The 115,343-nt window shown below is 37.2% G+C and carries 105 protein-coding genes and 1 riboswitch (2 of these 106 running past the window's edge); of the genes, 33 read left to right on the plus strand and 72 right to left on the minus strand.

What is annotated here, in order from left to right; all coding sequences use genetic code 11:
* The 4 genes from AC1RFD_RS12885 to AC1RFD_RS12900 all read right to left on the minus strand — a co-directional run.
* On the minus strand, nucleotides 1-256 hold the beginning of the coding sequence (locus AC1RFD_RS12885; RefSeq protein WP_115673800.1) for a TetR/AcrR family transcriptional regulator. The gene continues 365 nt to the left of window position 1, outside the view; the window shows 256 of its 621 coding nt (coding positions 1-256); its start codon is at nucleotides 254-256; its stop codon lies beyond the left edge, outside the window.
* Between the two features lie 136 nt (nucleotides 257-392).
* Nucleotides 393-3,827 (minus strand): pyruvate carboxylase, encoded by a 3,435-nt coding sequence (gene pyc, locus AC1RFD_RS12890; RefSeq protein WP_048394705.1) that lies wholly within the window; start codon nucleotides 3,825-3,827, stop codon nucleotides 393-395.
* 12 nt (nucleotides 3,828-3,839) lie between these two features.
* Nucleotides 3,840-5,021 carry an FtsW/RodA/SpoVE family cell cycle protein gene (locus tag AC1RFD_RS12895; RefSeq protein WP_048394707.1) on the minus strand — a complete coding sequence of 394 codons (1,182 nt, stop codon included), beginning with the start codon at nucleotides 5,019-5,021 and terminating at the stop codon, nucleotides 3,840-3,842.
* A gap of 60 nt (nucleotides 5,022-5,081) precedes the next feature.
* Entirely contained in the window at nucleotides 5,082-5,363 is a 282-nt protein-coding gene (locus AC1RFD_RS12900; protein ID WP_004224778.1) for an Fpa/YlaN family protein, read from the minus strand.
* Between the two features lie 182 nt (nucleotides 5,364-5,545).
* Between AC1RFD_RS12900 and AC1RFD_RS12905 the strand changes: the two genes are divergently transcribed.
* Together AC1RFD_RS12905 and AC1RFD_RS12910 are read left to right on the plus strand one after the other, a co-directional pair.
* The gene (locus AC1RFD_RS12905) at nucleotides 5,546-6,046 is read left to right on the plus strand and encodes a molybdopterin-binding protein (protein ID WP_048394710.1); all 501 of its coding nucleotides are present in this window, start codon (nucleotides 5,546-5,548) and stop codon (nucleotides 6,044-6,046) included.
* Nucleotides 6,047-6,057: 11 nt separating this feature from the next.
* Nucleotides 6,058-6,261, plus strand: a complete 204-nt coding sequence (locus AC1RFD_RS12910) for a YlaI family protein (protein ID WP_048394712.1) — start codon at nucleotides 6,058-6,060, stop codon at nucleotides 6,259-6,261.
* 54 nt (nucleotides 6,262-6,315) lie between these two features.
* Here the strand turns inward: AC1RFD_RS12910 and AC1RFD_RS12915 are convergent, their stop codons facing one another.
* The 5 genes from AC1RFD_RS12915 to typA form a co-directional block, all read right to left on the minus strand.
* Nucleotides 6,316-7,110 (minus strand): ABC transporter permease, encoded by a 795-nt coding sequence (locus AC1RFD_RS12915; protein ID WP_081010995.1) that lies wholly within the window; start codon nucleotides 7,108-7,110, stop codon nucleotides 6,316-6,318.
* Nucleotides 7,103-7,870 carry an ABC transporter ATP-binding protein gene (locus tag AC1RFD_RS12920; RefSeq protein ID WP_054549846.1) on the minus strand — a complete coding sequence of 256 codons (768 nt, stop codon included), beginning with the start codon at nucleotides 7,868-7,870 and terminating at the stop codon, nucleotides 7,103-7,105. Before AC1RFD_RS12920 ends, AC1RFD_RS12915 begins: the two co-directional genes overlap by 8 nt.
* Before the next feature lies 1 nt (nucleotide 7,871).
* On the minus strand, nucleotides 7,872-8,864 hold the full coding sequence (locus AC1RFD_RS12925; RefSeq protein ID WP_004224773.1) for an ABC transporter substrate-binding protein: 993 nt from the start codon (nucleotides 8,862-8,864) through the stop codon (nucleotides 7,872-7,874).
* Between the two features lie 215 nt (nucleotides 8,865-9,079).
* Entirely contained in the window at nucleotides 9,080-9,478 is a 399-nt protein-coding gene (locus AC1RFD_RS12930) for a YlaH-like family protein (protein WP_004224772.1), read from the minus strand.
* A gap of 30 nt (nucleotides 9,479-9,508) precedes the next feature.
* The gene (gene typA / locus AC1RFD_RS12935) at nucleotides 9,509-11,353 is read right to left on the minus strand and encodes a translational GTPase TypA (RefSeq protein WP_054549845.1); all 1,845 of its coding nucleotides are present in this window, start codon (nucleotides 11,351-11,353) and stop codon (nucleotides 9,509-9,511) included.
* 138 nt (nucleotides 11,354-11,491) lie between these two features.
* Here typA and AC1RFD_RS12940 point away from each other — a divergent pair, with 138 nt between their 5' ends.
* On the plus strand, nucleotides 11,492-11,677 hold the full coding sequence (locus AC1RFD_RS12940; RefSeq protein WP_004224770.1) for a DUF5325 family protein: 186 nt from the start codon (nucleotides 11,492-11,494) through the stop codon (nucleotides 11,675-11,677).
* Between the two features lie 42 nt (nucleotides 11,678-11,719).
* Here AC1RFD_RS12940 and AC1RFD_RS12945 read toward each other — a convergent pair whose 3' ends face one another.
* On the minus strand, nucleotides 11,720-12,514 hold the full coding sequence (locus tag AC1RFD_RS12945; protein WP_054549844.1) for an inositol monophosphatase family protein: 795 nt from the start codon (nucleotides 12,512-12,514) through the stop codon (nucleotides 11,720-11,722).
* 212 nt (nucleotides 12,515-12,726) lie between these two features.
* Nucleotides 12,727-12,924: a YkzI domain-containing protein gene (locus AC1RFD_RS12950; protein WP_004224768.1), complete on the minus strand. Its 198-nt coding sequence runs from the start codon at nucleotides 12,922-12,924 to the stop codon at nucleotides 12,727-12,729.
* Nucleotides 12,925-13,050: 126 nt separating this feature from the next.
* Here AC1RFD_RS12950 and AC1RFD_RS12955 point away from each other — a divergent pair, with 126 nt between their 5' ends.
* Complete coding sequence (locus AC1RFD_RS12955; RefSeq protein ID WP_054549843.1) at nucleotides 13,051-13,677, plus strand: YktB family protein; 627 nt, start codon at nucleotides 13,051-13,053, stop codon at nucleotides 13,675-13,677.
* 103 nt (nucleotides 13,678-13,780) lie between these two features.
* Here the strand turns inward: AC1RFD_RS12955 and AC1RFD_RS12960 are convergent, their stop codons facing one another.
* The gene (locus tag AC1RFD_RS12960) at nucleotides 13,781-14,068 is read right to left on the minus strand and encodes a UPF0223 family protein (RefSeq protein ID WP_054549842.1); all 288 of its coding nucleotides are present in this window, start codon (nucleotides 14,066-14,068) and stop codon (nucleotides 13,781-13,783) included.
* A 20-nt stretch (nucleotides 14,069-14,088) separates the two neighbouring features.
* Complete coding sequence (locus AC1RFD_RS12965) at nucleotides 14,089-15,048, minus strand: NAD(P)H-dependent flavin oxidoreductase (RefSeq protein WP_054549841.1); 960 nt, start codon at nucleotides 15,046-15,048, stop codon at nucleotides 14,089-14,091.
* 145 nt (nucleotides 15,049-15,193) lie between these two features.
* Between AC1RFD_RS12965 and AC1RFD_RS12970 the strand changes: the two genes are divergently transcribed.
* Entirely contained in the window at nucleotides 15,194-16,663 is a 1,470-nt protein-coding gene (locus AC1RFD_RS12970; protein WP_004224764.1) for an aminotransferase class I/II-fold pyridoxal phosphate-dependent enzyme, read from the plus strand.
* A gap of 258 nt (nucleotides 16,664-16,921) precedes the next feature.
* Here AC1RFD_RS12970 and AC1RFD_RS12975 read toward each other — a convergent pair whose 3' ends face one another.
* Together AC1RFD_RS12975 and AC1RFD_RS12980 are read right to left on the minus strand one after the other, a co-directional pair.
* Nucleotides 16,922-17,599, minus strand: coding sequence for an LrgB family protein (locus AC1RFD_RS12975; RefSeq protein WP_054549840.1), 678 nt, complete (start codon nucleotides 17,597-17,599; stop codon nucleotides 16,922-16,924).
* Nucleotides 17,592-18,038 (minus strand): CidA/LrgA family protein, encoded by a 447-nt coding sequence (locus AC1RFD_RS12980; protein WP_054549839.1) that lies wholly within the window; start codon nucleotides 18,036-18,038, stop codon nucleotides 17,592-17,594. The genes AC1RFD_RS12975 and AC1RFD_RS12980 overlap by 8 nt, the downstream gene beginning before the upstream one ends.
* Before the next feature lie 290 nt (nucleotides 18,039-18,328).
* Between AC1RFD_RS12980 and AC1RFD_RS12985 the strand changes: the two genes are divergently transcribed.
* The 5 genes from AC1RFD_RS12985 to AC1RFD_RS13005 all read left to right on the plus strand — a co-directional run bounded on the left by AC1RFD_RS12985 (nucleotide 18,329) and on the right by AC1RFD_RS13005 (nucleotide 23,918).
* Nucleotides 18,329-19,987, plus strand: coding sequence for an ATP-binding protein (locus AC1RFD_RS12985; RefSeq protein WP_241489996.1), 1,659 nt, complete (start codon nucleotides 18,329-18,331; stop codon nucleotides 19,985-19,987).
* On the plus strand, nucleotides 19,974-20,663 hold the full coding sequence (locus AC1RFD_RS12990; protein WP_048391939.1) for a response regulator: 690 nt from the start codon (nucleotides 19,974-19,976) through the stop codon (nucleotides 20,661-20,663). The genes AC1RFD_RS12985 and AC1RFD_RS12990 overlap by 14 nt, the downstream gene beginning before the upstream one ends.
* A gap of 125 nt (nucleotides 20,664-20,788) precedes the next feature.
* Nucleotides 20,789-21,808, plus strand: a complete 1,020-nt coding sequence (locus AC1RFD_RS12995) for a tripartite tricarboxylate transporter substrate binding protein (protein ID WP_048391940.1) — start codon at nucleotides 20,789-20,791, stop codon at nucleotides 21,806-21,808.
* A 91-nt stretch (nucleotides 21,809-21,899) separates the two neighbouring features.
* On the plus strand, nucleotides 21,900-22,376 hold the full coding sequence (locus tag AC1RFD_RS13000) for a tripartite tricarboxylate transporter TctB family protein (protein ID WP_054549838.1): 477 nt from the start codon (nucleotides 21,900-21,902) through the stop codon (nucleotides 22,374-22,376).
* A gap of 15 nt (nucleotides 22,377-22,391) precedes the next feature.
* Nucleotides 22,392-23,918 (plus strand): tripartite tricarboxylate transporter permease, encoded by a 1,527-nt coding sequence (locus AC1RFD_RS13005; protein WP_048391942.1) that lies wholly within the window; start codon nucleotides 22,392-22,394, stop codon nucleotides 23,916-23,918.
* 52 nt (nucleotides 23,919-23,970) lie between these two features.
* Here the strand turns inward: AC1RFD_RS13005 and AC1RFD_RS13010 are convergent, their stop codons facing one another.
* The 5 genes from AC1RFD_RS13010 to pdhA form a co-directional block, all read right to left on the minus strand.
* Nucleotides 23,971-24,753 carry an SDR family oxidoreductase gene (locus AC1RFD_RS13010; RefSeq protein WP_054549837.1) on the minus strand — a complete coding sequence of 261 codons (783 nt, stop codon included), beginning with the start codon at nucleotides 24,751-24,753 and terminating at the stop codon, nucleotides 23,971-23,973.
* A 273-nt stretch (nucleotides 24,754-25,026) separates the two neighbouring features.
* On the minus strand, nucleotides 25,027-26,442 hold the full coding sequence (lpdA, locus tag AC1RFD_RS13015) for a dihydrolipoyl dehydrogenase (RefSeq protein ID WP_004224738.1): 1,416 nt from the start codon (nucleotides 26,440-26,442) through the stop codon (nucleotides 25,027-25,029).
* A gap of 5 nt (nucleotides 26,443-26,447) precedes the next feature.
* Nucleotides 26,448-27,785 (minus strand): dihydrolipoamide acetyltransferase family protein, encoded by a 1,338-nt coding sequence (locus AC1RFD_RS13020; protein WP_446850162.1) that lies wholly within the window; start codon nucleotides 27,783-27,785, stop codon nucleotides 26,448-26,450.
* A 47-nt stretch (nucleotides 27,786-27,832) separates the two neighbouring features.
* Nucleotides 27,833-28,810 carry an alpha-ketoacid dehydrogenase subunit beta gene (locus AC1RFD_RS13025; RefSeq protein ID WP_004224734.1) on the minus strand — a complete coding sequence of 326 codons (978 nt, stop codon included), beginning with the start codon at nucleotides 28,808-28,810 and terminating at the stop codon, nucleotides 27,833-27,835.
* 3 nt (nucleotides 28,811-28,813) lie between these two features.
* A complete protein-coding gene (gene pdhA, locus AC1RFD_RS13030) occupies nucleotides 28,814-29,929 on the minus strand; it encodes a pyruvate dehydrogenase (acetyl-transferring) E1 component subunit alpha (protein WP_004224731.1) in 1,116 nt (371 codons plus the stop codon).
* Nucleotides 29,930-30,323: 394 nt separating this feature from the next.
* Here pdhA and def point away from each other — a divergent pair, with 394 nt between their 5' ends.
* Nucleotides 30,324-30,881 carry a peptide deformylase gene (def, locus tag AC1RFD_RS13035; protein WP_054549836.1) on the plus strand — a complete coding sequence of 186 codons (558 nt, stop codon included), beginning with the start codon at nucleotides 30,324-30,326 and terminating at the stop codon, nucleotides 30,879-30,881.
* A gap of 41 nt (nucleotides 30,882-30,922) precedes the next feature.
* Here def and phnX read toward each other — a convergent pair whose 3' ends face one another.
* The 5 genes from phnX to AC1RFD_RS13060 are packed head-to-tail and all read right to left on the minus strand — an operon-like array spanning nucleotide 30,923 to nucleotide 36,198.
* Nucleotides 30,923-31,735, minus strand: a complete 813-nt coding sequence (gene phnX, locus AC1RFD_RS13040; protein WP_054549835.1) for a phosphonoacetaldehyde hydrolase — start codon at nucleotides 31,733-31,735, stop codon at nucleotides 30,923-30,925.
* Entirely contained in the window at nucleotides 31,725-32,825 is a 1,101-nt protein-coding gene (phnW, locus tag AC1RFD_RS13045) for a 2-aminoethylphosphonate--pyruvate transaminase (protein ID WP_048391949.1), read from the minus strand. Before phnW ends, phnX begins: the two co-directional genes overlap by 11 nt.
* Before the next feature lie 13 nt (nucleotides 32,826-32,838).
* A complete protein-coding gene (locus AC1RFD_RS13050; RefSeq protein ID WP_131521663.1) occupies nucleotides 32,839-33,825 on the minus strand; it encodes an extracellular solute-binding protein in 987 nt (328 codons plus the stop codon).
* Nucleotides 33,822-35,453 (minus strand): ABC transporter permease subunit, encoded by a 1,632-nt coding sequence (locus tag AC1RFD_RS13055; protein WP_054549833.1) that lies wholly within the window; start codon nucleotides 35,451-35,453, stop codon nucleotides 33,822-33,824. The genes AC1RFD_RS13050 and AC1RFD_RS13055 overlap by 4 nt, the downstream gene beginning before the upstream one ends.
* A complete protein-coding gene (locus AC1RFD_RS13060) occupies nucleotides 35,446-36,198 on the minus strand; it encodes an ABC transporter ATP-binding protein (RefSeq protein ID WP_112117444.1) in 753 nt (250 codons plus the stop codon). Before AC1RFD_RS13060 ends, AC1RFD_RS13055 begins: the two co-directional genes overlap by 8 nt.
* A 152-nt stretch (nucleotides 36,199-36,350) precedes the next feature.
* Here AC1RFD_RS13060 and AC1RFD_RS13065 point away from each other — a divergent pair, with 152 nt between their 5' ends.
* Nucleotides 36,351-37,106 carry a DeoR/GlpR family DNA-binding transcription regulator gene (locus AC1RFD_RS13065; protein WP_492474989.1) on the plus strand — a complete coding sequence of 252 codons (756 nt, stop codon included), beginning with the start codon at nucleotides 36,351-36,353 and terminating at the stop codon, nucleotides 37,104-37,106.
* Nucleotides 37,107-37,161: 55 nt separating this feature from the next.
* On the opposite strand, the gene AC1RFD_RS13070 is transcribed toward AC1RFD_RS13065, so the two are convergent.
* Complete coding sequence (locus AC1RFD_RS13070; protein ID WP_054549831.1) at nucleotides 37,162-37,932, minus strand: Cof-type HAD-IIB family hydrolase; 771 nt, start codon at nucleotides 37,930-37,932, stop codon at nucleotides 37,162-37,164.
* A 436-nt stretch (nucleotides 37,933-38,368) separates the two neighbouring features.
* Between AC1RFD_RS13070 and AC1RFD_RS13075 the strand changes: the two genes are divergently transcribed.
* The 3 genes from AC1RFD_RS13075 (at nucleotide 38,369) to AC1RFD_RS13085 (ending at nucleotide 41,328) form a co-directional block, all read left to right on the plus strand.
* Nucleotides 38,369-38,578, plus strand: coding sequence for a DNA-dependent RNA polymerase subunit epsilon (locus AC1RFD_RS13075; protein WP_004224712.1), 210 nt, complete (start codon nucleotides 38,369-38,371; stop codon nucleotides 38,576-38,578).
* Nucleotides 38,579-38,583: 5 nt separating this feature from the next.
* Nucleotides 38,584-40,251 carry a ribonuclease J1 gene (gene rnjA / locus AC1RFD_RS13080; protein WP_004224711.1) on the plus strand — a complete coding sequence of 556 codons (1,668 nt, stop codon included), beginning with the start codon at nucleotides 38,584-38,586 and terminating at the stop codon, nucleotides 40,249-40,251.
* Between the two features lie 288 nt (nucleotides 40,252-40,539).
* Nucleotides 40,540-41,328 carry a serine/threonine protein kinase gene (locus tag AC1RFD_RS13085; protein WP_492474969.1) on the plus strand — a complete coding sequence of 263 codons (789 nt, stop codon included), beginning with the start codon at nucleotides 40,540-40,542 and terminating at the stop codon, nucleotides 41,326-41,328.
* A gap of 46 nt (nucleotides 41,329-41,374) precedes the next feature.
* On the opposite strand, the gene AC1RFD_RS13090 is transcribed toward AC1RFD_RS13085, so the two are convergent.
* Complete coding sequence (locus AC1RFD_RS13090; protein ID WP_319839978.1) at nucleotides 41,375-42,208, minus strand: TetR/AcrR family transcriptional regulator; 834 nt, start codon at nucleotides 42,206-42,208, stop codon at nucleotides 41,375-41,377.
* A gap of 99 nt (nucleotides 42,209-42,307) precedes the next feature.
* On the opposite strand from AC1RFD_RS13090, the gene AC1RFD_RS13095 reads away from it, so the two are divergent.
* The gene (locus AC1RFD_RS13095; RefSeq protein ID WP_103117526.1) at nucleotides 42,308-45,397 is read left to right on the plus strand and encodes an efflux RND transporter permease subunit; all 3,090 of its coding nucleotides are present in this window, start codon (nucleotides 42,308-42,310) and stop codon (nucleotides 45,395-45,397) included.
* 60 nt (nucleotides 45,398-45,457) lie between these two features.
* Here the strand turns inward: AC1RFD_RS13095 and AC1RFD_RS13100 are convergent, their stop codons facing one another.
* Complete coding sequence (locus AC1RFD_RS13100; RefSeq protein WP_054549828.1) at nucleotides 45,458-47,026, minus strand: glycoside hydrolase family 10-like protein; 1,569 nt, start codon at nucleotides 47,024-47,026, stop codon at nucleotides 45,458-45,460.
* Between the two features lie 538 nt (nucleotides 47,027-47,564).
* Between AC1RFD_RS13100 and AC1RFD_RS13105 the strand changes: the two genes are divergently transcribed.
* Nucleotides 47,565-48,812 carry an MFS transporter gene (locus AC1RFD_RS13105; RefSeq protein ID WP_054549827.1) on the plus strand — a complete coding sequence of 416 codons (1,248 nt, stop codon included), beginning with the start codon at nucleotides 47,565-47,567 and terminating at the stop codon, nucleotides 48,810-48,812.
* A gap of 366 nt (nucleotides 48,813-49,178) precedes the next feature.
* On the opposite strand, the gene AC1RFD_RS13110 is transcribed toward AC1RFD_RS13105, so the two are convergent.
* Both AC1RFD_RS13110 and AC1RFD_RS13115 read right to left on the minus strand, forming a co-directional pair.
* Nucleotides 49,179-49,886, minus strand: a complete 708-nt coding sequence (locus tag AC1RFD_RS13110) for a response regulator (protein ID WP_048391959.1) — start codon at nucleotides 49,884-49,886, stop codon at nucleotides 49,179-49,181.
* Nucleotides 49,887-51,488, minus strand: a complete 1,602-nt coding sequence (locus AC1RFD_RS13115; protein WP_492474970.1) for an ATP-binding protein — start codon at nucleotides 51,486-51,488, stop codon at nucleotides 49,887-49,889. It abuts the gene before it with no gap.
* Nucleotides 51,489-51,883: 395 nt separating this feature from the next.
* Between AC1RFD_RS13115 and AC1RFD_RS13120 the strand changes: the two genes are divergently transcribed.
* From AC1RFD_RS13120 to AC1RFD_RS13130, 3 genes are all read left to right on the plus strand, one after another.
* Complete coding sequence (locus tag AC1RFD_RS13120; protein WP_054549825.1) at nucleotides 51,884-53,146, plus strand: dicarboxylate/amino acid:cation symporter; 1,263 nt, start codon at nucleotides 51,884-51,886, stop codon at nucleotides 53,144-53,146.
* A 176-nt stretch (nucleotides 53,147-53,322) separates the two neighbouring features.
* Nucleotides 53,323-53,526: a YczO family protein gene (locus AC1RFD_RS13125; protein ID WP_004224696.1), complete on the plus strand. Its 204-nt coding sequence runs from the start codon at nucleotides 53,323-53,325 to the stop codon at nucleotides 53,524-53,526.
* A 95-nt stretch (nucleotides 53,527-53,621) separates the two neighbouring features.
* On the plus strand, nucleotides 53,622-54,164 hold the full coding sequence (locus tag AC1RFD_RS13130; protein WP_054549824.1) for a GNAT family N-acetyltransferase: 543 nt from the start codon (nucleotides 53,622-53,624) through the stop codon (nucleotides 54,162-54,164).
* A 37-nt stretch (nucleotides 54,165-54,201) separates the two neighbouring features.
* Here the strand turns inward: AC1RFD_RS13130 and AC1RFD_RS13135 are convergent, their stop codons facing one another.
* The 8 genes from AC1RFD_RS13135 to AC1RFD_RS13170 all read right to left on the minus strand — a co-directional run bounded on the left by AC1RFD_RS13135 (nucleotide 54,202) and on the right by AC1RFD_RS13170 (nucleotide 59,504).
* A complete protein-coding gene (locus tag AC1RFD_RS13135; protein WP_054549823.1) occupies nucleotides 54,202-55,182 on the minus strand; it encodes a S66 family peptidase in 981 nt (326 codons plus the stop codon).
* Complete coding sequence (locus AC1RFD_RS13140) at nucleotides 55,179-55,694, minus strand: GNAT family N-acetyltransferase (RefSeq protein WP_054549822.1); 516 nt, start codon at nucleotides 55,692-55,694, stop codon at nucleotides 55,179-55,181. Before AC1RFD_RS13140 ends, AC1RFD_RS13135 begins: the two co-directional genes overlap by 4 nt.
* Nucleotides 55,666-55,812 (minus strand): hypothetical protein, encoded by a 147-nt coding sequence (locus tag AC1RFD_RS13145; protein ID WP_155483381.1) that lies wholly within the window; start codon nucleotides 55,810-55,812, stop codon nucleotides 55,666-55,668. The genes AC1RFD_RS13140 and AC1RFD_RS13145 overlap by 29 nt, the downstream gene beginning before the upstream one ends.
* A 17-nt stretch (nucleotides 55,813-55,829) precedes the next feature.
* The gene (locus tag AC1RFD_RS13150; RefSeq protein ID WP_492474971.1) at nucleotides 55,830-56,933 is read right to left on the minus strand and encodes a GNAT family N-acetyltransferase; all 1,104 of its coding nucleotides are present in this window, start codon (nucleotides 56,931-56,933) and stop codon (nucleotides 55,830-55,832) included.
* Nucleotides 56,934-57,066: 133 nt separating this feature from the next.
* Nucleotides 57,067-57,546: a hypothetical protein gene (locus AC1RFD_RS13155; protein WP_048391963.1), complete on the minus strand. Its 480-nt coding sequence runs from the start codon at nucleotides 57,544-57,546 to the stop codon at nucleotides 57,067-57,069.
* Nucleotides 57,547-57,552: 6 nt separating this feature from the next.
* A complete protein-coding gene (locus tag AC1RFD_RS13160) occupies nucleotides 57,553-58,215 on the minus strand; it encodes a potassium channel family protein (RefSeq protein WP_004224679.1) in 663 nt (220 codons plus the stop codon).
* A 141-nt stretch (nucleotides 58,216-58,356) separates the two neighbouring features.
* Nucleotides 58,357-58,812: a TlpA family protein disulfide reductase gene (locus AC1RFD_RS13165; protein ID WP_004224678.1), complete on the minus strand. Its 456-nt coding sequence runs from the start codon at nucleotides 58,810-58,812 to the stop codon at nucleotides 58,357-58,359.
* Nucleotides 58,813-58,961: 149 nt separating this feature from the next.
* Nucleotides 58,962-59,504, minus strand: coding sequence for a peroxiredoxin (locus AC1RFD_RS13170; protein ID WP_004224676.1), 543 nt, complete (start codon nucleotides 59,502-59,504; stop codon nucleotides 58,962-58,964).
* Between the two features lie 406 nt (nucleotides 59,505-59,910).
* Here AC1RFD_RS13170 and AC1RFD_RS13175 point away from each other — a divergent pair, with 406 nt between their 5' ends.
* From AC1RFD_RS13175 to thiW, 7 genes are all read left to right on the plus strand, one after another.
* Nucleotides 59,911-60,453, plus strand: coding sequence for a helix-turn-helix domain-containing protein (locus AC1RFD_RS13175; RefSeq protein ID WP_004224674.1), 543 nt, complete (start codon nucleotides 59,911-59,913; stop codon nucleotides 60,451-60,453).
* A 17-nt stretch (nucleotides 60,454-60,470) separates the two neighbouring features.
* A complete protein-coding gene (locus AC1RFD_RS13180) occupies nucleotides 60,471-61,577 on the plus strand; it encodes an ABC transporter ATP-binding protein (RefSeq protein ID WP_054549819.1) in 1,107 nt (368 codons plus the stop codon).
* Entirely contained in the window at nucleotides 61,567-62,376 is an 810-nt protein-coding gene (locus AC1RFD_RS13185) for an ABC transporter permease (protein ID WP_048391965.1), read from the plus strand. The genes AC1RFD_RS13180 and AC1RFD_RS13185 overlap by 11 nt, the downstream gene beginning before the upstream one ends.
* A complete protein-coding gene (locus tag AC1RFD_RS13190; RefSeq protein WP_048391966.1) occupies nucleotides 62,373-63,170 on the plus strand; it encodes an ABC transporter permease in 798 nt (265 codons plus the stop codon). Before AC1RFD_RS13185 ends, AC1RFD_RS13190 begins: the two co-directional genes overlap by 4 nt.
* Complete coding sequence (locus AC1RFD_RS13195; RefSeq protein ID WP_054549818.1) at nucleotides 63,167-64,240, plus strand: ABC transporter substrate-binding protein; 1,074 nt, start codon at nucleotides 63,167-63,169, stop codon at nucleotides 64,238-64,240. Before AC1RFD_RS13190 ends, AC1RFD_RS13195 begins: the two co-directional genes overlap by 4 nt.
* A gap of 490 nt (nucleotides 64,241-64,730) precedes the next feature.
* Nucleotides 64,731-65,927 carry an MFS transporter gene (locus AC1RFD_RS13200; RefSeq protein ID WP_048391968.1) on the plus strand — a complete coding sequence of 399 codons (1,197 nt, stop codon included), beginning with the start codon at nucleotides 64,731-64,733 and terminating at the stop codon, nucleotides 65,925-65,927.
* 66 nt (nucleotides 65,928-65,993) lie between these two features.
* Nucleotides 65,994-66,101, plus strand: a riboswitch (TPP riboswitch).
* Nucleotides 66,102-66,195: 94 nt separating this feature from the next.
* Nucleotides 66,196-66,696 carry an energy coupling factor transporter S component ThiW gene (gene thiW / locus AC1RFD_RS13205; protein ID WP_269898979.1) on the plus strand — a complete coding sequence of 167 codons (501 nt, stop codon included), beginning with the start codon at nucleotides 66,196-66,198 and terminating at the stop codon, nucleotides 66,694-66,696.
* 156 nt (nucleotides 66,697-66,852) lie between these two features.
* Here thiW and AC1RFD_RS13210 read toward each other — a convergent pair whose 3' ends face one another.
* The 17 genes from AC1RFD_RS13210 to AC1RFD_RS13290 all read right to left on the minus strand — a co-directional run bounded on the left by AC1RFD_RS13210 (nucleotide 66,853) and on the right by AC1RFD_RS13290 (nucleotide 87,498).
* Nucleotides 66,853-69,447 carry a VWA domain-containing protein gene (locus AC1RFD_RS13210; RefSeq protein WP_492474972.1) on the minus strand — a complete coding sequence of 865 codons (2,595 nt, stop codon included), beginning with the start codon at nucleotides 69,445-69,447 and terminating at the stop codon, nucleotides 66,853-66,855.
* Entirely contained in the window at nucleotides 69,431-71,176 is a 1,746-nt protein-coding gene (locus AC1RFD_RS13215) for a vWA domain-containing protein (protein ID WP_048391971.1), read from the minus strand. Before AC1RFD_RS13215 ends, AC1RFD_RS13210 begins: the two co-directional genes overlap by 17 nt.
* A gap of 11 nt (nucleotides 71,177-71,187) precedes the next feature.
* Complete coding sequence (locus AC1RFD_RS13220) at nucleotides 71,188-72,063, minus strand: DUF58 domain-containing protein (protein ID WP_048391972.1); 876 nt, start codon at nucleotides 72,061-72,063, stop codon at nucleotides 71,188-71,190.
* Complete coding sequence (locus AC1RFD_RS13225; protein WP_048391973.1) at nucleotides 72,060-73,055, minus strand: AAA family ATPase; 996 nt, start codon at nucleotides 73,053-73,055, stop codon at nucleotides 72,060-72,062. Before AC1RFD_RS13225 ends, AC1RFD_RS13220 begins: the two co-directional genes overlap by 4 nt.
* A gap of 11 nt (nucleotides 73,056-73,066) precedes the next feature.
* Nucleotides 73,067-74,554, minus strand: a complete 1,488-nt coding sequence (locus AC1RFD_RS13230) for a DUF8809 domain-containing protein (RefSeq protein WP_492474973.1) — start codon at nucleotides 74,552-74,554, stop codon at nucleotides 73,067-73,069.
* 12 nt (nucleotides 74,555-74,566) lie between these two features.
* The gene (locus AC1RFD_RS13235; protein WP_103117519.1) at nucleotides 74,567-75,412 is read right to left on the minus strand and encodes an ABC transporter permease; all 846 of its coding nucleotides are present in this window, start codon (nucleotides 75,410-75,412) and stop codon (nucleotides 74,567-74,569) included.
* A complete protein-coding gene (locus tag AC1RFD_RS13240) occupies nucleotides 75,409-76,344 on the minus strand; it encodes an ABC transporter ATP-binding protein (protein ID WP_004224654.1) in 936 nt (311 codons plus the stop codon). The genes AC1RFD_RS13235 and AC1RFD_RS13240 overlap by 4 nt, the downstream gene beginning before the upstream one ends.
* Nucleotides 76,344-78,737, minus strand: a complete 2,394-nt coding sequence (locus AC1RFD_RS13245; RefSeq protein WP_112117432.1) for a DUF8725 domain-containing protein — start codon at nucleotides 78,735-78,737, stop codon at nucleotides 76,344-76,346. Before AC1RFD_RS13245 ends, AC1RFD_RS13240 begins: the two co-directional genes overlap by 1 nt.
* Before the next feature lie 161 nt (nucleotides 78,738-78,898).
* Nucleotides 78,899-79,786, minus strand: coding sequence for a transcriptional regulator CcpC (gene ccpC, locus AC1RFD_RS13250; protein ID WP_048391978.1), 888 nt, complete (start codon nucleotides 79,784-79,786; stop codon nucleotides 78,899-78,901).
* Between the two features lie 68 nt (nucleotides 79,787-79,854).
* Complete coding sequence (gene cbpB, locus AC1RFD_RS13255; protein ID WP_004224640.1) at nucleotides 79,855-80,295, minus strand: cyclic-di-AMP-binding protein CbpB; 441 nt, start codon at nucleotides 80,293-80,295, stop codon at nucleotides 79,855-79,857.
* A 197-nt stretch (nucleotides 80,296-80,492) separates the two neighbouring features.
* On the minus strand, nucleotides 80,493-80,732 hold the full coding sequence (locus AC1RFD_RS13260) for a hypothetical protein (protein ID WP_048391979.1): 240 nt from the start codon (nucleotides 80,730-80,732) through the stop codon (nucleotides 80,493-80,495).
* A 63-nt stretch (nucleotides 80,733-80,795) separates the two neighbouring features.
* Nucleotides 80,796-81,563, minus strand: a complete 768-nt coding sequence (gene fadH / locus AC1RFD_RS13265; protein ID WP_048391980.1) for a 2,4-dienoyl-CoA reductase — start codon at nucleotides 81,561-81,563, stop codon at nucleotides 80,796-80,798.
* A gap of 151 nt (nucleotides 81,564-81,714) precedes the next feature.
* A complete protein-coding gene (locus AC1RFD_RS13270) occupies nucleotides 81,715-82,899 on the minus strand; it encodes an iron-containing alcohol dehydrogenase (protein WP_048391981.1) in 1,185 nt (394 codons plus the stop codon).
* A gap of 15 nt (nucleotides 82,900-82,914) precedes the next feature.
* A complete protein-coding gene (locus AC1RFD_RS13275) occupies nucleotides 82,915-83,676 on the minus strand; it encodes a 3-hydroxybutyrate dehydrogenase (protein ID WP_048391982.1) in 762 nt (253 codons plus the stop codon).
* A 12-nt stretch (nucleotides 83,677-83,688) separates the two neighbouring features.
* The gene (locus AC1RFD_RS13280) at nucleotides 83,689-85,005 is read right to left on the minus strand and encodes a GntP family permease (RefSeq protein ID WP_054549811.1); all 1,317 of its coding nucleotides are present in this window, start codon (nucleotides 85,003-85,005) and stop codon (nucleotides 83,689-83,691) included.
* A 63-nt stretch (nucleotides 85,006-85,068) separates the two neighbouring features.
* Entirely contained in the window at nucleotides 85,069-86,589 is a 1,521-nt protein-coding gene (locus tag AC1RFD_RS13285) for a CoA-acylating methylmalonate-semialdehyde dehydrogenase (protein ID WP_048391984.1), read from the minus strand.
* Between the two features lie 15 nt (nucleotides 86,590-86,604).
* Nucleotides 86,605-87,498 (minus strand): NAD(P)-dependent oxidoreductase, encoded by an 894-nt coding sequence (locus tag AC1RFD_RS13290; protein ID WP_054549810.1) that lies wholly within the window; start codon nucleotides 87,496-87,498, stop codon nucleotides 86,605-86,607.
* Nucleotides 87,499-87,733: 235 nt separating this feature from the next.
* Between AC1RFD_RS13290 and AC1RFD_RS13295 the strand changes: the two genes are divergently transcribed.
* Nucleotides 87,734-88,345, plus strand: a complete 612-nt coding sequence (locus AC1RFD_RS13295; RefSeq protein WP_048391986.1) for a TetR/AcrR family transcriptional regulator — start codon at nucleotides 87,734-87,736, stop codon at nucleotides 88,343-88,345.
* A 46-nt stretch (nucleotides 88,346-88,391) separates the two neighbouring features.
* Here AC1RFD_RS13295 and AC1RFD_RS13300 read toward each other — a convergent pair whose 3' ends face one another.
* From AC1RFD_RS13300 to AC1RFD_RS13325, 6 genes are all read right to left on the minus strand, one after another.
* Nucleotides 88,392-90,398, minus strand: a complete 2,007-nt coding sequence (locus AC1RFD_RS13300; protein WP_054549809.1) for a GGDEF and EAL domain-containing protein — start codon at nucleotides 90,396-90,398, stop codon at nucleotides 88,392-88,394.
* Between the two features lie 29 nt (nucleotides 90,399-90,427).
* A complete protein-coding gene (locus AC1RFD_RS13305) occupies nucleotides 90,428-92,584 on the minus strand; it encodes an RNA degradosome polyphosphate kinase (RefSeq protein ID WP_048391988.1) in 2,157 nt (718 codons plus the stop codon).
* Complete coding sequence (locus AC1RFD_RS13310) at nucleotides 92,581-94,128, minus strand: Ppx/GppA family phosphatase (protein ID WP_288581802.1); 1,548 nt, start codon at nucleotides 94,126-94,128, stop codon at nucleotides 92,581-92,583. The genes AC1RFD_RS13305 and AC1RFD_RS13310 overlap by 4 nt, the downstream gene beginning before the upstream one ends.
* 164 nt (nucleotides 94,129-94,292) lie before the next feature.
* On the minus strand, nucleotides 94,293-95,195 hold the full coding sequence (locus AC1RFD_RS13315) for a chemotaxis protein (protein ID WP_048391990.1): 903 nt from the start codon (nucleotides 95,193-95,195) through the stop codon (nucleotides 94,293-94,295).
* A gap of 65 nt (nucleotides 95,196-95,260) precedes the next feature.
* The gene (locus AC1RFD_RS13320; RefSeq protein WP_054549808.1) at nucleotides 95,261-96,583 is read right to left on the minus strand and encodes an MFS transporter; all 1,323 of its coding nucleotides are present in this window, start codon (nucleotides 96,581-96,583) and stop codon (nucleotides 95,261-95,263) included.
* Between the two features lie 203 nt (nucleotides 96,584-96,786).
* The gene (locus AC1RFD_RS13325) at nucleotides 96,787-97,107 is read right to left on the minus strand and encodes a winged helix-turn-helix transcriptional regulator (RefSeq protein ID WP_054549807.1); all 321 of its coding nucleotides are present in this window, start codon (nucleotides 97,105-97,107) and stop codon (nucleotides 96,787-96,789) included.
* Between the two features lie 158 nt (nucleotides 97,108-97,265).
* Between AC1RFD_RS13325 and AC1RFD_RS13330 the strand changes: the two genes are divergently transcribed.
* Nucleotides 97,266-97,658: a DoxX family protein gene (locus AC1RFD_RS13330; protein ID WP_048391993.1), complete on the plus strand. Its 393-nt coding sequence runs from the start codon at nucleotides 97,266-97,268 to the stop codon at nucleotides 97,656-97,658.
* A gap of 68 nt (nucleotides 97,659-97,726) precedes the next feature.
* On the opposite strand, the gene AC1RFD_RS13335 is transcribed toward AC1RFD_RS13330, so the two are convergent.
* The 3 genes from AC1RFD_RS13335 to ykzS all read right to left on the minus strand — a co-directional run bounded on the left by AC1RFD_RS13335 (nucleotide 97,727) and on the right by ykzS (nucleotide 99,353).
* The gene (locus AC1RFD_RS13335) at nucleotides 97,727-98,593 is read right to left on the minus strand and encodes an NAD(P)-dependent oxidoreductase (protein ID WP_048391994.1); all 867 of its coding nucleotides are present in this window, start codon (nucleotides 98,591-98,593) and stop codon (nucleotides 97,727-97,729) included.
* A gap of 302 nt (nucleotides 98,594-98,895) precedes the next feature.
* A complete protein-coding gene (locus tag AC1RFD_RS13340; protein ID WP_492474974.1) occupies nucleotides 98,896-99,072 on the minus strand; it encodes an aspartyl-phosphate phosphatase Spo0E family protein in 177 nt (58 codons plus the stop codon).
* 92 nt (nucleotides 99,073-99,164) lie between these two features.
* Nucleotides 99,165-99,353, minus strand: a complete 189-nt coding sequence (gene ykzS, locus AC1RFD_RS13345) for a protein YkzS (RefSeq protein ID WP_048391995.1) — start codon at nucleotides 99,351-99,353, stop codon at nucleotides 99,165-99,167.
* 123 nt (nucleotides 99,354-99,476) lie between these two features.
* Here ykzS and AC1RFD_RS13350 point away from each other — a divergent pair, with 123 nt between their 5' ends.
* The 3 genes from AC1RFD_RS13350 to AC1RFD_RS13360 all read left to right on the plus strand — a co-directional run bounded on the left by AC1RFD_RS13350 (nucleotide 99,477) and on the right by AC1RFD_RS13360 (nucleotide 101,116).
* The gene (locus AC1RFD_RS13350; RefSeq protein ID WP_004224583.1) at nucleotides 99,477-99,665 is read left to right on the plus strand and encodes a YkvS family protein; all 189 of its coding nucleotides are present in this window, start codon (nucleotides 99,477-99,479) and stop codon (nucleotides 99,663-99,665) included.
* 79 nt (nucleotides 99,666-99,744) lie between these two features.
* Nucleotides 99,745-100,362 carry a CPBP family intramembrane glutamic endopeptidase gene (locus tag AC1RFD_RS13355; RefSeq protein ID WP_004224581.1) on the plus strand — a complete coding sequence of 206 codons (618 nt, stop codon included), beginning with the start codon at nucleotides 99,745-99,747 and terminating at the stop codon, nucleotides 100,360-100,362.
* A gap of 61 nt (nucleotides 100,363-100,423) precedes the next feature.
* Nucleotides 100,424-101,116 (plus strand): DUF8580 domain-containing lipoprotein, encoded by a 693-nt coding sequence (locus AC1RFD_RS13360; protein ID WP_048391996.1) that lies wholly within the window; start codon nucleotides 100,424-100,426, stop codon nucleotides 101,114-101,116.
* Between the two features lie 84 nt (nucleotides 101,117-101,200).
* On the opposite strand, the gene AC1RFD_RS13365 is transcribed toward AC1RFD_RS13360, so the two are convergent.
* Nucleotides 101,201-101,647 carry a MarR family winged helix-turn-helix transcriptional regulator gene (locus AC1RFD_RS13365; protein ID WP_004224579.1) on the minus strand — a complete coding sequence of 149 codons (447 nt, stop codon included), beginning with the start codon at nucleotides 101,645-101,647 and terminating at the stop codon, nucleotides 101,201-101,203.
* 122 nt (nucleotides 101,648-101,769) lie between these two features.
* Nucleotides 101,770-103,188 (minus strand): PAS domain-containing sensor histidine kinase, encoded by a 1,419-nt coding sequence (locus AC1RFD_RS13370; protein ID WP_231595608.1) that lies wholly within the window; start codon nucleotides 103,186-103,188, stop codon nucleotides 101,770-101,772.
* A 260-nt stretch (nucleotides 103,189-103,448) separates the two neighbouring features.
* Here AC1RFD_RS13370 and AC1RFD_RS13375 point away from each other — a divergent pair, with 260 nt between their 5' ends.
* Nucleotides 103,449-105,188, plus strand: coding sequence for a B12-binding domain-containing radical SAM protein (locus AC1RFD_RS13375; protein ID WP_048391998.1), 1,740 nt, complete (start codon nucleotides 103,449-103,451; stop codon nucleotides 105,186-105,188).
* Nucleotides 105,189-105,529: 341 nt separating this feature from the next.
* Here AC1RFD_RS13375 and AC1RFD_RS13380 read toward each other — a convergent pair whose 3' ends face one another.
* The 6 genes from AC1RFD_RS13380 to AC1RFD_RS13405 all read right to left on the minus strand — a co-directional run.
* Nucleotides 105,530-106,885, minus strand: a complete 1,356-nt coding sequence (locus AC1RFD_RS13380; RefSeq protein WP_054549806.1) for a TrkH family potassium uptake protein — start codon at nucleotides 106,883-106,885, stop codon at nucleotides 105,530-105,532.
* 111 nt (nucleotides 106,886-106,996) lie between these two features.
* Nucleotides 106,997-107,752, minus strand: coding sequence for a TerC family protein (locus AC1RFD_RS13385; RefSeq protein WP_054549805.1), 756 nt, complete (start codon nucleotides 107,750-107,752; stop codon nucleotides 106,997-106,999).
* A 325-nt stretch (nucleotides 107,753-108,077) separates the two neighbouring features.
* Nucleotides 108,078-109,163, minus strand: a complete 1,086-nt coding sequence (locus tag AC1RFD_RS13390; RefSeq protein ID WP_054549804.1) for an SDR family oxidoreductase — start codon at nucleotides 109,161-109,163, stop codon at nucleotides 108,078-108,080.
* Nucleotides 109,164-109,182: 19 nt separating this feature from the next.
* Entirely contained in the window at nucleotides 109,183-112,236 is a 3,054-nt protein-coding gene (locus AC1RFD_RS13395; protein ID WP_054549803.1) for an efflux RND transporter permease subunit, read from the minus strand.
* A gap of 195 nt (nucleotides 112,237-112,431) precedes the next feature.
* Nucleotides 112,432-114,009 carry a peptide chain release factor 3 gene (locus AC1RFD_RS13400; RefSeq protein WP_048392002.1) on the minus strand — a complete coding sequence of 526 codons (1,578 nt, stop codon included), beginning with the start codon at nucleotides 114,007-114,009 and terminating at the stop codon, nucleotides 112,432-112,434.
* A 135-nt stretch (nucleotides 114,010-114,144) separates the two neighbouring features.
* Nucleotides 114,145-115,343 carry the 3' portion of a UDP-N-acetylmuramoyl-L-alanyl-D-glutamate--2,6-diaminopimelate ligase gene (locus tag AC1RFD_RS13405; protein ID WP_054549802.1) on the minus strand. The gene runs 268 nt beyond the window's last position, so 1,199 of the gene's 1,467 nt are visible here — the last part of the coding sequence; the start codon falls outside the window, past its right edge; its stop codon occupies nucleotides 114,145-114,147.

Below are 115,343 nucleotides of genomic sequence, written 5' to 3' on the forward strand. Positions count from 1 at the left end.
CAGGGTCACTGGCAGTATATGTTTTTGTCAAAATGAAAGTTGTGGATTGCTCAATTAGTGCTTGCAGACTTTGGTTGATTAAATCTTGTCGATCTACAAAGTGATAAGAAATTAATGCTGTGCTAATAGAAGCACGTTTAGCGATTTGTGCTAAACTTGCCTTTACATAGCCTATATCATCAAGTGTCGCTATCGTAGCTTCAATAATTTGCTGCTTTCTTGCTTCCTGAATAAAGGTATTTTTATTGTTATCCATAGAATTCTCCTGATTGATTGAATAAACATTTTCCTGATTAAGTAATCAAATTTTATATGATTTATCGCTTAAACACAATAAAAAAGGTTATGTAGATACTAATAAAAGCATCTAATAACCTTTTTTTCATGACTATTTATTCAATTTCAATTAATAGATCCCCTGTTGAAATGGCATCTCCTGCACTTGCATATACCTCTTTTACAATGCCGTCTTTAGGTGCTTGGACAGTTGTTTCCATTTTCATGGCTTCTGTAATTAACAGGTGATCACCACGTTTAACAGGACTACCTTTAGAAACAACAACTTTCAACACAGTACCTGGCATTGTAGCACCGATTTGGTTTGGATTGCTTGGATCGGCTTTTAATGCTAAATTGCCATCAACCTCAACAGTCATATCTTGAATCACCAATTCACGCGATTGACCATTAAGCTCAAAGTAAAGGACACGTGTTCCATTGTGTTGTGGTTCCCCGATTGAAACGAGTTTAATAATCAATGTTTTCCCTTTTTCAATTTCAACCTCAATAATTTCACCAAGCTTTAAGCCATATAAGAATGTCGGTGTGTCAAGAACTGAAATATTGCCAAAGGATTCTGCTGTTTTCGCATATTCCTCAAAGACTTTTGGATAAAGTGCATAAGCCAGTACATCTTTTTTCGTAACTGGGCGATTTAACTTTTCCTCTAGCACAGCCTCTAATTGATCAAATTGAATAGGCTCTAATAATTCTCCTGGACGAACTGTAATTGCTTCTCGATCTTTTAACACTACTTGTTGTAATGCCTCTGGGAACCCGCCATGTGGCTGCCCAAGATAACCTTGGAAGAATTCAATCACAGAATCTGGGAAGTCAATCGTTTTCCCTCTTGTTAAGACTGTATTTTCGTCTAGATCATTTTGCACCATAAATAAAGCCATATCACCTACCACCTTGGAGGATGGTGTAACTTTAACAATATCACCAAATAGTAGATTTACACGGGAATACATGCGTTTCACTTCTTCCCATCGATCACCAAGCCCTACAGCTTTTGCTTGTTGCTGTAAGTTACTATACTGACCACCAGGCATCTCATGTACGTAAATCTCAGAATGCGGGCTGATCATGCCACTTTCAAAATCTTTATAGTATTTACGAACATCTTCCCAGTAGTACGATAATTTTTCTAATGCATCGATATCCGCTCGTACCTCACGTTTGCCGCCCTTCATTGCATAGTACAAGGAGTTTGCACTTGGTTGAGATGTTAGGCCTGCCATAGATCCAAGCGCTGTATCAATAATATCAACACCTGCTTCTATCGCTTTAGCATATAAGTAAATTCCATTGCCACTAGTATCATGTGTATGCAAGTGGATTGGCAGACTTGTCGTCTCTTTTAACTCGGAAATTAAACGGTACGCCGCTTCCGGTTTCAATAAACCAGCCATATCTTTAATCGCTAAAATATGGGCACCAGCTGCTTCAAGCTCTTTCGCCATATCCTTATAGTATTGCACTGAATATTTCGCACGACTGTCATCGAGGATATCCCCCGTATAACAGATGGCTGCTTCAGCAATTTTTCCTGATTGACGCACAGCATCTATCGCTACTTCCATGCCTTTAATCCAATTTAAGCTATCGAAAATACGGAATACATCAATTCCTGATGAAGCCGATTCAGCGATAAATTCTCGGATTAGATTGTCAGGATAGTTTGTATAACCAACAGCATTAGCTCCACGCAGTAACATCTGGAATAACACATTCGGCACTTGCTCACGCAGTTTCGCTAGCCGCTCCCATGGATCTTCTTTTAAGAAGCGATATGCTACATCGAATGTTGCACCGCCCCACATTTCCAGCGAGAATAACTGATGCATCATGCGAGCTGTTGCATCTGCAATTTGATACATATCCTGTGAACGAACACGTGTTGCAAGCAGGGATTGGTGAGCATCGCGGAATGTAGTATCTGTTAGTAGTACGTCTTCCTGTGCTAAAATCCACTGCACTAAGCCATCTGCTCCCTGTGTATCTAAAATCTGCTTTGTACCTGCTGGTGGTACAATTAAAGGATCAATTTTAGGTTGGTTTGGCTGGACAAAGATAGGTTTTGACTTCTTCTCTACACCAGGGAAGCCATTTAAGGTCACATTCCCAATATAGCTTAACAGCTTTGTTCCACGGTCTTTACGCACAGGGAACTCGAAAAGCTCTGGTGTTGTATCAATAAAGCTAGTATCAAAGGCCCCTGATAAAAACTTTTCATGAGTCACCACATTATTTAAAAACGGAATATTCGTTTTAACGCCACGAATACGGAATTCTTTTAAATTACGATCCATTTTCGCAGCAGCTTCTTTAAAGTTCATACCCGAAGTAGAAATTTTCACCAACAAAGAGTCATAGTATGGTGTAACGACAGCACCCTGGAAGCCATTCCCAGCATCTAATCGCACGCCAAAACCACCACTTGAACGGTAAACCATTAACTTTCCTGTATCTGGCATAAAGTCATTTGCAGGGTCTTCTGTTGTCACACGTGCTTGAATGGCATAGCCAATCATTGGCATATCTTCTTGCTTTGGCATATGAATTTCTTCACTGTGAAGTCCATAGCCTGCCGCTACCTTAATTTGGGCATGGACGATATCAACACCTGTAATCATTTCTGTAATTGTATGTTCTACTTGAATGCGAGGGTTTACCTCGATGAAATAAAAATCGTCTCCTGCGACTAAAAATTCCACTGTCCCTGCATTTATGTACGAGACATTCTTCATTAATTTCACAGCAGCATCGCAAATACGATTTCTTAACTCTTGTGAAATCGAATGAGATGGCGCAATTTCTACCACTTTTTGATGTCGACGCTGAATTGAGCAATCACGCTCATATAAATGCACAATATTGCCATGCTTATCGCCAATAATTTGTACTTCAATGTGTTTTGGTTTTATGATTGCTTTTTCTACATATACTTCATCGGAACCAAAAGCAGCCTTTGCCTCAGATTTTGCTCTTTCATAGGAGGAAGCAAGATCCTCTGGCGTATGGACTAGACGCATCCCTCGACCACCACCGCCAAGTGCTGCCTTAATCATAACTGGATAGCCATAATTGCTAGCAAACGTCTCTACCTCTGCTAGATCGGCTACTGGGCCATCTGTACCAGGAATAACAGGAATCTCAGCCGCAATGGCTTGAGAACGTGCTTTGACCTTATCTCCAAACATATCTAAATGCTGAGAAGTTGGTCCGATAAAGACAATGCCCTCTTCCTCACAGCGACGTGCAAATTCCACGTTTTCTGATAAAAAACCATACCCTGGATGAATCGCATCAACATCTGCATCTTTTGCGATGGCAATAATACCTTCAATATCTAAATAAGCATCGATTGGTTTCTTGCCAGCTCCCACTAAATAAGCTTCATCTGCTTTAAAGCGATGAAAAGCACCACTATCTTCTCTTGAATAGATGGCAACAGTTTGGATATTCAGCTCCGTACAAGCACGGAAAATACGAATTGCAATTTCTCCTCGATTGGCTACGAGAATTTTGTTGATTGATTCCATAGGTATCCCCCTTTATGATTGTGTTTTTTTCCTCTCTACCTTTTCAAACATAGAAACATTGATCAATATTCCCATCGCTAAAGATAGAATGATTATAGATGTACCGCCATAGCTTATAAAAGGTAACGTTACACCGGTTAACGGGATTAACCCGGTTACACCCCCAAGATTAATAAACGATTGCCAGCCTATCCAGCTCGCAATACCAGCCGCAATCATGCGTGCCAATGGATCTTTTGTCCGCAATGCAATAGAAAAACCTTTATATACAATAAATCCCAAGCCACATAAGACAATCAAAACGCCCCATATCCCTAACTCTTCCATTATGATTGCCATAATAAAATCTGTTTGTGGTTCAGGCAAGTATCCTAATTTTTGAATGGATTGACCAAGACCACGCCCTTCTAAGCCGCCTCCGCCAATGGCATAATAACTATTCACCACTTGGTGACCACTACCATCCTCATACTCAAATGGATTTAAGTAAGACAATATCCGTCCTTTTCGATTTCCTGTAAGTAGCTCTCCCTTAAATATCCATAGAATACCAAGAATAGCTGTACCAAACGCACCTAATACACCGAAAAATTTCCAAAATGTTCTAAATGGGATACCACTTGAAGCTACAACTGAAACGGCAATACCACATAGAATAATCACTGCTCCTAAGTCTGTTTCAAAGGCTACCCCAGCAACCACTAAAATCCATAGAAAAATTGGGTAAAAAATTTCAGTCGGTTGTAGCTTTTCAAACGTATATTTTTGCGCTTTTCGATAAAAAGCAGCTGCAAAATATAAAATTATAAATAGTTTCGCATACTCTGAAGGTTGAAAATTCCCTAAACCTGGGATAGCAATCCAACTTTGAGAACCTACTTCTTCTGCCCCATTCCCTGCTACTTTTACCCATGTAAATAACACAACCAATACAACAGTTAGCAATAACATAATATTCTTATTCGCATAATGTTTATATGGGAAAAATGCTGTAATGATAAAGCCAAGAAATGCCACCATTAAATTGGTCACTTGCTTTTGATAAAAATAATCAGGTGCTTGACCTTTTTGAACAATAGCAACCATCATACTTGAACTGTAAATCATTATTAACCCAAATAAACTTAATAATAGGACCGTAAAAAATAAGGGATAATCAAAATTTTGTGCATAGCGTTTTAAGTATTGTCTCATTGGAAAACCTCGTTCTAGTAAAAAAACTCAAAGCGCAAAGAAGCGTTTGAGTTTTTCTTTTTATTTGTCTGTATACGCGTCGTGTAGTACAGAAAGTTCCTTCTCGAGTGAATCGAGAATTTCTTTGCCTTTTTCACGTTCAATCAATCCAAGCTTCACAGCAAAGTCAATTTCACGTGATAGACCGAACATTTGTGTATCTAATACTTCCTCATATAAAGGGCATTGTGGCATTGTTAAATGATCCATTTGTACTCGAATAAGGCGAGCAATCTTATCTGCATCAGCAACTAATAGCTCCAAAGCCTTCTCTTGAAAAGAAGTTTGTGATTTCGTATCCATGAGGACGCCCCCATTATCTGATATTTCTTCGATTCTATCTTAATAAAGTTTATCTTTTAGTCGATAAAAATGCAAGTGTCTTCATTGGAAAATAGAGAATTCGAATTATATTTCTTTATTATCTCTAGGCATTAGCGTTATACTATGTCATGGATATACAAGATTTGAGGAGGATTTCTATTATGGAAACAATAATTCCTATCACAGGTGCAGTCACATACCAACTAACATTAGATCCTACTGTGTGGATTTTCGATGATCGTAAATTAGATTTAAACACTTACTTCACTACTCAAAATGTTGAGGAAGATGCTGACGTCAAATATATGCGTGAAGTAGGAGCACACTGGTCACGTGAAATTATGGAAGGAGCAACATTCCCACCTACATTAAAATCAGAAAGGAAATTTGACCGTAAAGGAATGGAGACAGGTACATTTGGTATCGAATTAAGTCACTTCTTGAAGAATGCTGAAATTAAACCAGAAGCGACAAAAATCGTCTTAACTTGCAAAGATGGCGAAGAATATCCTTTTACAATTGAAGAAGCTTATACACTTATTTTAAAATATAGCCAAGACGGTAAGCCTCTTTTAGAAGACGGTCCCATCCATGTATTACTAAGAGACGGTTCAAATATTGACAATCCTATTAAAAACGTATCAGCCATTCGCGCTGAATAGGAGGGAATGCAATGCGCGTTAAATGCGTTATTTGCGATACGATTCATAATTTAGACGATAATTTACCTTTAGCAAAAAAATTGCGAAATCGACCAATTCATACTTATATGTGCGATATTTGTCATGATCGCATTTCGGAAAATACTGTAGCACGAATGGAAACAGGCAATTTCCGTTTTTATCGTACTTCACCCCAGATGGATAAAGAATTTTAACTAAAGAACAGATTAAAAAGAGGTGCCTCTATTTTGAGACACCTCTTTTTTATACTATCCATTATTTTTAATAATCGTTTTTTCAACTAATTCTACAACTTGATACATAATGGTAGCAAAAAAGGCAATGATCAGAAGTGACATAAGGACAAGGTTAAAATTAAATACTTGGAAGCCATAGATAATTAAATAACCAAGTCCTTTTGAAGCTACTAAAAATTCCCCTACAATAACCCCTACCCATGATAAGCCAACATTCACTTTCAAGGTCGAAATGATTGTAGGAAATGAGGCTGGCAAAATGACCTCACGAAAGATTTGCCATCTTGTCGCTCCAAAGGTTTGTAAAACCTTACTATAATTCGGATCGACACCTTTAAATGCCGTATATACAACAATCGTTGTTATAATGATGGATATTAATGCACCCATAGCTATGATAGAAAAATAACCTGGGCCGAGTGCAACAATCAAAATCGGACCAAGTGCAACTTTTGGCATCGCGTTTAAAATTACTAGATAGGGATCGAGTACTTTTGATAGTAACGGGGACCACCACAAGACAACAGCTATCAATGTTCCTAATAAAGTCCCCGCTAAAAAGCCAATAACTGTCTCCATTAATGTAACACTCACATGCAATGTTAAAGAACCGTCAATGACTTTCTCAATAAATGTATGCCATACATGAGTTGGCGAGCTAAAAATTAACCGATCAATCCATTCTAATCTTGAAAGCAGCTCCCATCCACCAAAGAATAGCAGTAAAATAATAAGCTGATATATTCGAACATAGCGTTTTTCTTTTTTTAACAATTGCTGATATTGCTTAAATAATGTATTATCCAAGGCTCTCCAGCTCCTTCCAAATAGTTTGGAAAATATCTGCATAGGCTGGATGCTGTCTTACATCAAAAGGTGATAGTTCATTAAGGGCTTTAGGTATTTCAAACACTTTGTGAACTGCCCCTGGGTTTGCAGAAAATAAAACTACCCGCTCACTCATTGCGATTGCTTCACCAATATCATGTGTCACAAGAATAGCAGTCTTTTTATAAGTTTTTAATGTTTCCACCACTAAATCCTCAAGCTTTAATTTCGACTGATAATCTAACGCTGAAAATGGTTCATCTAATAATAAAATTTTAGGATTTACAGCTAAGGTACGAGCAAGGGCCACACGTTGCCGCATACCTCCTGATAATTCTCGAGGGTAATTGTTCCCCACATGCGGTAATCCTACTTCCTGTAATAACGCATTGGCCGTTACTTTATGTGTTTTATGACTTTTTTCCATTATTTTCAAGCCGATTGTGACGTTTTCTTCAATGGTCTTCCAAGGAAATAAATAGTCCTGCTGAAGCATATAGCCAATGCTTGATTGATTACTTGCTGATAGCTTTTCACCATCTATATAAACATTGCCTTCAGTGGCAGGAAATAATCCTGCAATAATTGATAATAATGTGGTTTTACCGCAGCCACTCGGCCCAATAAACGAAACAAACTCTCCTTCACGAATGGCTAAACTGATATCACGTAATACTTCCTTTGCCTGTGTACTTGAAAAATAACTATGGTGAATATTCTCCAGCTGTAAAAATTCCATATTACTCAGCAGCCTTTTTGGCAAAAGTAGTGTTCACAAGTTTTTCATACTCCACTCGTTGAGGAAGTTCACCTGCTTCCTCCATAATTGTTTGCAAGTTATCCCACTCTCCTTCATCAAGGATTGGGTCAGTAGCATAAGAGCCTTGTGCTTTATATCGCTCAATTACCGTTTCAATTATCTCTATATCCACATTTTCAAAATACGGTTGAATAATTTTTGCTACTTCAGCAGCACTCTCATTTTGCACAAAATCCTGTGCTCGTTTCAATGCATTTGTAAAGGCTTGAACAGTTGAAGCTTCATCCTTTAAATAACTACTTTTGGCCATAAAGGACGTGTAAGGAAGATTACCAGACTCCGTTCCAAACGAAGCTACAATATAACCTTTTCCTTCTTTCTCAAAGACACTCGCAGTAGGTTCAAATAATTGAACATAGTCACCAGTACCTGATGCAAAAGCAGTAGCAATGTTGGCAAAATCAATATTTTGAATGAGCGTTAAATCATTTACAGGGTCGATGCCATGTTTTTTCAGCACGAATTCACCTGCCATTTGTGGCATTCCACCTTTACGTTGCCCCAAAAACGTTGAGCCCTTCAATTGATCCCACGAAAAATTATCTATCTTATCTCTTGCCACTAAAAAGGTACCATCCGTTTGTGTTAACTGTGCAAAATTTTGAATGGGATCATTTGCACCTTGTAAAGTGACATAAATAGACGTCTCCGACCCAACTAAAGCTATATCAATTCCATCTGACAGTAACGCCGTCATCGTTTTATCGCCACCTGCAATCGTTTGTAGCTCAACAGAAAGACCCTCCTCCTCGAAGAAACCTTTCTCAAGTGCTACATATTGAGGCGCATAGAAAATCGAACGAGTTACTTCTCCTACTTTGACTTTTTCTAGCTCTGCTTTATTACATGCCGTCAAAGAAAGGAGTAACAAAGCAATGACACCTAATAATAAACCTTTTGTAAGCCAACGCATTCCCTTTCCTCCTTGATGTGTTGAAAATAAGCCTATCGACATTAACTTATTCACATAAGAAGATTTCGGTGCCTATCATTTTTTAATTTGTGTAGAGTGCGGGTGTTTCTTCAGCTTGACTACAAGGGAAACATACAAAAAAAACAGCCTTAGCATTAAAACCGCTAAGACTGTTTATAACAGATAAAAAGTTCTTATTATAAAGTACGTAATTGTTATTGATTGGTAGCTTGTTGCTCTTCTCTTTTTTCACGCCATAGTCTTGTTTTATAGACAATTAGAATTAAGGCCGCTACAATCAGACCTTCAATCATTGGTAAGAATAGGGCGAAGAATGTAAGCATGATACAACCTAAAAATAGGAACGCATAAATAATAATATTTTGAGATAACTTTAATTTCTTGGCAAAGCCTAGTTTATAGACAATGGCAGAAAGTACAAATACAAGAAGAAATACAACATAACCTGCTATTTCATAGCTTGGTAAATTTTCATATAAAAATCTAGTGATACCAGCCATTCTCCCATAAACTCGTGTTGTTTCATCTGTACCTGTCTGTGCAGCAACTTGAATAACATTTAGTTCACCCAGTAAAGCGGACTTCAGATCCAAGACTCCTCTTCCTTTCGTGGAAGCAAAAAATTATTGTTCAGCGTTTTTTAGTTTTTTCGCTATTCTTTCACGTTCATTTTTATCTAGAATTTGTTTACGAAGGCGAATAGATTCTGGAGTGATTTCTAAATACTCATCATCATTTAAGAACTCTAATGCTTCTTCTAGTGTTAATAGACGCGGCTTTTTAATAACGTTTGTTGCATCTTTTGTCGCAGAACGAACATTCGTTTTTTGCTTCATTTTTGTTATGTTTACAGTGATATCATTATCACGTGTATTTTCACCAACAATCATACCTTCATAAATTTCAGTACCTGGCTCAACAAATAGTGTACCACGGTCCTCTACTTGCATCATACCATAAGTTGTCGATTTACCAGTTTCCATGGATACAAGAACACCTTGGTGACGTCCACCAATACGGCCTGGAATATATGGTTGGTAACAATCGAATGTATGGTTAATGATACCAAAACCTTTCGTCATAGACATGAATTCTGTTGTATATCCAATTAAACCACGGGCAGGAACAAGGAATGTTAAACGTACTTGGCCATTGCCATTGTTCACCATATCCAACATTTCACCTTTACGCGTACCAATCGATTCAATAACCGAACCTACATTTTCTTCTGGAACATCAATTTGTACACGTTCAAATGGTTCACATTTTACACCATCAATTTCACGAATGATAACTTGAGGTTTTGATACTTGTAGTTCAAAGCCTTCACGGCGCATATTTTCAATAAGAATTGATAAATGAAGCTCACCACGTCCAGAAACCGTCCATGCATCTGGTGAATCTGTATCTTCTACACGTAGAGATACGTCCGTTTGAAGTTGTGAACGTAAACGCTCTTCTACTTTACGAGCAGTTACCCATTTCCCTTCACGACCTGCAAACGGTGAATTATTCACTAAGAAAGTCATTTGTAATGTTGGCTCGTCTATACGTAATGGTGTTAAAGCTTCTTGATGTTCCACCGGACATACTGTTTCCCCAACGTTGATGTCTTCCATACCTGAAACAGCAATTAAGTCACCAGCTTTTGCTGATTGGATTTCTTCACGTTTTAAACCAAAGAAACCAAATAGTTTTGTTACACGGAATTGTTTCACAGTCCCATCTAACTTCATTAAAGCAACTTGTTGCCCTACTTCAATTGTTCCGCGGAATACGCGTCCAATCCCAATACGACCAACATAATCATTGTAGTCAAGTAATGCCACTTGGAATTGTAATGGATCTGCTGAGTTGTCTACTGGTGCAGGAATTGCTTCAATTACCTTTTCAAATAGACATTGCATATTTTCTTCTTGTTTTGCTGGATCAGCATCAAGAGAAGCTGTACCGTTTACACCTGATGCATACACAACAGGGAAATCTAATTGATCATCATCAGCGCCTAGCTCGATGAATAATTCTAATACTTCATCTACTACTTCTAAAGGACGAGCTGAATCTTTATCAACTTTGTTTACAACTACAATCGGTGTTAACTTTTGTTCCAACGCTTTTTTCAGTACAAAGCGTGTTTGCGGCATACAACCCTCATACGCATCGACAACTAGTAAAACGCCATCTACCATTTTTAAAATACGTTCTACCTCACCACCGAAGTCGGCGTGTCCAGGCGTATCAAGGATGTTAATACGAGTTCCGTTATAGTTTACTGCAGTATTTTTTGCTAAAATTGTAATACCACGTTCGCGTTCAATATCATTAGAGTCCATTGCACGTTCTTCAACATGTTCGTTTGAACGGAATGTACCTGATTGTTTTAATAATTGGTCGACTAAAGTAGTTTTACCATGGTCAACGTGGGCGATAATTGCGATATTGCGAAGATCTTGACGTAAGTTTGTCATTATTCCACTCCATATTCTTTTTTCGAATGTTTAACTGTGATATTATAGCACAAGAAGGATAGAAATGTCCTTATTAGAATTTCCATCATTCTAAAAAATATATTTGATCGACAAATTTTTTATATAGGAGGCTAGGCTATGAATCGTGCAAAAATCGTAATGGCCATCTATGCATTGGCAGCTGTATTAGCAATGTGTTCTATCGGCTACTCTGTTGCAGCTAGTAATGTATTTGGTGTAATAGCTGGTATTGTGGCTACTTGTGTCATTTTCATGACAGCCTTTAAAATGAAGCGTAAACTACGTGCGCAAGGATTACTTTAAAGAACATAAAAAGGAGCTGTCTAATAAATAGACGGCTCCTTTTTATTCATATGGCACTATATATTTTTCTAATAATTCTTTATGAATAGCGGGATTAGCAATAATAAATGTATCCTGATGAAGGAAATCAAAGCCTTCACCATGTAGATTTGTAGCAACTGCTCCAACTTCCTGAGCAATGATGGTCCCTCCTGCAATATCCCATGGTGCTAAACGCATAGAGACATAGGCATCTAATTTGCCACTTACAACAAATGCAATTTCCATTGCTGCGGAGCCATAGGACCGTGTACCGCGAACTTTACGAACCATATCTATCACCTTTTCATGGTGAATATGTCGATTAGGTGCGACCCAATGTGCATTTATGCCAATGACAGACTCCTCCATTGTAACAGACTGTAGTTTACGCAATGGTGAATCATTATACCATGCCCCTTGCCCCTTGATGGCACTAAATAAATCCTCCCGCATGACATCAAATATGTAACCTAACTTTCCTACGCCATTGACAAAAATACCGATTGAAATCATAAAATGGCGATGCTGTTTAACAAAATTCATCGTTCCATCAATTGGATCAATAATCCAAACTACACCATCTAGTGATTTAACCTGTTCGCCCATTCCTTCTTCCCCTAGAATTTTGTGGGTTGGATCAAAGGCTTTAATTTGCTCAATAAAGAATAACTCCGTCTCTCGATCAATATTGGTAACGAGGTCATTTGCACCTGATTTTGTCTCAATTACTAGATTATACGAAAAAGCCTCTCGAATACGTCGCCCAGCTTCAAAAATAATATCTTTTGCAAATTTATCAATTTGTTGTAAATCCACTCATAACCCACCCTTCGAATATAAGAAAAGGCCTTCTATATTAATCGCTCTCGTATGTTTATGATACCTTTTCCCACTACTTCACAACTTTTGCTATATAAAACCTAGTACTACCTTATGATATAATTTCTATTTTACCCTTTGTCACAATAAAAATCACCTGCTGTCGGAATATTCAGCAAGTGATTTTTTAAATGGGTATTAGATTTTGATTACGCATAGGCGTGCAAACTTTCAAGTTCCATCTGAATTTCTGCCAGACGTTTTTTACTTTTTTCAATTTCCATGTCATTTTTTTCATTCATTGCTGCAAAAAGTGAAGCTAATTCATAATCTAATTCTAATTGTAAAATGTGCTCATATTGCTTTTCAATGTCAACTTTACGTATAATTTTTACGAATGGTTTCATAAAAAACACTTCCTTTTTTTAATTTTTTTACAAAAACTTTACTCATTTGATAAAGTTCTTGTTATAAGATTTTTTCCCAAATTCAGCGTAAAATAAACCTTATAAAACGAAAGGAGTAAAATAAAATTGCCAAAAATAAAGTGGACAAACAAAGACTTTAAGGTTTTTACAATAGACGGTTTAGAACAAAGAATGGATGCTTTAAATTTACATGTACGTCCAAAATTCAATCAGCTAGGTGAAGATTTTTCTGCATTTTTCTCTAGCCAATTAGGTGAAGAATTCTTCCCGCATGTGGCTAAACATGCTCGAAGAACTGTTAACCCTCCAAAAGATAGTTGGGTTGCCTTCGCCCCTTATAAAAGAGGTTATAAATCATTGCCTCACTTTCAGATTGGTCTATGGCACACACATTTATTCATCGTCTTAGCTATTATTTATGAAGCGCCTCAAAAAAATGTTATGGCTGAGCGTTTACTAGCTCATAAATCTTTAATTGAGCAGCTTCCAGATGATTTTATCGTGTCAGGAGATCATATGTCCCCTGAGGCCGTTTCTCTCGAAGTGGCAAAAGAAGCCAAGCTTGAAGAAATGCTTATTCGCCTACGAGATGTCAAAAAGGGTGAGTTTTTAATTGGCCGTCATATTCCAAAAGAACAAGCAACCAAACTAACAGCAAGCGAATTACATCAATTAACAGAAGACACATTTAACAGCTTACTTCCTCTTTACAACATTATTGTTGGAAAATAAGCTAACCTTATAAAGTTTTTTATTGATGTAGTTTATGCAATATGTCGTTTTTTAACACAAAAAAATAAAGAGTGGATGTGAGTTGATCTCACATCCACTTTTTTTAATGGCCATTTCTTGGGGTAACTTTTATAATCATCCCATCTTCGGCTTCCTTTGTTTGTTTTACAACTGGATAGCTAATGTAGCCACTCGCCTCTTCAAATTCGCGAAAAATTGATTTTTCCTCTGCTTGGGAAGGAACAATCTCTTTAAAGCGTCGATATTTAGCTAGCATAACTTCACGCTTGATGCCTTTTTCATAAGCTTTCTCAATTCCCTCAAAGAATTGAACAACATCCACAATCTCCTCTGTGGACCAATCAGTTGAAAACGGATAAGAGTATTCCATTCGACAAAACCACCTTTACGTTATTGCCCCCATTTTAACCGTATACTTTCAGCTTCTGCAACCATTCTCTTAATAAGGTCATCAACGGTTGGGATATCGTGAATCATTCCAGTCACTTGTCCAGCCCAGCCAAAGCCCTGTTCCTTATCACCATCGTAAATAAAGCGTTTATTTGCTGAACCACTTATATATTCTTTCAATGCCTCATATGTTGGTGTTTTTTCCTCAATTTCTAAAATCTTTGTAGTAAAGTCATTGCGTAATGCACGAGCCGGCGCACCAATTGAGCGCTTAATAATGGTTGTATCTGCTTCAGTACTTGCAACTAGTGCCTCTTTATAAGCCTCAGAAGCATCAACACACTCTCGTGTTGCTATAAAACGAGTGCCCATTTCAATGCCTTCAGCTCCCAATGCTTGAGCAGCCATCCAGCCGCGTCCATCACCAATTCCACCTGAAGCAATGACAGGAATACTAACACTATCAACCACCTGGGGAACAAGAACCATTGTACCGACATCATCACGCCCCAGATGACCGCCACCCTCTTGACCCACAACCATTACAGCATCTGCTCCAAGCTGTTCAGCCTTTTGAGCTTGTCTACGAGCAGCTACAAGGACTAATTTTTTTATAGCTGTGCCTGCCAGTAAATTAAATATAGGCGCTGGATTTCCCCCTGTCATTGTAACAACTGGAACTTCTTCTTCGATTGCAACGCGCACCATATCCTCATAGCCTTTACCATGCATGCCAATCGCAAAATTTACGCCAAATGGTTTATCTGTTAATGTTCGTACCTTATGGATCTCTGCTCGTAATAATTCAGGATCACGTAAACTCATAGCCGTTATTTGCCCTAAACCACCAGCATTCGACACAGCTGCGGCTAAATCAGCATATGCTAAATAGGCTAATCCCCCTTGAATAATTGGATATTTAACCTGTAAAAGATCCGTCACACGTGTATTCCAATTCATAGTACCTCCCCTTTCGTTCAATACTATTTTCTCGGTATCCTGAAAAAAATCCTTTTATTTTTTAGGAAAAGCCTATTTTTTCGTGTCGTTAGGTGCTATAATTCATTTGTTTTCTTAGATATTATAAAGTGAGGTGGTACCTGCGTTGTCACAATTAGAGACTCCATTGTTCGACGTATTATTAAAACATCGGAACAGACATCCCATTCAGTTCCATATTCCAGGCCATAAGAAAGGGCAAGGGATGGATCCTGCTTTCCGAGAATTCGTCGGCGACAACGTTTTATCAATTGATTTAATTAATATTGCTCCACTAGACGATTTACATTCACCAAAGGGTGCTATAAAAGAAGCGCAAAACTTAGCAGCTGAAGCCTTTGGTGCTGATCATACATTCTTTTCCGTTCAAGGTACTAGTGGCGCCATCATGACGATGATTCTGACCGTCGTCGGTCCAGGTGATAAAATTCTAGTGCCACGGAATGTTCATAAATCTATTATGTCGGCGATTGTATTCGCTGGTGCCATTCCAATTTTTATTCATCCTGAAGTTGACAGCGAATATGGGATTTCTCATGGCATATCCCCTGAAGCTGTTGAAAAAGCATTAAATGCTTACCCAGATACAAAGGCAGTACTTGTTATTAATCCAACATATTTTGGCTTTACAGCTGATTTAAAGCGTATTGTGGAGATTGCTCATGACCGTAATATTCCGGTAGTAGTAGATGAAGCGCATGGTGTACACATAAAATTCCATGATGACCTTCCATATTCAGCTATGGAAGCAGGTGCTGACATGGCAGCAACAAGCGTTCATAAGCTTGGTGGCTCCATGACACAAACGTCTATTTTAAATGTACGTGAGGGTCTTGTTTCTGCAAAACGTGTACAAGCTGTATTTTCTATGTTAACAACTACATCGACATCCTATCCATTACTTGCTTCACTTGACACAGCTCGACGTCAGTTAGCCATTCATGGATACGATTTAATTGACGATGCATTACGTTTAGCAAAGGATGCTCGTAAACGCATCAATCAAATACCACATTTAAAGTGCGCAGGTAAGGAAAAGTTACATTCTTCTGCAACTTATGATATGGATCCATTAAAACTCCTGATTAGTGTGAAAGATTTAGGTATTTCTGGTCATCGAGCTGAGGAATGGTTGCGTTATAATGCCAATATTGAAGTCGAATTGTCTGACCTTTATAATATCTTATGTTTAGTGACTTTAGGAGATACAAAAAAGGAAATTAATCTTTTAATAAATGCATTAACTCGTATGTCAAAAGCATTTGATTCTGAAGCGGCTATAACAGAGGCTTTGGTAAACGTGCCAGAAATTCCAGCTCTTGCTATGTCTCCACGTGATGCTTTTTATGCAGATACAGAAGTCGTTCCACTTGCAGAAGCAGATAACTGTATTTGTGCAGAATTTATTATGGTGTATCCTCCCGGGATTCCTATTTTTATTCCCGGGGAAATAATTACTCAAGAAAATATTCATTATATTCAAATGAATATTGAAGCAGGTTTACCCGTTCAAGGACCAGAGGATACAACATTAAAAACAATTCGTGTTATCAAAGAACGTAAGCCAATTTTCTAAAAAATATAAGCTAGCTCTTCAATAAGAAGGGCTAGCTTTTATATTTATAAATACTGATGTGAGTATATTCTTCTTGTTGAACACAACCAGAAAACATTCTCTTCATTACAAAATAGTTATAATAGAATATTATCTGAAGTTTTTTTCATTTCATTTTCACAATGAATAATTGCTTCTAGAAATAACCATTTATTTAAAACAAAAGGGTTGTTTCCTATCTTTTTTGAGACAGCTCCTTTTCTATAAAGCACCATTCTATTATAAAAATAAATACACAAATAAAGGGCAGAAGAAGGCTCCGATAATAGCCGTTAAACCCATTGATAAGGAACCAACTGATAATTCCTGTTCCCCATATTCTCTTAATTTCACAAGACCTACCCCATGTGAGGCACTTCCTACTGCCACTCCCCTACTCACGGCAGAGTCAATTTTGCCATACTTAATGACTAACGGTCCGATAATGGCCCCTACAAACCCTGCAATCATGACGAAAACAGCCGTTAAAGGAGGAATGCCCCCAATCGTTTCGCTCACCTGCATTCCAACAGGCGTTGTTAACGATTTAGGTAAGGCTGTCAGCATCCAGCTAGGTTCTACACCGATCCATTTTAGTAACACAAAAATTGTCACTAAGCCTGTTATCATGCCGATTAGAAGTCCTGATAAAATAGAATACTTATATTTCATAATAATAGCTCGTTGATTATAGAGAGGATATGCAAGTGCCACAACAGCAGGCCCAAGCATTTTCTGAAGCCATTCCCCACCTTGCATATAAGTTGAATAAGGAATATCAAATACAAGTAAAATCACTGCACTGACAATCGTAGTCGTGACCAAGGGAATCATGATAGGATGAGGAAATCGTTGATAGAGCTTTGTAAATAAAATAAACATGATGATGGTGCTAAGGACAACCGTTACTTCAATCAACAGTTAATTCCCCCTTTCCTTCTTCCACATTAGGCTTTGAGCTTTCTTTTTTGGCCAGTTCTCTTTTTTCAATGAGTTGTGTCAGCAATCCTGTTACATAAATAGAGATTAATGTACTAGCAATAACTGCTAAAATGATGAGCAGACCAGTGAATGTCATGAGCTCTGGATAATCAATAACACCTACAGTTGCTGGAATGAAAAACAACGTTAAGATGCCAATTAAAAAACCTGCTCCATCTTGTATATATTCGACTCTAATAATTTTAAAATTGAGTGAAAGTGCTAATAAAAGTAAGCCAATAACGCTTCCTGGAAGAGGTATGTGCAGATAAGAAACAATGCCAACCCCCATGTAATAGAAAATAGTAAGTATACCGATTTGCACAATAATCCGAACAGCTCGTAACAACAACGTAGCAAAATTTTCGTTCAACATTTCGCCACTTTTCACCCCCTATATCGTTCATTCTACATCTGTAGGAATTTTCTGTCTATTGTAATTTTAGAAAAATAATAATCAAATACAGAAATATCCAAGCAATTCTATGAAACAGTATTAAAAGTCCTATTCTACAAGAACTTCATGATTTTACTTTTTATCATTATGACTTATCAACTTTTTTATATTGTGCCTATCCACTTCAAATCACTTTTTTAATGATCATCTAGCAAATTTCGAAATTTTTTTATATAATCGAAAATTACAAAAGATTACTAGTATTATCAATGACTAAAATTTCTAGAATAAACACAAAGGTGGGATTCACTATTTTCTTTAAAACATTAACACTCCAAGCCCGCTTTGCCTATTACAGCAGTTTTTTAATTTTTATTATTGTTATATTAGCAGGCATCCTCTTTTATATGACCATATCTGATGCATTGCAAACACAAATTGGAAACCGGGCACTATATTTAGCGGAAACAACGGCTAGCAGGGGTGATGTAATTGAAGCGTTTCATACAAATAACCCTTCCGAAAGTCTGCAAAAAATTAGCAAAGAGATTATGCTTGCTGCAAAAGCTACTTATGTTGTAATAGGAGATAAAAATGGTATACGCTACACCCATCCTATCGCTGACCGTATTGGTAAATCGATGGTCGGAGATGATAATGACCGAGCATTAATCAACGGTGAGTCTTATATTTCCATTGCAAATGGTTCAATGGGACAATCCATTCGTGGGAAAGCACCTATCTTAGACTCAAATGGATCGATTATTGGTGTTGTTTCAATTGGTTACTTAACAAGTGAATTAGACCGCTTATATTTTTTATACCTTGATAATATTTTTTATACGATGGTTATTGCACTAGGCATTGGTATTATCGGCTCTATTTTTTTATCCCGAAACATTAAAAAGCAAATTTTTAATCTGGAGCCAAGTGAAATTGCCAGTCTATTAACAGAAAAAAATACTTTAATTGAATCAGTTCGTGAAGCTATTATTACGGTAAATCAGAAAGGTGAAATTACGACCCTAAACAATGCTGCCGCGAAAATCTTACATTTAACGGATTCAGCTTCTATCATGGGCGATAATATCGAACAGCATATACCAAACACACATCTGCTTAACGTATTAATGAAGGGTGAAAAACAACTTGATAAATTGATGATTGTTAATGGTCATGAAATTATTGTTAACCGTGTACCTATGAAGGTGAATGGTAAAGTTGTCGGCGCAGTTGCAAGTTTCCGATTACAATCAGAAATAGAACAAATGGCTATCGAATTATCACAAGTAAAGCAATATACAGAAGCTTTACGTGCTCAAACACATGAGTTTAATAATGTCCTTTACACAATATCAGGCCTTATTCAATTAAATGCATCTGATGAAGCACTATCTATTATTCATAAAGAGGTACAAGGACATTCTTCTCTAACCCAATTTATAACAAAGCGTGTAAAGGACCCATTTTTAAATGGTTTAATTATCGGATTTTTTAATCGTGCACGTGAATTAAAAATCAAGTTGATTTTTGATGAGGATAGTTATTTAGAAACATTCCCTGAAAGCATCGAAAAAAGCTTAATTATTTCTATTATTGGAAATTTATTAACCAATGCTTTTGAAGAGGTTGAAAAAAACAAAGAGCGACAGCCAATTATTAGACTTTTTATATTTGATAATGGAGAGGAAATCATCTTTGAGGTTGAGGACTCGGGACAAGGTTTTGCACAAGAAAAACTAGACGTGCTATTTTCAGAAAATATTTCTACGAAAGATAGTAAGCATCGAGGCTATGGATTAAGGAAAGTCATTTCCAGTATCCAAGATTTAAACGGTACTCTTGCTCTTGAAGAAGGAGATTTAGGAGGTGCCCTATTTATCGTATCTATTAGCAAAAGGGGGACTATGATCCATGAACAATATTGAAGTGCTAGTAATTGAAGATGATGTACGTGTAGCAGATGTACATTGTCGTTTTTTAGAAAAAATTGAAGGCTTTACAGTAATTGCACGGGCAAGTACGGGAGAAGAAGCTTTAGATTGGCTTCAATCATTTTCACCACACCTTATATTACTCGATGTCTTTTTGCCAGATATACTGGGAGTAGATTTAATTGATAAAATCCAAGAAGTGAGCCCAACAAGTAGTATTATTTTGATTACCGCAGCTACAGAGGCACATATAGTACAGAAAGCTTATCAGAAAAATGTTACTGATTACATTTTAAAGCCATTTACATTCGAACAGCTAAAAGAGAGTATAGAAAAATTCCGTTACAAGTATCTATTGCTGAAAAATAATGAGAAATTTACACATGAAAAAATTCAATACCTTTGGCCAAAAGCAGGTTCATCCCCCCTTCAAGAAACACCGTTATTATTACCAAAAGGGATAGATCCAACAACAATGAATCATGTTATCAACCATTTAAGTATAATGGAGAATGGTAGTACAGCTGAGCTGTTGGGAAAGAATATAGGTGTCAGCCGTTCCACCGCTCGTCGTTATTTAGAATTTTTAGTTACACAAAAGCAGGTCTATACCGAACTGACTTATGGTACAGTTGGGCGTCCTGAACGACGATACTTTATTTCCACATAAACTTTATGAACAAAATGATGTTAATCCACATTATTATCACAATATTTCCAAAATTGAGAAGTAAGTTATAGTATGGGTAGCGCTAAATTGATAGCGCTACCATTTTATTTTTAAGGGGGATTTTTATGTGGAGGAACATTTCTAAAATAATGGTAGCTGGCTTACTATTTACTAGTTTGGTTGGCTGTTCAGCATCAAATGGAGAAAAAACAGAGGGAAAGAATGCCAGTGATTATCCAAAAAGTAATATTACCATTGTTGCTCCATCAGGTGCTGGTGGTGGCTGGGATTTAACGGCTCGTGCAGTAGCAAAAACAATGAGTGATACTGGGTTGATTGATAAGGCGATTCAAGTTGAGAATAAGCCAGGTGGTGGTGGCGCTGCCTTCATGGCAACATTTGCTACAAAGGAAGCCAATAATGATTATATGTTAATGGTTAAATCACCACCGATCCTTATAAATCATGAAAAGGCTGAAGGAAATAGTAAATTTGGCTATAAGGATACTACACCTTTAGCACAATTAACACGGGACTATGGCGCAATCGTTGTTAGAAAGGATTCTCCTTTCCAAACGCTTGCAGATGTTTTAAATGCCATGAAAACTTCACCAAAAGATGTCACATTAGCAGGTGGGTCTGCACCAGGTTCGATGGATCATCTAGTAGGAATTATCCCGGCTTATAAAGCGGGGATTGACTTAAAAACAATTAAATATGTTTCTTATGATGGTGGCGGTGAGGCGGTTACAGCATTATTAGGTGGCAATGCGGATGTAATTGCAACAGATGCCTCCACAATTGCTACTTATGTTAAATCCGGAGATGTTCGTGTATTAGCTGTCAGTTCCTCTGAACGCTTAGAAGGTGAGCTAGCAGAGGTTCCTACTTTTAAAGAAGCCGGTATTGATGAGGAGTTTACAATTTGGCGTGGTATCTTTGGTCCAAAAAATATGAGTGAAGATGCGATTGCCTATTGGTCTGAAAAATTACAGGCAATGTCTGAATCAAAAGAATGGCAAGCTGAGGTGACACGTAATGGCTGGCAAGCAGAATACCGTAATGCGGAAGAATTTACAGCTTATCTAGACAGTCAAAATAAAATAATCATTGAACTACTAACAGCTCTTGGTATGCAAAAATAACGAATCGTTTTTTTAAAAAGGCACAAGTATTTCCATTAAATATAGAACTACTTGTGTAACTTTATCTATTTTCAATGGAGGTGTAAAACGGTTGAGCTATACATTTGATAAAACATTTAGCATTACCCTCTTAGCACTTAGTATTTTGTTTATTTTTCAAGCAACACAGATTTCTGATAGTGCTTATGGGTCTACAGTTGGTCCCAAAATTTTTCCATTAGGTTTAGGTATTATTTTAGGTTTATTAAGTCTTCAATTATTTTATGAATCATGGAAAAAAGCTGTGAGAGAGCGAGTCACAGGAGGACCAACTACTTCTTCTAAAATATCTTCAACAGAGCTCAAAAAGTTCTTAATTATTTTAGGTAGCGCTCTTGCGTATGTATTTTTCCTTGAAAAAATTGGCTATATGATAACAACATTTTTATTTTTGTGTATTAGTTTCCAAACAATGGAACGTACTAAACTTATTTATTCAATTATTATTGCAGCTGGATTTTCACTGGGCGTCTATTATTTATTTACAAGTTTACTAGGAGGGTCATTGCCTAGTTTCCCAATTTTTTAGTACAGGAGTGAACATATGTCGACATTGCAATTTTTAGCTGATGGATTTGCAGTTGCCCTTCAATGGCAAAACCTTTTATTCGCTCTTGTTGGTGTCATAATTGGTACAGCAGTTGGTGTACTTCCAGGTATAGGTCCAATGAGTGGAGTTGCATTATTAATCCCCGTTACAGCAACCATTACAGCTGGACTACCTACTGAGGCTGCCGCTACCAGCTCAATTATTTTACTTGCAGGGGTATACTATGGGGCCATGTATGGTGGATCAACAACTTCCATTCTATTAAACACGCCTGGTGAATCCTCATCAGTTGTGACAACATTGGATGGCTATCAAATGGCTAAACAAGGTCGTGCTGGAAGTGCTCTTTCTATCGCGGCCATTGGCTCATTTTGTGCAGGCGTTGTAGCACTACTAGGTCTGATATTATTAGCTAATCCATTGTCAAAATTAGCACTTAAATTTGGACCCGCAGAATACTTTTCTTTGATGTTATTAGGACTTGCAGCAGTAAGTGGCCTAGCAGGACGTTCTATTACCAAAGCTTTAATTATGACTGTTTTAGGGCTTATGCTCGGAACAGTTGGTATTGATGCCGTATCAGGTATAGAACGTTTTACATTTGGTCAGCCAATGCTGTTCTCTGGCATTGAATTTTTAACCATCGCTGTTGGTTTATTTGCATTAGGCGAAGTATTTAAAACCATTCTTGAAAAAGAAGAAGAGGATGGTCAATTAGCCAAAATTAATCGTGTATTACCAACAAAGCAAGATTTAAAGGATAGTGCTGTTCCTATTGCTCGCGGCTCCTTATTAGGCTTTTTCATCGGCGTATTACCCGGCGCAGGCGCAACACTTGCCTCATTCTTTTCTTATATTACCGAGAAAAAATTCAGTAAAACACCCGAGCAATTTGGAAAAGGTCATATTGCGGGTGTAGCTGGACCTGAATCAGCGAACAATGCTGCATCAGGCGGTGCAATGATCCCATTACTAACTTTAGGAATTCCCGGCTCAGGTACTACTGCTATTTTAATGGGTGCACTTATTATGTATAATATTCAGCCAGGTCCATTATTATTTGATGAACATCCTCAAGTTGCTTGGGGATTAATTGCCAGTATGTTTATTGGAAATTTAATGTTATTAGCATTAAATATGCCTTTGGTCCGCATTTTTGCCAAAATCATCGAAACACCTAAAAAATATTTATTGCCTATTATTATTGCAATTTCAATTTTTGGAGTTTATGCCGTACAATTCGCCACGTTTGATTTATTTTTATTAGTAGCTTGTGGTGTACTTGGTTATCTATTTGCTAAAAATGATTACCCAGTAGCTCCATTAGTACTTGCATTAGTACTAGGGCCGATGATTGAAAATAATATGCGCCGTGCATTAACCATTTCGAATGGAGACTTTTCTATTTTTATAACAAAGCCTTTATCATTACTATTTTTAGTGGTTGCCATTTCTTGGTTACTTATACCACTGATTATGAAAATACGTGGTAAAAATGTACTTATTAATGAAGAAGGATAAATATTCTTAAAAATCCACTATACTTCTATTAGTATAGTGGATTTTTACTATTCTATAATGCGTGACCAGAGCCACCATCAATATTAACAGCTGTACCTGTAACATAGCTCGCCGCATCAGATACTAAAAAAGTGATAACGTTTGCTGCTTCTTGCGTATCACCTACACGACCCAGCGGAATTGCTTGCCCCACTTTACGAGAATATTCTTCCCACGATAAATTTGGTTCTTGCTTTTTCCATTTCTTTTCGATTTGATCACTACGAATAAGTCCTATACATACAGAATTTACTCGAATATTATCCTTCCCTAAATCCTTGCTCATCGCTTTTGTCAAGGCAAGCCCCGCAGCACGGCTTACAGTAGTTGGAAGTGAACTTGCAGGTGGAGTTTTAGCCATCACGGCAGTCACATTAACGATTGCACCGCCCCCAGCCTTTCGCATATATGGAGCAGCATATTTTGAACAATGAATAGCTCCAAATACCTTTAAATCTAAATCTGCCTGCCACAGCTCACTACTCACCGTTTCAAAGGAATTCGCTGAAGCTGTACCAGCATTATTAATAAGAATATCCACACATCCAAAATGCTCTACAGTACGCTCAATGAGATACTTACAATCTTTTTCTTTTGTAATGTCAGTTGGAACAATTAATACATCTACGCCTGTTTCATTTTTTATGCATCCTGCAGCCACTTGCAGTTGTTTTTCACCACGAGCGCAAAGTACAACCTGTGCACCCTCTTTAACAAGCTGCATGGCTGTATAATAGCCAATTCCTTTACTCGATCCTGTTATAATTGCTACTTTCCCCGTTAAATTAAGCTCCATTATTAAATCCTCCCTTACTTTCTACAATGCTATCATTATAGCATTTATCGATTATTCAGAATAATCAAAGGAGCTTGTAAAAGGTAGAAATACGATTTAAAAGCTATAATAATTGAATATTTTCCATGAGGAGCTATTTATTACTTATCATTATCATTCAAGCCTGTTACGGGAAAAAGCTAATAGAAAAATTAATTGTTCATATAAAACATTGGCTAAAAAAAGAGTGTAGATAAGCGAATGTCCCGCTTTATCTACACTCCTTTATTCAAATTATTTTTTCGCTACAATGTGGATTGGATTGCCAAGTAATACTTCAGCAGTTTCCATTGTAATTTCACCTAATGTTGGGTGAGCGTGAATTGTTAATGCGATATCCTCAGCAGTCATGCCGCCTTCAATTGCTAAGCCCATTTCAGCGATCATATCAGATGCACCTGCACCTACGATTTGAGCACCAATTAATAAGCCGTCCTCTTTACGAGCAACAAGTTTCACGAAACCTTCTGATTGGTTTAATGCAAGAGCACGACCATTTGCTGCGAATGGGAATTTCGCGGCAGTGTATTCAATGCCTTCAGCTTTTGCTTGTTCTTCGTTGTAACCAACTGTCGCCATTTCTGGATCTGTGAAACATACAGCTGGCACAGCAAGATAATCAACTACTGATTTTTCACCCGCAATTGCTTCAGCAGCAACTTTACCTTCGTAAGATGCTTTATGTGCAAGTTGTGGACCTGCTACGATATCACCGATTGCATAGATGTTTGGAATATTTGTACGACATTGTTTGTCAACATTGATTAGACCACGTTCACCGAATTCAACTCCGATTTCAGCAAGGCCCATTTCATCTGTATTTGGACGACGTCCTACAGTAACTAATACGTAATCAGCTTCAACTTTTTTCTCTTCTCCGCCTACTTCATAAGTTACTACTACGCCGTTTTCAGTTTCTTCTACGCCTTTTGCAGATGCGTTAACTTCAATTTCAACGCCTTTCTTTTTAAGGCCTTTTTTCACGATTTGCGTCATTTGTTTTTCGAAGCCAGCTAAAATATCTTTTCCGCCTTCAATAATTGTTACTTGAGAGCCAAGGTTCGCATAAGCTGATCCAAGCTCAGTACCAATATAACCGCCACCGATAACAACTAATTTACCAGGTACTTCTTGTAGAGAAAGTGCACCAGTAGAATTTAATACACGATCAGTGAATTTGAATGTTGGAATTTCAACTGGACGAGAACCTGTTGCAATAATGACATTGTTAAATGTGTAAGTTTGAGCAGATTCACCATTGATGATACGCACTGAATGAGCGTCAACGAAATAAGCTTCACCTTGTACAATTTCAACTTTGTTACCTTTAAGTAAGCCTTCAACACCGCCAGTTAATTTCTTAACAACGCTGTCTTTAAATGCTTGTGCTTTTGAGAAGTCTAATTTCACATCAGAAGCGATGATTCCCATGTCATCTGAATGTTTAGCTTGCTCAAAACGGTGACCTACTGAAATTAATGCTTTTGATGGGATACAACCTACGTTTAAGCACACTCCACCAAGTACATTTTTTTCAACGATTGTTACTTTTTGGCCAGTTTGAGCTGCACGAATTGCTGCTACATATCCTCCAGGACCTGAACCAATGACAAGAGTATCTGTTTCGATTGGGAAATCTCCTACTACCATTTTTGTTACGCCTCCATTAATAATAATTCTGGCTCACTTAACAAACGCTTTAAATGATTTAAAGCATTTTGCGCAGTGGCTCCATCGATCATACGATGATCAAAGCTCAATGATAATGCTAACACAGGTGCGGCTACAATTTCACCATTTTTTATTACAGGTTTTTCTGAAATTCGACCAATACCTAGAATTGCTACTTCAGGATGGTTAATAACTGGTGTAAACCATTGTCCTCCTGCAGAGCCAATATTCGTAATGGACATGGAAGCACCTTTCATTTCATGTGGTGCTAGCTTACCTTCACGGGCTTTTGTCGCTAATTCATTAATTTCATTAGACACTGCAAATACAGATTTACGATCTGCATGCTTAATAACTGGTACTAGTAAGCCTCTTTCAGTATCTGCTGCAATACCAATGTTATAGTAATGCTTTTGGATAATTTCTTGTGTTGCATCATCTAAAGAGCGATTAAATTCTGGGAACTCGCGTAAAGTTGAAATAAGTGCTTTCACTACATATGGTAAGTATGTTAATTTAACACCTTTTTCGGCAGCGATATCTTTGAATTTTTTACGATGTGCTACAAGAGCTGTTACATCGACTTCATCCATTAGTGTAACATGAGGAGCCGTTTGTTTCGAGTGTACCATTGCTTTTGCAATCGCTTTTCGAATACCTGACATTTTTTCACGAGTCTCTGGGAAATCCCCCTCAAGAACTACTGGTGCTGCTGGTGTAGACGTTTCTTGTTGAACTGTATCTTCTGATGTTTCGATATTTGCAGTTTCAGCCTCTACAGTGCCGCCACCTTTTAAGAAGTTTTCAATATCTTCTTTAAGGATTCGACCGTTTTTGCCTGTACCCTTCACTTCACGAATATTTACATCGTTATCACGGGCAAATTTACGTACAGAAGGCATTGCGATCACACGTTTTGTTTCATCAACTACTGTCTCCACTTTTTCAGGAGCTTTTTCTGGTGCCTTTTCCTCTTTAGTAGGAGCTTTTTCTACGTTCTGACCAGATTCAGCAGTTGCTTGAACTTGTGCCTCTGTTTTTGCTTCGGCATGATCGTCACCTTTTAGCTTTAAGTCTTCATAGCCAGGTGCGTCTAATCGGATTAAAACATCGCCAACTACGGCAACTGTTCCTTCTCCTACTAAAACTTCCTCTACTGTTCCTTCAACTGGTGAAGGGATTTCTACTACTGCTTTATCATTTTGTACTTCACAAAGAATATCGTCTTCTTTTACTGTATCTCCAGCTTTAACGAACCATTTCACAATCTCGCCTTCGTGAATACCCTCGCCAATATCCGGTAATCTGAATTCAAATGCCATGTGTACCCATCCTTTCTATTTACTGTTGTTCAAGTTTAGAAGCTTTATTAGAATGTTAAAACTTTTTTCGCTGTTTCCATTACATCTTTGTAGTTTGGTAACCAAACACCTTCAGCTTGTGGGAATGGGTACACAGTATCTGGTGCAGCCACACGAAGAACAGGAGCCTCTAAGCTTAGAATTGCACGCTCTGTAATTTCTGCTACTACGTTCGCAGCGATACCTGCTTGTTTTTGAGCTTCTTGGACAACGATTGCACGACCTGTTTTTTCAACAGATGCGATAATTGTTTCCACATCGATTGGTTGAATTGTACGTAAGTCAATTACTTCTACAGAATGTCCTTCTTTTTCAAGTTCTTCTGCAGCCTTTAAGCTTTCATGAACCATTAAACCGTAAGCAACAATTGTTAAATCAGTACCTTCACGTTTTACATCCGCTTTTCCAAGTGGAATTTCGTATGCTTCCTCAGGCACTTCTTCACGGAATGAACGGTATAGTTTTAAATGCTCTAAGAAAATAACTGGGTTGTCATTACGAATAGAAGAAATAAGTAAACCTTTTGCATCATATGGTGTTGATGGAACAACAACTGTTAATCCTGGTTGTGCTGTCATTAAGCTTTCTAAGCTATCTGAGTGCATTTCAGGTGTGTGCACACCACCACCAAATGGTGAACGGATTGTTACTGGAGCATTGTAGACGCCACCACTACGGTAGCTCATACGTGCTAGCTGGCCACTAATTGAATCCATTACTTCATAAACGAAACCAAAGAATTGAATTTCAGGAACTGGACGGAATCCTTGAAGAGAAAGGCCAACTGCTAAGCCACCAATACCTGATTCTGCTAATGGTGTATCAAATACGCGGTCAACCCCAAATTCTTTTTGTAGGCCTTCTGTCGCGCGGAATACCCCCCCGTTGACACCTACATCTTCCCCGAATACAAGAACGTTTTCATCATTCTTTAATTCTGTGCGAAGTGCATCTGTAATTGCTTGAATCATCGTCATTTGTGCCATAGGTTATTTCGACTCCTTCTCTTTATAGATTTCATACTGTTCTTTTAGATTAGATGGCATTTCGCCTTTATACATATTTTCCATTAATTCTGTTACTTTTTGTTTTGGAGCAGCATCTGCTTTTTTGATTGCTTCTTTAATTTCTTCTTTTGCTCGCTCAATAACTGCTTCTTCTTTTTTCTCATCCCATATACCTTTTGCTTCTAGGTATTTACGGAAGCGAACTAGAGGATCTTTTTGAGCCCATTCATTATCTGTATCAGAAGTACGGTAACGAGTTGGGTCATCCCCAGCCATTGTATGAGGTCCATAACGGTAACACATTGTTTCAATTAATGTTGGGCCTTCACCATTAACCGCGCGCTCACGAGCATCACGAGTTGCTACATAAACTGCAAGCGCATCCATTCCATCTACTAAAATACTTGGTAATCCTGCTGCTACACCTTTTTGTGCAATTGTTTTAGCAGCTGTTTGCAATTCACGAGGTGTTGAGATTGCATATTGGTTATTTTGTACGATGAAGATTGCTGGAGATTTAAATGCACCTGCAAAGTTAATGCCTTCATAGAAGTCTCCCTGAGAAGAACCACCGTCACCAGTATAAGTTACTGCAACAGCTTTTTTCCCGCGTTTTTTAATACCAAGTGCTACCCCAGCAGCTTGAATATATTGTGCTCCAATAATAATTTGTGGAGCTAAAACGTTTACACCTTCAGGAACCTGATTCCCCATGAAGTGACCACGTGAGAATAAAAATGCTTTTTCAAGAGGTAAGCCATGCCATACAATTTGAGGTACATCACGGTAACCTGGTAAAATCCAATCTTCTTGTTCTAATGCAAAGTGAGAAGCAAGTTGTGAAGCTTCTTGACCAGCAGTCGGTGCATAGAAGCCTAAACGTCCTTGACGATTTAATGAGATTGAACGTTGATCTAAAATACGTGTGTAAACCATACGTGTCATTAACTCAACTAGTTCCTCATCTGATAATTTCGGATCTGCCTCTTTATTTATAATTTCGCCTTCTTCATTCAAAATTTGAAACATTTCAAACTTATCTTCGATTTCAGTTAGCGTTTGTTTAGCATCAAAAATATTATTGTTTTTCTTGCTCATTTGTCACATCTCCCTTTCAGCTGTATTAAAATAAATCACCTTTTTAACTAGTACAACTTATTCTTGACACTCAGTATACTGAATAAAATACTGTCGGTCAATCATCTATTACTGCTATATACAAAGATTTTTTCTAGAATAACAATCAAACACCGCTGTCCTATACTGTATTACTAATATTCAAATTCTGTATTACAACACCTTACTCACACCATACAACTCTTACGTTTTCCAACAGGTTTTCCCCTAGTAGAATACCCCATTCTCGAAAATCTAATAGCATTAGAAAAATTTTTTGAGTATATTCAAATAAGGACTTTTTTCATGGGATTGTACGAAAACGTGATGTATACTTATTAGCAAGCACTACAAAGTTGAAAGGAAGATTACTATTATGATTTTAATGGATGATATTATCCGCGAAGGTCATCCGACTTTACGCACAAAAGCAGAGGAAGTTAAATTCCCTTTAACTGAAGAAACAAGAAAGCTTGCTGAGGATATGCTTCAATATTTAATCAACAGCCAAGATCCTGAAATGGCAGAAAAATATAATTTGCGTAGTGGCATTGGTTTGGCTGCCAATCAGGTAAATAGCTTACAGCGTATGTTTGCTCTTCATTTAAAAGATGAGGCTGGTGAACAATTAAGCTTTGTAGCCATAAATCCAAAGATCGTTAGCCATTCTGTTGAAAACACATACCTATCAGCAGGAGAAGGATGTCTTTCTGTTGACCGTAATATTCCTGGGTATGTACCTCGCCATGCACGCATCACAGTAAAATTTAAAACAATTGATGGTGAAGAGAAAAAAATGCGCCTTAAGGGCTTGCCATCTATTGCCTTTCAGCATGAATTAGATCATCTAAACGGCATTATGTTTTATGACCGTATTAATGAAAAGAATCCATTTGCGGAAATACCAGATTCAATCCCATATGAGCGCGACTAAAAACAACCTCGGCAGTTTTTTACTTCTGCCGAGGTTAATTATTATTTATATTCTAATTGTCTATCCATATTTAACCGAGCATTGATCGTTTCAATTAATGCTGGCAACTCCGCCATTGTTTCAATTGTATAATGAGCGCCAGATTCTTCAAAAACACATTTTGTTTTCTCTATGATTTGTTGCTTTTCTTCTGAAGATAGGGCATTGAATTCTTCTTCGGATAGTCCCATTTCTGAGCTTCCAATAATAACGCCAACAGCCCAAACACCTGCATTCAAGGCTTCCTTTATATCTGATGTTGTATCGCCAACCTTCACAACTTGCTTCGTCGCTTGCGAACCTAATGCCTCCATATTTTTAAAAATCATATATGGATATGGTCGCCCTTTATCACCAACCTGTGTTGGTGTTACAAGAAAATCAGGTTGATAGCCCTTGTCAGCAGCATGCTTTGTCACTACTTCCATCATTGCATCTGTATAGCCAGTTGTAGAGCCTATTCGAATACCTGCATCTCTTAATTGCTGTACTGTTGTTTTCACGTGCTGGATAGGATCTGTATAGGTCGCTAAAGACTCCATTAATTTTGTTTCAAAATGATTATACAATACATGTACATCCTTTTCAGTAAAGGATTGTCCATGTACACGATGCCATTCTGCTTTAATTCTTGGCATTTCTAGCATGGTGCGGATATGATCAATTTTCAGCATCCCCATTGGTTTACGAGCCTCTTCCAGTGTAACTATTACACCAGCATCTTCAAAAATTGTTAAAAAAACATTAACAGGAGCAAAACAACCAAAGTCAACTGCAGTGCCTGCCCAGTCCAAAATAACCGTCTCAATTTTCATTGTTTTTCACCACCATATAATTTTCAATGATTTCACATAATGCAAGAATATCTTCCTCATGAATATCACCAATATTGCCAATACGGAATGTATCGACATCCGTCAGCTTACCTGGATAGATAACGAAACCTGCATTTTTTATTTCCTGATAAAAATGCTCAAAAGAAAACTCTTTATACGGGAATAAAAATGTTGTGATAATTGGTGATTGAAGCTCCTCCGAAATATACGCTTTAAATCCCAGCACCGACAAGCGAGAGCGAAGTAGTTGATTATTATACGCATAGCGTTTGTAGCGGGCATGAATTCCGCCTTCTTCATTCAACTCTTCAAGCGCCTTCGCAAAAGCTGCCACTACATGTGTAGGCGATGTGAAACGCCATTTCCCATCTTGCTTCATTACTTCCCACTGACTATGCAAATCTAATGCAACACTTCGAGCTTGTCCCTTACATTTTTCCAGTGCTCTTGTATTCGCGATAACAAAACCAAAGCCTGGGACACCCTGAATACATTTATTGGCACTACTAATACAAAAATCAATATGCAAGCTTGATAAATCCATTGGTACGCCTCCAAAGCTACTCATGGCATCCACAATAAACGTTTTGTTGAACGAATGAACAACTTCCCCAATTTCTTTAATAGGATTTAAAATACCAGTAGTCGTCTCACAATGTACGAGAGCTACATGAGTAATACTCCTATCTCTTTCAAGGAAGGATTGAACTTCTAACAAGGAGGGCTGTTCATCATAAGGAGCACTATAAACAACATGCTGTAACTTTAAGGCTTTGGCCATTTCAACAATTCTTTCACCATAAGCACCATTTGTTAGTATCAGCACCTTATCATTTTCACCAATTGCTGTTGTTAGTACAGACTCTACTACAAAGCTTCCACTTCCTTGCATTAGTACCGTAGTGTAATCAGCTTCATCAACTTTTGCTAATTTTAAGAGTTGCTTACGAATCACTTGTGTCACATTTTTATAATCGTCATCCCATGTACAACGATCTTTTAACATTTCTCGTTTCACTGCTTCAGTTGTTGTCAATGGACCTGGCGTCAATAATTTATAGTTACTCATTTGCTATAACTCCTTATCGCTGTGCTTCTTTAAAGAAGGCTTGGTGTTTTTCTAATAAATCTACGGTTAAGGTAGTATCCCATTTTTTCAAATAGGTAGGAACGTGCTCGTCCTTTACTTGTTCTCCTTCATATAGAGCTACAGGATATTGCTCTAGAAGACCATCACGAGCCTCTGTTGCAATTACCTTTGCAATTTCTTTTGCTAATGCTTCCTCACCTTCTTTATCTACAACAGCTACAGATTCCGTTAAAGTGAAATTTCCTTCTGTCGGGTCAATATAATCAATCGGTAACCCTTCGTTTTTGGCATCAATAGCTTGGATACGTAAACCAAAGCCTGCAGCAACTTCTCCTGTTTTCACCTTTTTAATAGGGCCAGAGCCTGAACTTTCAATATGTGGTCCTGCATTTTTAATTAACTCTGCTAGAACTTTTTTCCCTTCCTCTTCACCATATTCCTTTATAATAGCTTGTACTAGAAGCCACCCTGTTGAGGAGTCCATAATGTTTGGGAATGACACTAAATCCTTATAAGCAGGGTCTGTCAAATCTTTAATGGATTTCGGAATAGATAGCCCCTTTTGTTGTAATACCTCTGTATTAATAAAGATAGAGCCTACATTGCCTAAAATCGGTAATGCATACGTAACACTCCCATCAAGAGGCTTTAAGTCTGAAGAAATATCCACAAACATGGATTTTGAGGTTTGTGCACTTTCTATAAAATAAGAAGCCATTGTTACAACATCTGCTTCAATATCTGTCCCTTCCGCCATCATTTTGCCACCTAACTCAGAAGTACCAAACGACTGGATTAAATACTTACCTTTATAGCCTTTATCATCTAATGTAGTTTCCATCACTTCAATAGCTTCATCATCAGCATTTGAATAAATGATGACTTGCTCTTTGGAATCTGCTGCTACTCCTCCACATGCAGCTAAAACGACTGCTGCTGCACTTACTGTCCCTAACATCATGCCTGTTGACTTCTTCATTTTGTAATCTCCTCCGTTTTTTCTTTATGTGCTGCTATATAATCACAACCTAATTTCACAATGAGGTTTGTACATAAAATGAATATCGATAAAACAAAAATATCGGTGTACTTTGCGAAATGCTGTAGCTCTTTTATCCTTGTCGATACAAGCATTGTCTTTGTGCTGACAAGAAAAATAACACCGCTGACTGTAACCATCGCATTTAAAAAATAGTAGCTAAACATTTGATAAATCGTTGGCCTAATATTCGGTAAAATAATTCGTATCACGGTTTTTAACCACGAATCCTTTAACAGCTCAGCTGTCACTTCCCACGTAGGATCCATTTTTTGCAATGAATTTTTCGCCATTAAATAAGGTGTCGTAAAAAAATGCACGATATTACATGCGATAATGATAAGAAAAGTACCCTTTAAAGAACTTCCATTAAAGAAAAATAAGTAGGATAATCCAAGTACCATACCTGGAACTGTATTTGTCATCATAGAAGTTACATCTAAGCTTTTTCTTCCCTTTAATGGTGTCCTTGTATTAAGAAGCGCCGACATAAATGTTATGCCCACACCTAATATTGCTGTTAGAATCGCTACGATGAGAGAATTGATGTAAACCTTTGTTAAATCTTTCTCTGCGAGTACATTTTGAACATGCTCTAATGTAAAGCTGAAATCGTACGGATAGCCTTTGGTAAAAGGCACAATAAACATGGTTGAAAAAATAATACATACAGCTGTTACACAGAGAATTGAATAAATTGTAAATAGCGCGTCTCGTAAACGATGCTTTACAAGTTCACTTTGCCCAACCTGTTTATATTGAAAATTAAAGCGCTCTAAAATCGTTAGCATGACAACACCTAATACAGCAGGTACTAGCATTAACACAGAAATGACTGCTCCACGTTCAAAATGCACAATGGAACCTAACATAGCTTGGTAGAGTTCAGTAGCTATTACCCTGTAATTGCCACCAACCGATGCAGGGATTCCAAAGTCTGTGAAGCTTAAAACAAATGTTAAAATAAATGCCCCGCCAATTGTCCCAACCATAGGACGGTATACGGTATGATAAAAACGACGCATTGGCTGATCATGCATTAATATTGAAACAAGTAAAAAACGTTTATCGATATATTGCATGGAGTTTTGCATTAATATAAAAGCAACTGGTAATGTGTATAAGACGTAACCGATCACCAAGCCGTTATACCCATAGATTGTAAAAAGAGGCTGCCCCACTAATTTTGTTAGAATTCCTTGATTCCCAAATGTATAAATCAATACAAAGCCATAGGTGATGGTTGGCAGTAGCATCGGCAAGGTAATTCCAATTTGAACTAGCTTTTTTGTATGGCGATGCATCGTAGTAAAATGAACAGCATAGGCCAACCAAAAGGCTAAAATGGTTGTAATCACTGATGCTACAAAAGAAACTTTAAAACTATTCGTAAAAGCTTCACGAATTTCGATATTCCGTAAAGCTTCTATATAATTTTGAGTGGTAACGACATTGCCTATTTTGAATGACTGCCAAAACATATAAAGCAATGGCACAATTAAAAAGAATAGAAAAAATAGTAGAATCGGTAGAAAAATTAATTTCATTATTTTATTCGTTTTAAGCATATGTTTCTCCAAACAATTGATAGATGTTATGTCGCTTAATATGAAGCTGCCTTAAGATAAAATCTTCTACAAATTTATTTTTTGGCGCTGTAACAATTTCATGAGGTGTGCCAAATTGAGCAACTGTACCTTCATTAATAATGATGACTTTATCCGATAAGGTAAGGGCTTCTTCCGGATCATGTGTCACGATAATCGTCGTCAAATTAAATTCACGGGCGATGGATTTAATACGTTCCTTTATAGATTCCTTTATAACGCCATCTAGTGCACTTAGTGGTTCGTCTAATAATAGAATTTTAGGTTGCATCACGAGTGTTCTTGCAATGGAAACGCGTTGTTTTTGCCCACCAGACAATTCATGAATCTTCTTATGCAAGTGAGGAGCTAGCTCTAAAAAATCAATGTATTCTTGTATCTCCTCTTTGGACATTTTCACGTTTTTATTTTTTAATCCATAAATGATATTGTCGTATGCATTTAAATGAGGAAATAACGCAAAATCCTGAAACACTATATTAAATCCTCTTTCTTGCATTGATTGCTTGGAAATATCTTGTCCATTGTAGACAAGCTGACCAGCAGTTGGATCTACAAGTCCTAAAATGATATTAAGCAAAGTAGTTTTACCGCAGCCACTCGGTCCTAGCAAAGAAATAATCTCACCTGATTCGACGGTTACATTGATATCTACTAAAACTTTTTTATTTTTATAGCTTTTTGAGATATTTTTTAGCTCTAACAAATTGGGTCACCTCACTCAGTTCTTAGCTTCAGTATAGAGACTATTTGTAAAGGAAAATGCTTATTTGTGTAAATGTTGAGTAAATTCTGACCAACTGTTGACAAAGTTATGGTTATTTTGAGTAAATATCTAGTAGAGGTGATGAAATGTATATGATAGAAAGGCAACACCAAATTTTGCAGTTTATACGTCAACATAAGGTAGTAAAATTAGTAACACTTACAAAAGAGTTTAACGTTTCAATGGAAACAATCCGTCGTGATGTCCAACAGTTGATGCAAGACAAAAAAATTGAAAAATTTTATGGGGGCGTTAAATATATTGAGCCAGTAGAAGGACTAATTGATCACCGACTTCACGAACAGTTAACAGAGAAAATCGCCATTGCCAAAGCATGTGCTTCGCTCGTTCAAGATGGGGAATGTATTTTCATTGATAGCGGAACAACTACCTATCAAATGACACCATTTTTATTGGACAAGGAAAAACTAACAGTGGTGACAAATTCACTACCTGTAGCATTTGATCTAATCGGCTCTAACATTGAGGTTATACTGCTTGGGGGTAAAGTACGCCATTCTGAAAAATCAGTGACATCAAATGAATTTTTATTTCGCTTCGAGCATCTTAATATCAATAAAGCTTTTATTTGCGCTAGTGGCGTTTCAATTGAAAAAGGCATATCTGATTTTAGCTTGGATGAAGCGATTACTAGAAAGCAAATTATTTCCATCTCTCAAAAAGTCTACGTAGCTACAGATTCCTCAAAATTTAATAAAGATGTAGCGATTCAAGTTTGTCCAGTGGATGACGTAGATGTCATTATCACAGATGACGGACTATCCAAAAAGACGATTCAACATTTTTCGGAAAAAGGTGTTCAAATAAAAACCGTCAATATGGCATAGACCATTAATCAATAAAAAACAACTAGTTGTAAATTTCACAACTAGTTGTTCATTTTTATATAATGGAGAGCTTACGCATTATTTTTGAGAGACCATCCTCGTCTACATGGTCTGCAATATGATGAGCGACTGCCTTCACTCGCTCATGGCCATTTCCCATAGCAACACTTGTCCCAACTGCCTGTAGCATCTCAATATCATTTATGCCATCGCCAAAAGCAAAGGCATCTTGTAAAGTGATGCCCATTTTTTCAAGCACCTTTTCAATACCAGCAGCCTTCGAACCTCCCTTTGGCAAAATATCACAAGAATAACGATGCCAACGTACAAATTGAACATTTGGGAATGTTTCATTATATAAAGGTTCATCTTTTTCTTCCATAAAAATAAGTGTTTGATATACATTGTTCTGCATATAATAAGATGAGTCTAATTCTGGATACGGATATTTAAGAGTATCTAAGCTTTCAGCTACCATACGATGATCGCCAACTGAGGCAATCATCCGTTTATCATCTAAAAACACTACCGGTTCGTTACGCGCCTCACCAAAGGCAATAATTTTAGCTAGTTCATCTTTCGCAATCCCATTTGTATAGACAACCTCACCTTTATAGACAACATATTGGCCATTGAAGGTAACATACGTATCGATCTCTAATTCTTCTAGCAATGACTCAATCATAAATGGTGCTCGACCAGTAGCAATTGCCAATTCATAACCATTACGTCGTGCTGTCAAAAGTGCCTCTTTTGCAGATGAAGGTAACTTTTTTTCACTGTTATAGAGAGTACCATCGACATCAAAAAATAAAATTTTGTTCATTTTATTAACCCTTTCCATAAATATTATCCTTTCAAGCTAAATGACTTTACATAGACAATAATTTTAGTTATAATGATCCTAAGGAGTGATGTGCCATGCTGAAGAAACTCAAACGAAAATTATTGAAGCAACTTCGCGGCGTACTCGGAAAAAAATCAATTGCCTAACATTTGCCCTTCATTATTTGAAGGGCTTTTCTTTATTTTAGAGGAAGTGCGTGATAATATAAAGGAAATGCATTTATTTGGCTATACGCAACCACTGTCTCACTACTTCCTATACAATTTTATAACATAGTGCACATCTGAAGCATTGAGATACAAGTATTACAAACGTACATTTCTTCAATAAAAGAAATTCGTTGTTTTCTTGTAGCACGTGTGTGGTAGTAGTCAAAGGTGCAAGAAAATTGTACGCAATTAAAGGAGAGCAAACTATGATTTACAAAGTTTATTATCAAGAAAATGCAAATGAGATTCCAGTTCGCGAAAATACTAAAAGTCTATACCTAGAAGCTACTTCAGAACGTGAAGTACGTGAAAAGCTAAAAGACCGAAACTATAACATCGAGTTCATTCAACTGCTTGAGGGTAACTACTTAGAGTACGAACAAGCAAGCCCGAACTTCGTCTTGGAGGAAATTTAACAAACATGAAGTTTGTTAAAAATGACCAAGCAGCTGTTTTCGCGCTCGGCGGACTGGGCGAAATCGGCAAAAACACTTATGGCGTTCAATTTCAAGATGAAATTATCTTAATTGACGCCGGTATAAAATTTCCAGAAGACGACTTACTCGGCATTGACTATGTTATTCCTGATTACACGTACTTAGTACGTAATGTCGATAAAATCAAAGGACTGTTTATTACCCATGGGCATGAGGATCATATTGGTGGTATTCCATACCTTTTACGTCAAGTAAATATCCCTGTCTATGGCGGTAAGCTTGCACTTGGCTTATTACGTAATAAATTAGAAGAACATGGCTTGCTACGTACAACAAAACTCATTGAAATTAAAGAAGAGGATGTTATTAAATTCAGAAAAACATCTGTTAGCTTCTTTAGAACAACACATAGTATTCCTGATGCTTATGGAATTGTTGTTAAAACACCACCTGGTAATATCGTTCACACAGGTGACTTTAAATTTGACTTTACACCAGTGGGTGAACCAGCCAACCTAACAAAGATGGCTGAAATCGGACGTGATGGCGTGCTTTGCTTACTATCTGATAGTACTAACGCTGAAAAGCCTAATTTCACAATGTCAGAGCGCACAGTTGGAAAAAGTATCGACGAGATTTTCCGTAAGGTGGATAGCCGTATTATTTTTGCTACCTTTGCATCAAATATTCACCGTTTACAGCAAGCCACAGACGCAGCCGTAAAATACGGAAGAAAGATTGCTGTCTTTGGTCGCTCAATGGACAATGCTATTACGATTGGTCGTGAGCTAGGTTACATTACTGCTCCAAAGGATACATTTATTGATGCTCAAAGCATCAATCGACTTCCTGCAAACGAAGTGATGATTTTATGTACAGGCTCTCAAGGTGAACCAATGGCTGCCTTGTCACGTATTGCCAACGGGACACATCGTCAGATTCAAATACAGCCTGGCGATACAGTTATCTTTTCTTCTTCACCAGTACCAGGTAATACCGTGAGTGTTAATAAAATCATTAATTTATTGTTCCGTGCAGGTGCAGAAGTCATTCATGGTGCATTAAACAACATTCATACATCTGGTCACGGATCTCAAGAAGAACAAAAACTGATGCTTCGTTTAATGAAGCCTAAGTTCTTTATGCCTATCCATGGTGAATTCCGTATGTTAAAAATGCATACACATTTAGCTGAAGATTGCGATGTTCCACTAGACAATACATTTGTTATGGAAAATGGTGATGTTCTAGCACTAAGTGCCAATGAAGCACATGTAGCTGGGCGTATTCCTTCAGGAGATGTTTACATTGATGGCAATGGTATTGGCGATATCGGTAATATCGTGTTACGTGATCGCCGTATTCTTTCTGAAGAAGGTTTAGTGATTGTAGTTGTAAGTGTTGATATGGAAAACCAAAAAATTGTTTCTGGCCCTGACATCATCTCACGTGGATTTGTCTATATGCGTGAATCAGGTACGATGATCAACGAGGCACAAAAAATGCTAAACCGTCATCTGAATGAAACAATTCAAAGCAAAACTCCTCAATGGACAGAATTGAAGAATGAAATTACAGACGTATTGGGACCTTATCTATTCGAAAAAACAAAACGTCGTCCAATGATCTTACCGATTATTATGGAGGTTTAACCTCGTAAAAAGAAACTATGTAAAATTTACATAGTTTCTTTTTTATTTTTGAAACCTCCTTTTTATTTTTGCGTATATAGTAATAACAACATCAAAAAGGAGCGTTTTTATGCTAGATAAAATTCTTCATTCCTTACTCAATAGTAAATCCAAACGCCATTATTCTTCATCAAGTAGCCGTAGTAGATATTCAAAGCGACATAATTATTATGGTCACAAACATTATAAGCGTGGCTCTCGTAAAAGCTCACGCAGTTTTTTCAGCTCTATGAGTTTCTTTAGTAGCTAATGTGGTGGAAACGAATTTCCGAAAAAAGTTTTGACCAGGCTGTAGAACTTTACATAGCCGAACATCCCGATTTTTCTTTTAAAAAATTCCTTGGCTATGGCTCATATGGTCGTACGTATTTAATTGAAGATTGCTCGTCAGCAAGTCTATTTGTTTTAAAATGCTTGCGACCCAAACATCGTCACCACCAGAAAACCATTCATAAATTTCAACAAGAAATTCACATACTCCAGCAACTTTCACTACCCTATGTTCCTACCATCCATTCAGCAGGAACAATTTCAGACAGCCCATTTTTTATCATGGACTATGTCAATGGGCAAACTTTTGAGGAGCTTATTTTTCAGAATGGTACCAAATTTACAATTGCTCAATCCCTTGCTATTACAAAGCAATTATTAGAGCAAATTGTACAGTTACACAATTATGGTATTGTACATCGCGATTTACGGATTCCGAATATATTGTTAGTGGGTCAGCAATTGCATATTATTGACTTTGGTCTAGCTACCACTTATCAAAAGCAAATCGATATCTCTACGATTGAAAATCCAAAACGTGCCGAAAATCATATTAGTGATCTTTATTTTGTCGGCCATTTTTTATTATTTTTACTATACTCAGACTACAAGCCAAGCAAGAAAAAAGAGAAAGCTTGGCAGCAGGAATTAAAATTACCAATCAAAGTCCAAGATTTTCTTGAGCGCCTATTATGGATTCAAGAACCCTTTGCAAGTGCGTTAGAGGCCTTGCAATCTATGCCTCCATCCATAGATAAAAACCATTAAAAATAGAATTGTTCACCGCCAAACGTGAACAATTCTATCCTAGAGTTCAAATCTTAAAGTATTTTGCAGTTACATATGCAATCCAATGATACGCTGGGTCTAAACGTAGATTTTCAATTAGCCCCTTAATGATTGCTTTACCATAAGTAGGATTTTCTATTTCTTGCTTTAACAACTCAATGGATTCTTTTTCTATAGAATCCTCAGTATGATTTATATTTTGCTCCAATAATTGTAGTAAAGCATCTTTTGACACGTCTTCCTCACACGGCTTTGCAATAAACGGCACAAGATCTGCTGTAATAAATGGAATGGTTGTATGATGGGCAATAATATCTGTCTTTTCTGCTAAAGATTTAGCTAATTGCTCTAAATCAAGTGGCATATCTGAAAAAATAAAAAGCTCAGCATAGCTCTTCATAAATCCTTTTATGCAGTACATTACATCATATTTCATTTCTTTTAATTGATCCTGATAAAGCTGCTCAAGCATATAGAGAATTGATTTCGACATTTCTGCTTCATACGCTGTTATTTTATGAAATAGCTCTTTTTTTGTTAAAAAGACCTTTTCATTAAAGAATACACGTGCAGATGCAGAATGGTCTTTGAATGCTTGAAAAATACTTTTATAAAATTCAACCAAAACAGTTTCTTTGTTATACGTTCCTCTGACTACTTGGTCAACATCTGTAATAAACTGCTGTAAATAGTAATCAACCATAGATATAACAAGCTCATCTTTGGTTTTGAAGGATAAATAAAATGCACCTTTAGAAATCCCGCAGCGTTCTGTAATTTGTTGTACTGACGTAGCTTCAAAACCCTGTTCAGAAAACAGCTCTAACGCTTTCTCCATAATTAATTGCTTTTTTAACATATTTTTAACTCTCTCCTAATGCATTTCGTTGACAAATGACCGATTAGTCATTAGTATAAATAATTGAATTTAGATAGTCAATAAAGGGTAGGTGTGAAGGTGAAAGGTTTAGTTAATTTCGTATTAAAGAACAAATTGGCAGTGTGGTTATTAACAATTATCATCACTGTCTCTGGTATTTATTCGGGTACTAGGATGAAAATGGAATCGATACCCGATATTTCGATCCCGTATTTAATTGTCATGGGCGTATATCCTGGCGCAACGCCTGAACAAGTCATGAATGAACTTTCCATTCCGTTCGAAAAATCCATAGAAAGTTTAGAAGATGTGAAGGCAGTTTACTCAACTTCCTCTTCCAACGTAGCACAAGTTCAAGTGGAATACGACTATGGAATTGATATGGATGAGAAAAAACGTCAATTAGAAGCAGCTTTAGATAATCTTAAACTACCTGAAGGTGCTCAAGAGCCTACTATTATGGCAATCAGCATGAACATGATGCCCGTAGTCGCTTTATCTGTAAGTAGCTCTAAGGAAGATATTGTTGATTTAACTTCAACAGTAGAAGAAGTTTTACTGCCTAAAATCGAAAAGATTGATGGTGTTGCATCTGCTACCATCACAGGTCAGCATATTGAACAAGTATCGTTTAAATACGATGAAGAAAAAATGGCAGCACTTGGTTTAACAGAGGAAACTGTTAAACAAATGATTCAGGCAAGTGATATGTCACTGTCACTTGGTTTATATCAATTTACTGTCGGGGAACAAGCCGTTTCAGTAGATGGTAAGGTAAAATCAGTGGATGAACTGAAAGACTTATTAATTCCAGTTACACCTTCAGCTACAAATCCTTCACCTTTCGTTCGTCTAGGTGATATTGCAAAAATTGAAGTAGAAGGTAAAGTGCAATCTGTTTCACGTACAAATGGTCAAGATGCCATTGCTATTCAAATCGTAAAAGGCCAAGATGCGAATACGGTAACAGTTGTTAATGCAGTAAAAGACCTTATGAAGGATGAGGAAAAACGATTAGACGGCTTAAACGTAGAGATCTCTCTTGACCAAGGTGCCCCAATTGAAGATTCTGTATTTACAATGATCGAAAAAGCAGTCTTTGGCGGCGCAATTGCCGTATTAATCATTTTACTATTCTTACGTGATTTCAAATCAACGATTATTTCAATTATTTCTATCCCAGTTTCTATCTTCATGGCATTACTCCTATTAAACTGGATGGATATTACTTTAAACATCATGACCCTCGGCGCGATTACCGTCGCAATCGGTCGTGTTATCGATGACTCAATCGTAGTTGTAGAAAATATTTACCGACGAATTCACTTAAAACAAGAAAAACTTACAGGTCGTGCCCTAATTCGCGAAGCAACAATTGAAATGTTCAAACCAATTCTTTCTTCAACATTGGTAACGGTCGCTGTATTCGCTCCTCTTATTTTCGTAGGTGGTATGGTAGGCGAATTATTCATGCCATTCGCCCTTACAATGACATTTGCATTAGGTGCATCGTTATTAGTTGCGATCACAATCGTACCTGCTTTATCTCACTTCTTATTCCGTAAAAAGTTATACGGTGAGAAGACTGAAAGCCAACATAAAGAAGTTGGTAAACTTGCTACCTGGTACAAAGGTGTCTTAGAAAAAGTATTAAATCACAAAATTATTACATCTGTCCTTGCGATTCTTTTACTTGTTGGTTCTCTTGCATTAACACCACTTATTGGTTTTAGTTTTATGGGCTCACAAGAAGAAAAAGTTATGTACTTAACGTATACGCCTGCAACGGGAGAGCTGGCTGACGAAACGGCAGCAAATGTTGAAAAAGTAGAAAAAGAATTAATGAAACGTAAAGATGTTGATATTTTACAAGTTTCCATTACAGATGCGAAGAATGTCGATCCATCAGCAATGATGATGGGTGGAGGTGCTGGCGGTGCCTTAATGTACCTTATCTTTGATCCGGATATGGAAGACTTCCCTAAAGCTCGTGATGAGGTTGAAGACTATGTATTTAACATCGGGCAATCAGGAGAATGGAAGTCTCAAAACTTCACTTCTATGTCGATGTCATCAAACGAAGTTAGCTATACACTGTATAGTGATGATTTAGATAAACTTCGAGATGCTGTGAAACAAGTAGAGGGTGCTCTAAAAGAAGTGGATGGCTTAGAAGATATTAAATCTGATAATGAAGATCCATACGTAGAGCATGTGCTAAAAGTTGAACAAAAAAATGTCCTTCAATACGGGTTAACGACAGCTCAAATCGTGATGGCATTAAATTCAAATACATCGCAAGAAGTATTAACTACCGTGAAAAACGATGGTAAAGATATCGATGTCATCGTTCAACGCGATGCTAAAGCAGCTGCGACTTCACTTGATGATGTCTTAGCCACTGAAATTAAAACAGCATTAGGTACAACAATGACTATCGGAGAATTAGTAGATGTTGAGGAAGGTACAACACTTAACTCATTATCTCGTTCAAAAGGTGAATATTTCGCAACAGTATCTGGTACGATTATCGGTGACGATATTTCAAAAGCCACTACTGCTGCTGATAAAAAAATTGATAAATTAGATTTACAAAAAGGTGTAACACTTGGTGTTGCTGGTGTTGCTGCAGATATGCAAGAAACATTCACTAAGCTTGGTATTGCGATGTTAGCAGCCATTGCCATTGTTTACTTCATTCTAGTGGTAACATTCGGAGAAGGTTTAGCTCCATTCGCTATTCTTTTCTCACTACCATTCGCAGTAATTGGTGCATTTATTGGTTTATTCGTTACAGGGCAGACTATTTCTGTATCTGTCATGATGGGTCTATTGATGTTGATTGGTATCGTCGTAACAAATGCCATCGTATTAGTTGACCGTATCATTCATATGGAACATGATGGTCTTGCCATGCGTGAAGCGATCCTTGAAGCAGGAGCAACACGTTTACGTCCTATCCTGATGACAGCCATCGCTACAATTGGAGCTATGATTCCAATGGCACTTGGTACTGGCGGTAGTGGGTTAATTTCCAAAGACTTAGCTATTACTGTAATTGGCGGTTTATTATCTTCTACCCTATTAACACTCGTTGTTGTACCAATTGTTTATGAAATGCTATCTAAAATGTTAAAGAAAAACCGTAAAGATATTGAAGAAAATTAATAAAAAAAACAACCACTCATGCAATCTTTGCGTGAGTGGTTATTTTTTATCCTAAGCTTTTTATTGATTTTCTATTACTACAAAAACTTCCTTGCTTTCCACACCTGTATTTGATACAGCCTTAATGCCGTATGTATAGCTATGCTTAGCAAGAGCTGACTTGTCCACAAATTTAGTGAATCCATCCATATTATAAACAACATCCACTATATTTCGAGGGTCATCATAAGAGCCTTCTTTGTTTCCTGTAAAACGATAAATGACATACTTGCGTGGTTGTGTTTCATTTTCGTCTATAATCTCTATCTTACGACCTGCCGCTTCCTTTGTCACTTGCACAAAAGTCGGCACGTTCGGCACTGTGTCATCATCCCAAGTTGTTTCTGGTGTCAGTGCTGTGTAATTATATAATTGTTGACTAACAATCGTTGCATAGCCTAGTTTATTGTTTTGAAAGCTTCTCAAGGAGAAATGCATTTGCCCCTCAGCCGCTACCTTTTCCGAACGATTCGCTAGTATTTGACTAGGTAGCTCCATTTTATTTTTCCATGCTGCATCACTATCATTGCCAACTTTGTAATCAGCAAGCCCAATGTATAGATGTACAGGGTGTGTTGTTGCGTAGGTTTGCACTTCATGGCTCCACCAATCTAGCAGCGTTCCATATTTCGCAACAGATAATGTTCTTGACCAATAAATTTGTGGTGTAATGTAATCAATTGTGCCATTTTGAATCCATGTTCTGACGTCTGCATATAAATCATCGTAATTATTAACACCAGCCCTTGTATCGCTTCCTGTTTTATCTAGCGATTTATTGCGCCATACACCAAATGGTGAAATACCAAATTGAACATATGGCTTTGTGTCTTTAATGGCCGTGTAAAGATTTTCTACAAGACGGTTGACATTATCTCGTCGCCAATCCTCCACCTTTTTGAAGGAAGCACCATAGTTTTTAAAAGCTGCTTGATCTGGAAAAACTTCATTAGCAACTTTATATGGATAAAAATAATCATCCATATGCACTGCGTCAATATCATAATTGGCTACTAGCTCTCTTACTACTTCAACTAAATAGTCTTGTACTTCTGGTAAACCAGGATTTAAATAATATTGCTTACCGTATTTGATAACCCAATTTGGATGTGTTCTAGCCACATTATCAGCAGCAAGGTCTGTCAGTTTTTGTCCAGACATTGTTACACGATAAGGATTCATCCATGCATGTAGCTCCATACCCCGTTTATGACTTTCCTCTATCATGATCGCAAGAGGATCGTAGCCTGGATTCGTGCCTTGCTTTTTGCCTGTTATGTAAGATGACCATGGCGCTAAATCAGAGGCATACATTGCATCATTTGTTGGTCTTACTTGATAAATAACAGTATTGAATTTATTGGCTTTTAGTTGATCCAAAGTTTGGCGTGTCCAAGCCGTGTACTGCTCCTTCGTCATACCTGCTTTCATATCAAGATTAAGAACGGTTGAAATCCAGACAGCCCTCATCTCCCTTTTTGGCTGTGTCGTGCTTGCCATGGCAGTCTTTGTAGGGATTGTCGATAGGCATAACACAAAAATCATCGCGACTAAAGTTAAGATCTTCCATTTACTATTTTTCTTTCTCATATTTCCTCCATTTGCTATTTTTCTATTTTAGTATATGACAAGTACTCGCTATATGCACGTCTCCGAAGCAACTTTATCGGAAACAATGCAAGCAGATAATAAGTTTCATCTCTAACAAACGTTCTCGATAGTTTCAAAATATGTATAAAAAAACTACTGAAAAGACAATGTATAGTACTTTTCCTTTAAAGAAATCGATAAATATAGATGCATGGCGTTTCATTTTATGAGATTCATTTTACAATTTCCAAATTTTTAAATTCAACCTAGTTTTTGCTTAATTCATTCTTTACGCATCGATGAACTTTATGCTACAATCAACACAACTTATATAGAACGGAGGGTATTCCAAATGACAGCTTCAATTAGACTACGATTTCACCTTATTAATTAAATATGTGTACACTTTGCCTGCTGTGCAAGGGAAATGGAATTAGGTCTAGTCTGTTTTAGGAATACTGGAAAAGAGGGGACTTCTACTCCCCTCTTTTTTTGTGTTGTCTTTTACTTTCCACACAGGCACTACTGTTAGAAAGGGATGACGAAATTGGAACATTGGAAACGTAACACAATACTTTTTTTAAGTAGTCAAACGATTTCACTTTTTGGCTCTGCTCTTGTGCAATATGCCATTACATGGTATATCACACTTACAACACAATCAGGCAGCATGATGACCATCGCGATCATTTGCGGCTTTTTACCAACCTTCTTCTTAGCACCTATTGCTGGTGTCTGGGCAGATCGCTATAACCGTAAATGGCTTATTATTTTAGCAGATGGAATGATTGCCTTATCTACGCTAATTCTAGCTATTTTATTTTTAATCGGCTATGATGAGCTCTGGCTACTATTTGTTATATCAGCCGTACGCGCAGTTGGTGCAGGTATTCAAACACCAGCAGTGGGCGCAATTTTGCCACAATTTGTTCCTGAAGAGCATTTAATGAAGGTTAATGGTGCAAATAGTAGTATTCAAGCCTTCATCATGATTCTTGCACCTATGGCAAGTGGTGCATTATTAACGATGGCTTCTATTGAATCCATTTTCTTTATTGATGTGACAACAGCGGCTATTGCCATCGCTATCTTCTTATTATTTCTGCATATCCCTGCACATGCAAAAGCTAATCAGCCACAAACAACAGGCTATTTTAGTGATATGAAACAAGGCTTCATCTATATTAAAGAGCATGCTTTCTTGAAACAATTATTCTTGTTCTTTGCCTTTTTCATGCTGCTTGCTGCACCTGCTGCCTTTTTAACGCCTTTACAAGTTACACGAACTTTTGGCAATGATGTATGGCGTTTGACTGCCATCGAAATGGCCTTTGCCATTGGGATGTTAATCGGTGGTATCGCAATCGCAACATGGGGTGGCTTTAAAAATAAAGTGCATACAATGACATTATCTGCTTTGTTATTTGGTCTTTGTACAATAGCTCTCGGCGTCATTCCTATTTTTTGGTTGTATCTCGGAATCATGGCCATTACTGGCATAGCCATGCCAATCTTTAATACACCTGCAACGGTGTTATTACAAGAAAAAGTGGAAAGTGACTATATGGGAAGAGTATTTGGCATTCTTAGTATGATATCTACCTCTATGATGCCTTTAGGAATGCTAATTTTCGGGCCAATAGCTGATATTATTGCTATTGAGTGGCTACTCATCGGTACAGGATTATTACTCTTCATCCAAGGATTTTTCCTTCTGGGCAGTAAAGTCTTATTAAAAGCTGGTAAACCTACTGCTGAGCATGTTGACTCGCTAGAAAAAAAGTGAAGATTTTATTTCAAGAAAATTGTTAATAAAAAAAATAACATTTAAATTTAGCCTATACACAATCTCAAACAACGTTGACGCTAAAAAAGCCTTGCTTTATGCAGGGCTTTTTCCATCTTAATTTATGTCTTGGGAATAATTTTTTGTGCTTTAGCATCTTGCTTCCCACAATATCTGAATTGTAATTATTTAAAATTTAAATGGTCATGAAGATCTCTTCCAATACGCAACAACTTCGGTATCCAAAAATTTTAGATGTTGCCCTTAAAGGAATTTAAAGATATGTATTAGGAAATAGGACGCTTAGAATTTATCTGTACATTTTTCACCATAACTTATTAAAATACGGACTTTAATCTAATTGAACTAAATATAATAACGATGAATAGGACGTCCTACGTTTCCATATTGTATATCTACTTTTAATAGTTTCTGCTTTTCTAAAAAGTCTAGATAGCGTCTAGCTGTAACACGTGCTGTACCTATATAAGCTGATACCTCCTCCGCTGATACTGCCTCGCCACTTTTTTTTATATATGCAAGTACCTTATCTAAGGTAGCTCGATTAAACCCTTTTGGGAGTTCTTCTATAAGAATGGCATCCATTCCTGTTGTTTCTACTACAATTTGTTCAGGAAGACGCTGTTGCATTAAATGATCGACATCATGCTGAGTTAAATCTTGCATCCCGCTTATTTTCCTTCTATAGCTTTGATAATTTTTTAAAGTCTGCTCAATCCGCTCAAACGTAAAGGGCTTCATAATATAATCATAGACACCTAAGTGTAATATTCGCTGCACAGTGGGCATATCATTCGCAGCTGTTACAGCAATAACATCAACATGAAGATGCTCTTCTCGTATTTTCCCTAACGTAATAATGCCATCCTGCTCTGGCATAAAAATGTCCATAAAGACAAGCTCTGGGGTTAATTGTTTAATTTTTTGAATTCCCTCAATTCCATTGCTAGCATAGCCAACTAATGAAAAACCTTTGATTTGTTCAATAAATTGTCTGTTCACTTCTCGTACCATTGGATCATCTTCAATCAATAAGACATTTATTACATCCATCTATACTTCTCCTAACTCAAATAAAATTAAGAAACTTGTTCCTTTCATAAATTCACTTGTTACTTCAATATCTCCATTGCCTTTTCTTACAATTTCATAGACTAAATGCAAGCCAATGCCTCGATTTTCACTAGCCTTTGACGAAAATCCATTTTCAAACATACGCTCCTGCACCTCTTTGGTCATGCCAATCCCGTTATCGGTAACTGCAATCGCTAAGACGCCATCATGCTCGTCTACAGAGATGGCTACATATTTATCTTCCTTAGAAAGTACATTTAATGCCTCAAAAGCATTTTCAATTAAATTGCCAAACAACACAACAAAATCATGATGATCTAATAGAGGTGGAAAGCGTTTAAAATGACTTTTCCGATCAATTTCAACCTCGATACCCAGTTCTTTTCCATAACTTACTTTACTTAATAACAAACCTGAAATATTTTCATTATGAAAGCGTTCATTTAAAAACTTCGTTAATGAGGCTTCATTTTCAGTAGTAACGGTAACATATTCAAGTGCTTGCTTTGTATGTCCCAATTGCAGTAGTCCCGCAATCGTATGAATCTTATTTTTATGCTCATGGGTTTGTACACGTAATGCTTGAACAAAGGCCTTTACACCTGTTACTTCCTCCGCAAGCTTTTTCACAGCTGTTAAATCTTTAAACATAGCAACTGCACCAACCAGCTCTCCATTCACAATAATAGGTACACGATTACTTAAGATACTATGATGATTAATGTAAAGCTCTTGATCATAAACAGGTGTTGCTGTTTCAACAATTTCAGGCAGACGGGTATCAGGCAAAACGTCATAAATCTTTTGTCCAATACAGTCCTCTATTTTCCTAGTAACACCTAAAATATCGGCCGCTTTTTCATTAAAAATGGTGATATTCATTTCCTTATCTACCGCTATTATTCCCTCATGCATGGCATTAAAGGTTTCTGTTCTTTCCACATACATTTTTGCAATTTCATGAGGTTCAAGCCCAAACATTTGTTTTTTTATATGTCGTCCTAGTGTATAGGCACCGAAAATACTGAAAATCAGTGATATAACAATAGTTATCATAATTTCTCGCTCATAACTTTGTAACATTTCCAGAAAATCTGGTAATGAATAGCCAACGACTACAATGCCCACTTGTTCCCTTTTATTATTAATAATTGGCACGAAAGCCCGTATCATAACACCCGATTCTCCACGTGCCTTTGATACATAATAATGTTCACTAAATGCGGCGTTTAAATCCTGCGACTCACTGCGTTTTCCTATTTCCTTACTTACTGGGTGTGATAGTTTAATACGCTCCATATTCATTACAACAATATACTCGGCCTTATGAATCACTCTAATGCCATCTACAATTTTATTAATATTTTTTGCAGATTCTTTTATATTGGCATTTTCCAGATGTACACTAAGCTCTGGTACATTTGATACAGTTCTTGCCACAAGCATTGCTCGCTGTCCAAAATCTTTTTCCTGTTCAGATAATAGGTTACCGAGTAAAAAAATACCACCTAGTAAAAAGGAGAGTGCAATGATTAAAAATGTCACTAACAGTATTTTGCCGTTCACAGGCATTTTCATCATTAAAAAATTCCTTCCTTTCAAATTTGCATTCTCATAATCAGTGGCACACATATTTAGTTTTAAGATTATCTGCAAAAAAATCTTTTGACAACATATTTAGTCGATATAAGTAGCAGAAAATATTGAATTTAATGAACAATATTATAAACTGATAATTTAAAAAGAACTTAATTATCACTCTATGTTTTTGTATTATAACAATAATTAATTAACTATAGCGTACCATAACAGAGATAGTTATTGATATTACTATATTTATATGTAAATGTAAGTAAATGTACTTAATGAACGATATGTTTCTTATTTTCTAAATCTCTTTTTTAAAGAAATATTCGCTATGATACTTTTAGTGAAAGCGATATCAAAGAGAAAATTTAGAAAAGAGGTAGCAAAAAATGAAGTTACTGAAAAATTTGACTATTCAGGTTATAGTGGCTATCATACTTGGGATTATTGTCGGAGCCATTTTCCCCGAGTTCGGTGCCAGCTTGAAAATCTTAGCAGATTTATTCATCAAATTAATTAAAATGTTAATTGCTCCTATTATTTTCCTAACAGTTGTTATTGGAATCGGCAGTATGGGAGATATGAAAAAGGTCGGGAAAATCGGAGGTAAGGCATTGCTTTACTTCGAAATAGTTTCCACAATTGCATTAGCAATCGGAATTGCTGTTGCTTTAATCGTAAGTCCTGGTACGGGCTTGGATACATCAGGTGCATCTGATGCTGATATTTCAAAATATACAACTGCTGCAGCTGAATCTGAGCAAGGCTTGGGTGCCTTCATTTCTAGTATTATTCCAGAAAATGTAGTTGGTGCATTGGCAACTGGTCAATTATTACCAGTCCTATTCTCTGCTGTTTTATTTGGCTTAGCAGCTGCCTCAATCGGTGCACCCGCAAAACCAGTCATCACATTCTTTGAGCAAGTAGCAGAGATATTCTTCAAGATTGTAAGTATGGTTATGAAAATATCACCAATCGGAGCTTTTGGTGCAATGGCCTATACAATTGGAAATTTTGGTTTAAAATCTTTAGGTAATCTAGGTTTATTAATGGCTGCCGTATATATAACAATGTTTTTATTTGTTGTCTTTATTTTAGGTGCCATTGCAAAGTTCTTTGGATTCAACATCTTTAAATTTATCGCTTATATCAAAGATGAGATTTTCTTAGTAATCGGGACTTCCTCTTCTGAATCAGCTCTGCCATCTATGATGCGAAAGCTTGAGAACTATGGTTGCTCGAAGCAGGTTGTAGGTTTAGTCGTTCCTACAGGGTACTCCTTCAATCTAGATGGGACTTCCATCTACCTGTCCATGGCTGCATTGTTTATCGCACAAGCATATGGAATGGAACTAACTTGGATTCAAATCATTACACTGCTCGGAATTTTAATGATTACTTCTAAAGGTGCAGCAGGTGTAACAGGCTCAGGATTTATTACATTAGCAGCAACTTTGGCTGCCTTCCCAATGATACCAGTGGAAGGAATAGCGCTGTTAATCGGTGTAGATCGCTTTATGTCTGAGGCTCGAGCTGTTACAAATTTAATTGGTAATGGCGTAGCTTGTGTTGTCGTGTCAAAATCTGAAAAAGAGTTTGACACAGCTATGGAAGAACGTGCACTTCAGGGAAAGACCACTATATCTTCCTAACAAAAATGGTAGGAATGATAGCCATCTCTGTTTCACTATACTCATTATCATTCGAGTAAAAGCTATGTCCTTATGGATTGACGCTGACAACAAACAATTAGCTTACACTATCACCCAAAATAAAATGTTTACACTCTAGTAAAAAAGTGAAAGTTAATAGTAAGAGGTGATAGTGAATGAATGATAAAAAACAGGCAAAAACACGTAATACGAATAACCCTGATGTTTTGGATACAGATAAAGAAAGCATTTTTGATAAACACGAGGACATGAAAACAGTAGATCCAATACCTGTCGAAGAATTGAATGAAAAAGTGAAAGATGAACAACATAAAACCAAAACTAAGGATTCCTCTGCAACAGATAAGCGCTATCCTTAATGTGATCGCTGCAAAAATGAATAAATATAAAAGTCGACCTAATTCATAATTATAGGTCGACTTTTTTATATACTATTTGTTAAAGGGGGTAAATCATGAGTAAAATACCAATTATGAAAACGGAAAGGTTACTATTAAGACCAATTACACATGGGGATTTAGAAGCAATGTATGACTACTCTTCCAGTGAAAATGTGGCGCGTTATGTGACATGGCAAGCACACACGAGCTTAGAGGATACAAAGGCTTTTATGGCATTAATTTTTAATGGCTATCAGCAAGGCAATTTGATGTTATGGGGTATTGAATATGCAGGCACAATTATTGGAACGATTGATTTTGTGACGATTAATGACACCCATAAATACGCGGAAATTGGCTATGTGCTTTCTGAGGATTTTTGGAATAAGGGGTTCACAACAGAAGCAACAAAAAAACTCATTGACTTCGGTTTTAATGAATTAGATTTAGTACGTATCCAAGCACGATGCTTTGAAGAAAACATTGGCTCACAAAAGGTTATGGAGAAGTCAGGTATGCAGTTTGAAGGGTTATTACGGAAAAGTATGCTTGTTAAGGGACAATACCAAAATGTAAAAATGTACGCTATCACTGATGATGATTATAGGAACCTCTAGAAAATAAAGCCTTGCTACGATTTGCAAGGCTTTATCATTACAACCATCTTTCCAAACAGTATATCTTCTTAGCTGTGGCATCTATCCTTACTCGTTTGCCTATCGCAATTGGATGCATAGGATGTGTATGACAAATATCCACCTCTGCTAATATAGGAATCTTTATTCCATCCAACTGTTCAAGTAGAATATGATATGGCTGTCGACCCGTTCCTAAGTCATCGTAGCATTCATGTTTCCCCAAAATAATCCCACTAACTTTGTTAAAGATACCATGCAATTTTAGCATTGCAAAATTCTTTTCAACTACAGCAGCATTTTTTAAGCAGTCCTCCACTAATAAAATATCACCTTCCACAATTTTAGGGAAATACGGCGTACCAATAAATCCATACATGGCATTGGCATTCCCGCCAATTAACCTTCCTTCAGCAACCCCACCCTGAATCGCTAACCATTCATTCTTCTTGAGTTTTTTATCCACTGTCTTCTCTAGCCAATTAACAGGTTCATCCGACCAATAAGAAGGCATTGGAATTTCGTATGGTAATGCTTGAGGCTTAAAGAAATAATGCTCAAAAAATTTGAAGGTATCATTTACCAATGGTTCAAACTCGCCAAAGGAAGGTACGAGGGCTGGACCATAAAAAGTTGAGATTCCCGTCTTTGCATAAAGTGCCAGTAGAACGGCCGTTGCATCTGAATAACCTACGACCAATTTGGGATTTTGACGAAAAGCCTCATAATCAATATAAGGTAGCATACTATTGGCATTGGTGCCCCCTATCGTAGACATAATCATATCCACATTTGGATTACGTAATAACTCATTCAATTCTTCTGCTCTTTCTTTTGGCGAACCTGAACGATAATAATCAGTTTTACCAGTTAGAGAACCTGTCACGATTTGAAAATTTTTATTCTCGAGAAATGCTTTAGCACGTTCATATCGTTCCAAAGCCGTCACCGTTGCTGGGGAGGACGGGGAATAAATGCCGATGTTTATTTTTGAAGTCATACGGTAGTTCCTTTCCCAATCAATAGTTTTGACATGTAGTATTCATTAATATATTGTCCATCTACATACAGCGAAGCCCGCTTCGTTCCTTCAATATCAAAGCCCATTTTCTTATACAAAGCAACACCAGCCTCATTATTTTCCATGACGGTTAATTCTAGACGATGTACACCATTCACTATTGCCCAATTTTCTACGTGTTGAAATAAAGCTGTTCCAATTTTTCTTCCTCTATAGTCACTATGTATGCCTATGACAAGATAAGCACGGTGAGCAATTCTTGACGGCTCATTGCCTTGTACAATTAAGTACGCCACAACCTGCTCATCCATTTCAGCTATGAACAAAGCTGAGTGGTGACTATGATATAGCTTGTCTATATACTCCCCAAATGGCTTAGGTGCTAAAATGCGCTCACCTGGTCCAAATAACATATAATTTGATGCCTCTGCATTTGCCATAACAGCTATAATTCGTTCACTGTCATGTCGGGTTGCTTCTCTTATGATCATGTTGAACACGCTCTCCTTCTAAAATATAGTCACCTGAATCCTCAATTCTTTTGTATTTATATGGACCTTGCCACCAAAGTATCTCATCACCCAGTGTTAATTTTGCTGGAATTCTCATACTTTTCTTCGTCCCTTCTAGTAGGTTTGAATTTTAGCTACTAGCTTTTCATCCCTAAAATGGAGTGTCTCAGTATCTATGAGTGTGTATGCTTGTAATGTGGGATGATTTTCTATCCAGCGATCAAATGCCCTCCTTCTCTCTTGATCATTATAATGGGGACAATAGGTACCTGATAATAGTCCTAAGCCATTCCATTCCTCAAAATCATCATATGTATTTTCACTATAGCATTTTTCAAACCAACACATTGCCCCAGCACTGATGCCAGCTAATATAATCCCTTTTTGATAAGCTTCCTTTAACAATTTATCAAAACCATATTCTCGCCACTTTTCAAGAAGATAACCTGTATTCCCTCCACCCACATAGATAATATGCTGCGCTAGTACTTTTTCTCGAATGCTTCTATCATGCATATCTTTTTGCAAGATATGGGTTGCATCACAATGATGGAATGCTGCATAAAACTTCTCGATATACCCTTGTGCATCATTACTTGCTGTGGGAATAAAACAAATTTTAACTCGTTCATTTTTCTGAGTTTGTCGTAAAATATACTCATCGATAAATGAAGGGTTCTGCTGAGAAAACCCACCACCTGATAGGGCGATGATTTGTCTTATCGGTTGATTATTTTTACTTAATTCATAGACAGCTTGTTCCTGCCCAAATCTTTCTAACATCTGTACATTTTTCATTCCTAATTTTTCGAGCAAGCGACATGATGCCTTGTTCGCTGTTTGTGTTTCTGCCACAATAGATTCTATATTCAGATAATTCAAACCATCCTGAATTACCTGCGTTAGCACTTCAAAAGCTAACCCCTTCCCCCAAAACTGAGGTAAAAATTGATAGGAAAGCTCATATAACTCCTTATCATGGTATTCATCGATCGAGACAAGACCTATAAATTCACCTGTCTCCTTTAAAGTAATATATAAATATGTATTAGGGAATGGCGCTTCTAGCATGCCTTTAAAAGATGCTTCTATATAGCTGTTTGATGGAACACCACCGAGATAAGTTCGAACTTGTTTATTAGAGTAGAGTTTTTGTATATCTGTAAAATGCTCTGCTTGTAATTGTTCGATTACACAATTAGTTGACATGATTTTCATTACATCTAGCCCCCTTCTTTATGTCAAAGTTTAATCTAACTCTCTCGATGAAATCAAATATTTTTTCCAATTTTTTCTTAAAAATAGAATAAAAAAGTAGTGACCAGCATGAATTGCTGTATCACTACCTGCATTATTGCCCGTATTGTTCAAGTAATCGTTGCGTGTTGGTCGATTGTTCGAGTACCTTTTTCTCTTTTGCCCAATAAACCAAATATTGTGCATCATCCACACGAAAAACCATTTGCTGTAACTCTTCATCAAGTTCAGAACTAATAGCCACTTTTAATATTTCTACCTCATAAAGAGGCTTATCCTTCATTTTATAAACGATATGATAGACAGGCTTTTCTTCAAAAATAGTTCTTTCCTTTTTGGAAAGCTTCCTTACATGACTTAAAGGATATTTCTCAATAAAGTCTTGTGCTTCATCGCCTGTAGCATGAAATAGTGATTGATCTCCTTGGAATAATTCAATGTCGTCAATTTCTGTGGCATGATCTAGAACAAGAGAAATAGCTTCATCTTCACTTTTTTCTCTGTTTTGCATAATAAAAGCACCGACTAATAAAATACCAGCGAATATAACAAGTCTCCATCTGCGTTTCGTCATTTGCTCTTACCCATTCAAGGCCTTTTTAACAAAGCGATTTATATCAACATCAGCGCCTATAACAAGCATAATATCTCCTAATAAAATCTTGTCACTCGCCTGTGGAGATACGATAATATCAGCCCCACGCTTAATTCCTACAATATTGATGCCATATTTAGCGCGAATATCTAAATCCATAATGGAATAGCCAGCAATCGCATCATTAGCCTTTAATTCCATAATGGAGTGTTCATCTGATAGCTCTAAATAATCTAGAACAGTATTCGACAACATATTATTAGCAATACGAATACCCATATCTCGCTCAGGATGGACGACAAAATCTGCGCCAATTTTACGTAAAACCTTTTCATGGTAATCGTTTTGAGCTTTTACTGTAATTTGCTCAACACCAATTTCCTTTAAAATGATTGTTGTTAATATACTTGCTTGAATATCTTCCCCAATTGCTACAATCACGTGCTCAAAATTACGAATACCTAATGAATTCAACACCGATTCATCGGTTGAATCTGCAATAACAGCTTGTGTAGCAATGGAAGCAAACTCATCTACACGCTCTGAAGAATGATCAATTGCCATTACCTGTGCGCCCTGACTCATTAATTCACGAACAATACTGCCTCCAAAACGTCCAAGCCCTATGACTGCAAACTCTTTTTTCATCATAAAAATCCCTCCGAAAACTACTATACCACCATTGTAGCCTATTCTCTGCGATATGTATTGTCAAAACAAGAGCCAATTCGTCAATGGTGGACAACAAAAAAGACGAGGATCTTAATCCCCGTCTTCAACATATCATTATTATTCTGCGTTACGCATCTCATCTAGCACGCGGTTTACACGCTTTTCTAGCATTTTCATACCACTACCACCAGCTTGCATATGACGCAGCTGACCATCTTTATCGAACACAAAATATGCTGGAACATATTGGTTTTCAAAAGCATCTGTTAGCTTCATTTCACTATCTACAAAGATTGGTTGCACAATATCATGCTCTGCTGCTACTGCTTTAATTGTGTCTAAATCAGTATCTGCCTCAGAACGTGGCATATGTACTGCTACAACGTTTAATTCATCTTTATATTGATCGCGGAAATTGTTCACATCTGGCATTGCTTCTTTACATAAATGACAGCTTACTGACCAGAAGTGGATTAATGTTGGTTTTTTGCCTACTAATTCTGCTTTAGTTACTTCACCATTTAACCAAGTCGTTGCGCCAACTAATTCAGGCATTTGTTCACGAAGTTTCATAAAAATCCTCCTCTAAAAGATCGTTTGTCTTCAAATATTTAGATAACGGTATAAAAACACTTTCCCAAAACAAAAATTCAGTTAAAAGTCCCCACAAGCTTGTCGTGGGGACTTTTAATTTTTCACATAATGATTCGACTCTATTTAGATTATAGAGTTGCTTGGCCTGGACGCCAGTTAGCTGGGCAAAGACCACCAGTTTGTAGTGCTTGAAGTACACGTAGTGTTTCATCAACATCACGGCCGATGTTGTTATCAAACACTGTTTGGTATTTTAATTCGCCTTCTGGGTTGATGATGAATAAACCACGTAATGCGATACCTTCTTCTTCAATTAATACACCATATTCTTTAGATACTTGATGGTTTGTATCAGCAGCTAATGGGTATTTTAATTCACCAAGACCATTTTGCGTACGGTCTGTGTTAATCCATGCTAAGTGTGTGTGGATTGTGTCAGTAGAAACACCGATTACTTCTGCATCTAAGTCTTCGAACTCGTCATAACGATCGCTCATTGCAGTGATTTCAGTTGGACATACAAATGTAAAGTCCATTGGATAGAAGAAAAGAACTGTCCATTTATCTTGTGCTTTAATATCTTCTAATGATACTTTACCAAACGATTTGTCTGAAAGTACTGCTTCCATTGTAAAGTCAGGTGCTTGTTTACCTACCATGCGTTCTGCCATAATAAATCCCTCCGAATAAATATGTAGTTTATATATTCCATTCGCACTAGCGAACTCGTCTTCTACGATAGCAGAGTAACCGCAGTTTTTCAAACAAGTAAACTCCGCCCGTTTGGATGATTAAAATGGATTGACAAAAATTCGTCAAATCCATAACTGGAATTATTGCTATTGTCTATCTACAAGCTATTTTTGACAATAATATTCTACTCTATTCAAAATTTTTCTCACTTTCATTCATACCCTATTTTTTAACTTTTTACAGCTATTTTTTTCACGAAAAACGATTGCAAATTTTTTATTATTATGTATAATTGTAATGGTTTTAGTAAACTAAAAGTTTCGTTAAAGTAAACTTCATATTTCGAAAGTTTATCATTGCTAAACTTCTCTTAGGAGGGAAAAGATGCAAATAGGAGCAAAAATTAAAGCGCTTCGTTTAAAAAAAGGTCTTACCCAAGAGGAACTTGGAGAACGTACAGATTTAAGCAAAGGTTATATTTCCCAATTAGAACGTGATCTAAACTCACCTTCAATTGAAACATTATTTTCAATATTAGAAGTATTAGGGTCAAGACCCAAAGACTTTTTTGATGATGAATCACCTGAACAGAAGGTTGTTTATACAGAGGAAGACCAATCTACCTATACAGATGAAGAAAAAAAATATGAAATTCAATGGCTGATTCCTACTTCGAATGAAAAAGAGATGGAACCCATTTTCTTAACCTTTGCAGCAGATGGCGAGTTTAAACAGTTTGAGCCTTCGCTTTCTGAAACATTTATTTATGTTGTTAAAGGGCGTATTCGTCTCGTTTTAGGGAATGAACAGTATATCGCAAGTGAAGGTAACGCACTTTATTATGACGCGACAGACCATCATCAGATTTTTAATGCACATGATGATGAAACAAAAATTTTACTTGTCGCAACAGATTCTTATTTATAGCTTAAGGAGGCGCATCCATGACAACCAATTCAATTATCCGCTTTGAAAATGTTTCAAAGTCATATAGCGACGGTACCGTCGTTTTAAAAAATATCAATTTGGAGCTTGAAAAAGGGAAATTTTATACACTCCTTGGTCCATCAGGTTGTGGTAAAACAACCATTTTACGAATTATTGCAGGATTTACGGAACCTACAACAGGAAATGTATTTTTCCATGATAAAAAGATTAATGCAGTTCCTGCCAATGAACGTCAAGTTAATACTGTTTTTCAGGATTATGCGCTGTTCCCTCATTTAAATGTGTTTGAAAATGTCGCATTTGGCCTACGTATTAAAAAGCTTCCTGAAAAGGACATAAAAGAGCGTGTAGCTGAAGCCTTAAAGTTTGTCAATTTGGCAGGCTATGGTAACCGCGAAATATCTGAAATGTCTGGTGGACAACGACAACGAGTCGCGATTGCACGTGCCATTGTCAATGACCCTGAAGTAATTTTACTGGATGAGCCACTTTCAGCTTTAGACTTAAAGCTACGTACAGAAATGCAATATGAGCTACGTGAATTACAGCAACGTCTTGGTAAAACATTTGTCTTTGTTACACATGATCAAGAAGAAGCACTTGCCATGAGTGATGAAATTTTTGTCTTAAGTGAAGGACAAATTCAGCAGTCAGGTACACCAGTGGATATTTATGATGAACCGATTAACCGCTTTGTTGCTGACTTTATTGGTGAATCCAATATTGTACCCGGCGTGATGATTGAGGATTTCAAGGTTGAATTTGCTGGCAAAGTTTTTGAATGTGTCGACCAAGGGATGAAGCCAAATGAAAAAATAGACATTGTCATTCGACCAGAAGATTTAGAAATGACAACGATTGATAAAGGCAAACTTGTGGTAAAAGTGGATACACAATTATTCCGAGGGGTACATTATGAATTATCCACATACGATAAAGATGGTAATGAGTGGCTAGTCCATTCATTGAAGAAAGCAGAAGTAGGGACTGAGATTGGCTTAGACTTTGATCCTGAGGCGATTCACGTAATGCGCTTAAACGAAACAGAGGAAGAGTTTGATAAACGATTAGAATCGTATGGAGACGATGAAGATGCAAACTAAAACATCAAAATCAGCGTTATTTCCATATGTGTTATGGATTGCCTTTTTCGTTATCGCGCCAATTGCACTCGTTGTCTATTATTCCCTGCTTGATTTACATGGCAACTTTACGCTCGATAACTATAAAGCGTTCTTTTCTTCTGTTTACTTAAAGATGACTTTGAGCTCGTTTTGGTATGCATTTTTAATTACATTCTTTACACTATTAATTTCATACCCAACTGCTTATTTTTTAACGAAGACTAAGCATAAACAACTTTGGCTTCTACTTATTATTATTCCTTCATGGATTAATCTTTTGTTAAAAACATATGCCTTTATCGGCATCTTTGGGTTATACGGGCCTATTAATGCATTTATCGAAGTATTTGGCTTCGATCCAAAGCAAATGCTCTTTACCGATATTAGCTTTGTCTTTGTGTCGGTCTATATTTTTATTCCATTTATGATTTTACCGATCTTCAATTCTTTAGATCGTTTAAACCCAACGCTCATTTATGCAGCACGGGATTTGGGTGCTTCGGCTTTTACAACCTTCCGTCGTGTTGTTTTACCATTGACAATGGATGGCGTTAAATCTGGTATTCAAGTTGTCTTTATCCCTGCCCTATCCCTGTTCATGATTACTCGCTTAATTGCAGGGAACCGTGTCATTACTCTAGGCACAGCGATTGAACAGCAATTCCTTGTGACGCAAAACTGGGGTATGGGTTCCACTATTGCTGTATTCTTAATTTTATTCATGGTGATTATCATGCTAATTACGGGACAAAAGGATAAAGGAGGTCGCGTACGATGAACAAACTATCTGCTTCAGCCAAAGTCTATTTAACAATTGTTTTTATCGTTCTCTATGCTCCAATTTTCTATTTAATCTTTTACTCGTTTAATAGTGGCGGCTCCATGAATAATTTTGAATCCTTTACTTTGGAGCATTATCAAGCTGTTTTTGAAGATTCGCGTCTTCTTGTTATATTAATAAATACGGTCATCGTGGCATTACTTTCTGCTCTCATTTCTACTATTATTGGTACGCTAGGAGCAATTGGAATTGTGACGGTTAAGGATTCTAAAATGCGTAATACTTTATTATCCTTAAACAATGTCTTAATCGTCAGCCCAGACGTAATTATCGGGGCTAGCTTCTTAATTTTATTTACAATGGTAGGCATTAAACTGGGCTTTGCATCTGTTTTATTAGCCCATGTTGCATTTAGTGTACCGATTGTTGTATTAATGGTTTTACCAAAGCTACTAGAAATGAATAACTCATTAATCGATGCAGCATTAGATTTAGGGGCAACGAAAAAGGACGTTATGATGCGTGTCATTCTTCCTTATATTCAGCCAGGTATTTTTGCAGGCTTCTTCCTTGCACTTACGTATTCATTAGATGATTTTGCCGTGACATTCTTTGTAACAGGTAATGGCTTTAGTACTTTATCCGTAGAAATTTATTCAATGGCCCGCGCAGGAATTTCTCTAACGGTGAATGCAATTTCTGGATTAGTATTCTTTGTTACGGTTTTAGTTGTTGTTGGTTATTATTTCATGACAAGTCGTACGAGTAAAAGAATGGAGGGGCATCGATGAAGTCACTAATTCAAGCTACCATCGCCATCCTTGTCGTTTCAGCCCTTTTATTCTATGCGGCTGATGCCTTAAGTGCGGGAGGCGGTAAAAGTGGAAAAGACACGTTAACCATCTTTAACTGGGGAGAATATATTGATCCTGATTTGTTAAAAGAATTTGAAAAAGAAACAGGCATTCATGTCATCTATGAAACATTCGATTCCAATGAAGCTATGATGACAAAGATTCAGCAAGGCGGAACAGCTTACGATATTGCTGTCCCTTCTGAATATATGATTGAGAAGATGAAGGAAGAAAAATTATTAATTCCTTTAGATAAAACGAAAATCCCTAATTTAAAAAATATTGATCCTTACTTTTTAGATTTACCATTCGATGCTAACAATAAATATTCTGTCCCTTATTTTTGGGGAACAGTAGGTATTGTCTACAATCCGAGCCTTGTTGGAGACTTAGACTTCTCCTCTTGGGACGATTTATGGGACCCTTCTTTAAAGCGAAAAGTCTTTTTAGTAGATGGTGCGCGTGAAGTCATTGGGATGGGCTTAAACAGTCTTGGCTATTCTCTGAATTCACTAGATGATCAGGAACTTCGTGAAGCTACTGACAAATTAATTACACTTGCACCAAATGTTAAAGCGATCATTGGAGATGAAATCACACCGTTAATGATCAATAATGAGGCAACTGTTGCCCTTACATGGTCTGGCCAAGCAGCTGATATGATGTATGAAAATGAAGAGTTAGACTTTGCTGTACCTGAGGAAGGCTCAAACTTATGGTTTGATAATATGGTCATACCAAAAACATCAAAAAATATTGATGGTGCCCACGCCTTTATTAACTTCATGCTAAGTGCTGAATCAGGTGCTCAAAATGCTGATTTTGTAGGCTATTCTACTCCTAATATTGCCGCTATGGACTTAATGGACGAAGAAGTTGTTTCTGACGAACGCTACTATCCTTCTGAAGAACAACGCGATACATTAGAGGTCTACAAAAATTTAGGACCTGATTATTTAGGGAAATACAACGAATTATTTTTAGAATTTAAAATGAGTATCAGATAATTAAACTAGCGAATTGGTTTTCACACCAATTCGCTAGTTTTTTACTCTGCTTATCTAACTGTTTATTAAACTAAGAACATTTTCAATCACTATTTGCATTATTATATTTATAAAATATTTTATCTAAATTTTAATAGATTCTCACATTAGTGTATTTTTGATAGTCCATAACTTCTAACGCTCAACATCGCTACAATTTATAGCCATGCTTTATACCATTACAGACAGACTCTCCAAATTTTTAATTCTCCCTTTATAAGAGAAGTCCCTCAATTGTTGTTGCTTTACTAATTTATCCTCCCATAGCTTCTTTTCCCTCAACTTTTATGACTAAAATGTATTATTTCATAATGCATAGGTGCGTGGATAAAAACTTTTGTGGAAAACCATTCTAAATATAGAACCAGTACTATAATCTTAACTATTAGCCAAGCAATAATTCTTTATGATAGACTGTACTATATTTGATTACAAAAAGGGGGTTCATTCGATGACCCAGCAGAAGTCCAATAAGGCGGCTTTGTATATTTTAATGTTTAATATGTTTATCGCAATGGGGAGTATTGGCATTATTATTCCTGTCATGCCAGAGTATTTAAAAATATTTGGTGCAGCAGGACAAGTTCTAGGTATGCTAATCGCAACGTTCGCCTTAGCTCAATTCGTATTTTCTCCTATTGCTGGGAATCTTTCAGATCAGTACGGACGAAAAAATTTAATTATTTTCGGTCTTATCGTAACAGGTCTTGCACAAATCGGATTTGGCCTTGCTACAGATGTATGGATGCTCTTTTTAGCACGATTTTTAGGTGGTCTAGGTTCCGCATTTGTTGCACCTCCTATTATGGCTTTTGTCGCTGACGTCACAACCTATGAAGAACGTGGGAAAGGTATGGGGATGTTGGGTGCCGCTATGTCTCTTGGCTTTATGATTGGACCTGGTATTGGTGGCTTTTTAGCAAAGGTAAGCTTACATTTCCCATTTTTCACAGCTGGAGCTGCAGCCATTGTAGCATCTATTTTATCTTACTTTTTATTACCTTCTACCAAACCAAACACTGCTCAACAGAAACAAAAGCAAGACAATCTGGCGAAGCAAATGGCTCGTTCCATACATATGCCTTATTTTGTTATGCTCATAATTATGCTGGTGTTCTCGTTTGGAATTGCAAATTTCCAAACGACATTGTCATTATTTGTGACAGAAAAGTTTAATTACACACCTGTAGATATAGCGATTATATTAGTTGTTGGTGGTGCTTTTGGAGTAGTAGTACAAATGTTTATTATTACACCACTGTTCAATCGTTATGGTGAAATGAAAGTAGTACTAGTAAATTTATTTATTGCATCCGTTGCTATTTTCTTAATATTATTTGTTTCTGGCTTTGCCCTTATTTTAGTTGTAGCAACAATTTTCTCTACAGCAACGACATTAATTCGTCCAGCTGTTAATACACTCATCTCAAAGCTTGCAGAGAAAGAGCAGGGATTTGCTGCGGGGTTGAATAATGCCTATATGAGCCTCGGAAATATGATTGGACCCGCTTTGGCAGGTTTATTATTTGACTGGAATATGAATAGTCCATATATTTTCGGTTCTATCATATTATTAGCCTGTTTCTTCCTTGCGCTCATCTGGACAGTGAAAAAAGCACCTCATTTAATGCATCCCGATACAAAATAGTCTGAAAAATCATTGACTATTTTTAGCAGTATGTTACATTATTGTTGATTCACAAAATTGAATGATTTTAACCACTAGGGGAGTCTTTAAAAGGCTGAGACGTATATGGTAATATACGGACCCTTTGAACCTGATCTAGTTCACACTAGCGGAGGGAAGTGGCGCTACTTGCTGTTGTCACTATACACATACAAGGCCGCTTCCTATTGTTTAAAGGGGGTGGCCTTTTTATTTTTCCTCACGAACTTTACCAAAAGGAGTGAACTTTATGTCAATTCGTAAATTAACAGTCATGGCTTTATTAGTAGCCGTTGCTGTTGCAGGCTCTACTTTCGTATCCATCCCAACAGGAATCGCACGTGCTTACCCAGTTCAGCATGCTATTAATGTGATAGGAGCCATTATACTTGGACCCGTACCAACAGTTATAGTTGCCTTTGTCACTGCCATCATTCGTATCCTTACTGGAACAGGCTCTCTACTAGCTATCCCTGGTAGTATCATCGGCGCGTTCTGTGCTGCCCTTGCCTATAAATATAGTAATAAAATGTGGTTAGCTGGTATCGGAGAAGTTATCGGAACGGGCATTCTGGCTTCACTTATTGCAGTCCCTTTTGCAAAATTATTCATGGGAACATCTGTAGCAGCATTCTTCTTCCTACCAGCCTTTTTAACATCAAGTACGATCGGTGCTATTTTAGGTGTAATGGTTGCGAGTAGCTTGCGTAAAACAGAGCTAGTAAAGAGGTTTAATTCTTCTCTTTATTGAGAGAGATTGAATTATGAGCATTCATTGAGCTGGGGTAGTCCAATTTGGATCGCTTTTCTTCTCATTTACCCTCTTTACAAAGGGGATAACTCTTTATTTCATGCAATATAAAAAAGCAGTGCAAAACTATTCGAGTTTGCACTGCTTCCTCTATATTTAAGATCGTTTTTTCATGCCTTTTAACAACTGTGCTACATTCGTGTCTTCTGGTATAGTTTTTTCCTCAACCAGCGGCTCTTTTTTCTTCGCATTCGTTAGGAAATTCCAACCAAAACGTCTTATGGTAATATCAATAAAGAAAAGAAGCATACTCGCTAAGAGTAGCCATGTGGCAATATTTTGCCGATCTGCTCCTTTTGTCGTAAAGTCACGGAAGACATCTTGTGGTTCCTTTAAAACAGTGCCTCCTGTTCGTTGAGTTAACTCTTCTATCAGTTGGTTATTTACAGGGAGTAGTTCGTATTCAGCACTATAAGGAACACTTAGCCCTGCCTGATAAATGGCCTGCTTTTCATCTGCTATACGGAAGAAAATTAATCCAGGTTCAGCTTGTACTACAGCTCGAACTTGAGATGCGGAAATGGTTTCAAGTTTTGTTTCTAGCTCCTCCCCTGCTTCATTTACCGCTACAATATCTAAAAATGCGGCTTCATTTGTAGGGTCTGTAATCATAAAGGAACCATCTGCTTCCAATCTTACATCATAGGCTACATCATTGTAGCTTGGTAGCATTTGAGAAATAAGTGTTTGCCAAAATGCTCCCCAATTCTGCCATCTTGCCCAATCTCCTGTCCATTTACCCGTTGAATCAGATGTAAAGGCAAATGTTTTACCAAGACCATATTGCCACTGCGCTAACACAGGATCTTCTTTCTCGCTTTCTGCTACAACAGTAGCCCCCTGTTTTGCTGTTGTCCCAATATATGCATTCATTTGTGGGACACCATTAGCAAACAGTGAGTTCCATCCTGCTGCATTATAAATTGCCGGATAGAACGGATTGTCCTCAATATAGGTGCGGGAAATCATAGCTGTTTCTCGAGATAAAATAGAAGGAATGGTTTGCTCATCTATCACATCATAGAAACGTCCACTGCCCATGTCACTAAGCGCTTCTAATAAGTTCGCATCGGCATCTTGTCCAATCGCTACTGTCGATAAGGTTATACCCTCTTCTTTTCCTCCACCAATTAAATCCTCATAGTTCCCTGCCTGTGACTGCCCATCTGTTAAGAGGATAATATGCTTACGTTGGAGCTTTAAATCAGCAAGGTTCTCGTAGGCTTTAGCTAATGAACTATAGATTTCTGTTCCCCCACCAGGTGTTACTGATAAAATAGTATCCACAGCCTCTTCTTTACTGCTAAGAGGCCCTGTCTCTATAATCTCCCAAGGACGATCATCAAAGGCGATGAATCCTAATGTATCCTCGTCTCGCAACATCTCAACAGAACGTGCTGCTGCTTCCTTAGCAAGCTCAAGCTTCGAGCCTTGCATACTGCCAGAACGGTCAAGTACAATCACTAATCCTAAGGAAGGTAATTGCTCTTTACCCTTAATTTCCATTTCCACTGGCAATAAGGTTTCAATCGGTGTTTTAAAATAGCCGCCTAGACCAAAACTATTTTCTCCACCCACCATTGTAAAACCAACTCCAAAGTTTTTGACTGCTTGCTCAATAACACTCATTTTTGCTTCACCCACTAAATGACCTGGTACATTGTCGAAGATGATAGCATTATATTGCAAATAGCTGGATAGTTCATTTGGTAAACTTTTAGGTGCTACAACATCATAGGCAATGGATTGACTACCAAGTGCTGCTGCGATGGGTGAAGCTGTTTCATAACCATTAACGATTAATAAATGTGGTTCACTTTGAACCATTGTGACACTAGTTAACTTATTGTTTTCAAAAATGGCATCCTGACCAACTTGAACAACGGCTTCATATTTTACAAGTCCTTCAGCTGTTGCTGCATGTTTATAGGTAAACACATTCGTGCCTTCAGTCAGCTCAACTGCCTCTCGATGAATAAGCTCATCATTTTCATATAGTAATAGCTCGCCTTGGCCTGCTGATGTTGCAAGTATGTCAGTCACTAATTGTTGTTGCTCTCCAACGTAAGCAACTTGAGGGGATACAAAGCTTTTTAGTGATACATCATTGACAACTGGTTGACTAAAAGGCTTAATATCCACACTAATATTAGAGCCTTTCAACTTCGTAGCAAATTCTAAAGCATCGCCCTTTGTCTCATTACCATCTGTTAATAGCACAAGACGAGTTGCTTTTTTAGGATCTATAATCCCTGAAGCAAGCTGTAGACTTTGTTCTATATTTGTTTGATCGGTAGCTTTAATTTCAGTTAGTTTCGGTACTTCCTTTAATGTTTTAGATAAAATGGCTTCTGTTTGTAAAGTAGAGGAAAATGAATAAATGCCCGCAAGCTGCGGTTCTTTTTTTGATTGGAGGCTCTCCTGTATAAACTGAACCATCTCATCTTCCGTACCATTCATAGAAGCAGAACGGTCTACTAAATAAATAATTTGTTCTTCTTTGATTGGTAATAATAGATATGGACCTGCGAGTGCAAAAACTAAACAGCCTGCTGCCACTATGCGAATAGTAAGTACAACAATATGACTTCTTTTAAGTCGCTGTCGCTCATGAAAGTATGTCCATCCAAAATACAAGAATAATGGAAGGAGTAACAACAATACTAACGGCATATCAATTCGTAAATCCACGACGTCGTTGCACCTCCCACTCTGAAACAAGCAATAGTAAAATAATTACAATTAGCCAAGGCACGAAAGAGGTCATCGACACTTCTTCCTTTCCATTGTCTGAAATATCACCTAATGTAAAACTTGTTCCTTGTTCAATGACACGTTCTTGTGCTTGCAATTGTACAATCAATTGTTTTTCCTCATTATTTGAGCGTACCATATAAATGCCTGGCTGTTTGGGCGCAGTTAGCATCCCCTTCGTAACAGACGAAAGAAACTCGTCTTCTTGCGAATAAACATTCCAGTCTCCTTGCGCTAAAGCAACTGCACGTTGTTCATTGGGTGAAAAAATCCCAAGTGACCCAACTGATTCTGTTAGCTGCTGCTCTGTACTCCATAGAAATAGTGGGAATGATGGATGTAAAGGCCAATCTGTATCAGCAATATCGGCTAAAACAACGATATCTCCTTTTGGGGAGCGTTGGATGAACGGCTCTTCTCCAACAGAAGCAATCGTTTCATAGTCCGCAAAACCAGGATAAACAGCACTAACATAAACATCCTTTAGTTCACTAAAGGCAAATAATGCATCACTGCTAGTGCTTACCGTCCCATTCGCATCTACTTTTTCTGCATCATCACGACCAAATAATACGAGGGGATTGTCCATCTTTTCCAATAACGCTGATTGGTTTGTGATTATGGTAGCATCTTGATTGTCAGCGACTTGCAAGGAAGGGACGATTTTTACGCCACTACTAACTGTTTGAAAACCTTTTTGTATCAGTTGATGCAAGCCTTGATCAACAATAATTTTTGACGTAGTCGTTTGTAGTAAAACTGTTTGTTGATTGTCTATGTCATAATCATCTTTTGCATCAATAATAGCTGTCATGGATTTTGCTAAAGGCAAATCTTTAAATGTTTTCGTAATGGCTTCATTTGGAGGCACAACGACACTTTCTGCTACCAGCTCCTCACCCTCTGCATTATTCAATGCGAGCGTTACCTTTTGCTCGGTATTTGTATCATTATGGAGTTGTACAAGTGCCAGCGTAGCTTGCCCATCTGTCGTAGCAGCAAAGCGGGTGATAGCGATATTTGTTAAGTCTTTTGTAGCACCTCTTACTAGCCATTTCACAGAATCCTTGTCCATCGGTAATTGCTTTTTATCAAGTGTATCTGTAAAAACATAGATAGAAGTCGGTGTGTCGCCCACAAATGCCTGTGCTACATCCAGCGCCTTATTCATTTCAGCAGTTTCATAGGTTACTTGTAAATCTTGAATAGCTTTTTTTATTTCACTCGTGTTTGTTTCTTGCTGTAAAACAGCTTTTGGTGCAGCACCAGTTGTAATTAATGTGACAGGTCGACCATTCAATTCATTCATCAAGTTCAGCATTTCCTGTTTATGAGCGTCAAAGGTTGATTGCTCTTTACCTGCCAGCATTGTGGCTGAAGTATCTACAATAAATATGGTTTGTGCACCAACAATGGTTGATTTTTTTATATAAGGATTCATCAATGCCAAAACAAGTAGCAGTAAAGCAAGAAGCTGTAAATATAGTAGGGCATTTTTTTGTAAATGCTTTAAATAAGGCGATACTCGCGTTTCCTGCATAATCTCCGACCAAAAAAGCGTCGAAGAAACTGTTTGATCTGTATATTTTTTTCGAAAGAAATAATAAAGTAGGACAATGACCGGGATGATGGCCGTCCAGCTAAATATAATTTGACTAAAGCCCAATACGGCTCACCTCACCTAATCCAATGTGCTTTTAATAATTGCTGGAAAATCGCATGTTGCAATCCATCTTCCACTTTCAATTGTAATTTTCGAACACCAAAGCGACGGCAAATGGCTTCAAATTCTTCTTCATGTAGTATGCGTCTTGCATGGTAGGACTCTAATACTTTAGAGGACATCGTCACATTCACATCATTACCTGTTTCACGATCAAGGAGACGTACATCACCCGAATAATTTGGTGACAGTTCTTCTTGCGTTACAATTTGCAAAATGCGAACATCTCCAGCATAGCGTGGTATCCTTTTTAATAGCTGTTCCCATTCCTCAATTGGCTCTAATCCATCTGTAACAATGAATAATACGGTACTATCTTTAGGTAAAGCTTTAAGTGCATCCTTGGCAAAACGATTAGAGTAATTAGCTTCCTCTATATCTGTTACTAGCTGTAAAAAAGCTCGGCGATACATGGTACCCTTCCGTCGAAATGGTGGCTTCACTTCATCTTGGACAAAAGAAAAGGATAGACGATCATCTCGACCTAATACCATCAGACCGAGGGAGGCCACAATTTGACGAGCAAATAACCACTTAGCATGTTGCCCCATTGATTTGGTAGCATCTAGTAGAATATGTACACGCATCTCTTGCTCATCTAAAAACCTTTTAATAAAGTATTTATCTGTACGAGCAAAGACGTTCCAATCCACTTGGCGTACATCATCTCCTAAATGGTATTCTCGAAAATCCGAGAAATCAAGGGATGCCCCGAAGCGTTGAGAACGGTGCGAGCCCTTATGTTGCCCGCGTAGTTTGGAGGCCGTCGCTACTTGAAAGCGACTGATTTTCGCTAACCAGTCTTCGGGCAATAAGTATTTTGCTGTCACTTGCTAATACCTTGCTGAACTTTTTCTAAAATAACATCAATCACATCGTCTGCTGTTTTTCCTGAAGCCTCCCCTTCATAATTCAACAGCATGCGATGACGTAAAACAGGCTTAGCAACAGATTTAATATCCGCTACAGAAACATGAAAACGACCATTCATTAAAGCTCTTGCCTTTGCCAATTTGATTAAGCTCTGCAAACCACGTGGACCACTGCCATACATTGCATATTGTTTAACCTCATCAAGCGCATCTGTTCTCTCAGGATGCGTAGCCACTACTAGATCAGTTGCATACTCTAGCATTTCATCAGCAACCATCACTTCCTTTACCATTTGCTGAGCTTGAATGAGAGCATCCGTATCCATCTGTTTCTGTAAACCAATTTCCTGGGCACCTGTCGTTCGCTTCATAATTTCCATAAGTTCGCTTTTTTCTGGATAGGGTACAAGAATTTTACAAAGGAAACGGTCCATCTGTGCTTCTGGTAATGGGTATGTTCCTTCCATTTCAATAGGGTTTTGAGTTGCCAGCACGAAAAATGGTCTCGCCATTTTTTTTGTATCCCCTAATATGGTTACCGTTTTTTCTCCCATTGCTTCCAACAAGGCACTTTGGGTTTTGGGTGTTGCGCGATTTATCTCATCAGCCAATACCATTTGACTAAAGATTGGCCCAGGTTGAAAGGTAAATTGCTGCTTCCCATCGGGTGTACGTTCAATCATGCTCGTACCTGTTATATCTGCTGGCATAAGATCTGGTGTAAATTGAATACGTGAAAACGACAGATCCAGTACCTCTGAAATGGTACGAATTAACATCGTTTTTCCTAAACCAGGTAAACCTTCTAACAATGCATGACCATCCGCTAATACTGCATACAGGGTATAATCAATTGCTTCTTCCTGTCCAACAATGAAGCGATGGATTTCTTCTTTAACTTGTTGTAATTTCGTACTCATATCTACATACTGTTGCTCTGTAAAGGCCATTTCTTTTCCTCCTACTGCGACTCAATTGACGTGAAATAAGATTGCACGACATTTTGTAAATCCTTCGGTAATTGTAAGCGCTCTGAACTCTCTAAATAGCTGTCTTTATAAGAGCCAATTACTTCTTCATAAGGTCGAATAGAACCTTTTGTTATCGGACCATTTCCTTGTTGCTCAGATACATGGGAACCATCTCCTAATGCGCCACCATCTACTGATGTCTCACTTGCCCCACCTATTCGATTCGGTGTCGTTAGCAAATTCCGAGCGCCTTGGCCACTTCCTGCTCCTTGACCACCTTGGCCCTGACCTTGACCTTGGCCCTGTCCTTGTCCTTGTCCCTGTCCTTGGCCCTGTCCTTGGCCCTGTCCTTGGCCTTGGCCTTGTCCCTGGCCTTGGCCTTGTCCCTGTCCTTGGCCTTGGCCTTGTCCCTGGCCTTGGCCTTGTCCTTGGCCTTGGCCTTGTCCCTGTCCTTGACCATTGCTCTGGCTACTACCATTTTGCTGTTGAGAACCACTTTGAGCATTATTTTGACTAGACTGGCTTTGTTGATTACTAGGTTGGGAATTACCAGATGACTGTTGACTGTTTTGATTGTGGCTGCTGGCATTATTGGCACTCGCAATTGCATTTTGTAAGGAGTTACTTGCTGATTTACCAAGTTTACTCATAGCAGTTTGTGTGGCATTTGCATTTTCTGTGAGCCCTTGCTGCATTTGGGCAAGCTCTTTTAGCTGCTCAACCTCTTCCTTCGATAATCCTTGGCCTTCTGTTGTGCCATCTTGACTAGCCGTTTGTTTATCCTTTAATTGCTGCTCCTTTAATGCTAGCTCCTTTTGCTTTTTGACAACTTCTCGTAAAGCTTTTTCTGCTGTTTCAGCCTCTTTTAAAGTATTTTGAAGTTCTTGCAATTGCTCCTTTACTTCTTTTGTTTCCGCCTTCTTCTCTAATTCAGCAACTTCCTTCTTCATATCTTCGATAACTGCTTGCTCCTTTTCAACCTCTATTGCTTCAATTTGCGTAGCTGCTGGGAACATATAAAGAATGGCTAGTACAACTGTTGTAATAAATAAACCGATAAACGCCTTTGGACGAAATAGATTTTTCTTTCGAGCCTTAAAGTCTGCGAAAGCTTTTTCAGCATTTTGGATAGCTTTCGATAATAATGATTGAACAAGAGGATCCTGATCATCTTTAAATGATAAAGCTGTCACTAATTCATTATGTGAGAAATAATGATCCAGTTTATGCAATGCCTCTTTCTCTTTGACCCGTTTCCACCAAATATAAGCAATGGTTGAAATAATAACGGTAATAAAGGCTCCTAACGCTATTTGGCGATAATATGGCCAGACAAATAGTCGGGAAATAAGTACGAGAGAAGCACTCGAAAGCAATGCCAAAAACAAACCGTATTGTGCAATGGGAATGCTTCTTTCAAGAGTTAATCTCGATTTTGCACGCTGAATATATTTTCGTAATTGCTTACGACGCTCCATACCAATTCCTCCTCATCGGTTACTTTTCATGTTGGCACGCAATTTTTTAATCGCAATCGTTAAACAAAGCACAATGATGAATACATAAGCAATTAAATAAGTAATCCATACAGGTAGTTCTACACCCGACAGCTCTGCTAATGCATCCCCCATCTCTGGAGAAATAAGTGTCAGCATCAAGGCACCTGGATTAATAGATGCCCAGAAATAGGTCATAAAGGAGGCACCTGTTCCAATGGCATTGCCCATTTGATGAAAGGCCATTGTTAAAAAGAAGAAGAATGCTGTAATACCTCCTAAGAAAATGATTGAGCCGTATGTGGCAATCATGGCAACAATAGTTCTCTTAGTAATCGTAGAAAACATCACGCCTATACTACCTATTGCTACTACAGTGACTAAATAAAATAAAAATATAGAAATAAGCTGTGAAGGCGACACACCACCGAATAGAAACACTAGACTGTATAGTGGTAATCCCGCTACCAGCATCAATACTAGAAATGCTACGGAGGATAGTAATTTTCCAATAACAATTTGTGTAGAACTTTGTGTCGTTGTTAATAAAATATTTAATGTTTGCTTTTCGCGCTCACTACTGATAGCACCAGCAGTCAAACTTGGTGTAATGAAAAGAACTAATGCCATTTGCAAGATGGTTAGCACAGCAAACATCATAAAGCTTGTCTCTGGTCTAAAGAAGCCTCTGCCAGTAAATTCAGTTGTAAGCAATAAAAACCCTGCAATGAAAATACACAGTACAGCTAAATAAAACATTAAACCTGAAAAGCTTTTAAAAGAACGGAAGCGTAACTTCAATTCTTTAACAAGTACTGGATTATAAAATCTTTCCATCATTGATTGTCCGCTCCCTTCGTAATCGCCATAAAGACATCCTCTAAATCCTTCTCTTCTTCACTTAATGCATAGATTGGTAAATCTGTAAGCATAGCTTTTTTTAGCAATGCCACCTGCTCAGCATCTGTTCCTCGATAGTTAAAGGCTATTTCTAAACGATTTTCAATGACATCAATTGATGAAATATGAGGATCTTCCTCTAAAAACGCTCGTACTGCATCCAATTGATCTGTCACTTTCAACACAATACGCTTTTCTCCTTGTAGCTGGGCCTGAATCGCGGCTACATTTCCATGTGCAATTAATTTACCATTATCAATAACACCGATTTCATCACACATCTCAGCAAGTTCAGGTAAAATATGCGACGAAATTAAAATTGTTTTTCCCATAGACTTTAAATTCCGTAAAATATCTCGCATTTCCACACGAGCACGCGGATCTAGTCCTGATGCAGGTTCATCTAGAATCAGTACCTTTGGATCATGGATGAGTGCACGAGCTAAACATAAGCGTTGCTTCATACCACGTGATAATAAATCAACATATTCATAGCGTTTACTTGTTAAATTCACTAGTTCTAATAGTTGTGGAATTAACACTTGACGCTCTGCTAATTGGATACCGTAGCTCGCTCCATAAAAATCTAAATATTCATCTACTTTTAACTGATCATAAACACCAAAGAAATCGGGCATATAACCAATTTGCTTTCGAACTTCTTTTGGTTCCTTCACAACACTTTTGCCATTTATCAGAGCATCTCCTGAAGTCGGTGACAATAGTGTAGCTAAAATAGAGAATGTCGTTGATTTCCCTGCTCCATTTGCGCCAACAAATCCAAATACAACGCCTTCTTCTAAAGATAAATTTAAATGATCTAATGCTGTAAAGGAGCCGTATCGTTTCGTTAAATCACGAATTTCAATCATTATTTTGCCACTCCTTTCAGCTCTATGTCTGGTAACTTCGTTTGTTCTCCTGATGGATCGGGACCATATTTGATTTCAATTCGCAGCTCTCCATCTTGATTAAAGTATGTTGAAACCTTGTCTGTAAACACTTGCTTTGTATCGACTAAAGGCTCATATATATTCGTTTCATTATTCCAAATGGATAGTTGCATACGTGAAACATCCTTATTAGAAATTGTCAACTCATTAAGTGATTCAACGGCATCCATGAATTGATCTGGCATGGTCATCGTTACTTCGTACAACCCTTCAGATAGGTACCATTTATTCAATTCTTCCTCGATCTTTTCATAATAGCCATTTGCTGATAGTGGCTCTACTGAATACGAGAAGTTATTACGCTTCATTGTAAATGGACCTGTTAGCTCAACTTTTCCTTTAAATGGTTGAACAAGCATCGTAATCGGTGACATATTGGCACTTGTTTCTAATTCAACACCTACCACAGCTTGATCTGTCCAAGCTGTAAGTATTGGCTGGTTATCCTTTTCGACAAGCGGCAATGCTAAAGTTTTCATTCGTTCAATCCGCATTGGGTTTACCTCATCCTTTTTCGATGGGTAACTATAATTATAATTATTGAAAATAGATGGTTTTTGAAGAACCGTTGTTTTCAGTTCCTTATTTACCTGTAATGTTCCATTTGCTTCAATATCACCTAGTTTTACTTCTTTCACACCAGAGATTAATGTGACATCTTTTAATGCAAACGGGAAATTATTTTTAACTGTTCCTGTTAGTTTTTCATTTTTCAGTGTTATATCTATATCCATCTTCCCGATATTTTGTGCTGATGTTTTTCCACCAAAGGATTGCACAGACCAGTAGCTTAAATCACGTAATGTTAGTGTTGAACCGCTAGCATTTTCTTTTATATAAGAAGATTCATGTAATGGTCCCATCGTGCCTGTGAAGTTATTATAATTTCTTAATGCAACAGCAGTTGTATTTTGGTCAGCATTGACCACAAAGTCCCCACTACGATTCGTTAGAATGGACTCTACATAATAGCCATTTACACTATTGTCTTCATTTACTTTATAGAATGCAGATTGTTGAACTTGTGGCTGAACAATACGATCCTTCGCTCCGACAATAAAGAGAACAATGGAAAGAACAACAGAGATGGACGGTATTATCCACCATGCATGTTCACGCTTGTCCGCTTTTTTCAAGACAAAATAAAGAATTGGCCCGATTATTAAAATATAAAGAATAATGACAATTAGCATATAGCTCACTGATACTTCGAATGATGGAAATAGTTCATTAATGTTACGAAGTTCATAAGATATTTGATCGAGAGGAGATTGTCCCTGTCTCATCATTCCTTGCTGTGAAATACTTTGAATATTTATCACTTTGGCTAAAAGTGCTCCGTAGCCGTCCATAGAAGCAAGTGGTTGATCACCTAAAGAGAAGGTTGTTTGAATCACTTCCCCGCTACCCACTTTTTTCTTTGCTGCTAACACTTCATTATTTTCTGTTAATACAGGTAAACTTCCTTCACTACTAGTAGCTGAGTATACTGAAATCGGCTGTGTAAAAATGCCGCCTCCTGACAATTTAGTTAAAGCTTCTGCAGAAATCGCAGTCATTTCTTGTGATAATGACAAAGGTAAATACTCTTTAAAAACCCCTGCTGTAGCATTAATTTGGTCAGCAGCACCTAGAAGTAAGGTACCACCATCCTGTACCCATTTTAGTAATGCTTCTTGTTGTTTCGGTGTTAAATCAGCAATAGCCACTTCATCTACAACAATGACATTGGCCATCGCAAGTCCCTGCGAATCTTCTGGAAGTGTATAATCTTTTAATTGATTGATATTAAATACTTCCACATTACTTTGAGCTACAAATGTTGATAAACGTAATAGTGCAGAAAGACGATCACTTTTATCTGTTAATGTATAAATGAATGTTGATGAGGGGTCTAAAAAATTTGATTGCAGACGTTTAGTTCCCTTATAGGCAATCTTTTTTCCTTTTTCAATGCTTCCCTCATAAAAAGCAAATAAATCGGTGTCCGAATAACTATAGTCAGCTAAACCATCAAGATAGAAAGTAAATGTCTTTTCCTCTCCTGCTGCTATATCAATTGGAACGACAAGTGCTGAAGCTGCCTCATAAGAATTTGATGAATTAATCGCCATATCTCCTGAGAAGTCAGCTCCATTATTTTTCACTGTAACTTGGAGTGGTACTACTGATTGATATTTCGCTTTACCAGAAACACCCGCTGTTGCTTTCACCTCTAGCGTAGCAGCAGCACTTGCCTGAGTTGTAGGCAAGATAAAGCTCATTACCAGCATGACTAGTAAGGTCAGTGCCGTCCATTTTGTCTTTTTCAAAAGCTCAACCCCTTTTTATGTAAATAGATGGTTACATAATTATACGATTTATATTGCATTTTGTTCCATTTCTTATGTTATCTTCATTAATATTCATAAACTCTTAAGAATTCTACAATGCAAAAAGGCAACTCCAAAACAACCTGGAGCTGCCTGATTTTCTATTTAGTATAATCAAACAAACACCGTGCATGATCCTGCACTACTTCCACAAACGCCTCTACTTGTCTTAATTCAAAAGAGGATTCATAACCAATTAACCAAGTATCGCGTGTAAGACCAAACTCTTTTTCATCATTTGATAGAGGGATTTTGTGAATGGCATCGTGGTCATTTAACGTAATAGAAGGCAAGATCGCATAACCGATACCATTTAATGCCATTTGCTTGCAAATTTCAATTTGATCCACTAAAATTTGTTTTCTTGGATTCGAGGCAAAATGCTGCTGCCACCATTGCTGAATTTCTTGATAATAGTTGGAATCACTCTTATATTGAATAAATGGACGGTCTGTCTTTAACACATCTTCAATTGTTTTAACCTCTTTGTCCACTAAATAAAGAGTATCTCTGAAAAGGTGGATCTTTTCTCCTTTCCAGTCAACTTGGCCTCGTACAATGCCTACATGGGCCTCGCCCTCGTAAAGAGCCTTCACAATTTCAGAACTCCAGCCCGTCATCAGTGATATTTTAGCCTCTGGATATTTTGACACAAACTCCTTCAAGATTTTTGGTAGCCAGTTCTGACCAACAATGGATGCACAAGCTATTTTCAATGTCCCGTTTACCTTTGTCGTTAAGGATTGAATCGTTTCAAATATTTCTTCCTTTTTGGCTAGCATTTCCTTTGCATAAGCAATAACTTGTTCACCAGCAGGTGTTGCTGTTAAACCTTTTTGTGAACGAATAAATAATTGTGCACCCCAGTCTTTCTCAATCGTTTGCAATCGTTGTGAAAGGGCTGGTTGGGATAAAAATAGACGTTCTGCTGCTTTCCGCATATTGCGTTCTTCAGCTAAGATTTTTAAAATTTCTGCCTCTGTTGCCATCAATCTGTAAACCTCCAATACAAGCAAAGAGGGCCTCATGATTTTCATCTGAGTTCCCTCTTAAGCTACTACTCTTTTTGATAAATATATTTTTTCAATTGCTTTAAAATAACACGTCTTGTTAATATCCCTGCGAATGTACCATCTTCGTCCACTACACATAAAAAGGCGTGGTTAATAACTAAATCCAAAGCACGCTGGAAAGTATCCGTCAGCTTCAATACAGCGATCTCTTTTTCCATAATAGAGTCAACCTTAATATCAGGTAGCTTTTCATATTCTATATGCTCAAGTCCAAGAATCGATTCGGTAATCATTTTCATGCTAAGTAAACCTTGAAGTCGATATTTCAAATCTAATACAGGTATGGACGAGTACCCTGTACGTGTTAGTACAAGGAGTGCATGTTCCGCACTATTTCCACTTTGTACATGCGCAACTTTTTCAGAGGAAATGATAAAATCACTAATTGGCATTGCTAATAAGTCTTTGCTGTTAGTTGAAATCATGAACTTCTTCTCCTTTTCTGTCCTCACTGTGTAGAACAGTCCTTCCCTTTCATCATATCACAACTTTTCTATGTATGACCATGACCAGGCCGAGAAGAGTTTTTCATGAACAATGAATTATTTTAGCCTTTACAGCAAAAACTTAGAATATCTTCATCCAGTCAAGTTTTTCGTGACCGAATGAAGATGGTTCTTAACTAATAGCCAGCCTTACTCCAGTAGTAAAAAATCATGATCCCTAAAAAAAGTAAAAAAATTGCATAGACCCAAACAATAGGGTTCAACATCGTTGCATATTCTTCAACTGTTTCTGAAATAGGGGTATCATTTTCAGATTTCCGTTCAGAGGTCATTTTAGCTATTTTTAACGTATAAACAAACGAAATAGCAGAAATGATCACAATGGCAATAATTGCTGGTATTAACCACATACCCATCGGCAAAACTCCTTTCTTTACCCTTAGTATGCGTCAACCCAGCTATTCGTTATGCAAAGATTTTTAGAATGGATATTGATTGAGCCACTGCCCACCATCCAAAGTTACACATTCTCCATTCATATAACTTGCTTTATTAGACATCATAAATGTAGCTAAATCAGCAATTTCTTCTGGTGTTCCTATACGGCCTAGTGGAACAGAATCTAGTGTACGAGCTGCCGCTGCTTCTGATTCCCAAAGCTTATCGGCTCCACCAGTACGCTCGATCGGACCTGGTGCAATAGCATTAACCCGAATCCCATACTGTTTCCCCCACTCAACAGCTAGCGTTCTCGTCAATGATAGTACCCCTGCTTTTGCTGCAGCTGAATGGATCACACCTGCTCCTGCATTCCAAGCATACGTCGCTACCATATTTAATATAGACCCTTTGATCTTATTCTCAATCCAATACTTGCCTACTGCTGAAGAGCAATAGAATGTACCATTTAATACAATATCTACGACAGCCTTCCAGCCATTCGGTGATAAATCCTCTGCACGTACAATAAAGTTACCTGCTGCATTATTCACAAGCCCATCCACTTGACCAAATTTTTCAATAGCAAATGCGAGCATAGCCTCAGCATGCTCAGGTACACGTACATCCATTTGGAATGTCTCAATAGAGGGACCAGCCTCAGCTATAAATTTCTTTGCCTCTGCTAATCGTTCTTCGTTACGACCTGTTATGACAACATTAGCTCCCTCAGTTACGAACTGCTTTGCCATATACAGCCCCATACCACTTGATCCACCCGTAATAATAATCGTTTTCCCTTGCAACATTCCATTTCCCCCTTTGTTAAAAATGAATGGTGATTCACTAAAAGTTTACTATATATTCTCGAATATGTCATATTAATTCTATAGAATGCGAGTTTATTTTCTGAAAAAATATAAAAGAGCCATTCATTCAATGAATAGCTCTCCAATATCATTAAAACTCATACGTATAGGCAATTTTATATAGCTCCATTAACTCTTCTAAAGTTGGTATCTTCGGATTGTTACCAGGACTCCCACTTGCAAGTGCATCCTCAGCCATTTTAGGAATGGCCTGATAATAAGCATGCTCCTCGATTCCCCACTGCTTTAAATTGCCAATTTTCATATACTTACACATATCTTTAATGGACGTAATAGCAAGCTGAGCAAGTTCCTCTTGCGATAGACGTTCTTTTGTTTTATTAAAAAATTGTCCTAAATCTGCCAATCGATTTATACAAGCGTCTTTTGAATAATCTAGTACAGCTGGTAAAAGCATCGCATTGGAGATGCCATGCGGTACGTGGAAAAGTGCCCCAATCGGACGAGACATTCCATGTACAAGGGCAACAGAAGCATTAGAAAATGACAGCCCTGCCTGCATCGAACCCAATGACATCGCTTCCCTAGCATCAACATCATCTCCATATTCATAAACCCTTATGATGTTATTCACAATTAATTCCATAGCAGATAAGGCGAGCACATTCGAATAAGGATGAGCTAAACGTGATAAATAGCTCTCAATGGCATGGCTCAATGCATCTATTCCAGTTGCTGCGGTAATTGCTGGAGGTGAGGTAATGGTTAAAATAGGATCAACAATCGCTATAGTGGGCATAAAAGCTGGTTGCTTAATCATCATTTTCACATCACTTTTTGTATTGGTAATAACAGTGGCATCTGTTGCTTCAGAGCCTGTACCTGCTGTTGTTGGTATCGCAATGTGTGGAATTGGTGCTTCAGCTGCAACCTTTGCCATTTTCATATAATCTCCTATGTAGCCGCCATTTGTAGCCACTACTGCAATCGCCTTCGCCGTATCAATACAGCTACCACCACCAACAGAAATAATGACATCACAGTTTTCTTTCTGCAAAAGCTGCAATCCCTCTGCAACATACGTATCATCTGGCTCAGTTGTCACCCCTATATATGAAACGACGTCTATCCCTTGGGTCTTTAACAGTGTATGGCATTTCTTGATAAAGCCTAAACTGTCCATAATTGGATCACTAATAATTAATGCCTTTGAACCTAGTTTTTTCGCATACTCTCCTACTTCTTCAAATGAATCTCGACCATATACAATCGTTCCTGGAGAATGAACAGTAAAGATGGTTTTTGTTTGAATCATATTTTCCCTCCTAAGCTATTGAGCTGTATAGCCACCATCTAATAGTATGGCCTGGCCGGTTAACCCCTTTGCTACATCACTTGCTAAATATAATGCAAGTCCTGTAATTTCTGAGACATCAAGTAAACGTTTTTGCGGTACAAGTGGATATAACACTTGTTCAAGAACTTCTTCCACTTGAATACCCCGTGTCTGTGCTAAATCCATAAACTGATTACGTACTAATTCCGTGTCAACATACCCTGGACAAATAGCATTTACCGTAATTCCCTCTGTCGCCACCTCTAGTGCCGTTACCTTAGTAAGCCCAATCACACCATGCTTTGCTGCATTATATCCCGCCTTCCCAGCAAACCCAATGACGCCATTGATGGAGGCCATATTGATAATACGACCAAATTGATTTTTCTTCATATGTGGTAACGCATACTTCATCGCCACAAAGGGAGCAACGACCATCACTTTTTGCATTGACTCAAAAATTTCTGTCTTAAAATCCTCAATAAGCGACACATGTTGAAATCCTGCATTATTGATTAAAATATCTAATGTTGAGAATTCATTAATCGTAAAATCAATGGCTTCTCTTATGGCTTGTTCTTCTGTCACATCACATATATAGGAAGTTAAAGAGGGGTATTGTGCGACGGCTTCCTCAAGAAGCTGTTCATTTTTATCTGATATCACAACATTAGCCCCTTGCTCAGCAAATGCTTGTGCCATAGCAAGACCAATACCACGAGCTGCCCCTGTAATAAAAACCGTTTTTCCTTGCATACTTCATCCCTCCTACATCCCTAATGAGAATAATATGATTGCAAGTATTGTACCTATGATAGGGATAATAACCGTCAAAGCTCCAAATGGCATATATGCATCCTTATGCTTTTCATTACATACTGAATTGATGGTTGTCACAACATATCCTCCGTGCGGCAATGAATCTAGGGAACCAGATGCTATAGCGATTGTCCGATGCAACGCCTCTGTATCTACACCCATCTCGATATAATGCGGTGCTAGTAAGGGCATAGCAATTGTTTGTCCCCCTGATGCTGAACCTGTTAAACCAGCAATAACCGCAATTGCTAAGGCTCCTCCAATCAGCGGACTGCCAGGGATATTGGTCATTACATCAACAGTTGCAACAAAGGATGGTGTTGCTTTTACTACCCCGCCAAAGCCGACAACAGCCGCCGTATTTGCAATGGCAATAATAGCACCCATTGCACCTGCTGCTAATGTTGCGCCAACTGACTTTGCATATTTGTAACTCACTAAATAAGCAACGATACAGCCACTAGTTAAGGCTACAATTAAAGCAGAGGTTCCAAGTGAATCATGGAAAATATAAGAAATGACTAAAACAACTAATAATGGTATGAGACTCAAAAGGGGACTCGGAAGCTTTCTTGTTTCATCAGCTACTGGATCGGTGGAGCGCTCAATGAAAATTTCCCCATTGTTAACAGCGCGTTTAATCATCCAATTCAGCCAAAGCGAGCCACCAACGGCCATAAAAATAGCCACGACAATACTAACTTGCCAACCTGCATATGGAGTTGTACCAAGATATGGAATTGGTATCCAATTTTGAATCTCAGGTGAGCCTGCTGATGTCATCGTAAATGTGACAGAACCTAGGCCCAGTGCAGCAGGAATAAAACGTCGTGGAAAGTTTGCTTGTTTAAATAAACTAATAGCCATTGGATAAACTGAAAAGGCTACGATAAAAACTGAAACACCACCATATGTGAGTACTGCTGCAGCTAAAACTACAGCATATGTGGCATATTTCACCCCTATTTTTTCTACAATCCATTTAGAGACACTATCTGCAGCGCCTGTGTCCTCCATGACTTTGCCGAAAATGGCGCCCGCCATGAACATTAAATACCATGAACCAACAAATCCGGTGAATCCATCCATATAGCTCGTTAGAAAGTTGGCCTGATCTTTATCAGCTGTTTGAGGAAAAAATGCAAGACCGTTTGTTAAGGCTGCTAACAGCGCAGTTAACGGTGCTGAAATAAGTAGATTTACACCCTTCATTGTTAAATAAACTAATAATGCTAAACTACCAAAAAGACCAATATACTCTAACATTTACACCCCACCCATCCCCTTTTTTAGAAAAAGAGCTGTATAACTCTACAGCTCTAGGTTTTATTAGTCGTTATTGCTTGGGAATGAAAACGTGGATGCTGAGGAGGCATTGCCAGCCATCCAACGCTCTGAAATTGTCTTAGTTTTTGTAAAAAATCGTGCTTGATCTGGGCCAAACATATGCCCCTCACCAAAACGAGATCCTTTAAAGCCTGCAAAGTTATGGTAGCCAACAGGAATTGGAATTGGTACATTGACACCAACCATGCCAACATCAATTTCTGTTGTAAATTTTCGAGCTGCTAATCCATCATTCGTAAAGATTGTGACACCATTACCTAGCTCATGCTTATTGATAAGTGTAATAGCTTCCTCTAAGGAATCTACACGAACAACATTGCGAGCTGGACCAAATATTTCTTGCTCGTAAACTTCCATGCCTGGCTTTACATGATCTAATAATGTAGGCCCTACATAGAACCCTTTAGACTCTTTGACAATATCAAGTTCTCGTCCGTCACAAATTACTGAAGCTCCTTCGGCTTCCCCTCGATTAATTGCAGTAAGAATTGCTTCTTTTGATTGCTGAGAAATAACAGGGCCAAAATCTGAATCAGGGTTTGTATATGGGCCTACTTTCAGATTAGAAATTTTTTCCTTAAGAATATCCACTAGGCGATCAGCAGTATCCTTTCCTACAGGCATGATAGTAGATATTGCCATGCAACGTTGGGATGCTGCTCCATAAGCTGCACCAATAAAGGCATTAGCAACCTGTTCAAGATCCGCATCTGGCATCACGACCATATTGTTTTTACCACCACCAAGAGCCGTGACACGTTTACCGTACTTTGATCCTGTTTCATAAATATATTTAGCTACTGGTGTTGATCCAACAAATGAAATCGCTTGCACAGCTGGGTTTTCTAAAAGTTCATTGACCGCATCTTTATCACCATTGATTACTGTCCAAATACCATCAGGCAATCCCGCCTTCTTCCAAAGCTCACTAACATATAATGAAGTCATTGGCACACGCTCAGATGCCTTTAAAATAACCGCATTTCCTACAGCAATGGCCATACTCGTTTGTGCTAGAGGCACCATGATGGGGAAATTAAATGGAGAAATTGCTGCCACAACCCCTAATGGATATTTTGCAGAATAAGCATTTATTTGACCTCCAACATTTACGGAGTATTCTCCTTTCATTAAATGTGGCGCACCAATGGCTAAGTCAACAGATTCAAGTCCTCGTGTAATCTCACCTTTGGCATCTTCAATCGTTTTACCGCTTTCAGTACAAATGATTTGTAATAGCTCTTCCATATTTTCAGTGATAAGGTTACGGAACTTTAATACAATTTCTGCACGCTTAGCCACTGATGTATCACGCCAAGCCGGAAATGCTGCTTGAGCTTGCTCGATTGCATCTTGTGTTTCCTCTACTGTTGCAAGGGGTACCTTAGCAATGACTTCACCTGTTGTTGGGTTAAATACCGAACCGAATCGGCCACTTTTTCCTTCAACCAATTTGCCACCAATAAAATGTGTTAATGTTTTAACCTCTTGTGTCGTTGTCATATCCATTTCCTCCTCTTAAAATTGTTCTAGTTTACATTTTTCTTTTAAACTTAAATAAGCTGCAGACATATCTTTTTCTCCATAGCCCTGCTGAGCAATTTCACTATAAAGATCCACTAACTTTTCGCCGATTCGCAGCGATACGCCTGCTTCATCCGCCATTTCCTTAGCTAACTTCAAATCTTTTAATAGTAGATTTGTCGAAAAGCCCGGCTCATAATTATCATTTTTCATATATTCCAAATAATTACGTTCATAAATACGGCTTTGTCCATAACTATTATTTAATACTTCATAGAGCGTGTCTGCCTGAATACCCATTTTTTCGCCAAGTACAATCGTTTCAGCGACTGCCTCTGTGTAAAAGCCAATCATTAAGTTATTGAGTAATTTAATTCGCGTTCCTATACTTGAAGATGTGCCTAAATGATAAATATTTTTACCGACTATTCTGAATATTTCGCTAGCACTTATATAATCATCTGTGCCACCACCAACCATAATAGTTAATGTCGCATTGATAGCCCCTATGACACCCCCACTGACAGGCGCTCCCAAATAACGTAATCCCAAAGCTATAGCTTCTGTATGTAACGTATCATTCAATTCGGGATTAACAGTACTAAAATCAATCAGCAGGCACCCTTTCTTTGCATGTTGTAAAATTCCTTGCTCTGATTGATAAACCAATTCTACAACCTGAGGGGTAGGCAAACTTGTCATAATAACATCACATTTTTTCGCAATATCCATAGCTGTCTCAAGGCCGAAACCACCTGCTGCTGCGAATTGTTCCATTGCTTCCGCATTCGTATCGAAACCATATACCTGATAATCTGCTCTTAATAAGTTAATAGCCATCGGTAAACCCATATTCCCTAAGCCAATAAAACCCAATTTTTTCTTCATTGTGACCTCCCCATTCCTTGAAAATACAACAGAAAACTTGATGATATACTAGCCAACTTTCATTTTTTAAAGTAACATTAGTAACGAGATAACATCATTGACCGCAGTCATTGACTTCGGTCATTTAAATCATAATCAATCGAAATCCATCTCGTCAATTAAAAAATTAATATTTTCAGAATATTTTTTACAAAAGATATTTTACAATATTTAATATAGGAGGTATTAGCTACCAATGGAAACACTCACAAGCAGACAGAAAAAGGCATTAGAAACACGTGAAAAATTATTGAAAACTTCTTTAGATTTATTTAACAAGCATGGTTATGAACATGTTTCTGTTGAACAAATTACAAAGGCATGTAATGTTTCAAAGGGTACATTTTATACACATTTCCCATCTAAATATGATGTTATTTTAGAAAAATTTAAGGAGCTTGATAATTTTTATCGTACAGTTGAAAAAAATATTGATCCCACATTACCAGCAAGTGAAAAAATACTCTTAGTGTATCAAGAGCAAATGAGATATTTAACCAATATTGTGGGAAAGGATTTATTACGTACAGTATATACGGCTGCTATGACAAACCAAGTAGAACAGGATCATTATTTAATCAATCCACAACGTAAGATTTTTCAGATAATGAATACATATATCGAGGAAGGAATTCAACATGGGGAATTTAGACAAGATGTTTCTGCTGCTACCATACAAACACTTATTCAGCGCTGTATGCGTGCCAATGTCTATGATTGGTTGATACATAGTGAAGACTTTGACCTAGCCTCTGAGATGGCGCAATTCACAGCAATTGTCTTAAACGGTCTTAAAAACGGCAAATAAAAAAGTAGCACTTCATCTATTTTGTGATGAAAGTGCTACCCTTTTTCTAGCTTACAAAATATTGTTGTACAATCGTTTCAACTGGTAATGGTTTATTATACAAATAGCCTTGCCCTTTTTGACAACGATGGCGTTTGAGAAAATCAACTTGTATTGGTTCTTCAATTCCCTCAGCAATGACCTCTAATCCTAAATTATGAGACATCGAAATAATGGCTTTTATGATGGCTTCATTTTTGTCATCCTTTGCTATATCTGCAATAAATGACTGATCAATTTTAATAATATCAATCGGATAACGCTTGAGATAACTTAATGAGGAATAGCCTGTCCCAAAGTCATCCACAGACACATAAACACCTAATTGCTTCAGTTCTGTAAGAATCGAAAATGTTTCATGTACATTTGTCATGGAACTTTCGGTAATTTCTACTTCTAATAATTCAGGCGGTACACCATATTTCTTTAAAGCTGTTTTAATTTTTCGGGCAAAATTTTCTTTTCTAAACTGTTTTGGGGATATATTGACTGCAATCCGCACAGGACGATATCCTTTTGATTGCCATTCTTTTTGGTAACGACATACCTCATCAATAATCCAATCACCGATTTCAATAATCAACCCTGAGGCTTCCGCAATAGGAATAAATTGTGCTGGTGATACAAAACCAAATTTACGGTTATTCCATCGTAATAATGCTTCAAAGCTATTGATGCTATTATTTGCTAAATCCATTTGCGGTTGTAGATGGAGACTTAGCTCATTAAATTCAATTGCTCGACGTAAATGTGCCTCCATTAATGCTTCGTTTGGAAAAATGGCCGTCATATCTTCACGGTAGTAGCGATAATGTGAACGACCATGTTCTTTAACAGAAAATAAAGCTTTATCTGCTTTCCGTACAAGTGTCTCGATATCTTTACCATCTGCTGGGCTAAGTGAAATCCCAATCGATACGCTAATAAAATATTCCTGTCCATCTATCATAAATGGCTGTTTTAATACGTCCATAATCAAGTTTGCAGTTCGTTCAATTTTTTGGATGGTTGCATCTTTTAGCACAAAAATAAACTCATCACTATTATATCGATATAGCGAACACTTTGAATAGCAAAGCTCCCGTAACCTATGACTAAACATACGCATTAAATCATCTCCCTTGCTCTCGCCAAGGGATTCATTAAACTTTTTAAAACGGTCAATGTCAACTAAAATAAGAGCGGCTTGCTTATGCCCTTGCTTTTTATCATTTAAATGCTGTAGCCAATGCTCCTTAAAAGCTTTTCGATTCCAAATACCTGTTAATTCATCCATTAGTGCTAGGTAATAGAATGCTTCATGATCATTCATAAATGAATTAGCATCTTTAACAAATAGGTGGACACCCACAACTTCACCATTATAATAGGTTGGATGCGTTCTTAAATAAAAGGGCTCTTTGCTTAGTAAATCACCTTTCAATAAGCATTTAGGCATGCCAAACGCTGAACCTTCGATTGTTTTGGTAAATAATAGTTTAAACTCATTGAGATATTTACTTTCGAGTAATGAAAAAATATCTAGTCCAATTAGACTGTGCTGCTCTCTCGATAGTGTAGCAGTAGCAGCAATATTTTGATGAATTATTCGACCTTGTAAATCTGTCGTTAACACTGGACTTATATGTTGTTCAATGAACTGTAAATAGGGATTTTCTTCAAATGATGTTGCTCGAAGAATAATGGCAACTATTGATTCAGAAAAGTGCTGAACATGAAGCATAAATGTTTTCTCTTGAAGACCGTTACCTAATTTTAGAGTATGCTGTTTATTGATTTCTTCAATTAGAAATCCCGACAATTGCAGCCAGCATTGCTTAGTAAAAAAGTTCTCAGCGTTTTTGGCTGTTATATCCTGCAGCTCAATCATTGACGATAGCTTTTCATTAAATTCAACGACCTCAAACACTGTCTTATCAACTTGTCTCAAACAAATGATTGCATCAAATGGATTCAGTTGCATGAGCTGTTGATATTCTGCAAATGGCGCTACATTTTCTCTACATTTTTTCATTCTATCCCTCACTAAGTAGCGTGTTTGCTCTATTCTTCGTCAAGCGTAGGCTTTAATGCATCCTTCAAGAAAATTTCCTGGCTATTTAATGGATCTTCGCTACGATCAAACTCTTTATAATGATACTTACCATTAGAGTCTTGAATACGGGCTTTGGCAGTATCCATTAATTGTGCATTCATTATGTCAATAATACGAGTTTTTGCTTCACTTGCATATACAGGGAATAAAATTTCTACACGTTTAATCATATTGCGTGTCATCATATCTGCAGAGGATAAATATACTTTATTTTCCCCATTATGATGGAACCAATAAATACGAGAATGTTCAAGGAAACGACCAACAATACTTGTTACGGTAATGTTCTCACTAATACCTGGGATTCCTGGTCTAATACAGCATATACCACGAATAATAAGCTCGACCTTTACACCCGCAATCGATGCCTCATAAAGCTTCATCATTAAATCTTTGTCTGTCAATGAATTCATTTTTGCACGAATAAAACCATTTCCATATTTTTTATGACAGGCAATTTCCTCATCCATTAACCGAATAAACTCATCGCGTATATCAAATGGTGCAACGACTAAATGATTAAAGGTAGGCTTTTCTGTATAGCCACTTAAGTAGTTAAAGAAATTTGTCGCATCAATGCCAAACTCTTTATCTGTCGTTATTATGCCCATATCCGTATAAATTTTTGCAGTAGCATCATTATAATTTCCTGTACCCAAATGGACAAAACGTTCAATTTTGCCGTTACGACGACTAACGACTAGCGTGATTTTTGAGTGCGTTTTTAAATTATTCATCCCATAGATTACAAGACAACCTGCTTGTTCTAATTGTTTTGCCCAGTGCACATTGTTTTCTTCATCGAAGCGAGCCTTTAGCTCCACTAATACCGTTACTTGTTTACCGTTTTCAGCGGCAAGCTTTAACGCTTGAATAATCGGTGAATTCCCGCTTACTCGATATAATGTCTGTTTTATAGCCAACACATTTGGGTTGACAGCGGCCTCAGAAATAAAATCAACAATAGGGGCAAAAGATTCATATGGATGATGGAAAAATATATCCTGTTGAAGTGCTTTTTCAAAAATATTTTCGTCAGACTGTAAATCTAAAGGTGGCTGTGGGATAAAGCTTTCATATTCTAAATGCTCACGACCTACTGAAATACCTTTCACAAAAGAGAACATAAACGTTAAATCCAAAGGACCATCAATATGGAATACATCCGATTCTTCTATTTCGAATTCATCTAGTAAGTATTGCAGCACTTCCTCGTTCATTTCTCCAACTCGAACTTCTAAACGGCTTCCTACTCCCCACTTTCGCTTTTTCAGCTCTTTTTCGATCTCCACGAGAAGATCTCGAGCCCCTTCTTCATGGATAGTTAAATCTGCATTTCTTGTTAAGCGGAAGGCTTGTGCTGATTTTACGCTATAGCCATAAAACAGCTTTTCAATATGCGCTACTATCACATCCTCCAATAAAACTACAACTGTCTTACCTTCTTCGGACGGTACTTTTATATAGCGATCTAACACAGATGGAACTTGGACAATCGCCACTTTTTCACGACTTTCAAGATCTGACTCATCCTGCTCTAACAGCACTAGTAAATTCAAAGTTTTACCAAGCAAAGTTGGGAAAGGACGATATGCATCCACTGCAACAGGGGTTAAAACAGGGAAGATAGTTTCTGCAAACATTTCATTGATAAATGATTTTTGCTTGCTATTTAAATCTTTCATGTCCGCAATATGTACATTATGTTGAGGTAGTAAATCATAGATTAAATGTCTATACACCTCAGTTTGTCGACGCACTAATGCTTGTGTGCGTTCTGCTATTTTGGCCAACTGTTCCTTCGGCGTTAAGCCAGATTTGTTTTCGGGCTTATGAAAACCAGCACGTACCTGGTCCTGTAAGCCTGCAACACGAACCATAAAAAATTCATCTAGATTGGAACTAAATATAGCTAAAAATTTTAAACGCTCGAGCAGAGGATTATTAATATCCTCTGCTTCCTCTAGCACGCGTTCATTAAAGGCAAGCCAGCTTAATTCACGATTATTATAATATTGAGGCTTTGCAATTTCCTCTAACAATAGATTGTAGTTTTCGGAGAACTCTTCCCCATGTAGCTCGTTTTTCGTTACTTCAGTTGTCATCCATTGTTCCACCCTTCTTCAATAAAATTGATCTTCATTGGGATTTTTAATGCACGTTCTAAATGCTTTCTATGTCGATTGGCTTGATACTTTTCAGCCGCAGCATTCTTTTTTACATAAATATTAAGCTGAACATGATCTTCTTCGGTGTGCATTTCAATAGCATGTACTATATTGCGTTTTGAAACATTTAATGCATAGACAAATTTTAATAACGCTCCGAAATCTCTTATTTTACGATGTTCCTCCCGACTCATCCATGTAGCAAATGGAGCAGCAAATCGTTCGAAATAATCTTTATTTTTATAGGAGGCAAGAAGTGCTAGTTTTACTCGTTCTAAATGATTTAAACCATCAATGGATTGATTCGCAATTAAATAAAAAGTATGTTGGCTTGAAGAGCTTAATTCGATATACTCTCCTATATTAAAAACCTTCGCCGCTTTTGCTAATAAATGCAAATCTTCTGGATGATATTGCAAGTAGCCTAAATGACAACATTCACGATACAGTTGGTCTGCTAAATGCATTAAATAATCTACTTCCACTTCACTCCGACCATACTGACGTGCTAATCTTCTAGCATTTCCTTCAAATACATTATATTTATCAAACGCCTGTGTATCTGTTTGCAAAATCCGTTGAATAATGAGTCCCTCACGTAACCCTCGCTTTGTCAGTTGGAAGGTCTCACTACCAACTACCTCCATCAACACTCTAAATACCTCTAATGCAGGAACAATGATATCTGCGCGGTCAGATGAGAGACCATCCAATTGTTTCAATTCCTGAAAGCTTAATTGCCCTAAAAATAAGCTTAAATCATCCAAATTTTCCTTTGTCATTTCATAACCATGTACGCTGGCAATAGGGTAATCATGCTTTTGTTGATGTATTTGAGCAATATTCCGCGCACTACCACCAATTGCGATAATAGGTAGAGCAATATTTTTTATCCAAGGGAGTGTTTGGAACTGCTCTTTGACAAAGGCAAGAAGCTCTTTTTTCTCACTACTATTGATAATGTCACCTTTTACAAAACGTTGCTTTAAAGAAACTGTCCCAAAAGGGAAACTATGTGATTGCTGAATTTCTTTATTTTCAAACAGCGTAATTTCGGTACTACCACCACCGATATCGATTGTTACGGCCGATTTCGTACCCATGGAGTAGGCAACAGCAACGTAGCCAAAATAGGCCTCTTCCTCTTCTGATAAAAGCTCTATTTGGATACCAGTCCGTTCTTTCATTTCCTCTATAATTTTGTCTCGATTAGTGGCTTGTCGAATAGCCGCAGTAGCAGCAGCTTTTACATCTGTTACTTCAAAATCCTCAAGCATGGCTTTAAATGTTAATAAAGTTTCTGATAACACTTGAATACCTTCATCAGACATCTCTCCTGAGGGCTGTAAATATGTACGCAAACGTGCTACCGTCTTAATATTTCCAAGCTCACGAAGTCCCTCTTCATTATCATATTGATATAATACTAATCGTATAGTATTGGAGCCGATATCAATAATAGCTGTTTTTAATTCATTCAAATAATCACATCCTTCAAGCATCTACCATTTATTTTGTTCATAATATTTGGACATATACAAAAAAATCGGACCCTCTTAATTAAGGCATCCGACTTTACTTTCATTTATTTATACTTGCAGGATACCATTATTAAAATTGAGAAGTATCATGTAAGCCATGGTGATTACAGAATAAGTTGGTCAACACGTAAAATGAGCTCTGCAATTTCTGGCTTACTTATTTGATCCTCAGCCCCTACTTGATCACCTTTATGACGAAGGTCATCTGTAATTAGACTTGAAAAAATGATAACAGGAAGCTTTTGAAGATCGGGATGCTCTTTGATTTTTCGTGTTAAATGATGGCCATCCATTTGTGGCATTTCAATATCCGTTACCACCAATTGAATATGCTCTGCTATGTCACTACCACTCTTTGCAATTCCCTCTAAGTATTCATAAGCATCGCGGCCATTTTCAAAGAATTCAACATTGTCATAACCAGCTTCACTCATAGTATCAAACAGTAATTTACGTAATAACGGTGAATCTTCTGCAATTAAAATTCGCTTTCCAGATCGCTCACGTTTACCGAGCTTTTTAACAGATTCCACACTAATTCCTGATGCAGGATTGATATCCACCATAATTCTTTCGAAATCTAGTAATAGAATCATTTGCTCATTCTGTTTAATCACACCAATTACTTGTGATGTACCCCCTTGATACATATCTGAAGGCTTTTCGATTTGATTCCAAGAAATACGATGAATTTGTGTTACATTATCTACATGGAAAACGACACGTTGTTTATTAAATTCTGCGACAATATATTTTTGTTGTGGATTACGCTCAGCACCTTGAATTCCTAATACTCGTAGCATATCTACAACAGGTAGTACCTCACCTCGTAATTGAATGATTCCTTCTACATGCGGGTGCGCGTGTGGGATAAACGTTACTGGGATCGGTTGAATAATTTCTTTTACTTTAATAACATTGATGCCAAACTTATTGTTTGCTACTTCAAATTCAACAATCTCTAGCTCATTTGTGCCACTTTCTAATAATATTCCTTTATGTTCCAATGCAACCCCGCTCCTTTCTCTACATCTGTTTATAATTCAATTGTATCATAGGCAATACATTTCTCCTACTTGCTATTTCCATTTTTATCATTAACTTTTAGATGTACCAATAGACCAACGACAGTCATAACGATCAACGTTGATAATGCTACACGACTAGCAATAGTACCATAATCCTTCATCCATAATGTAACAGTTCCATATATAGCTGGACCAATAATGGAGGATACTTTACCTGAAAAAGCAAACAACCCAAAAAATTGTCCACGTTTTTCGTTCGGTGATAATTCAATAATATATGTCCGAGATGTCACCCACATTGAGCCAAGTGATATACCAAATAGACTACCAGCAAGCCAGAACATCCATTGTGCTGAAGCAAAAACAGCGAATACCAGAGCAACAATCATAATAAGTGCAACAATTGTAATGGCACGTTTAGCGCCTATTGATTTCGTAATATACCCAAAGGCAAGTGACCCAATGATTGTTGAGACAGTAGAGACCAAATAAAGTACGATAAATTGTCCAGAACTAAAGCCAACAATCGTTGTCGCATAAACAGCCATCATAGCAATCGTTGTAGCAATGGCATCATTTAGAAAGAAATAAGCAATCATAAAGGTAAAGATTGCTTTATATTGCTTCATATCTTTAAATGTTTGAATGATTTCTTTATAACCATCTAAAAACTTTAAGGACTTTCGTTGGGACTTTGGGATCGGTGTATCTTTATTAATTAAGAATAATGGCAATGAAAAGAGTAGATACAGAATGGCTGTTGGGATAAACGCTCGATGAAAATCGCTGTTACCAACATACAAGTAAACAAGTAATCCAAAAAGTGTACCAAGATACCCGATTGCAACACCATACCCTGAAATGAGTGGCATCTCTTCTTTTGTCCCTAGATCACCCATCATAGAATCGTAAAATACTAAACTTGAATTAAAGAAAAATTTTGCTATGACAAAACTTGCAACTACCAAAAATAAACTAAGAGGCACACCAGAGTAATTGACAGTGGTTTGTACATTAGCAAATATTCCCATCATAAATGTAAATAGAATAGATATGGATGCAAACCATACAATAAATCTCTTTTTATAACCTGTGTTATCAATCCACACACCGAAAAGGGGTGAAAAGATAACGAGCAACAAGCTTGCAATGGCATTTGCATAAGATATAAAGGTGCTCGCAACTTGTTGCATGACTTCATTTGTTCCTAAAACCTCATCCATGTAAAAGGGAAAAAATATTGTATTTATATTTGAAGAAAAAATTGTATTCGCAAAATCATAAAATGCCCATGAAAGTATCGGTAATGATAAATAAATGGCTAATTGACTTCGATGTTGTACGTCTATAGCTGTACTCTTCTTCATAAAACCCTCCTCTCCATTCTCTATAATAAACAATTAATTTCTCTCTGAAATAAAAAATACCTTTTTTTAAAGAAAATTAATATTATTTACAATATAACAGTAAATTCACTGAAAAATAACTGCCAAATGGTCGATAATTGAACGCTTATTTTCTGTGTAAAACCAAAAAAGGTATTCAAGCCCCTCGCTTGAATACCTTTTTATCATTCTATATCTATGGTTACCCATTCAGAGGACCATTGCTCAATCGCTTTTAGCACAGGTGCAATAGCATAACCCTTTTCCGTTAGTTCATACTCAATGACAACTGGTGTTGATGGAATTACTGTACGTAGCACTATTTGCTCAGTCTCTAACTCCTTTAAACGTTCTGTTAATACACGACTACTAATATTCAACTGATTTTTAATGGCCGAATACCTTTGCGGACCATCTAATAGCTGATAAATAAGTAGCGTATTCCAACGATGATTTAATATCATGAGTGCTTTTTCAAATCGCGGACAAATATTTTTTTGATCCAAATGACTTCCCCCCTTTGTATATTAGTTCCTATTTAAGAGTATATCACTTTTTAAAAAAACTTGTTCTAAAAACACATTAAGTTACTTGACAAAAGTTGTTTTTAAAAATAAACTAAGTTACTAATTGTAAGCAAAAAAAGATAAGGAGTTACTTTATTATGCAAAATATTGGTTCAACAATTTTACGTATCGTTCTAGGCGTTATTTTTGCAGTGCATGGTTTTCAAAAATTTCAAGGTGGCATTAGCTATACAGCTGACTTCTTTGATAGCCTAGGTATACCAGGATTTATGGCGTATATCGTGGCAATTATTGAATTAGTTGGTGGAATTGCAATTATTTTAGGTTTAGCAACAAGAATATTTGGTGCTTTATTAACCATTACAATGATTGTGGCGATCTTTACAGCAAAACTTAGCATCGGCTTTATCGGGGCAGATGGATTGGCTGGTTATGAATTAGATTTAGCTTTAGGTGCAATAGCTCTTTACTTTACTCTCGCAGGCGCATCCAGCTTCTCACTGGATTCTCAACTTTTCGGTAAAGAGTAAAACAAAAAAACCTGAAGGTCTCCCATTTAAGGAGCCTTCAGGTTTCCTATTCAGAATCCCATCGCGAATTATTTATAATACTTTAAGAGTGCTTGTGTACCATTATCACCATAGCCTGCTGCGATTAATTTCTCATACATTTCATAGGCTAATGCAAGTCCTGGTAATGTTATGCCCATTTTGTTTGACTCGTCTAAAGCTATTTTCATATCCTTTACAAAATGTTTAATATAAAAGCCTGGTGCAAAATCTTCTTTTATCATACGTGGGGCTAAATTGCTTAAAGACCATGAACCTGCTGCACCTGAAGAGATCGATTGTAAAACGGTAGGTAAATCTAATCCTGCCTTTAGTCCATAAGCTAGTGATTCACACACGCCAATCATACCAGAGGCAATAACAATTTGATTGCACATCTTTGCATGCTGCCCAGCTCCTGCTTCACCCTGATAAATTATATTTTCTCCAAATTGCTTCATAATTGGCAATACCTTGTCGTATGTGACCTGATCGCCACCAATCATGATAGACAAAGTGCCATTTTGAGCACCAATATCCCCACCTGAAACAGGGGCGTCTAAAGCCTCTACACCGATGGATTGAGCATACATATAAATTTTCTTTGCTAAAGATGGCTCTGAAGTCGTCATATCAATGACAATATTGCCTTGTTCTGCTGTTTGGAAGAGGCCATTTTCCCCAAAATATACTTCCTCTACATCTGAAGGATAGCCAACCATTGTAAAGGCAATTTCATGATTTTTAAATGCTTCAGCAGGTGAGCTTGCCCATGACGCCCCTAAGGCAACAAGAGGCTCTGCTTTTTCTTGCGTACGAGTATAGACGGTTACTTCATGACCATTTTTTAGTAAATGCTTAATAATACTAGCACCCATTACTCCAGTTCCAATAAATGCAATACGTTTCTTTGTCATATGTACATGCTCCTTTGTTCTAGAATTTCTGTACTCTCCGTGAGAGTCCAACTCTATATCTTTTCAGTTTAGGTGAAGGAATGAAATAATTCAAACTCTTCCCACAACTCTTGTACTAAAATTTATATGTAGGGCATATATACCGAATAAGCAAAAAAAAGAGAGCAAGTGATTGGGGGATCACTGCTCTAAAGGGGGAAATGAGAATGTTGCTGTGTTCATAGTAAGTTATTCCCCATTGAAATGCATTTTAAACATATATGTTAAAATGTTTTTTACTCTGAATACTGGAACAATCTTTTTTAGTCTTCGTGATCTTTTTCTTCTTCAAATGCCATCTGTCTATAATAAGTATTCATTAACTGATCTAATCTGCGACTCAGTTGAATGGTTTTTGCATTTTGTAACCCGTTTTCTACACCTGAGCGAATCATCATCTCACGAGTTTGTTCCATTTGTTTCAAGAGTAGATTGACCATTCATACAACCCTCCACACACAAATAATCATACCATTATTATACATTTATATTTCATTTCTTACAGCATTAACTTACGACAATGTTCGACAAATTAACTTCTAGGTGTTTCAGTATAAGTATAGATAATTCGCCCATTTTGCTTGGCCTCACCTCTATAATGTTTAAATAATGGGTGTTTTACAAGAATTTCACGAAATTCGTAAAATTCTTCCTTTTGAATTTCAATACTTTCTCTTTCCCCATTTTGTAATTGTTTAAGCATATTTTCGTATTTTTCCATGAACTTTATTCCTCTCTTTGCCTCATTTGTGTAATAAATTATGAATTATTTAAAAAAAGCTTTACGTTTACCAATTTTTCATGCAAACTGTATATTATTAGTCGATGAAGGAGCTGACTGTCTGTGAAAATAGCTGAAGTTGGAAATATTATCGAGTTTAAAAATGGTCTCCAAGGTATTGTAGAAAAGGTAAATGAAAATTCGGTGATCGTTAACTTAACATATATGGAGAATTTTGATTCCCTTGAAATTGAAGAAAAAACGGTCGTCAATCATAAACGATATAAAATTTTATATACTAATGAAGCTTAATAGTCTGAATAGTCCCTATTTGTCTTAATAGATGATAAGGGACTATTTTTTTGATAAGATTAAGGTATGGAGGTCGAATATGCTAACAAATTCGAAACAAACAATACTATTTCTCCTTTCTTTATTATTCGTTTATGGTATGCTTGCTTTTACCTTTGCTAACCAAGCTGTATTTTGGTACATGTATGCATTCACTCTACTAGTATGTATTGCCATTGCCATCTTAGCTGGTTCCATTGAAGATCAATTACCTACATGGCAATTTTTACTCTTTGGTATTGGATACGGTACCATCACATATGGTATTATTCGCTTTGGTTACTGGCTCGCTCCATATATTAATAATAACTTAGTACAATCCGTTCAAAAATTTTTAGCAAGCTACGGACCACAAAATATTTGGCACTATGTTTTACTAGTATTTATCGTTGCCATAGGTGAAGAATTATTTTGGCGTGGTTATATCCAACAACAGTTAAAACGTTTTATGCGCCCACCGCTGGCTGTCATAGTTACCGCAGTATTATGTGCTGTATCAATTGCCCTTAGCGGATTTATGCTTGGTGTCATTGCTGCATTGGTAACAAGCATTATTTGGGGCTTCTTATATGAATGGCGTAAAAGTATGCCACTTGTTATTGTAGCTCATGTCGTTTTTGTACTATTATTATTTTTAGTGTTGCCGTTAACATCATAACATTAATATTTGGAAACATTTTATCTTTACTAACGTTTAATTTAGAAAAGGAGGGTTTTTTATGCAAAAAAAATTAGTTTCAATTCTTGCATTATTACTAACAGCCGTATTAGTTGTAGGTTGTAATACATCTGATAAAACAGGGGATTCAGATGCTCAACAAAATGAGCCATCAAATACTGCTGCCGATCAAAAACCATCTGGAGATGATACAGCAGGTGAATCAAATGAGGAAGAAGAAGATACACCTGCATCAAATGATACAAATACAGAGGATGCTTCTAAACAGCCTCAACAAGATGTAAAATACGTCCAAAATGGTGTAGATAAAACTGAAAAGGCAACTGAATCAGCAAGTGTTGATCAAAGCTATAAACTACAACAGCTTCCTGGTTTTACACTGACACAAGAAGAGCCTGGTAAAGACATGTTAGTGTCCAATGATGATGACGAAGTGTTTATGCGTATTGAAACAATTGAAGCTTCACAATCGAGCTTTGAAGAAGTAAAAACAACTATGCAAGATTATATGAACGCAGTGGGTGAAACAGTAGCTCTAACTGCTGAGGAATTAGCAGCATTTAAAGATGTTCAAAATATCGAGGGTTATGTTGTGGACTTCGACACTGAGAAAGTAATTGGGGTTGTCCTTGAGAAAGATGGTCTCATTACAAAATTAACTATTCATGATAATGATGAACAAGATTTAACAGATGCTATGCTTAATATGGCAGCAACTATATCTAAAAAATAATAAAATGCTAAGGACGATAGACATAGTCTATCGTCCTTCTATTTGATCACAAAAAAGTTGTCTCAAATCAATGAGACAACTTTTTTAATAAGATAGGTCTTTGATAGAAAGGCCAATTTTCTTCAATAACGTAATAGCTTGCTCTTTTTCTTCTGGGGATAGTACACTCATTAATTCATGCAAATGCTGTTCGTGTTTTGGGAACAGCTCTCCCATAAAAGCTTCACCTTCAGGGGTGATTTCTGCATACGTAACACGACGATCAGCAGGACAAGATACTCGTAATAAGTAACCTCTCTTCTCTAGCTTATCAATGACATACGTAATAGACCCACTGGCTAACAAAATTTTATTGCCAATTTGCTGTAATGGCTGTCTTCCTTTATGATAGAGAAGTTCTAGAACAGCAAATTCAGTTGGGTTTAAACCATTATCCTGAAATAATTGATGTGTTGTTTCATTAATTGCTTTTAGTGCACGTGATAATACAATATATAATTTTAAAGATTGTTTTAGATCTTCTGACGGCATATTCTTTTCCTCTCACTTCGCTCTTTATACATGACATTATAGCGACATTAGAAAAGCATTGTCAAAAGCAATATATGATTTAGAAGGTTTTGTTGTTCATTATGCAACCATTTTTACTTTCTTTATGTTACTAAATAAGCAGAATCTTTTGTGGATACTTCCATTGTATCCATCTGATTGAATGTGTAAATTGGAAACTGCAGATGGAAGCATGTCCCCTTCTGTAGTTCACTACTAACGCCAATTACTCCTTCATGTTCTTCAATCACCTTTTTCACGAAAGCAAGGCCCAGTCCTGTCCCTGTTGATTTTGTCGTGTAAAAAGGCTGGAATAGGTTTTGAAGTGTCGTGCTGTCCATGCCAACACCTTCATCTTTTATCATAAGTTCGACAATCGCACAGTCATTTGTTGCCATTTCGACGGTAATCGTACCACCATTATTCATGGATTCCATTGCATTTTTAATTAAATTCATCAGCACTTGCTTTAGTCGATTCTCGTTGCCGCCAATATAGACTTGATTAGAGGTTGAAATATACTGAATCATAATATTTTTCATGAGTGCATCTGGTAGCATAAACTCAATGACTTGCTTTACAATATGATCCAGTTCTAATAATTCCACTTTCATCGTTGTTGGCTTAGACAATACTAATAATTCGGATAAGATTTGTTCCATCCGTTGAAGCTCACTGTCAATAACAGAGAGATACATGCGTGATTCATCATCAGCATTTAATTTTAGTAATTCAGTAAAACCCTTTAAAGAAGTTAATGGGTTACGAATTTCATGTGCAATACTCGCTGCCATCTGTCCCACAACGTTTAATGCTTGCTGATGCTCAACTTTATGTTGAAGTTGCTTTTTCTCTGTTTCATCATTAATCACAGTGACAATAATATTATTGTATTCATCAAAAATACTTGAAATTTCATAATAGCAAGTTCTGCTTACTTGTGTTTCATCGACTACATGAATGCTTGCATGTTTTTCACCCATTAACTTAGAAAGGTAGGTTGTAATTTGCCCCTTTTTCAATGTAAATGAATCAAATATATGCTGATGCGCTTTATGAAGAAGCTGCGAATTTTCAACTTTCAGAAACATTTCCGCATATTTATTTAGCCCAAGAATAATACCACTAGCGTCACTAACAATAACAGCATAAGGTAAGTAATCGTAGGCATTAAAAGATTGCGCTCTCTCATGTGCTTGGCTAACATATAATTTATGGGCAACATCATCATTTAATGTTGAAATTTGCGCAACAATTTCCTCTGTATTAGGATCGTAAAAGCATTTGAAAGATAACATTTCGTAGTCATTTCCAACTGTGCGAATATTGAAAATTTCCTCTGAACGTAAATCATTTTGTAACTGTTTGACGAACTTAGTCCATTTAAAATTAGATGGCTCGTCCATAGCTAAATAGCCAATATAGGTTAAATTAAGATTGAAAAGATTGATAGCAGCCTCATTGACGTTTAAAATTTTCCCTGCTTTATTGAGTATAAGTGTTGGTGACGAAGTACTTTTCATAAGATTTCCAAAACATTGATTAATATCATTTTGCTTCAACTTTCTCACCGAACCTTTCAAAAGAGTAAAAAACCTCTAAAATCGAATTTTGAGCCTTTACTATACTTTATGACAGCACGATTCTATTATTACAAAATTTAGTAAATTTAAGTATTTTAAATTATTTCACGAACCGTTCACAAAATAAATAGGTAAAAAGAATTATATTGTATGTCAGATACTTGACTGATACAATAGGATGTTGAAAGGAAGATTATTGCATGAATACTATTTTAACTACTTTGAATGCAAAGTATATTCACACAAATTTAGCATTGCGCTATTTAAAAGGCGCAGCTTTACCGGAGTTTAATCCAATTATAGCAGAGTATACTATTAAAGACCCTGCTTTTAATATTGTATCAGATTTATTCCAAAAAAAACCTGATATCGTTGGATTTAGTTGCTATATCTGGAACATCGAAGAAACAATTCACGTTATCAAGATGTTAAAAACTGTCTGTCCAAATGTTAAAATTCTGCTCGGGGGACCTGAGGTTTCTTATGATTGTCACCATTGGTTACGTCGAATACCTGAGGTAGACTTCATTGTGATGGGTGAAGGAGAAACTTCATTTAAACAATTACTGCGCTATTTCCACGGTGAAATATTGTTAGAAGATGTTCCTGGTATTTGTTATTTAGAGGACGAGAAAGTCAAGATTCACGCTATGCCACCTAAAATTGATTTGCGCGAATTACCAAGTCCTTTTCGTTTTGAGGAGGATCTGCCCTATCTAGGTAAGCGAATTCAATATATCGAAACAAGCCGAGGCTGCCCATTTAGCTGCCAATTTTGTTTATCTTCTATTGAAGTTGGCGTCCGATACTTTAACCGTGAAAAAATAAAAGAGGATATTCGTTTCTTAATGGATAACGGAGCTCGAACAATTAAATTTGTGGATCGCACCTTCAACATCAGTCGTAGCTACGCAATGGAAATGTTCCAATTTTTAATTGATGAACACAAACCAGGTGTTGTATTCCAGTTTGAAATCACGGCTGATATAATGCGCCCTGAAGTCATTCAATTCTTAAATGATAATGCACCGAAAGGTTTGTTCCGATTCGAAATAGGTGTTCAATCTACGAACGATTTAACAAATACTCTTGTAAAACGTCGTCAAAACTTTGAAAAACTAAAGCGAACAGTTACTATGGTGAAAGATGGCGGAAAAATAGATCAACATTTAGATTTAATTGCAGGTTTACCAGAGGAAGATTACGCTAGTTTTCGTCAAACATTTAATGATGTCTTTGCAATGCGGCCAGAGGAATTACAGCTTGGATTTTTGAAACTTTTACGCGGCACAGGACTTCGATTAGAAGCCGAGAAGTTTGGCTATACCTATGTGGATCTATCTCCTTACGAAATCTTTTCAAATAATGTTCTAACATTTGATGATATCGTCCGTATTAAGCATGCAGAGGATGTTCTTGAAAAGTATTGGAATGATCACCGTATGGATCATACGATTGAATACTTGGTTACAGAGGTCTTTGATACACCATTTGATTTCTTCCAAAACTTCGGAACATATTGGGAAACAAAAGGTTGGTCTCGTATTGGTCATCAGCTAGAGGATTTATTCCGTCGTTTATTAATGTTTTTAGAAACGATTGATGATGTGAATTTAAACATTGTCCAGAGTTTAATGCAGCTTGATTACTTAATGGCTCAGCAGTTCCAACCACGGAAGCTATGGTGGAATGAGCGTCCTACAGAAGAGCAACAAAAAGCCCTTTATCACGCTTTACGAGAAGATCCAGCTATCGCAGGCGAGGAATTTGCTAACTTTAAGTTAACTGAAAAAGAGTTGTTTAAGCATACCTTGATTATCCCTCATGCTCTTGATTACCAAGAGTTTGCAAATGGCAAAATTGTACAAAAAAATGGCTATCTGTTAACCTATTTCCGACATGGTCAAGCACCTTACTTTGCAACAATCTACTCTAACTAATAAGAAACGCTAGTCCTGTCATAACTATCAGGACTAGCTTTTTTTATTACTTAAACGATTCTTAAATCCTCATAGTAACAATAAAGACTGCTAAATTTATTCCTTCTGCGCTTCATTGTTCGGTTAGTTAAGTACTCATAGCCAGCCTTACCAATATAGGTCAAATTCCTTAAATAAAGATTGATAAAACTTTGTAAAAAATGCCCAAAAAACAATCTATCTAATCAGGAAATAAAAGTTTAAATTTTTTGAATATTTTATGACAAGATAATATTTTTTACTTTTATATGAGGTTTACGATGGAATTACTCCTTACTTAATGCCTCACATACTTTAAAAATTTAACCAATAATTACTCGTTCCTTCGGATAGTGGAAGCCTGATTTCTTTCCTCTTCCGCCACCCCCAAGAGTATAAAGGAATGATATTAATCCAACTCGACCAATAAACATTAAAATAATGATAATGATTTTACCAACCACTGATAAATCAGATGTTATGCCTAACGACATACCACATGTACCGAACGCTGAAGTAATTTCAAAAATGATTTGAATAAGAGATGCGTGTGGCTCTGTTATAAGCAAGATAAGGGTTGCAACTAATACCATGAAAAAGGCTAATAAAATTACGACAAATGATCGGAAGACATCAATCAAATGAATTTCTCGTCCAAATACTTGGATATCCTCTCTTCCTCTAGCAAAGGTAATTAAGAATAAAATGGCCAAGGCAAAAGTTGTGGTGCGAATACCTCCACCAACTGAGCTTGGGGAAGAGCCAATGAACATCAGGAAGCTCATGAATATATCTGTAGCTTCACTAAAAGTCGTGACATCGTAAGTAGTCAGTCCAGCTGATCTCGTTGATACAGAATGGAACATTGCTGAAAATAATGCCTCATGCCAAGACATTTCCTTAAAAGAATGGAATGATTCAAGGAGTAAAATGACAAGTGCACCAACTATAAATAAAATAGCGTATGTTGAAGTAGTGATTTTAGTAAATAAACTAAAACGGAAATTCTCGCGTCGATTAAGCAAAAAAGTCTTCAATTCAATTAATACCGGAAATCCGATAGCACCTAATACAATCAGTACCATGGTAACCATCTGTACAAAATAATCATCATGGAATGGCAGTAAGCTCATTCCCGTTATATCGAATCCTCCATTTGTCGTAGCAGAAATAGAGGCAAAAATTCCATGTAAAAAGGCTTCTTCTAATGTATCAAAATAATTGGTAAAATGTAGCGTTAAAATAATGGTACCCGTTAATTCAATGCCAAATAAAATTTTTAAAATTTCGCGGATTAATTTAACAACACCAGAGACACTGTACTGGTTATGATCAATCATGATTAACTGTCGCTCACGCATGCCTATTTTTTTCCCAACAAGCAGCCACACAAAGGTACCAAGTGACATAATACCAATGGCGCCTAACTGTAAAATAACAAGAATCATTACAAGCCCAAAGGTAGTATAGGTTTCCGAAATATTAATGGTTGTTAACCCAGTAACACTTACTGCACTTACTGCTGTAAACAAGCTATCTAAAAAAGAGACTTTTACACCTTCTTGATGAACGCCTGGAAGCCGTAATAACAGGAAGGAAATCGCTATTGCTATAAAATAATAAGAAACAAGTACCTGAAATGGTGTGACTAGTTTATTTGATGATTTTTTCCAAGGCACTTTAACAACTCCTCCCACATATGATGCCCAACTAGATAGATTATAGTATAGAAAAAATACATAAAAAAAGAAAGAGGAATAGTGATAACTATTCCTCCAACGTTCATCTACTTATTTTTTCTTTCTTACACCGACTAAATAGCCGACAAAAGCAATACCTACTAGGACAATCCAGAATGTTAACTCCCATGCCGTGGAATGTGGAAATTCTTTAGGCAATATTCCCACCTTCTCATGTGCCAATGTTAAGACAACTAACTTCACACCTACCCAGCCAACGATTAGAAATGCCGCTGTTTCAAGTGAAGGGTAATCATTTAATATTTTTACAAACCATTGGGCCGCAAACCGCATCATAATGACACCAATAAATCCGCCAAGGAGCATCACAATGAACTGACCGCCATTGATGCCACCAATATCAAATTCACCTAAGTGTGGCAAAGTTACAGCAATTGCAACGGCTGCTAGCATCGAATCAATAGCAAATGCTATATCGGCAGCCTCTACTTTTAGTACTGTTAACCAGAAACCAGAACCCTTTTTTCCACCATTTTCGGTTGCTGCTTCTTCTTCATCTTTATGTTTTCGTAAATCATATATATTTTTCGCAGACATAAATAATAGATAAGCTGCACCGACCGCTTGTATTTGCCAATAATTTACTAAAACTGTAATAACAAATAATGCGGAGAATCGGAATATCAATGCTCCAAATAGTCCATAAAATAACGCCTTTTTTTGCTGCTCTTGTGGTAAATGCTTCACCATAACAGCCATTACTACCGCGTTATCAGCTGCTAGTAATCCCTCTAATACAACAAGGACAATTAACACCCAGCCATATTGTAGTAAAATCGCTTCCATTCTAGTGCCTCCTCTAAGCTCTCTATACCCTCAATGACCCTGTCATTCAAGTATAAAAGAAAAAAACCCCTGCCCTAATTCAGGCAAAGGTCTCGCTAAGTAAATTCGTACCCTTTCTATTTATGGTACTTCAATCTACACGTCATACGTATAGAGCCATTCACTATCACACCCGATGGTTGTACCATGTCTTGACGAATGTGAAACCAGGGAAAGTTAATTACCTGTTAGCTACTCCCCTTTGACAAATTGTCGAAGGTATCTTCTTTCAAATATTATAGCACTATCATTTACAACTGACAAAAATATCTATATGTTTTTTTCGTTACTTAATCTGAATTTGATAGCTCTTCTCTTCCTTATGTGCTAAATAAAACTCAATCATTTTTGGCATCGTCTGTATAAAATCAGGACATGTAATACCACCTTTTTGTAAGATATGATATGCTTCAGTCGTATCAAATGAGGCATTCCATGTTAAATAATCTAATGTTTCTTGTTCGACACCTAATTTTTTTCGAATAAATGGAATCTGCAATGAAAGCTTAGCCAATGTAAATGGTAAACGTCCTTTTGGATAAGAATTTGTAACTAGTTTCACCATTGTACGGTATACCTCCTGTACAGGGTGAGGATTAGGATCAGTTAAATGAAGTGTCTTCCCTTCTGCACTCTGTTCACTAACCAGAAAAGTAGAAGCATTTATAATATAATCAACTGGCACTACATTAATTGTCGATGAAGTTTGACCAATGTACGGAATAAAAGGTAAACCCTTTAAACGTTCAACTAAGTTTAAGAAGAAATAAGGACCATCAAATTTAATGGTTTCACCAGTTTGGGAATGACCACGAACAATTCCAGGTCTAATTATTGTCAATGGTATTTCCGATTTTAAATCTTCTACTCGGTGCTCAGCCTCATATTTTGTTTCCTCATAGTGGTTTTTAAATGCTCTTGGTCGAATTAATTCATTTTCACGCAGTATGCCCTCACGTGTACCAGCCACATAGGCAGTGCTGAAATACATATAGCGCTGTATATTTGGTAAGGTGCGAACAAAATCATTAACCATTGTTGTACCATGAACATTTACCTTCCAGGCAATATCACGTGGTACAGCTAAATCATAGATAGCAGCTAAATGCCAAAGCACTTCAATTTTCGGTACAATTTCTTTGATGATTTGATTTTCTAATCCAAGGTTTGGTAGTGTAATATCGCCTTCCACAATTCGAATCGAACAGTCAGGAAAATCCTCTAATATTTTGTTTTTTTCTTTATGTGCCTTTATGGTTTCACCAGCCAATACGATGGTAATTACTTGTTGTGCTTGTTTCTTTTGAAATAATGCTCGAATTAGTTGACTCGAAATGAAACCAGGAAAACCTGTAAAAAAATGAACCTTCATCTCCCATTCCCCCTTGAACCTAGTGCATCTTTCTTGTATCTTTATCCATTAAACTGTAAATGATCGGTACAATATACAGTGTCAGTAAAGTTGAGGTCACAAGCCCTCCGATAACAGCAATCCCCATTGGCTGATTCATCTCGGTCCCTTCTCCAATGCCCAGTGCGAGTGGTAAAAGCCCTAAAATAGTTGTTAAGGCTGTCATTAAAATTGGACGAAGCCGATCTTGGGTAGCAAGTAAAATTGCCTCATAAGCTGGCATGCCCATTGCCTTTTGCTGATTAATATAATCTACCAGCACAATACCGTTATTTACGACTATTCCTACTAGTACTAGGATACCGATAACTGAGGTTACACCAATTAAAGTATTTGTTAGGAACATAGCTATCGCCACACCAATGATCATTAATGGAACAGTAAACATGATAACAAACGGATATTTAAATGACTCAAATTGAGCTGCCATCACAATATATACAAGCACGATGGCTAGCATCACAGCTAGTAACATATCATCAATTGCACTATCATAGAGCTCTCTGTCCCCACTGAACACAACTTGAGTAGTAGATGGTAAATTAACTTGTTCTAATGCTTTATCTACTTTTGCAGAGATTCCTCCCAACGATTCCTTTGTTTCATAATCTACAAAAAAGGCCACTGCTGCTGCTTGATCAGAACGACGAATGGATACCGGCCCCTCTTGTATAGAAACAGTAGCCACTTCCTCTAATTTTACAAATAATCCTGCTGGCGAACGCAGCTGCATGGCTTTTAAAGCATCTATACTCGTATTAAATGACTGCCCAAAACCTGTATAAACGGGTAATACTGCACCGTCATCAGTAATCAATTGGGACGTTAATTGACCTTTTGTCATTTGATTTACAGTTTGAGCGATTTGTGCTGGAGCAAAACCATAGTCTTTTGCTTTTTCACGATTAACCTCAATTTGAATCTCTTGAACAGTATTATCTAAATCCGTAGAGACATTTGTCACTTGCTGAATCGCTAGTAGTTCCTGCTGCACTTTCTTAACAGTTTGCTGTAGCCTCTGTTCATCGGAATCTGTTAAACGGAATGTTAAGGTGTGTGGTGACGATCCTGTAGCTGTCGATACATTAAATGTAATTTCAGCTTGCTCTTCAAGCTCTCCCTGTATATCTTGTTCTAGCTCTTCTACAAATTTAAAAATGGAACGTTGCCTTTCTGCTAATGGGACAAGCTTTACATATATCTCAGCTTGGTTGGCGCTAGTTTGTCCACGTGCTTGGGATTGTTGTGTACCGCCAATTAAACTAACATACACATCTACATCCTTTTCCTGCTTTAAACGTTCCTCAATTTGCTTAACAATCTTTTCTGTTTCTGATACAGCGACACCTTTTTCAAGATTGACACTTATAGAGGTGAACCCCTCATCTGTAGGCGGTAAAAATTCAGTACCTATTCTAGTCAGTCCAAACAAAGAAAGACTAAAGCAAACCACTGTAAAAAGCAGTATAAGCATTCGATGCTTTAGTACCCATACAATTGACGCCTTGTAATGCCTATAAAAACGTGATTTACTGCGTTGTACATAAAAATTATTGTTTTTCATTTTTAAAAGTCGACTTGCTAGCATCGGAACGACTGTAAGCGCAACTACTAAAGATGCAATTAAGCTGAATGAGATTGTTAAGGCAAACTCTGTAAATATTTGACCAATCAATCCTTCGATGAACATAACAGGAATGAATACTGCTATTGTGGTTAAAGTGGAAGCTGTAATGGCAAGGGCTACTTCCTTTGTTCCTTCCTTTGCTGCAGTTATCGGGTCTTTTTCTAGTCCTAGATGTCTTTCTATATTCTCAATAACGACTATGGCATTATCCACAAGCATACCAATTCCAAGTGCCAGAGCACCTAATGTCATAATATTGAGGGAAAAATCCGCAAAAAACATCAAAACAAATGTGACAATAACGGAGTAAGGAATCGCAATACCAATAATGATCGGACTCTTTACACTACGTAAAAAAACAAATAGGATGAACATCGCAAATAATCCACCTAAAAGTAAGGAAGAGCCAATATTACTAATCGCTAAATCCACATAATTACCTTGATCAATTAAAATATCTGCTGTGATACCTTTATACTGATCTTTCTTTAGTAATGTCTCTAAGGCCTTCTGGAAATCCTTAGAAACCTCTGCCGTATTTGCACCAGATTCCTGTAATACAGACATAAGAACAGCTGGATGCTCATTTGCTCGTGTTGTGGTAATAGATTGTTGTTCTGTCCTCTCAACGGTTGCAAGATCACCAATGGTTAATGATTTGCCCGTTAAAGGGTCCACCGAAACAATTAAATTGGCAATGCTTTCCGGAGAAGATAATGTGCTAACTATACGTGTTGTTAGCATTTTGCCATCATCTGTTGAAACAGGCTCACCAGGAAGAGACACATTATTCGCTTGAACTATTTGCATCACGTCTGTCTGAGTCAAGCCTTTTTCAACTAGCTTTGCTTCATCCAATTCTATTTGGATTTCATCAATCAATTTGCCAGAAACATTCACACTGGCAACACCCTCTGTCCGTAGCAGTTCCTTCTCTAAGTGCTCTGCTAATACACGTACATCTACTTGATTATTTTCCGCACGTAAAGACAGCTGAATAATAGGAAATTGAGACGGATCAAATTTTAGGAAACTAGGCTTGCCAGCATCATTAGGCAATGGGGTCATATCAATTCGCTGTAAAATATCAAGTTGGACAACATCCATATTTGTGGACCAGTTGAACTCAAGCACAATTAAATTGGAGCCTTCCTGTGAGGTTGACTGGATTTTTTTGATACCAGGTAAGGTGGCAAGTGTAGCCTCTAATGGCTTCGTTATCTTTTCATTTACCTCCGTCGGGCTTGCCCCAGGATAAGAGGTGACAACCACTCCAATAGGAGGATTTAACTCTGGAATTAACGTAATCGGTATTTTTAATAAAGATACACCGCCTAGTATGATGACAAAAAGCATAGTAACAATCGTAAAGACAGGTCTTTTAATAGAAAAATGACTAATATTCATATAAACAAACTCCTTTTCTACCTCTTCCTTTCTATGATAGCCGAAAAGGAGATTATTTTATAAATAAGCTCCTGTTATTGAGATACTATCTCTAAGGAAACTTATATTTCCTAATAATGTATATATTCTACAAACAGTGTCATTTTTCCTTGCAAAAAAACACGAATCGCAAAATTGTCGATTCGTGTTTTATAATTATAAAAGGCTATAAAGTTTAATGTTTTCGTTTTTATCTGCAAACCAACGCATAGCGAACTCATTTTCAAATAGGAAAACAAGATTGTCAAAACGGTCTTTTACAAGCATTGATCGACCTGATGACATTGATTCTTTGACATCCTCTTCATTTTCAATCCAGCGTGCGATTTTCGAACCAATTGGCTCCATTTTTACTTCCACATTGTATTCATTTTTCATACGATGTTCAAATACTTCAAATTGTAATTGACCAACTGCTCCAAGTATAACTTCCTCTGTATGCAGCGTTTTATAGTATTGAATAGCACCCTCTTGCACTAATTGTAAAATCCCTTTATGGAATTGCTTTGATTTCATAACGTTCTTCGCCGTGACACGGACGAATAATTCTGGTGTAAACTGTGGTAATTTTTCAAATTGGAATGTTTTCTTGCCACCTACAACAGTGTCTCCAATTTGGTATGTTCCTGTATCATATAAACCAATAATATCGCCAGCAACTGCTTCATCTACTGTCTCACGATCATCTGCAAGGAACTGTGTAGATTGTGTGACTTTAAATGACTTCCCTGTACGAGATAACGTCATATTCATTCCACGTTCAAATTTACCAGAAACAATACGTACAAAGGCAATACGATCACGGTGTGCTGGATTCATATTGGCCTGAATCTTGAAAATAAAACCTGAAAACTCATCATGCTCCACAGGATCAATAAACTGCTCATCTTCAGTAATTCTTGGCTGTGGCGTCGGTGCGAATTGTAAATAGGTTTCCAGGAAAGTTTGAACACCAAAGTTCGTTAATGCTGAACCAAAGAATACAGGTGTTAATTCCCCACGACGAATTTTTTCCTCAGAATATGCATTCCCCGCTTCATCTAAAAGTAAAATATCGTCCATTGCTTGTGAATAATAAGAAGTCACCTTCATTGGATGCTCCACAGCAAGCTCCCCATTGTCGTCAATTGGTAAGAAACGTTCCGCTTCATCTGTACGGAATTGCTCAATGCGTTTATTGTAACGATCATAAATACCAAGGAACTCTTTACCCATACCGATTGGCCAGTTCATAGGATATGCATTGATACCTAATACCTCTTCAAGCTCTTCGATCAATTCAAGCGGCTCTTTCCCTTGACGGTCTAACTTATTAATAAATGTAAAAATAGGAATACCACGCATTTTACAAACCTTAAATAGCTTTAAAGTCTGTGCCTCGATCCCTTTGGCAGCATCCACTACCATGACAGCACTATCTACAGCCATCAATGTACGATATGTGTCTTCCGAGAAATCTTGGTGACCAGGGGTATCCAAGATATTCACACGAGAGCCGTTATAATCGAATTGCATGACAGATGAAGTAACCGAAATCCCACGTTGTTTTTCGATCTCCATCCAGTCCGATGTTGCAAATTTACCTGTTTTTTTACCTTTTACTGTACCTGCATCACGAATAGCACCACCAAAAAGTAAAAGCTTTTCTGTAATCGTCGTTTTCCCAGCATCAGGGTGACTGATAATGGCAAAAGTACGACGCGATAGTATATCTTGTTCTAAATTTGAATTCATCTCGTCATTCTCCTTTTTTCATACTTAATAATAATAAAAGAAGACTTGCCTTTCGTACAACCTTTTTACATGAAATCTCAAAAAAGAAAACCCTTTAGTTACAACTAAAAGGGTTTCCTAAGAATTTAGCTTTCATCACACGAATTTTAATCGGCCTGCTTCTATCGCAATTTCTGCATCACTATGTGGAAATTTTGTATTTTCGATAATTTGATAATCCTCATGGCCTTTACCAGCAAAAATAATCATGTCACCCGGTTCAGCAATTTCAATCGCATGGCGCACTGCCTCTGCACGATCTCCAATACAAGCATAATTATCATGAAGCATACCTTTAGCAAGATCGCCTGTAATACTATCGAAGTCTTCATAGCGTGGATCATCTGTCGTTAAAATAACATATTCCGCAGCAGACGCTTTTTCAGCCATGGCAGGACGCTTTGATTTATCACGATTGCCACCTGTTCCAACTAAGAAAATCAACTTGCCCTTTTTATAAGGTTGCGCTGCTTGAATTGCCTTTTCAATTGCATCTGGAGTATGGGCATAATCAATAAAAATTTGCACAGGTAGATCTGAACATACTTTCTCCATACGACCCTTGACTGGCGGTAGTTGCTCGATTTGTTCAATAATGGACTCCATTGAATAGCCCCTACCATAAAACGCAATCATGGCTGCCAATACATTATAAATATTAAATTCCCCAAGCAAATTCATTTTTACACGATAAATTCCTTCAGGCATTTCCACGTCAAATGATGTCATATAGTCGTGATATTCACAGTTAATGGCGCGGAAATCAGCATTTTCATTTTTTAAACCATATGTCCACACTGGAAATGGTGTCATTGCAGCATATCTCTCTGACCAAGCATCGTCTGCATTCAACACAACAAATTTATTTTTTTCTAAATCTTGTCCAAGTTGGGAAAATAATAAGCCTTTTGCATGGCCATATTCCTCCATCGTACCATGGAAATCAAGATGATCGTGCGTTAGATTCGTAAAAATAGCGATATCATAATCAACACCTGCTAAACGTCCAAGTGCTAACCCGTGTGATGAAACTTCCATTGTCATTAATCGACAGCCTTCCATTTTTGCACGGAAAATCATTTGTTGTGTCGATAACGCATCACTCGTTGTATTAGCTGATTCATATAAAATTCCATTTAAATTAAAGCCAATTGTGCCTGATAAAGCCGATTTCTCGCCCATACCATGCATTATATTTTGAATAATTCCTGTTACGGATGTTTTACCATTCGTTCCCGTTACACCAATCATCGTTATGTCCTTTGAAGGATAATCAAAGAACTTTGCAGCTAGTA

It is taken from the genome of Lysinibacillus sp. GW823-FHT02G10 (assembly GCF_058797135.1).

Bases quoted from the DNA above. Each gene is read 5' to 3' on its own strand.
- AC1RFD_RS13145 (WP_155483381.1), bottom strand. From the start codon at position 55,812: ATGAGAATTCCAGCAAAATTAACACTGGGTGATGAGATACTTTGGTGG.
- AC1RFD_RS13025 (WP_004224734.1), bottom strand. From the start codon at position 28,810: ATGGCACAAATGACGATGATTCAAGCAATTACAGATGCACTTCGCACA.
- AC1RFD_RS13390 (WP_054549804.1), bottom strand. From the start codon at position 109,163: ATGAAGGTTCATTTTTTTACAGGTTTTCCTGGTTTCATTTCGAGTCAA.
- AC1RFD_RS12985 (WP_241489996.1), top strand. From the start codon at position 18,329: ATGACTAAAATTTCTAGAATAAACACAAAGGTGGGATTCACTATTTTC.
- AC1RFD_RS13125 (WP_004224696.1), top strand. From the start codon at position 53,323: ATGAATGATAAAAAACAGGCAAAAACACGTAATACGAATAACCCTGAT.
- AC1RFD_RS13155 (WP_048391963.1), bottom strand. From the start codon at position 57,546: ATGACGAAACGCAGATGGAGACTTGTTATATTCGCTGGTATTTTATTA.
- AC1RFD_RS13020 (WP_446850162.1), bottom strand. From the start codon at position 27,785: ATGGCATTTGAATTCAGATTACCGGATATTGGCGAGGGTATTCACGAA.
- AC1RFD_RS13355 (WP_004224581.1), top strand. From the start codon at position 99,745: ATGCTAACAAATTCGAAACAAACAATACTATTTCTCCTTTCTTTATTA.
- AC1RFD_RS13330 (WP_048391993.1), top strand. From the start codon at position 97,266: ATGCAAAATATTGGTTCAACAATTTTACGTATCGTTCTAGGCGTTATT.
- phnW (WP_048391949.1), bottom strand. From the start codon at position 32,825: ATGAGTAACTATAAATTATTGACGCCAGGTCCATTGACAACAACTGAA.
- AC1RFD_RS13140 (WP_054549822.1), bottom strand. From the start codon at position 55,694: ATGATCATAAGAGAAGCAACCCGACATGACAGTGAACGAATTATAGCT.
- AC1RFD_RS13165 (WP_004224678.1), bottom strand. From the start codon at position 58,812: ATGAAACTTCGTGAACAAATGCCTGAATTAGTTGGCGCAACGACTTGG.
- AC1RFD_RS13105 (WP_054549827.1), top strand. From the start codon at position 47,565: ATGACGAAATTGGAACATTGGAAACGTAACACAATACTTTTTTTAAGT.
- AC1RFD_RS13280 (WP_054549811.1), bottom strand. From the start codon at position 85,005: ATGTTAGAGTATATTGGTCTTTTTGGTAGTTTAGCATTATTAGTTTAT.
- AC1RFD_RS13295 (WP_048391986.1), top strand. From the start codon at position 87,734: ATGGAAACACTCACAAGCAGACAGAAAAAGGCATTAGAAACACGTGAA.
- AC1RFD_RS13150 (WP_492474971.1), bottom strand. From the start codon at position 56,933: ATGAAAATCATGTCAACTAATTGTGTAATCGAACAATTACAAGCAGAG.
- AC1RFD_RS13120 (WP_054549825.1), top strand. From the start codon at position 51,884: ATGAAGTTACTGAAAAATTTGACTATTCAGGTTATAGTGGCTATCATA.
- AC1RFD_RS12900 (WP_004224778.1), bottom strand. From the start codon at position 5,363: ATGGATACGAAATCACAAACTTCTTTTCAAGAGAAGGCTTTGGAGCTA.
- AC1RFD_RS12940 (WP_004224770.1), top strand. From the start codon at position 11,492: ATGAATCGTGCAAAAATCGTAATGGCCATCTATGCATTGGCAGCTGTA.
- AC1RFD_RS13370 (WP_231595608.1), bottom strand. From the start codon at position 103,188: ATGAAAAGTACTTCGTCACCAACACTTATACTCAATAAAGCAGGGAAA.
- AC1RFD_RS12925 (WP_004224773.1), bottom strand. From the start codon at position 8,864: ATGCGTTGGCTTACAAAAGGTTTATTATTAGGTGTCATTGCTTTGTTA.
- AC1RFD_RS13010 (WP_054549837.1), bottom strand. From the start codon at position 24,753: ATGGAGCTTAATTTAACGGGGAAAGTAGCAATTATAACAGGATCGAGT.
- AC1RFD_RS13365 (WP_004224579.1), bottom strand. From the start codon at position 101,647: ATGCCGTCAGAAGATCTAAAACAATCTTTAAAATTATATATTGTATTA.
- pyc (WP_048394705.1), bottom strand. From the start codon at position 3,827: ATGGAATCAATCAACAAAATTCTCGTAGCCAATCGAGGAGAAATTGCA.
- AC1RFD_RS13260 (WP_048391979.1), bottom strand. From the start codon at position 80,732: ATGGGTATGTGGTTAATACCAGCAATTATTGCCATTGTGATCATTTCT.
- AC1RFD_RS13200 (WP_048391968.1), top strand. From the start codon at position 64,731: ATGACCCAGCAGAAGTCCAATAAGGCGGCTTTGTATATTTTAATGTTT.
- AC1RFD_RS13395 (WP_054549803.1), bottom strand. From the start codon at position 112,236: ATGAATATTAGTCATTTTTCTATTAAAAGACCTGTCTTTACGATTGTT.
- AC1RFD_RS13005 (WP_048391942.1), top strand. From the start codon at position 22,392: ATGTCGACATTGCAATTTTTAGCTGATGGATTTGCAGTTGCCCTTCAA.
- rnjA (WP_004224711.1), top strand. From the start codon at position 38,584: ATGAAGTTTGTTAAAAATGACCAAGCAGCTGTTTTCGCGCTCGGCGGA.
- AC1RFD_RS12995 (WP_048391940.1), top strand. From the start codon at position 20,789: ATGTGGAGGAACATTTCTAAAATAATGGTAGCTGGCTTACTATTTACT.
- AC1RFD_RS13190 (WP_048391966.1), top strand. From the start codon at position 62,373: ATGAACAAACTATCTGCTTCAGCCAAAGTCTATTTAACAATTGTTTTT.
- fadH (WP_048391980.1), bottom strand. From the start codon at position 81,563: ATGTTGCAAGGGAAAACGATTATTATTACGGGTGGATCAAGTGGTATG.
- AC1RFD_RS13100 (WP_054549828.1), bottom strand. From the start codon at position 47,026: ATGAGAAAGAAAAATAGTAAATGGAAGATCTTAACTTTAGTCGCGATG.
- AC1RFD_RS13050 (WP_131521663.1), bottom strand. From the start codon at position 33,825: ATGAAGAAGTCAACAGGCATGATGTTAGGGACAGTAAGTGCAGCAGCA.
- AC1RFD_RS13175 (WP_004224674.1), top strand. From the start codon at position 59,911: ATGCAAATAGGAGCAAAAATTAAAGCGCTTCGTTTAAAAAAAGGTCTT.
- ykzS (WP_048391995.1), bottom strand. From the start codon at position 99,353: ATGGAAAAATACGAAAATATGCTTAAACAATTACAAAATGGGGAAAGA.
- AC1RFD_RS13275 (WP_048391982.1), bottom strand. From the start codon at position 83,676: ATGCAAGGAAAAACGGTTTTTATTACAGGGGCAGCTCGTGGTATTGGT.
- AC1RFD_RS13225 (WP_048391973.1), bottom strand. From the start codon at position 73,055: ATGGCCTTTACAGAGCAACAGTATGTAGATATGAGTACGAAATTACAA.
- AC1RFD_RS13195 (WP_054549818.1), top strand. From the start codon at position 63,167: ATGAAGTCACTAATTCAAGCTACCATCGCCATCCTTGTCGTTTCAGCC.
- AC1RFD_RS13230 (WP_492474973.1), bottom strand. From the start codon at position 74,554: ATGGAGCGTCGTAAGCAATTACGAAAATATATTCAGCGTGCAAAATCG.
- AC1RFD_RS13320 (WP_054549808.1), bottom strand. From the start codon at position 96,583: ATGAAGAAGAGTACAGCTATAGACGTACAACATCGAAGTCAATTAGCC.
- AC1RFD_RS13110 (WP_048391959.1), bottom strand. From the start codon at position 49,886: ATGGATGTAATAAATGTCTTATTGATTGAAGATGATCCAATGGTACGA.
- AC1RFD_RS13235 (WP_103117519.1), bottom strand. From the start codon at position 75,412: ATGATGGAAAGATTTTATAATCCAGTACTTGTTAAAGAATTGAAGTTA.
- cbpB (WP_004224640.1), bottom strand. From the start codon at position 80,295: ATGATTTCAACTAACAGCAAAGACTTATTAGCAATGCCAATTAGTGAT.
- AC1RFD_RS13130 (WP_054549824.1), top strand. From the start codon at position 53,622: ATGAGTAAAATACCAATTATGAAAACGGAAAGGTTACTATTAAGACCA.
- AC1RFD_RS13305 (WP_048391988.1), bottom strand. From the start codon at position 92,584: ATGACAACTGAAGTAACGAAAAACGAGCTACATGGGGAAGAGTTCTCC.
- ccpC (WP_048391978.1), bottom strand. From the start codon at position 79,786: ATGGCAACAGAGGCAGAAATTTTAAAAATCTTAGCTGAAGAACGCAAT.
- AC1RFD_RS13135 (WP_054549823.1), bottom strand. From the start codon at position 55,182: ATGACTTCAAAAATAAACATCGGCATTTATTCCCCGTCCTCCCCAGCA.
- AC1RFD_RS12920 (WP_054549846.1), bottom strand. From the start codon at position 7,870: ATGGAATTTTTACAGCTGGAGAATATTCACCATAGTTATTTTTCAAGT.
- AC1RFD_RS13360 (WP_048391996.1), top strand. From the start codon at position 100,424: ATGCAAAAAAAATTAGTTTCAATTCTTGCATTATTACTAACAGCCGTA.
- AC1RFD_RS13180 (WP_054549819.1), top strand. From the start codon at position 60,471: ATGACAACCAATTCAATTATCCGCTTTGAAAATGTTTCAAAGTCATAT.
- AC1RFD_RS12910 (WP_048394712.1), top strand. From the start codon at position 6,058: ATGCGCGTTAAATGCGTTATTTGCGATACGATTCATAATTTAGACGAT.
- AC1RFD_RS13375 (WP_048391998.1), top strand. From the start codon at position 103,449: ATGAATACTATTTTAACTACTTTGAATGCAAAGTATATTCACACAAAT.
- AC1RFD_RS13385 (WP_054549805.1), bottom strand. From the start codon at position 107,752: ATGGAAGCGATTTTACTACAATATGGCTGGGTGTTAATTGTCCTTGTT.
- AC1RFD_RS13085 (WP_492474969.1), top strand. From the start codon at position 40,540: ATGTGGTGGAAACGAATTTCCGAAAAAAGTTTTGACCAGGCTGTAGAA.
- AC1RFD_RS13115 (WP_492474970.1), bottom strand. From the start codon at position 51,488: ATGATGAAAATGCCTGTGAACGGCAAAATACTGTTAGTGACATTTTTA.
- lpdA (WP_004224738.1), bottom strand. From the start codon at position 26,442: ATGGTAGTAGGAGATTTCCCAATCGAAACAGATACTCTTGTCATTGGT.
- AC1RFD_RS12990 (WP_048391939.1), top strand. From the start codon at position 19,974: ATGAACAATATTGAAGTGCTAGTAATTGAAGATGATGTACGTGTAGCA.
- AC1RFD_RS12960 (WP_054549842.1), bottom strand. From the start codon at position 14,068: ATGGAATACTCTTATCCGTTTTCAACTGATTGGTCCACAGAGGAGATT.
- AC1RFD_RS13285 (WP_048391984.1), bottom strand. From the start codon at position 86,589: ATGACAACGACACAAGAGGTTAAAACATTAACACATTTTATTGGTGGC.
- AC1RFD_RS13170 (WP_004224676.1), bottom strand. From the start codon at position 59,504: ATGGCAGAACGCATGGTAGGTAAACAAGCACCTGACTTTACAATGGAA.
- AC1RFD_RS13340 (WP_492474974.1), bottom strand. From the start codon at position 99,072: ATGGTCAATCTACTCTTGAAACAAATGGAACAAACTCGTGAGATGATG.
- AC1RFD_RS13065 (WP_492474989.1), top strand. From the start codon at position 36,351: ATGATAGAAAGGCAACACCAAATTTTGCAGTTTATACGTCAACATAAG.
- pdhA (WP_004224731.1), bottom strand. From the start codon at position 29,929: ATGAGCAAGAAAAACAATAATATTTTTGATGCTAAACAAACGCTAACT.
- AC1RFD_RS12950 (WP_004224768.1), bottom strand. From the start codon at position 12,924: ATGAAACCATTCGTAAAAATTATACGTAAAGTTGACATTGAAAAGCAA.
- AC1RFD_RS13270 (WP_048391981.1), bottom strand. From the start codon at position 82,899: ATGATTCAAACAAAAACCATCTTTACTGTTCATTCTCCAGGAACGATT.
- AC1RFD_RS13075 (WP_004224712.1), top strand. From the start codon at position 38,369: ATGATTTACAAAGTTTATTATCAAGAAAATGCAAATGAGATTCCAGTT.
- AC1RFD_RS12980 (WP_054549839.1), bottom strand. From the start codon at position 18,038: ATGTTGAACGAAAATTTTGCTACGTTGTTGTTACGAGCTGTTCGGATT.
- thiW (WP_269898979.1), top strand. From the start codon at position 66,196: ATGTCAATTCGTAAATTAACAGTCATGGCTTTATTAGTAGCCGTTGCT.
- AC1RFD_RS12965 (WP_054549841.1), bottom strand. From the start codon at position 15,048: ATGAATTGGAATACACGTGTGACGGATCTTTTACAGGTTAAATATCCA.
- phnX (WP_054549835.1), bottom strand. From the start codon at position 31,735: ATGAAAATTGAGACGGTTATTTTGGACTGGGCAGGCACTGCAGTTGAC.
- typA (WP_054549845.1), bottom strand. From the start codon at position 11,353: ATGACAAACTTACGTCAAGATCTTCGCAATATCGCAATTATCGCCCAC.
- AC1RFD_RS13400 (WP_048392002.1), bottom strand. From the start codon at position 114,009: ATGAATTCAAATTTAGAACAAGATATACTATCGCGTCGTACTTTTGCC.
- AC1RFD_RS12905 (WP_048394710.1), top strand. From the start codon at position 5,546: ATGGAAACAATAATTCCTATCACAGGTGCAGTCACATACCAACTAACA.
- AC1RFD_RS13240 (WP_004224654.1), bottom strand. From the start codon at position 76,344: ATGATTGAAATTCGTGATTTAACGAAACGATACGGCTCCTTTACAGCA.
- AC1RFD_RS13090 (WP_319839978.1), bottom strand. From the start codon at position 42,208: ATGTTAAAAAAGCAATTAATTATGGAGAAAGCGTTAGAGCTGTTTTCT.
- AC1RFD_RS12895 (WP_048394707.1), bottom strand. From the start codon at position 5,021: ATGAGACAATACTTAAAACGCTATGCACAAAATTTTGATTATCCCTTA.
- AC1RFD_RS13335 (WP_048391994.1), bottom strand. From the start codon at position 98,593: ATGACAAAGAAACGTATTGCATTTATTGGAACTGGAGTAATGGGTGCT.
- AC1RFD_RS13055 (WP_054549833.1), bottom strand. From the start codon at position 35,453: ATGCTTAAAACGAATAAAATAATGAAATTAATTTTTCTACCGATTCTA.
- AC1RFD_RS13290 (WP_054549810.1), bottom strand. From the start codon at position 87,498: ATGAAGAAAAAATTGGGTTTTATTGGCTTAGGGAATATGGGTTTACCG.
- AC1RFD_RS13300 (WP_054549809.1), bottom strand. From the start codon at position 90,398: ATGAAAAAATGTAGAGAAAATGTAGCGCCATTTGCAGAATATCAACAG.
- AC1RFD_RS13070 (WP_054549831.1), bottom strand. From the start codon at position 37,932: ATGAACAAAATTTTATTTTTTGATGTCGATGGTACTCTCTATAACAGT.
- def (WP_054549836.1), top strand. From the start codon at position 30,324: ATGATTTTAATGGATGATATTATCCGCGAAGGTCATCCGACTTTACGC.
- AC1RFD_RS13185 (WP_048391965.1), top strand. From the start codon at position 61,567: ATGCAAACTAAAACATCAAAATCAGCGTTATTTCCATATGTGTTATGG.
- AC1RFD_RS13160 (WP_004224679.1), bottom strand. From the start codon at position 58,215: ATGAAAAAAGAGTTTGCAGTCATAGGGCTTGGACGTTTTGGAGGCAGT.